The organism is Rathayibacter sp. PhB179, from assembly GCF_004345345.1.
GTDB classification, from domain to species: domain Bacteria; phylum Actinomycetota; class Actinomycetes; order Actinomycetales; family Microbacteriaceae; genus Rathayibacter; species Rathayibacter festucae.
Map to the genome: position 1 here is coordinate 170,716 of NZ_SLVD01000007.1, position 113,440 is coordinate 284,155.

Sequence of the window (113,440 nt, forward strand, 5' to 3'; positions counted from 1 at the left end):
GACCGCGACGTCGCAGGAGGGGGAGTCCGCCCGGCCGAGCCGCTCGCCGTTCGCGAGCATGGGCGCGTCGTCCTTCTCGCCCTCGCCGATGACGACGACGCCGGCGAACGGCGCCTCGGCCAGCACCGCGCGCATCGCCGCGACCGAGGCCGCGTCGGCGGCGAGCTTGTCGCCGCGGCCGTACCAGCCGCGCGCCGCCTCCGCCGCCGCCCGGACGCTCGCGGCCACCGCCTCCCGCAGCTCGGCGGAGTAGGACGGCGACGCGATCAGCCGCACGTCGCTCACGCGCGCGCCGGCTGCGAGGTCGCGGTGCGGACCAGTCGCTCGAGCGTGCGCAGGCCGTCGGACGACAGCACCGACTCGAGATGCCCCTGCACGGAGGCGACTCCCTCCCCGCGCAGCGCGTCCACGATCCCCGTCGCCGGGTCGCGCGAGATCTCGAGGTCGAGCAGCGGGGTGCTCGACACGTCCGCGCCGGCGACCGAGGAGAAGGTGTTGTAGAAGCCGATCGCCGCGTCCTCACCGAACACGTCGACCGCGAGCCGCACGCCCTGCCGGGGCGCGGGCAGCGGCTCGACCGGCAGCCCCGCGAGCAGCGAGAGCATCTGGTGGCTGAGGCAGACGGCGAGCATCGGCCGCTCCGAGGCGAGCCGCTCCGTCATCAGGGCCCGCAGGCGCGCGATCCGCGGCTCGGAGTCGTCGCGCGGGTCGCCGGGGCCGGGGCCGAACACCACGAGGTCGTCGCTCAGCACGTCCTCGACGCTCGACCAGCGCTCGACCCGGGCGTCCATGCCGAGGTGGCGCAGCTGGTGCGCGAGCATCGTCGTGAACTGGTCCTCGTTGTCGACGATGAGCGCCGTGTGCCCGGCGAGCCCCTCGATGTGCTCCGGCGCCTGAGGCCGCAGCCAGAACGACGCGAGCCGCTCGTTTCGCGCCTCGAGCGCCTCCTGCACTCCGGGCTGCGCATTGAGGTCGATCGCCGGCGGGATGTCGCGGTGGGGGAGCAGCCCCAGTGCGGAGAGCACCCCGGACGCCTTCGCGCGGGTCTCGGCGACCTCGCCCTCCGGCGTCGAGTGCCGCACGAGCGTCGCGCCGGCCGGCACGGTGAGCCGGCCGTCCTCGCGGAGGTACGCGGTGCGGATCAGGATCGGCGCGTCGACCGTGTAGCCGTGCTCCTCCGGCTCGAACAGGGCGAGGACACCGGAGTAGTAGCCGCGCGGCTCCTTCTCGTACTCCGCGATCACGGCGCAGGCGTTCTCCATCGGCGAGCCGGTGACGGTCGGCGCGAACATCGTGAGCCGCAGCACCTCGCGGACGTCGAGGTCGGTGCGCCCCTCGAGCAGGTACTCCGTGTGGCTGAGGCGCGACATCTGCTTGAGGAACGGCCCGAGGATCCGGCCGCCGTTCGGGCAGACCGCGCTCATCATCTTCATCTCCTCGTCGACCACCATGAAGAGCTCCTCGCTCTCCTTGACGTCGGCGAGGAACGCCAGCACCTCGGCGCCGGTCGGGCCGGCCGCGGGGTGGCGGAAGGTGCCGCTGATCGGGTTCATCATCGCCACGCCGTCGCGGACGGAGACGTGGCGCTCGGGCGTCGCGCCGACCGCGGTGACGGTCGGCGAGCCGTCGGCGCCGGGCGTGTGGATCGCGAAGGTCCAGTAGGCGCCCGATTCGTCGGTCAGCAGCCGGCGGAACCAGGCCAGCACCGCCTCGACTGCGGGAGCGTCCGTGTGCGCGACGAACGCGCGGTTGATGACGAAGTTCGCGCCCTCGCCGCGGCCGATCTCGTCGTCGATCACCCGCCGCACGATCTCCGCGTACTCCTCGTCGGGCACGTCGAAGCCTCGCTCCTCGACCGGGATCTCGCGCTCGGGCAGCAGCCGCAGCACCTCGGTGAGCGGCACGCTCTCGCGCTCGCGGACGACGAGGTTCCGCAGCGGGGCGCCGTCGTCCTTGGCCGCGAAGCCGCGCTCGCGCACCTGGCGGTAGGGCACGAGGGTCAGCACGTCGGCGCCGTCGAGCGGGATGTCGGCGAGGCCCTCGACGTCGACGACGTCGCCGGTGAAGACGTCGACGTCCGTCCGGCCCTGCCGGAGGACGACCGCGAACGGCAGCGATCCGTCGGAGGCGAGGATGCGGGAGAGGAGCGAGGTCATCGTGGTCCTTGGGTCGGGGTGTCCCTCACCCGGGCCCCGACATGCAGAACGACCGCCCGGTCGAGGCGGTCGTGTGCGAGAGGAGTCTGCGCGTCGGCCTGCCTAGGAGGCGGGCCACCAGGGGCGGAGGGTCGACGTGAGCACGGGGGAAGTCTAGGGGAGGCGCCGCTCGGGCGGCCACCCGATCAGGCGGTCGCGGCGTCGGACGCCGGGTCGATCCGCTCCGTCGACTCGCCGCGGAGAGTGCGGAGCAGGAGGGTCGCCCCGGCCGTCGCCGCGGGTGTCGCGATCACCGCGCCGCCCGGGATCAGGAAGGCGAGGTAGACCGCGATGCCGAAGCCGAGGGACACCGCGCGGCGCTCGCCGAGGAGGCGGCGGCGATCGCGCAGTGCGAGTCCGCGGGCATCGCCGGCGAATCCGGTCAGCTCGAGGGCGAGCGCCCGGCCGCCGACGAGTGCGCCGGCGATCAGCCCGACCACCTGCCCGACGACCGGGATGATCCCGAGCAGCACCAGCACGACGCCGATCGCCAGCGAGGTGCCGACCAGCACCGAGGAGTCGCGCAGTGTGCGGCCGAGCCCGCGCCAGAACCCCGTCTCGTGCTCGTCGGGCACGCCGCCGAGCTCATTCTCGACGCCGCGCCAGATCCGCTCGTAGAAGGGGTCGCCGACGAGCAGGGTGACCGCGGCGAAGAGGACGACGCCGAGTGCGACGATCGCCCCGACCGCGGCGATGGAGAGCAGGAGGCGGACGGTGCCGGCCGCGGCCTCGTCCCAGCCGTCCACGAACGGCGTCAGCGCGCGCACCACGGCGTCGATCCGGGTGAGCACGAGCACCAGCACGCCGACGAAGACGAGGCCGACGATCAGCGGCGGGATCGCGCCGAGGAGCATCGCCCGGGGCGAGCGGACCCAGGTGCCGAACCCCCTGCCGAAGAGCCGTGCGCCGAGGGCCAAGTCGCGGAGGATCGCCATGGCTCGATCCTCGCAGAAGGGCCGTTATGCGATCGATGCAGAACGCGACCTCGCGGGGGATGTGCGGATGTTCAGGCCGCTGATAGACATCAGCCAGGCGCCACGGGGGCAGCTTCGGCGCCGATCCCGCTTCCACATTCTCGAGAAGGAATACATCCATGTCTCTCCGGGGGACCTCTCTCCGCTCGCGCTCGCGTCTCGCGTGCCTCACCCTCGTCGTCGGCCTCGCCGGCGGCCTGATCGCCCCGGCCGCCGCCGCGTCGACCAGCACCCCGGAGCCGACCGCGACCGCCGTCGCGACGTCGACTCCGACCGCGACACCGACGGCTGTCCCGACCGCGACTCCGACCGCGACGACGGAGCCGACAGCGACCCCGACCCCCACGGCGACGCCGACGGCGACTCCCACCGCCGTCCCGACGACATCGCCGATTCCGTCGCCGGAGCCGTCGGCCACTGCGACCCCCACCGCGACGCCGGCCCCCGGCATCGACCCGATCTGCGACGTCCCCGGCGGCGGGCCGGTCGCGGAGGAGGTCATGGGCGACGTGTCGGCCACCCTGTCCGGCGCCGCGGTCAGCGTGACGATCCCGCCGATCCGCACCACGTCCTGCTGGGAGCGCGCGGAGCTGCGCGTCTGGAACCTCGACTACGAGCGCCCGACCGACCTGGGCTACTCGCTCGAGCTGCTGACGACGATCCCGATCGAGGGCCGCGACTTCCGCGGCGTCACCCTCGGGCTCGGCGACCTGCCCGCCGGCGATCAGGACATCCTCGTGGCGATCTACGGATTCGACGGCGACGTCCAGGGCAGCACCCGCGAGACCATCGGCGAGCAGATCCACCTCGACGTCCCCGACGTCTCGGCCGAGCAGTACGAGGCCGACGCGGCCGCCTACCACGCGTGCCTCGCCCCGAACGACGGACGCATCGTGAAGAGCAAGAGCGGCGACGTCACCGCGAGCACGACGAACGGCGTCATGACCGTCGTCCTGCCGTCGGTCGAGACCGTCGACTGCCTCGACAGCATCACCTTCGTCATCTGGGCGGCCGACTACGACCGCCCGACCGAGGACCACCCCTTCGTCGCGGTGAAGCTCGACGAGATCGTGCTCGACTCCTCCTCCTACGCCGGCGGCACCTACAGCTACCCGGTGACCCCCGGCCACGTCGACGCCATGGTCACGATCGTCGGCACCCTGGGCGTCCTCGAGGGCGGTCTCGAGTACCTGCAGTACCGCGCTCACGTCCCGCAGCCCGGTGAGGGCACGACGACCACCGTCTCCACCACGGGCGGCAGCACCCGCGGTGGCTCGGCGCTCGCCGAGACCGGTGTTGAGACCGCGGGCCTCGCGTCCGGTGCGGCCGCGCTGCTGGCGCTCGGTCTCGCGTCGCTCGTCGTGACGCGCCGTCGCCGGAGCGCGCAGCAGTCCTAGCCGCTGCACACGAAGGGCCCGGGAGCATCTGCTCCCGGGCCCTCTCGTGCGTCCCGCGTCGTGCGCTCGCCTCAGGTCAGCGCGAACGGGGCGAGCAGCCCCGTCATCTCCTTCGGGCGCGGTGCCGCGAACTCGTCGCGGCGCGAGGTCGTGACTCCCATCGCGACCAGGCCCTCGACCAGCCGGACGGCCGCGGCGACCCCGTCGATCACCGGGACCCCGAGCTCGCGGGAGAGGTCGCGGCAGAGGTCCGCCATCCCGGCGCAGCCGAGCACGATCACGTCGGAGCCGTCCGTCGCGAGGGCGGCGGCGCACTCCTCGAGGATCACCCGGCGCGCGTCGGAGTGCGGGTCGTCGAGCTCGAGCACCGGGATGTCGCAGGCGTGCACTCCCGCGCAGGCCCGGTCGAATCCGGCGCGGTGCGCGATGTCCCAGGCCCGCCCGCTGGTGCGCGAGAGCGTGGTGACGACGCTGAACCGCCGGCCGACCAGGGACGCCATGTGCATCGCGGCCTCGGCGATGCCGATCACCGGTCCGCGGGCGAGCTCGCGGGCCGCGTCGATCCCCGGGTCGCCGAAGCAGGCGACGACGTAGCCGTCGCTGCCGGCCGCGTCGCCGCGGACGATCTCGTGCAGCAGCCCCGGGACGGCCAGCGCCTCGTCGTAGTGGCTCTCGATCGAGGCCGGCCCCATCGGCGGGGTGACGGCGACGATCTTGGTGCCGACCGAGGCGACGGACCGCGCGGCGCGGCCGATCGCCTCCGTCATGCGCTCGCTGGTGTTCGGGTTGACGACGGTGATGCGCACGGGCGCTCCTCGGGATGCTGCAGGGGTGGAACGGCCACCACGCCACCGGCCAGTCCTCGAAAGTTGCGGTAGTCACGCGCGACTACCGCAACTTCTGGAGGATGGAGTGGACGGCGAGGCCGGGTCAGGGGCGGGTGGGGGAGGGCTCGGGTCAGACCGTGCTGCCGTCGCTGACGTTCGCGAGGTCCTCCTCGAGGCGGCCGATCCGCGGGGAGCGGCGCTCGAGGACGGCCATCGCGACGAAGCCGAGGCCGCAGCCGAGGAACCAGCTGTAGTCGCCGAGCCAGGTGAAGGACGGGCCGCCCGCCTCCTCGATCCAGCGCGGGACGAGCACCGACAGGACGGAGGGGAGGCCGCCGATCACGGTGGCCCAGACGGCGTTGGGGTTGAAGCCGCGGGAGAACCAGTAGCGGCCCTTCTCGCTCATCGTGTACAGGTCGTCGACCCAGACGCGCTGACGGCTGATCAGGTAGTAGCCGGCGATCAGGACGCCGAACAGCGGGCCGATCAGGGCGCCGAGGATGCCGAGCGTGTAGTGGATCGCGGTGTCGTTGGAGTACCAGTTCCACGGGGTGAGCAGCACCGAGCCGACGGCGGCGATCATGCCGCCCATCCGCCAGCTGATCTTCTTCGGGTTGACGTTGGAGAAGTCGAACGCCGGCGAGATGAAGTTGGCGACGATGTTGATGCCGATCGTCGCGATGACGAAGGTGAGCCCGCCGAGCAGGACGGCGAACCAGGTGTCGATCCGCTCGACGGTCTCGATCGGGTCGGTGATCAGCTCGCCGAAGACGGGGACCGTCGCGGACGCGGTGATCACGGTGAGCAGGGAGAAGAAGAGGAAGTTGATCGGCAGGCCGAGGAGGTTGCCCTTCTTTACGGCGCGGTAGCTGCGGGCGTAGCGGGAGAAGTCGCCGAAGTTCAGCATCGGGCCGGAGAAGTAGGAGACGACCAGGGCGACCGCCGAGATCATCACGGGGATCGAGGCGCCGAGGTCGAGGGGCTCGCCCGAGCCGAGGTTCAGCGAGATGTTCTCCCAGCCGGCCTGCGACACGAGGTAGATCGCGAGCACGAGCATCACCACGTAGACGGCGGGGCCGGCCCAGTCGATGAAGCGGCGGATCGACTCCATGCCCCGCCAGAAGAGAGCGGCCTGGGCGACCCAGAGGATCGCGTAGGAGAGGTAGCCCAGGGCGGAGAGGCCGAGGAAGGAGGCTTCCGGGGTGTTCCAGGAGGCCATCGCCGGGAAGAACTTGAGGAACACGATGTTGAGCGACTGCGCGGCGAGGTAGGTCTGCACGCCGTACCAGGCGATGGCGATCAGCCCGCGGATGATCGCGGGGATGTTCGCCCCGCGGACGCCGAAGATCGCCCGGTTGATCACCGGGTAGGGGACGCCGGTGACCTGGCTGGGCTTCGCGACGAGGTTGCAGAAGACCTGCACGATCACGATGCCGACCACGAGGGCCACCAGCACCTGCCAGCCGGCGAGGCCGAGCGCGAAGAGCGAGCCGGCGGTGACGTAGCCGCCGACGCTGTGCACGTCCGACATCCAGAACGCGAAGATGTTGTAGCTCGACCAGCGCTGCTTGACGAGCGGGGCGAGGTCCTCGTTGGCGAGGCGGTCGTCGTAGCCCGGCTTGACGAGCGAGGGGCCGGCGAGCCCGGCGCTCTCGGCGGGCGGCGCGGTCGACGGGTCGATGCGGGGTGCAGTGGCGCGGTCGGTCATGGTGGATCCACCTCTCGGGCGGGTGCGCGGGTCGGCGCACGGAGCGGATGTGTCAGGGTGGTCGAGGCGGTCGGACGTGGCGATCGGCCGCCTCCGCGCGAGCGGTGGGCTGTCGGATCGTGTGAAGTGATGACTTCACACGGGAGAACCTAGGGCTCCGCCGGGCCGCGTTCGTTTCGCCCCCGTTACAGCTGTGTGACGATCACCGAGGAGAGGACGGCGTCCCGCATGCCCACCGACGAGACCGCCCGGGATTCCGCGGTCTCCGCGGCTCCGGACGTCGCCGCCGCGCTCCCCAGGGCGGTCCGCGAAGGCGTCGGCGCGCGCCTGCGCGAGCTGCGTCTCGCGTCAGGGATGTCGCTGCGCGCACTCGCCCGCGAGCTCGGCATCTCGGCCAGCGCCGTCTCGCAGATCGAGCGGGGGGCCATGCAGCCGTCGGTCGGGCGCCTCATCGCGATGGTCGGCGCCCTCGGCGTCCCGCTCTCCGTCGTCTTCGACGAGACCGCCGCCGGCGGCACGGCGGCCGGTGGGCCGGGCGGGCCCAGCGGCGGAGAGGGCGCGGGGCTGACGACGGCCGTCGTCCGCGCGGGCGAGGTCGCTCCCGTCCTCCTCGAGGGCGGCGTGCTCTTCCGCCGGCTGGCGCCGCAGCCCGTCGACGCGGTCGACTTCTTCGAGTCGACCTATCCGCCGGGGGCGACCTCGACCGCGCAGCGCCGGTTCCTGCGCCACGACGGGATCGAGATCGGGACCGTCACGCTCGGCGAGCTCACCGTCGAGTTCGAGGACGAGACCGTGGTCCTCGCCGCGGGGGACGCGATCACGTTCCCCTGCGAGCGCGGCCACCGGATGATCAACCGCGGTGCCACGACGGCCGTCGCGACCTGGCTGATCGTCCACCGCTGACGCGGCCCGCGGGGCCGCCATCCCGGTATGGCACAGTGACAGCATTCCTCCACAGGGGGGAGGTGCCGGGTGCCTGTCCACATCCCTGGGGGATCCGGTCGGCGGGCCCGCCGCGATGTCGGTGCCGCCTGGTGTGCTGTGCGCCTCGAACGATTGGTGCGGAACATGGACGGACGACAGAACAGGCGAGACGACGACGAGTGCCCCCGCTGGTGCGCAGGGGAGCACGACGAGATCGAGTGCCCCGAGGAGCGGCTGCACCGCTCCCGGGCGCAGTCGCTCCCGCTCGTGCTCTGGTGCGGGGAGGGTGGGGCAGGCGAGCCCGTCGCCGCCGTCGTGCACGTCTCGCTGTGCCGGCCCGGCGGCCGGGGCGAGGAGCGGCTGCGCCTCGAATCCGACGGGCTCGGCGCGGTGGACCTCGATCTCAGCGCGGCGGCGCGGCTGGCGCGCGGCGTCGAGGCGACGCTGCGGCTACTCGGCTCCGGCGGAGCCGGATGAGCGGGGCGGGTTCGGCGGCAGCAGGTCGGAGAGCTCGATGTCGAGGGCCTCGCAGAGGGCGAAGAGCGTCTTCAGCTGCGGGTTCGCGGGCGAGCCCGGCTTCGACTCGCCCTTCTCGAACTTCTGGTAGGTGTAGCCCGCCAGTCCGGCGGCGTGGGCGATGCGCTCCTGGCTCTCGCCCTTGGCCATCCGGGCGCGGTGGAGGTTCGTGCCGAGCTCGCGGGCGTAGGTCATCCAGTCGCGTTCGGGGTCAGGTGTGGACATGCTCGCCAGCTTCGGAGAAGAATCGTCCGCGGTCACCCATACGCGCGTGGGTAATTGCCGATGGTCATACGTGCATGACCCTCGTCGAGGGGGGAGGGGTCTCGGAGGGGGCCGAGGGCCGTGGAGGGCTCCGAGACCAGCGCCTAAGATGGCCGGGTGCCAGTGAACCCCGACCTCACCGGGCGCGTCTTCGCGCCGACGGAGCCCTACCAGGTGGGCCGCGAGAAGGTGCGCGAGTTCGCGCGCGCCGTCTCCGCCGAGTCCCCTCTCCACCTCGACCCCGAGGCCGCGCGCCGTGCCGGCTACCGCGACGTCGTCGCCCCGCCGACCTTCGCCGTGGTGGTGCAGGAGTTCACCCTCGCCCAGCTGCTCGCCGCTCCGGACGCCGGCATCGACTTCAGCCGGGTCGTCCACGGCGACCAGCGCTTCAGCTACTCGCGCCCCATCGTCGCGGGCGACGAGCTGACCGCGACCCTCTCGGTCGCCGGCATCAAGCAGCTCGGCGCGCACTCGATGATCACCACGCAGTCGACCATGGTCGACGCCGACGGCGCCCACGTCGTCACCGCCCTGTCCACCCTCGTCGTCAGGGGAGACGAATGAGCGCCGAGCGCCCCGTCCTGTCCGAGCTCACCGTCGGCGACGTCGTCGGCGAGCGGCGCTTCCACCTCGAGCGCGGCTCGCTCGTGCGCTACGCCGGCGCCTCGGGCGACTTCAACCCGATCCACTACCGCGACGACGTCGCGGCCGAGGTCGGGCTGCCCGGCGTGCTCGCCCACGGCATGCTGACGATGGGCACCGCCGTGCAGGTCGTCGTCGACTGGGTCGGCGATCCCGGCCGTGTCGTCGACTACCAGGTCCGCTTCACGCGGCCCGTCGTCGTCGACCCGAAGGAGGGCGCCGAGCTCGACGTCGTCGCGAAGATCGGCGCGATCGACGCCGAGGCCGGGATCGCGCGCATCGACCTCGCCGTGACGTACGGCGGCCAGGCGGTGCTCGGCAAGGCGCAGGCGCGCGTCTCGCTGGCCTGATCCCGCACCGATGACGACACCCGCCCTCTCCACCCTCACCACGCTGCGCGTCGGGGGAGTCCCCGAGCGCCTGCTCGAGCCGGCCACCGAGGCCGAGCTGGTCGCCGCCCTCCGCGAGGTGTGGGCCGACGACGAGCCCTGGCTGCTGCTCGGCGGCGGCTCCAACCTCCTCGTCGGCGACGACGGAGTCGAGGGGACCGTGGTGCGCGTGCGCACGACCGGGATCGAGCGGCTCGAGACGGACCGGCCCGGCGCGGTCCACCTCCGCGTGCAGGCGGGCGAGTCGTGGGACGGCCTGGTCGCCGCGACCGTCGAGCGCGGCTGGGCGGGACTCGAGGCGCTCAGCGGCATCCCCGGGACGGTCGGCGCGTCGCCGGTGCAGAACATCGGCGCCTACGGCCAGGAGCTCTCCGACACCCTCGTCGCGGTCGACTTCCTCGACGAGGGCGCACAGGAGCCGGTGCGACTGACCGCCGCCGAGCTCGAGCTGGGCTATCGGACCTCCGCCGTCAAGCAGGGTCGACGCGGCGCCGTCCTCGCCGTCGAGTTCGCCCTCGAGGACGTCGGCGGAGCGGGTCTCGGTGCTCCCGTCGCCTACGGTCAGCTGGCCAGTGCGCTCGGCGTCGAGCTGGGCGACCGCGTGCCGCTGGCCGAGGTGCGCGCGAGCGTGCTGCGGCTGCGCGGCGCGAAGGGGATGGTGCTCGATCCGGAGGATCCGGACACCGCCAGCGCCGGCTCCTTCTTCACCAACCCGATCGTCACCGTCGCGGCCGCGAGCGGACTGCCGCCGACCGCGCCGCGCTGGCCGGAGACGCCGGCGAGCGAGGCCCCGCTGGTGACCGCCCTCGCCGACGTCGAGGCGGGGGCGCCGATCCGGCTGCCCGCCCCGACCTCGCCCGACGCGCTGGTCAAGCTCAGCGCCGCCTGGCTCATCGAGCACGCCGGGATCGCCCGCGGCTTCTCGCTCCCGGGCTCGCGCGCCGCGGTGTCGAGCAAGCACACCCTCGCGCTCACGAACCGCGGCGGAGCGACCGCCGAGCAGATCGCCGAGCTCGCCCGCTACGTGCAGGGCCGCGTGCTCGCCGAGTTCGGCATCCTGCTGCACCCCGAGCCCGTGGTGGTCGGCACCACCGTCTGACTCCCCGCGCCACGGACCGCGCGGCGCGCGTCCCCGCCTTGCGGTGAACGGCGGGTCTCGATACGCCCCTGCGGGGCTACTCGACCACCATGATGCTCGCCCTCGTCGAGCGGCCCTCTCCTGCTACCCGCCTGCTGGGAACGGTGGGTCTCGATACGCCCCTGCGGGGCTACTCGACCAGCACGCGTGCGTCAGGCGTCGCGGCGGATCCAGCGGAAGGTGAGGCGGCTCGCGATCAGGCCCAGCACCAGCCAGATGCCGAGGGCGATCGCGACCCCGGTCAGGTCCCAGTCGCCGTTGACCTCGGCCTGCTCGAAGTCGGCCGGCAGGAAGACCGCCCGCATGCCCTGCGCGATCCACTTGAGCGGGAAGACGCTCGCGATCGTCTGCAGCCAGTCCGGCAGGGTCGTGAAGGAGAGGTAGGACCCCGAGACGAACTGCAGCACGAGCAGCGGCGGGACGATGACGGCCGTCGCGCTCTTCCCGGTGCGGGGGAGGGCGGAGACCGCGATGCCCAGGATCGCCGAGGTCGCCACTCCGGCCAGATAGATCCAGGCGAAGGTCGCCCAGCGACCGCCGTCGGTCGGCAGCGGCACCGAGAAGACGGTCGCGGCGACAGCGAGCAGCAGCGCCGTCTGCGCGACGCTCGTCACGAGCACCTGGCCGAACTTGCCGAGGAAGTAGCTCAGGACGGGCAGCGGTGCTCCGGCGAGGCGCTTGAGCGTGCCGTCGCCGCGCTCGACGGCGATGTCGACGCCGAGGTTCTGCACCCCGGAGAGCAGGATGCCCGCCGCCGCGAGTCCCGGCACGTAGTACTCGGCCATGCTGATGCCCGGGTCCTGCGGGTTCGCCTGCATCACCGCGCCGTCGCCGAACGCGACCGAGAAGATCGCGAGCAGCAGCACCGGGAAGAGGAAGGTGAAGAACACCTGGTCCGGCGCGCGGAAGTACGAGCGCACCTCGTAGCGCGCGCGGGCGGCGCCGAGCCGGAGGGTGCGGCCGACACCGGTGCGCAGCGCGGGGCGGGGGGCGGCGACGGCGCTCATGCCGGCTCTCCGATCACATCGAGGGCGGTGTCTCCGGCGCGGTCGTCGCGGATCAGGTCCAGGTAGATGTCCTCGAGGCTGGGCCGGAGGACCTCGAGGGCCGTCGGCTCGCCGAGGCGAGCGCTCAGCTCGGCGACGACGCGGGCCGGCTCCGTGGTGCGGAGGCGACGCCGTGCGCCGTCCTCCTGCCACTGGACGATCGGCACGCGGGCCTCGTCGCCGCCGATCTCGTCCATCCGCCCGATCGCGAGGAGGCGGCCGCCCGCGATGACCGCCGCCCGGTCGGCGAGGTGCGCGGCCTCGTCGAGGTAGTGCGTGGTGAGCAGGATGGTCGTGCCCTCGCTCTTGAGCAGCGCGACCAGGTCCCAGAACGCGTGCCGCGCCTCCGGGTCGAAGCCCGTCGTCGGCTCGTCGAGGAACACCAGCTCCGGACGGCCCACGATGCCCAGCGCCACGTCGACGCGGCGGCGCTGCCCGCCGGAGAGCTTGCCGATCCGCGAGCGCGCCTTCGCCGTGAGGCCGACCGCCTCGATCGTCTCGTCGACGTCGCGCGGGCTCGGGTAGAGGCTCGCGAAGTGGGCGATCTGCTCGCGGACCGTGGCGTTGCCCGATTCCCCGCTGGACTGCAGCACGATCCCGAGCCGCGACTTCCAGGCGAGGTCGCCGTGCCGCGGATCGACGCCGAGCACCGATGCCTCGCCGCCCGAGCGGTCGCGGTAGCCCTCGAGGATCTCGATCGTCGTCGACTTGCCGGCCCCGTTGGGCCCGAGCAGTGCGAACGTCTCGCCGCGCGCGATCTCGAAGGACACCCCGGTGAGGGCGGGCGCACCCCCATAGTCCTTCCGCAGATCGCGGACACGAACGGCGTCGTCAGGCGTCATCCCCCCAGCGTGCCCTGTCCCACCCCCCGAGCACAGTCATCCACCCCCACAAGACGCCACTTGCGCACAATCCGTTCGGTGTGTCATGCCCACAACCGGCATCTCGCGAGACCTCACACCCCTGGCACGGACACGTCCCGCGAGGCGCGGCAGCAGTGCCGAGCGCAACCGGCGATTCGCGTGCTAGCGAATCGTCGTGGGCGGACGCGAGACGCTCTGCGAAACGCATCCACCTCAGGAAGCCGACCGCGGCTGATCGACGACGAAGGAGGAGATCGGCTCAGCAACACCGTCGACCGCGGCTGACCGACGACGAAGGAGGAGATCAGCTAGTGGAACCGAACAGCGCTTGAAGGCGCTTCGCGCCTTCGAGCAGCGCGTCGTCGCCGAGCGCGTAGGAGAGGCGGAGGTAGCCGCTGGGTCCGAAGGCCTCGCCGGGGACGGTGGCGACCTCGGCCTTCTCGAGGATCAGGTCGGCGAGCTCCAGCGAGGTGGTGGGCGTGACGCCGTCCCACTCGCGGTTCAGCAGTCCACGGACGTCCGGGTACACGTAGAACGCGCCACCGGGCGTCGGGCAGTCGACGCCGTCGATCGCGTTGAGCGCGTCGACGATGGTGCCGCGGCGGCGCTCGAAGGCGAGGCGCATCTCCTCGGCGGGCTCCTGCGGGCCGGTGAGGGCGGCGATCGCGGCGCGCTGCGAGATGTTGGAGACGTTGCTCGAGAGGTGGGACTGCAGGTTCGAGGCGCCCTTGATCGCGTCGGCGGGGCCGACCATCCAGCCCACGCGCCAGCCGGTCATCGCGTAGGTCTTGGCGACGCCGTTGACGAGGATCGTGCGGTCGCGCAGGGCGGGGACGGCCTCGACGATCGAGGTGGCGCGGGTGAGCGGGCTCGCGTCGTCCTGGCCGTCGGCCGCGTAGACCAGGTTCTGGTAGATCTCGTCGGCGATCACCCAGAGGCCGTGCTCCTCGGCCCACTCGCCGATCTCGCGGGTCTGCTCGGCGGAGTAGACCGCGCCGGTGGGGTTCGAGGGGGAGACGAAGAGGAGGACCTTGGTGCGCTCGGTGCGCGCCGCCTCGAGCTGCTCGACGGTGACGAGGTAGCCCTGGTCCGCGCCGGCGAAGACGTCGACCTGGACGCCGCCGGCCAGCTTGATCGCCTCGGGGTAGGTGGTCCAGTAGGGGGTCGGCACGAGCACCTCGTCGCCGTCGTCGAGCAGGGTCTGGAACGCCTGGTAGACGGCCTGCTTGCCGCCGTTGGTGACGACGACCTGCGATGCCTCGACGGCCCAGCCGGAGTCGCGCGCGGTCTTCTCGGCGATGGCCTCGCGGAGGTCGGGCAGACCGGCCGCCGGCGTGTACCGGTAGTTCCTCGGGTCGAGCACCGCGGCCGACGCGGCCTCGACGATGTGCTGCGGCGTGGTGAAGTCGGGCTCGCCCGCGGCGTAGGAGATCACCGGCCGCCCCTGGGCCTGGAGGGCCTTCGCCTTCGCGTCGACCTTGAGGGTCGCGGACTCGGCGATGGCGGCGATGCGGGCGGAGATGCGCGTGGTGGAGGACACGACGGCCAGCGTATCGCGCGGGCGCGGGGGCCTCCAGGCGACGGGTCGCGCCCGGCTGGACACGTCCAGCGGGTCCACGTACACTCGTCTGCGGTAGACGAACGCTGCCAGGATTCACAGCGCCCGAGGCGGTTGCTGAGGCTCCCGAAGACGTTCGACTCCTCCTCGGATGCTCGCAACGGCATCCATAGGGCGGTGGCTCAATTGGTAGAGCAGCGGTCTCCAAAACCGCAGGTTGCAGGTTCGAGCCCTGTCCGCCCTGCACATCGATGCCCGTCGCTCGCGGTCCCCGCGATGCAGCGGTCATCGGTCCAGGACCGCCCACGGGCGGTCGGCCACACCGGAGGTTCCGGTGCGGGAAAGGTGCGTGCAGGTGGCCGGGAAAGCAGTCGACGAGCCGAGCGAGGACGTCGTCGCGATCGCCAATCAGCAGCGCGAGGCGCGGCGCAGTCCGTTCGCGCGCATCGCCCTCTTCATCCGGCAGGTCATCGCCGAGCTGAAGAAGGTCGTCACGCCGACGCGCAAGGAGCTCGGCAACTACGTCGTCGTGGTCCTGATCTTCGTCGTGATCATGATGGCGCTGGTGTCGCTGCTGGACTGGGTGTTCGCGCTCGCCGTGACCTACGTGTTCGGCACACCGGCGTCCTGACCCCCGCCACCCGACCCGGGAGCGTCCCGTCCGCAGGAGCGGGGGACGCCGACGGCAGCGGCACGCGAATCCCGACGGGACGCGGCCGATCGATCGAGAGAGAGTTACGAGTGTCTGACAGAAACCGCGACGACGTCGACTGGGCCACCGCCGCCGAGCAGTCGTCCGAGGTCGACGAGGTTCAGGAGGGCGACACCCGGATCCAGGCTGAGGACGCCGTCGAGCCCGCCGAGGAGGGCGCCCTGAGCGTCATCGACGAGAACGAGTCCGAGGACGACCTCGCGTCGGACCTCGAGGCCGCGCTCGACGCGATCGGCTCCGTGGACGACCCCGAGGCCGACTCGGCCGTCGACGAGGCCGCGCACATCGACACCGTCGAGGAGGCCGAAGCGGCCCTCGAGGCCGTCGAGGACGAGGCCGAGGTCGCCGCGGAGGACGCGGAGGCCGAGGGCGAGGACCTCGCCGACATCGACCCGTACGAGGCGTTCCGCGCCGAGCTGCGCGGCAAGATGGGCAAGTGGTATGTCATCCACTCCTACGCGGGCTTCGAGAAGCGCGTGAAGTCGAACATCGAGAACCGCAAGGTCTCCCTCGAGGCCGAGGACTACATCTTCGAGGTCCAGGTCCCGATGGAGGACGTGGTCGAGATCAAGAACGGCCAGCGCAAGATGGTCACCCGCGTGCGCATCCCCGGCTACGTGCTGGTGCGCATGGACCTCAACGAGGACTCGTGGTCGGTCGTCCGCCACACGCCGGGCGTCACCGGCTTCGTGGGCAACGCCCACAACCCGACGCCGCTGCGCTTCGAGGAGGCCTTCACGATGCTGAAGAGCCTGGTCGAGATCAAGGAGGTCGCGCCGTCCAAGACGGCCGGCGTCAAGGGTCAGAAGCAGGCGCAGCGCGTGCTGCCCGCCGAGGTCGACTTCGAGATCGGCGAGACCATCACGATCAAGGAGGGCTCGTTCGCGGGTCTTCCCGGCTCGATCAGCGAGATCAAGCCCGAGAGCGGCAAGCTCACGGTCCTCGTCTCGCTCTTCGAGCGCGAGACCCCGGTCGAGCTCTCGTTCGATCAGGTCACCAAGCTCTGACGACGGACCCCCGTCCGGCCGAGGCCCTTCCCGCACTGTCGGGGAGGGCCTCCGCCGTGTAAGCTCGTACGGGTTTTCGTGTCGGCGCCCGTCCGCGTGCGCGCCGACCGACCCTCCTCCACCGCGATCCGGCTCCGTCGGATGCGCGGGAGAGCGGCCGGGAGCCCCCGACCGCTCGAACCCTGAGAAAAGGAATCCTGAATGGCCCCCAAGAAGAAGGTCACCGGCCTGATCAAGCTCCAGATCAAGGCGGGCGCCGCGAACCCGGCCCCCCCGATCGGTCCGGCGCTCGGTCAGCACGGCGTCAACATCATGGAGTTCTGCAAGGCGTACAACGCGCAGACCGAGTCGCAGCGCGGCAACGTCATCCCCGTCGAGATCACCGTCTACGAGGACCGCTCGTTCACCTTCATCCTGAAGACCCCGCCCGCGGCGGAGCTCATCAAGAAGGCCGCCGGCGTCGCCAAGGGCTCGTCGACCCCGCACACCGTGAAGGTCGCGAAGCTCACCATGGCGCAGGTCCGCGAGATCGCCGAGGCCAAGCAGGCCGACCTGAATGCGAACGACATCGAGGCCGCCTCGAAGATCATCGCGGGCACCGCTCGGTCGATGGGCATCACGGTCGAGGGCTAGTCCCTCCGCCTTTCCAGAACTCACACCGTGGGAGAGCCCGCCAGGCTCTAGAACCACATTCTCGTTTCAAGGAGAAACAACATGGCACAGAAGTCGAAGGCCTACCGGGCCGCCGCCGCCAAGCTCGAAGAGGGCAAGTTCTACACCGCCGACGAGGCCGTCGCGCTCGCGCGCGAGACCGGCTCCGCGAAGTTCAACAGCACCGTCGAGGTCGCGCTCAAGCTCGGGGTCGACCCGCGCAAGGCCGACCAGATGGTCCGCGGCACGGTCATCCTGCCGCACGGCACGGGCAAGACCGCCCGCGTCATCGTGTTCGCGACCGGTCCGGCCGCTGAGGCCGCGATCGCCGCGGGCGCCGACGAGGTCGGCGGCGCCGAGCTCATCGAGAAGGTCGCCGGCGGCTACACCTCGTTCGACTCCGCGGTCTCGACCCCGGAGCTCATGGGCCAGGTCGGCCGTCTCGGAAAGGTGCTCGGCCCCCGCGGCCTCATGCCCAACCCGAAGACCGGCACCGTGACCCCGGACGTGGCTCGCGCCGTGACCGAGATCAAGGGCGGAAAGATCGAGTTCCGCGTCGACAAGCACGCCAACGTGCACCTCGTCGTCGGCAAGGCCGCTTTCACGGAGGAGCAGCTCCAGGAGAACTTCAAGACGGCTCTCGACGAGATCGTCCGCCTGAAGCCGTCCTCCTCGAAGGGCCGCTACATCCAGAAGGCCGCCGTCTCGACGACCTTCGGCCCCGGCATCCCGCTGGACGTCAACGTCCTGGCCTGAGCCTCGGCACAGCACTGAGCTGCGCAAGCAGTGACGGGAGGGGATCCGCTTCGGCGGGTCCCCTCCTTCGTCGTTCCAGCGGCGCCGCGTGCGCCGGGCATACTGAACGGCGTGTCCGACTCCCTCCCCCCGAGCATCGACCCCGTGACCGTCCGCCGCGCCTCTGCCGCTGACGCCGAGGAGCTCGCCGCCGTCGCCGCTGCGACCTTCCCGCTCGCCTGCCCGCCGCACGTCACCGAGGAGGCGAAGGCGGACTTCATCCGGACCGTGCTGTCGGTCGAGCGCTTCCGCGGATACCTCGCCGACTCGGGGCGCGTGCTGTTCCTGGCGGAGGACGACTCCGGCGCGCTGGGCTACACGATGCTCGTGCGGGGCGAGCCGTACGACCCCGAGGCGGCGGTCGCGGTCACGGTCCGGCCGACGATCGAGCTGAGCAAGTGCTACGCGCTGCCCGACCGGCACGGCTCGGGGATCGCGGCGCGGCTGATGGCCGCGTCCCTCGACGAGGCGCGCGCGATCGGCGCCCTCAGCGTCTGGCTCGGCGTGAACCAGGAGAACGAGCGCGCACGCCGCTTCTACGCGAAGCACGGCTTCGCGCCCGTCGGCGTCCGGCACTTCCTCGTCGGCGGCCGCCTCGAGGAGGACTTCGTCCTCGAGCGCCCCCTGCCCTGACGCCGTGCTCCCCTTCGCGAGATGCCACTTGTGCACGCCCGACACGGCGTGTCGCGTGCACAAGTGGCATCTCGCGGGAGGGGAGGGGGGTCAGCCCTCGGCGACGGTGAGGACGAGCTTGCCGCGGGTGTGGCCGGTCTCGAGCTGCGCGTGCGCGGCGCCGGCGGCGGAGAGCGGGTAGACGCCGTCGATGAAGACGCGGACGTCGCCGGACTCGAGCAGACGGGAGACGACGCCGAGCGTGGCGCCGTCGGGGGCGACGCGGAAGGTGGAGGCGCGGACTCCTGCGGCCGCCGCCTCCTCGAAGAACTCCGGCCAGCTGCCGGTCGGAGCGTTGACGATCAGCCCACCGGGGCGCAGCACCGACAGTGAGCGGGAGCCCGTGCTGTCGTGCACGTTGCCGACGAGGTCGATCACCACGTCGACGCCGGACAGCAGCTCGTCGAAGCGCTCGGTGGTGTGGTCGATGACCTGGTCGGCGCCGAGCTCACGCAGCCACTGCAGGTTGCGGGTCGAGCCGGTCGCGATCACCGAGGCGCCGAAGTAGGCGGCGAACTGCACGGCGAAGTGCCCGACGCCGCCCGACCCGGCGTGGATCAGGATCCGCTGGCCCTCGTGCGCCTTCGCCAGCTCGACGACCATGCCCCAGGCGGTCAGCGCGGCGAGCGGCACCCCCGCCGCCTCGACGTGCGAGAGCGTCGACGGCTTGCGGGCCAGGGAGACGCTCGGGACGCTGACGTACTCGGCGTAGGAGCCGGAGTAGCGCGGCACCATCACGAAGCCGTAGACCTCGTCACCGGGGCGCAGCGGGTGCGCCGGGTAGGGGCTCGAGACGACGATGCCGGAGAAGTCGTGGCCGAGCACCGCCGGGTAGGAGGGGATCTGCGCGGCGACTCCCTTGCCCGCTCGCGTCTTCACGTCGAGCGGGTTCACTCCCGCCGCGATCACCTTGACGGCGAACTCGGCGTTGATCGCGGTCGGCGTGGGCACCGTCGCCAGGTGGAGGACCGAGCAGTCGCCCGGGGCGTCGATGACCGCCGCCGTCATCGTCTCGGGGAGCACCACCTCCTCCGGGATGTCGCCGATCGCGAGGCCGTGGCCGAGCGCGCTGTTGTGCATCATCGCCCTTTCCTGATCCGGCGCCGGTGGTCCTTCGAGCAGGCGGGAGGCGGCTGTCCGCCCCGACCGACCCCGCTTCCGCGCGCCGCGTTCAGTCAAGCCCGGTAATGAGTCCGGGCTGTTTCGGCGGTGTCACCCCTCGGAGAAGAAAGCCCTCATGTCCCCCGTACGGGAGGGGTGGGCGCCCGGTCGTCTCCTGAGTGGCGCTCCAGGTGCGGTCTGGCACGATGAGGGGGTGCGACGACGAGCGAACGGCCCCCTTCTCGTGGTCGGGGCGCTCCTGGTCCTCGCGGGGCTTGCTCTGCTGGTGGCCGCGCGGTTCAGCATCGGCACGAGCCGCTGGGTCTACGTCAGCGAGATGGGCGCGCCGGACCTGCCGACCGCCGGGACGTTCCGCATCGCCCTGCTGCTGGTCGCGGCGGGCGGCGTCGCGATCGCGATCGGGGCGCGAGCGGTGCGGACGCGGCTGCTGCCCGGCTTCCGGCCCGCACTGGCGATCCTCCTCGCGGCCCTCTGCTTCGCGCTCGCCTCGCAGGTGACCTGCACGGCGGGCTGCCCGCTCCCGGTCGGACCGCGGTTCAGCTGGCAGGACCTGATCCACACCTCCGCCGCGGTCCTCGGCTTCTCCGCGGCCTGCCTGGCGATGCTGCAGCTCGCGACCGCGCGGGAGCGGCCGGGGGTCGCCCGGCTGTCGCTGGTCGCGGGAGTCGCGGTGGCCCTGGTCGCCGGGACCGGCGCGATCTTCTCGCTGCTGCGGCTGTGGCTGGGAGTCGGCGGCACCCTCGAGTTCGTCGCGACGGCGATCGCCGTGCTCTGGCTGGCCGTCGTCGGGCTCGTCCTCGCTGGCGAGGAGTTCAAGGGTGGGCTGGCGAGCGAGGAGTTCACGGGTGCGCGTGCGAGCGAGCGGCGCCGCGCGGACGAGGAGCTCAGCGGCCGAGCCACTCCCGGACGTGACCGCGGATCCGCTCCTGCTGCTGCGACAGACCGGCGTCCCGCGACGGGACCTGCTCGAGGTCTGCGTCCGGAAGAGCCCTAGCCCACTGCTCGGCGACCGCCACCGGGTGCACCGGGTCGCGGTCGGCCGCGATCACGAGCGTGCGCGCGATGACCTCGCCGAGCTCGCCGGAGTCGCGGTAGGCGGCGTTCCGTGGGATCTCGGCCAGGCGGACGGCCCGCTCCTGCGCCTGCGGCGACCGGAACTGCAGGCAGAGCGCCTCCGCCGACGCGGGCGACACCTGGGCCGCGCGCTCGAAGAGGCCGGAGGCGCGGAAGAGCCGCTCGCCGCGCTTGGCGCCGTGGTCGTGCAGCAGCTGCGCGATGACGGGGAAGACCGTGAGGTTGTCCGGCAGCGGCTCCGCGGTGAAGGCGGGGCGGACGAACACGGCGCGATCGATCGGCAGCACCTTGCGGCTGGCGAGGCGCAGCGCGATCGCGGCGCCCATCGAGATGCCGAGGACGGTGAGCGGCTTGTGCGCGGCTCCGGCCCGGATCACGTGCTCGGTGACCTCGTCGGCCAGGGCGTCGAGCGAGAAGTCGGCCGCGCCGCCGATCAGCTCGGAGGCGCCGTGCGCCCGGACGTCCGGCGCGATGACCTCGGTGCCGGCCGGCAGGGCCGCGCGCAGGAGGCCGAGCGGCTGGGAGCGGTCGCCGCCCAGGCCGTGCAGGAGCAGGGCGGTCATCGCCGGCCCGCGCGCGTTCTCTCGTGCAGCTCGGCCATCAGCATGCCGGCGAGGCGGACCAGCACGTGGATCTCGTCTTCGTCGCGGTCGACCCAGCGGAACTCGGGGACGGCGTCGATCGGCACGAAGTCGCGGTGCTGCTCCCAGACGACGAGGGTGCGCTCGGCGCCGAGGACGTACTGCTGCCAGAAGACCTGGCGCAGGTAGTGGCGCGGGATGCTGCGCCACTGCTTCGAGGTCGTCTTGATCTCGCAGAGCTCGAGGCGGCCGTCCTCGCGGAGGCCGATGCCGTCGGGAGTGGCCAGGTGGCGGCGCTCCTGACTCGCGTGGAAGAGGGTGCTGCTCGGCTCGATCGCGTGCTCGCGGAGCACCCAGGCGGCGATCTCCGGCTCGCGGGCGCGGCCGTGGTCGGTGAAGGCGTTGCCGCTGAAGCTCGACCCGTAGAGCTTGTCGAGCGCGGCGCGGTCGATGGCCGCGGGGGAGGACAGTCGCGCGACGTCGGTCGCGGTGATGCCCCGCGAGCGGGCGCGCAGCCAGGCGACGCGGTCGGAGGAGTCGGCCACGACCCGGCGGAGGTGCGGCGGCTTCGCGTCCACGAAGACGGGTTGCGTCTCCCAGGGGAACGAGAGCTGCAGATCGGGCACCGATTCATTCTCTGCCTCCCGGGCCGTCCTGCCCAACCGGCACGCCGTCGGCGGGGGGAGGTCGGCGTGGGTCGAGGCCGGGTCAGGCGCTGAGGAAGGCGTCGACCTCGGCGGGGGAGAGCAGGTGGCGGCGGACCATCAGGGCAGCGCCGCGGACGCCGCCGCCGGTGTCGCCGGAGGCCTGCACGATGTCGAGGGCGCGGGTCGCCAGGGGGAGGGAGCGGCGGTAGACCACCTCGCGGACGCCGGCGAGGACCTCGTGGCTCGCCTCCGCGATGCTGCCGCCGATGACGATGACGGAGGGGTTGAGCAGGTTGACGCAGGTCGCGAGCACCTCGCCGAGGTCGCGGCCGGCGGCGCGGGTCAGCTCGACGGTGGTCGGCTCGCCGGCGGTGAGCAGGGCGACGACGTCTGAGGTCCGGGCGACCGGGAGGCCTGCGGCGGTGTGCAGGCCTGCGGCGGTGAGGCGGCGGGCGATGGCCGAGCCGCTCGCGATCGCCTCGAGGTCGGCCTCGCCGCGGTCGCCGGGCACCTGCACGTGGCCGAGATCGCCCGCCGCGCCGAGGGCGCCGCGCTGGAGGGCGCCGCCGCTGACGATGCCGGCGCCGATGCCGGTGGAGACCTTCACGTAGAGGAGGTCGTCGACGTCGGCGTAGTGCGCGGCGTGCTCGCCGAGCGCGAGCAGGTTCACGTCGTTGTCGACGAGGACGGGGACGGCGAGGCGGCGGCCGACCGCGGCGGGGATGTCGAAGCGGTCCCAGCCGGGCATGATCGGCGGCTTCACCGGGCGGCCGGTCGCGTGCTCGACCGGGCCGGGGACGCCGACGCCGACGCCCGCGAGCGGACCGGCGCCGGGGGTCTGCGCGAGCAGCGCGTCGGCGACGTCGAGGGCGTGGCCGAGGACGACCTGCGGGCCGTCGGCGATCGCGATCGCCTCGCGCCGCTCGGCCAGGACGCGGCCGTCGAGGTCCGTCAGGGCGACGGTGGCGTGCGCGGCACCGAAGTCGATGACGAGGAGGCTGCGCGCGCGGGCGTCGAAGGCGACGCGGCCGGCCGGGCGCCCGCCGGAGGAGGGGGCGTCGTCGCGGCGGGCGACGAGGCCCGTCGCGATCAGCGCGTCGAGCTGCGCGGACACGGCGGCGCGGGGCAGGCCGGTCTCGCCGACGACGTCGGCCCGGGTGCGCGGCGCCCCGTCGGCGAGCAGGAGTAGCAGCTCGCCCACCGCGCTGATCGAGGGGCGGCGGCGCGGGGACATGGCTGGAGTCAACCACAGGGGGGTCGGCTTCTGCGCGTCGGGAGCACGCTTTCCCGCGCCGCGGCCCAGGGTTTTGCTTGGCGGGAAGCAAAAGTCCGCGTAGGGTCGGGGGACCAATGTTCGACGTCGATCAGGAGCACCCCCCGGTGGCCACACCCTCAGACCTCTCCGTCCAGCTCTACTCGGTCCGCGACGCGCTCGCGGAGGACCTGCCGGCCGCGCTGGACCGGCTCGCCGGACTCGGCTTCGCGAAGGTCGAGCTGTTCGACCTGGTGAACCGCGCCGACGCCTACCGCTCCGCCCTCCCGGCCGCCCGCCTCACCGCGCCGAGCGCGCACGCCCGGCTGCTCGAGACCGGGGCGCCGGTCGAGGAGATCCTCGACATCGCCGCCTCGCTCGGGGTGCAGACCGTGATCGACCCGATGGTCGACCCGGAGCGCTGGACCAGCGCCGACGGCGTGAAGGCGATCGCCGACGAGCTCAACGGGTTCGTCGACTCCGCCGCCTCGCGCGGGCTGGTGCTGGGCTACCACAACCACGCCTTCGAGTTCGAGAACCGCGTCGACGGCCGCAGCGCCTTCGAGCACCTCGCGGGCCTGCTCGACCCGCGCATCGTCCTCGAGCTGGACACCTACTGGGCCGCGGTCGGCGGTGACGACCCGGTCGAGGTGCTCGGCCGCCTCGGTGATCGCGTGCAGTTCCTGCACGTGAAGGACGGGCCGATCTCGAAGGAGACGTCCGAGCAACTGCCCGCGGGCGAGGGGGCGATGGACGTCCCGGCGATCCTCGCTGCAGCCCCGCAGGCCCTGGCCGTCCTCGAGTTCGACGCCTACGCGGGCGACGTCTTCGAGGGCCTCGCCTCCGGCCTCCGCTACGTCTCGGAGCTCAGCGCATGAGCGGCGCGGGGCGCGTCGGCGTCGGCGTCATCGGCGCCGGCAACATCAGCACGCAGTACCTGACCAACCTCACCGTCTTCCCCGACCTCGAGGTCCTCTTCGTCGCCGACATCGACCTCGAGCGCGCGAAGGCGCAGGCCGAGGCGTTCGGCGTGCCGGCCTCGGGCACGGTGGACGAGCTGCTCGCGCACCCCGGCATCGAGATCGTGGTGAACCTCACGATCCCGGCCGCGCACGTCGAGGTCGCGCGCAAGGCCGTCGAGGCGGGCAAGCACGTCTGGACCGAGAAGCCGTTCTCGCTCGACCGCGACAGCGGCGTCGAGCTGCTCGCGCTCGCGAAGGAGAAGGGGCTGCGCGTCGCCACAGCGCCCGACACCTTCCTCGGTGCCGGCCTGCAGACCGCGCAGCGCCTCATCGAGGGCGGAGCCATCGGCACACCGCTCTCGGCGATCACGCTCTTCCAGGGCCCCGGCCCCGAGGGCTGGCACCCGAACCCCGAGTTCTTCTTCACCACCGGCGGCGGACCGCTGCTGGACATGGGGCCGTACTACATCACGACCCTGGTGCAGAACCTCGGCCCGGTCGAGAGCGTCACCGCGGTCTCCTCGCAGGCCCGGGCGACCCGCACGGTCGGCTCCGGCCCGCGCGAGGGCACCGAGTTCCCCGTGACGATCCCCACGCACATCGGCGGGCTCCTGCGCTTCGAGTCCGGCGCCTCGGCGCAGGGCGTCTGGAGCTTCGAGTCGAGCCTGCCGCGGATGGGCTTCGTCGAGATCAACGGCTCGGAGGGCACCCTCGTGCTCCCCGACCCGAACATGCACGACGGCGAGCTGACGCTGTACCGGCGCGGCGAGTCCGAGCCGGAGGTCGTGCAGGCGACCGGCTCGACCGCCTCGCGCGGCACCGGCGTGCTCGAGCTCGCGCGCGCGATCCGCGCCGACCGTCCCGAGGCGGCCTCGGGCGATCTGGCCTACCACGTGACCGACGTGATGCTGTCGCTGCTCGAGGCCGCCGAGACCGGCGAGAAGGTGCTCGTCGAGAGCACCGTCGCGCCGCGCCCCGCTCTGCCCGAGGACTGGGACCCGAGCGAAGCGACGCTCGTCTGATGGGCGGACCCCTGCGGGTCGGCGTGCTCGGCGGCGGCTTCATGGCCGCCGTGCACAGCCGGGCGGCCCGCAGTGCGGGCGCGGTGCTCGCGGGCATCGCCTCCTCCAGCCCGGCGAAGGGCGAGCGGGCGGCCGGCGAGCTCGGCTTCGAGGTCGCCTACGACGATGCGCGCGCGCTGATCGAGGACGACTCGATCGACGTGGTGCACGTCTGCACGCCGAACGGGACGCACGCCGAGCTCGCCCTCGCGGCGATCGCGGCGGGCAAGCACGTGGTCTGCGAGAAGCCGCTCGCGGCGACGACGGCGGAGGCGACCGCGCTCGTCGACGCCGCGTCGGCCGCCGGGGTGGTCGCCACCGTGCCGTTCGCCTACCGGTTCCACCCGATGGTGCGCGAGGCGCGGGCCCGCGTCGCGGCCGGTGAGACCGGGCGGCTCGTGACGGTGCGCGGGAGCTATCTGCAGGACTGGCTGCTCGGCGCGTCCGACGACAACTGGCGCGTCGACCCGGCGGCGGGCGGGCGCTCCCGCGCCTTCGCCGACATCGGCTCGCACCTGGTCGACCTGCTCGAGTTCGTGACCGGCGAGCGGATCGCGGCGCTCGCGTCGCTCACGAGCACGGTGCACGCGGAGCGCGGCGGGCGTCGGGTCGAGACGGAGGACGCCGCCGGGGTGATCGTCCGCCTCGAGGGCGGCGCCGTCGGCACGCTGCTCGTCTCCCAGGTGACCGCCGGGCACCGCAACGAGCTGGTGCTCGAGGTGTCGGGGCTCGAGGAGTCGCTGCGGTTCGAGCAGGAGCTGCCCGAGACGCTGTGGGTCGGGCGGCGCGACAGCGCGACGCTCGTTCCGCGCGACGGGTCGATCCTCCGCCCTGATGCGGCGCGGCTCTCGATCGTGCCGAGCGGGCACCCGATGGGCTACCAGGACGCGTTCACCGCGTTCGCCCGGGACACCTACGCCGCCGTCGCCGGCGCGGACGTCGAGGGTCTGCCGACCTTCGCCGACGGCCTGCGGGCCGCGCGCATCACGGACGCCGTGCTCGACGCGTCGGCGGCCGGCGCCTGGGTGGACGTGCCGGCCTAGCCGCCTCCGCGAGATGCCACTTGTGCACGCCTTTCACGGCGTGTCGCGTGCACAAGTGGCATCTCGCGGGAGTCCGGCTTACGCGGACTCGGCGTCCTTGGCGGCTCGCTCGGACTTCAGGCGGGCCTGCTCGCGGCGGACCTCGGCGTAGGAGTTCTGCTCGACGCGGAGCCACTCGGGGACCTCGTCGAGGAGGGCCTGGATCTGCTCGGTGGTCAGCGCCTCGTCGATGCCGCCGCGGGCGAGGCCCGAGATCGAGACGTTCAGGCGCGAGGCGATGACCGGGCGCGGGTGCGGGCCGGTCTCGCGGAGCTTCGTCAGCCACTCGGGCGGGTTCGCGACGAGGTCGTCGTACTGCTCGCGCGTGACCGCCGACTCCTGGAACTCCTCCGGAGTCGCGGGGAGGAAGATCTGGAGCTTCTTCGCCGCGGTCGCAGCCTTCATCGTCTGTGTCGCCTTGGCCATGCGGCAACCCTACCGGTGGGCGCGCAGGACCTACCCTGGACGGATGAGCGACGAGCCGGTCCCCCGCGAGCAGCCGGCACCCCGCGAGGACGCGGTCGGCCTGGACGACGGGGCCGATGCCGCTGAGGCGGACCTGGAGACGCCGGAGACGGACGACGCGGACCCGGAGGGCGCCGAGCCGGACGACGTCGAGCCCGACGCCACCGAGCCCGTTGACGCCGAGCCGGACGAGGCCGAGCCCGAGGGCCCCGCGCTCCTGATCGCGCTGGTGCCCGGCGTCACGCCGACCAAGTGGACCCGGGTCTGGTCCGAGCGCCGCCCCGACCTGCGGCTCCGCGTGCTCCCGATCGCGGAGAGCGAGCAGGAGGAGGTGCTGCGCGACGGCCGCGCGCAGATCGTCTTCGTGCGCGGGGACCTGCGCAGCGACTCCGTCAGCTCGATCCTGCTCTACGAGGAGCAGCCCGTCGCGATCCTGGCCCGGGACCACCCGTTCGCGGACGCCGAGGAGATGGACGTCGCCGACCTCGCCGACGAGCACCTGCTGCAGGAGCCGGAGACGGTGCCGGAGTGGGCGGCGCTCGCCGCGGAGATCGCGGACGGGACCCGCCGGGCGCTGCCGCGGATGGCCGGCCTCGACGACGCCGTCGAGCAGGTCGCCGCGGGAGTCGGCGTGCTGATCGTGCCGCAGTCGGTCGCCCGCGTGCACAGCCGGAAGGACGTGCGGGTCGTCCCCGTCACCGGCGTCGCGCCCACCAGCATCCGCCTCGCCTGGGCGACCGAGGACAAGACCGACGACGTCGAGGACTTCATCGGCGTGGTCCGCGGCCGCAGCGCGAACACGACGCGCGGCACAGCGGCGACGCCGAAGGTCGAGTCGCGGGCGAAGGCGGCGAAGGCGAAGGCCCGCGAGGCGCGGGAGAAGCTGGAGAAGGCCGGCGGCGGGAAGAAGAAGCCCGCCCGCCCCGGCGGTACCGCGCGGCCGGCGGTGCGGCGGACCCGGAAGCCCCGTGGGCGCTGAGCTCGACGGGGTTCCGCGCTGGAGCCTCCGGGCGGGGCGGCTCGACGACGCCCCGGTGATCGCCGAGCTGCGCGCCGTCGTGATGCGGCCCGACCTCGAGCGGCTCGACCGCTACGACGAGCACCGGGTGCGGCACCGCTTCCTGGACGGCTACCGGCCCGAGCACACCCGCGTGATCGAGGCGGACGGCCAGGTCGTCGGCTGCATCGCGGCGCGACTCGAGGACGACGCGGTCTGGATCGAGCACTTCTACCTCGCGACCGCCGCGCAGGGGCGCGGGATCGGCGGGGCGGTCCTCCGGCGGGTGATGCTCGAGGACGGGCGCGCCGACCGGCCCTTCCGCCTCGACGTGCTGCGGGGGAGCGCCGCGCGCCGGCTCTACGAGCGGCACGGCTTCCGCTGGGAGCGGCCCGAGGGGGAGTGGGACGAGATCCTGGTCGCGCCGCCGCTCGCTGCTGCCGCGGGCTGACCGCGACTCCGGAGCACCTCCGGCTCGCGGAATCGGCTCCGGCTCGCGGGAATCGGCCGTTTCGACGAGCCGGACGAGGTTCCGCGTGCCGGAGGTCCATCGGTGGGCCCGCTCCCGGCCGGCGGGGCTAGGGTGCGCAGATGCCCACGAGCGATGAGACCTGGACCCTGGCCGACCACGATGTACCGGTGTACTGCAGCGGAGAGGGCGGGCGCGTCCTGATCCTGATCCACGAGGTGTGGGGGGTCGACGGCCACATCCGCTCGGTCGCCGACCGGTACGCGGCCGAGGGCTTCCAGGTCGTCGCGCCCGAGCTGCTCGCCGACAGCGGTCTGCTCGAGCAGCTCGAGACCGAGCAGCGCGCGGACTACGACCACCCGGTCCGCCGGCTGCCGCGCCAGGTGGAGCTGCGGACGTTCTTCGCCCCGGTGTTCACACCGCAGCACGCGGTGCGGACGATTGCGATCCTCCGGGCGCTGGTCGAGCGGCTCCTGCGCGAGGAGGGGACGACGAGCGTCTCCGTCACCGGCTTCTGCTACGGCGGCACCTTCAGCTGGGCCCTCGCGCTCGCGGAGCCGCGCGTGGCCGCGGCCGTGCCGTTCTACGGGCACAACACCGCCTCGGCGGAGGAGCTCGGCTCGCTGCGCGTGCCGGTCCTCGCGTTCTACGGCGAGCAGGACGAACCGCTGATGGCGCAGGTCCCCGGGATCCGCGAGGCGACCGCGGGCAAGGACGTGGAGATCGTCGTGTATCCGGGAGCCGGGCACGCGTTCTTCAACGACGCGAACGAGGGCATGTACCGGGCGGATGCGGCGACGGACGCGTGGCCGCGTGCGCTGGCGTTCCTGCGGGAGCACGCGGGCTGAGGCGGGGCCTCAGCGGGAGGCGCGGCCGACCGAGGAGCAGGCGCTTTCTGCTGGTCGAGTAGCGCGCAGCGCGTATCGAGACCCGCTGTTCGAACGGTGGTGGATCTCGATACGCCCGCTGCGCGGGCTACTCGATCAGCATGGCTGTGCTGCCTGCTGCCTGCAGCTCCTCGATCAGCATGGGCTCACGCGACGTCGCGGACGTGGCCGTTCTTGAGGTGTAGGCGGCGCTGGGCGCGGCGGGCGACGGCGGAGTCGTGGGTGACGATGACGAGGGTGAGGCCGAGGTCCTTCCAGAGGGTCTCGAGCAGGGTCATGATGTCGTCGCGGGTGTCCTCGTCGAGGGCGCCGGTCGGCTCGTCGGCGAGGAGCACCGTCGGGTTCTTGACCAGTGCGCGGGCGATCGCGACGCGCTGCTGCTGACCGCCGGAGAGCTCGGTGGGCAGGTGGTCGAGCCGGTCGGCGAGGCCGACGGAGGCGAGGGCCGCCTTCGCCCGCTCGGCCCGCTCCGCCCGGGGGACGCGCTGGGGAGCGAGCGCCGTCTCGACGTTCTCGAGCGCGGTGAGCGTCGGGATCAGATTGAAGCTCTGGAAGACGATCCCCACCTCCCGCGCCCGGATCGAGGCGAGACGCGCGTCGCCCGCCGAGGAGATCTCGTGCTCGCCGAGGACGACGGTGCCCGAGGTGGGGCGGTCGAGGGCGCCGAGCATCTGCAGCAGCGTCGACTTGCCGCCGCCGGTCGGGCCCTGGATCGCGACCATCTGCCCGTCCGGGATGGTGAGGGTGACGTCCTTCAGCGCGGTGACCGTCGTCTTCGCTCCGTCGTAGCTCTTGGTGACGTTCGTGAGGGTGTACATGCGGGTGTCCTTCCGGGGACGAGGAGACGAGGAGACGAGGAGGTCAGCCGACCGAGCGGAGCGCGGCCGCGGGGCGCAGACGCGAGGCGCGCCAGCCGCCGAGGGCTCCGGCGAGCAGCCCGCCGAGGACGGCGAGGCCGACCGCGAGCAGGATCACCGGCACGGTGACGGGGAGCGAGAGCGCCACCTCGGTGGCCGCGGCGGTCTGCGCGGCGCCGGGGCCGCCTCCGCCGAAGCCGCCGCCGGGACCGCCGGCACCCATCGCCGAGGTGGTGGTGGAGGTGCCCGAGAGGGTGGGCGCGATCAGATTCACGATCGTGACGCCGACGAGCCCGAGGACGATGCCCGCGGCGCCGCCGATCAGCCCCTGGACGACGGACTCGCCGGCCACCTGGCGGACGATCGCGCCGTTGCTCCAGCCGATCGCCTTGAGCGTGCCGAACTCACGGGTGCGCCGGGTGACGCCCGAGACGGTGAACAGGATCGCGATCAGGAACGCGGCGGCGAGGACCAGCAGCGAGAGCCAGGTGCCGAGGTTCGCCACGAGGCTGCCCGCGGTGGAGAGCGAGCCGGAGACGCTCGAGGCGAGGTCGGCCTGCGTCGAGACGGTCGCGTCGGGCAGCGCGGTCTGCAGGGCGGTCTGGATCGAGGAGATGTCCTCGGAGGAGGCGGCCTGGACGTAGACGGAGGAGATCAGTCCGGCCTGGCCGGAGAGGGTCTGGGCGACGTCGAGCGGGATGTAGGTGTCGGAGGCGGTGCTAGCGTCCGTGGAGTCGGTCGTGACGATGCCGATCACGCTGAAGTCGGTGCCGCCGATGTCGACGGTCGAGCCGACGGACAGCGCGGCCGTGGTCGCGTAGGAGGAGTCGACGACGACGACGTTCTGGCCCGCGTCGTCCGCGGTGAAGGTGCGGCCGTCGGTGAGGCTCACGTCGGCCAGGGGGCCGATCGCGGAGCCGGCCGGGTCGAGGCCGAGCACCGAGAAGGAGTCGACGCCGAAGGAGGAGCCCCCCGCGCCGTCCGGGCCGCCCGTGGGCGCCTCGCCGGCCGCCGGAGCGGTGCCTGCGGCGCCCTGACCCGCGGTGCCGCCGGTGCCGCCGGTGCCGCCCTGCTGGGCGGAGTCGGGCAGCTGCCCGCTGAAGGTCGTGTTGTTCAGCGCGAGGACGCCGATCGCGGCGGAGACGTCGGTCACGCCCTGCGCGGTGGCGACGGCCGAGGCGTCGAAGGTGGTCGTGCCGCGGTCGGCCTCGAGGCGCGACTGGCTGACGGAGGTGGTGCCGTCGTCGGTCGTCCCGTCGGTCGAGCCGAAGTCGAAGCGCTGGCCGGGGGCCTGCCCCTCCGTCGGGGCGACGGCGGCCTGGGTGACGGTGATGTCGGTGCCGACGCCGTAGACGGACTCGAGGACCGAGGCCTGGGCGCTGCGGACTCCGGCGGAGAACGAGGTGACGAGGATCACGAGGGCGATGGCGAGCGCCATTCCGGCGGCGATGATCATCGTCTGCCGGCGGCGGTTGGTCAGCTCTCGCCGGAGATAGGTGGCGAACATGGCGTCCTTCGGTCGGGGAGGCCGAGCGGTGGGGTCCGCTCGACGTCCCGACAGTAGGAAGGCGCGCTATGCGGCTCGTCTCGGTCGTCTATGAGTCGCCGATGTGCGCCGCCGGGCCCGCCGGCTCGCCGTGGGGTGACGTGCCGGTCAGCGCCGCTCCGCGCCGGGACGGAGGAGCCCGGCGACCAGCTCGAAGGTCCGCTCCGGCGCCTCGAGGTGCAGGTCGTGGTGCACGCCGGGGACGCGCCGCACGCCCCAGCCCGCCGCCTCGAGCCGGTCGACGACGGCATCGGGGAGCACGGCGGGCGAGTCGTCGGAGAGGACGAGGACCGACGGCACGGCCGGAGCGCCGACCGCGACCGGGTGGAAGGCGACGTCGCGGAAGACGCCGATCGCCATCGAGGCGTCGAACCGGCCGCGCGCGTCGTCCAGCGAGGCGCGGATCTCCGGCGGGTAGCCGCGGCGCACCGCGGCCCCCTTGCGGGCCTGCACCAGGCCGGCGACGCCCATCGTGACCTGCGGGACCGCCCAGAACAGCCGCCCCGCGACGCCGCTGGTGGGCAGCGCGAGCGCGAAGCCCGGATCGAGGTAGACCGCCTGTGCGGGGCGGAGGCGCGGCACCGCGCGCACCAGCACCGCGCCGCCGAGCGAGTGGCCGACGACGCCGTCCAGGCCCGCCGGCAGGGTCTCGACGAGGTCGTCGGCGAAGTCGTCGAGGCGGTAGCGGGAGGTGCGCTCGCTGAGGCCGTGCCCGCGGAGGTCGACCGTGGTGACGGCGTACTCGCCGGTCGCGACCAGGCGGTCGGCGAGCGGCGCCCAGGTCGCCCCGTCGGCGCCGAGGCCGTGGACGAGGGCCAGCCGGCGCTCGCCGTCTCCGGTCGTCGTGGTGTGCAGTCGCATCGGTCCGTCTTTCTCGAGGGGCGGGCGGGGGAGCAGGGGGCGGCGGGCGCAGGACGGCCCCGGGACCCCGCCGCGGGTCCCGGGGCCGTGCCGGTCAGCGGACCGACTTGATCGGGATCACCGCGAGCGCTCCGAGCACCACGAACACGATGCCCGAGACGAACAGCACGGGGTAGCCGCCGGTGAGCGAGACGAGCCCGGCCGCGATCGAGGGGCTGAGCGCCTGGGGGAGCGTCGTGGCGAGGCCGAGGATCGCGAGGTCGCGGCCCGCGGTGCTGGCGCCGGAGGTCATCGAGACGGGCAGCACCTCGGTCATCAGGGCGAGGTCGATCGAGATGTAGGCGCCGAAGCCGAGGCCGAGCAGGAAGCTGTAGATCAGGATGCCGGTGGTGGTCGGCAGCACCAACGGGACGGCGAGGCCGATCGCCATGATCACCGAGGCCCAGACGATGAAGGGCTTGCGGCGCCCGATCCGGTCGGACAGCACTCCGCTGGTGAGCGCGGAGATCAGCACGCCGAGCAGGAGGACGATGCCGATCTGCGCGGCGAAGCCGTTGGACGCCTCGTCGCTGAGGCCGATGTAGTCGCGCAGGATGTAGAGCCCGAAGGTCTGCGCGCCGTAGAAGCCGATCACCATCAGGAAGCGCGCCGCGAAGGCCCAGGCGAAGTCGGGGTGCTTGCGGGGGTCGACCCAGAAGCCGCGGAGGAACTCGCCGAGGGTCTGGCGGGGAGCGGCGACGTCGTCGCGGCTGGAGCGGTCGGGGTTGACCACGACGAAGAGCGCGACGATCACGAGCAGGAGCACGGCGAGGACGACGTAGGGCAGCGCGCCCGAGCCGACCGTGGAGCCGGCGATGACGGCGCCGGCCGCGTTGCCGACGGTGATGCCGAGGCCGATCATGCCGGAGACACCGCCGCGCTTGGCCGCGGGGAAGCGGTCGGGCACGAGGGCGGTCGCGGCGGCCTGCAGGGCGTTGAGGCCGAGCTGGACCACGAGCCAGATCACGGCGACCATCACCACCGAGCTCGCCAGCGGGAGGCCGAGGACGAAGCCACCCGCGAGCAGCGCCCCGCCGATCATCCAGGGGGAGCGGCGGCCGAAGCGCGAGCGGGTCGCGTCCGACAGCGCGCCGGCGATCGGCTGCGCGAAGACGTTGGCGAGGAAGGCGACCGTGGTGACGATCGCGAGGTTGCCGATCTTGTTCGCGGCGTCGAGGTCGGCGACGAGGTTCGGGATGAGGATGCCGAGGCCGCCGGAGTTGATCGCGAGGATCGCGACGTAGACGAGGGCGAGGCCGACCGAGAGCCGGCGCAGCCGGAGCGGTCCGGTGAGGACGGGCGGGGTGTCGGCGACGGCGGCGGGGCCGGCGCTGCCGGGGGTCGGCGCGACGTCGGAGAGGCCGTGATCGGGGTGGGGAACGACGTTGTTCATGGGGAGCTCCTGAGCTGGGGGCGGCGGTGCCGCTCGGGGACGCTCCACTCTCGGTCCTCGCCGCCCTCGCCGACAATGGACGGACCTTCCACTCTCGAGCCGCAGGGTGGAGGATGCCTCCATGGCACGGCAGCAGTGGCTCGACCTCCTCGCGGACCAGGCCGACCTGCCCGCGCTCGAGGCGCACCGCGTCGCGCTGCTGGCGGCCGGTGCCGAGGAGTCGGTCGTCGACGCCGAGTCGCGCGCGGCCGTCGAGATCGCGGTGCTGCTGCAGGAGCGGCGCCACCGCGCGGTCGAGCTGGCGGCACTGAACGACATCGCCGGCCGGCTCGCCTCCGTCGCCGATCCGGGCGAGCTGCTGGTCGAGGTGGTCGACCAGGCCCGGCGGCTGCTGGGCGTCGACCTGACCTACGTGGTGCTGATCGCCGTGGACGACCTCGAGATCCGGGTCGCCAGCGGAGATCGATCGGCGCACCTGGTCGGCGTGCGCCTGCCGAGCTCGGCAGGGCTCGTCGGCGCCGTGCTCGAGGCGGGAGCGCCCCGGTGGACCTCGGACTACGCGGCGGACGAGACCCTCGTCCACGAGCCGCGCGCCGATCGCGCCGCCGCCGCCGAGTCGATCCGCGGCCTGCTCGGCGTGCCGCTCAGCGTGCGCGGGCAGGTCCTCGGCGTGCTGCTCGCCGCCAAGCGGGAGGAGCGGCGCTTCGGGCAGCACGAGATCAGCCTGCTGACGGCGCTCGCCGCGCACGCCGCGGTCGCGCTCGACAACGCCAGCAGAGCGCAGGAGCTGCGGGACGCGCGCGACGGTCTGGCGGCGACGCTGCGCCTGGACGCCGAGCTCACCGCGGCCGTGCTCGCGGGCGGCGACCCCGACTCCCTCGTCGAGCGGGTGCGGGCGATGACGGACGCGCCGGTGCGCTGGTTCGCGCACCCCGGCGCCGGGCCGATCGGGGCGGCGCTCGCCCGGGCGGGCGAGTCGGGCGATCCGGGCCGCATCCGGGTGGGCGAGGCGCTCGTGCAGCCGGTGCTGGCGGCGGGCACCCTCTTCGGCGCGCTGGTCGTCGACGACGCGGAGTCCGGCACGTCCGACTCCGGGGCGCCCGCCGTCGATGCGGCGCTGCTCGTCGAGCGCGCCGCTCCGCTGATCGCGCTGACCCTCGCCGGCGCTCGGGCGACCGCCCGCGCGGTGCAGCTCGGCCGCGACATCGCCACGATCGACCTGCTCAGCCGGAGCGAGGAGGACCCGGCCGCCGAGAGCCGGCGCTGGTGGGGAGCGGGCCTCGATCCCCGCCGGGCGCACCTCGTGGTGGTCGCGGGCGGCGACCCCGAGCGCGCCCGGCGGTACGTGGCGGGCCTGCGCCTCGGCGAGCGCGTCGCCTCGGCAGTGCACCGCGGTCAGCTGGTGCTCGTCGTCCCCGCCGACCTCGACCTGTCTCTGCGCTGGGGCGGCGAGGAGGCACCGGCGGCGGGCCTGGCCGGGCCGGTGCTCGAGCCCGCGGGGCTGCGCGCGGCGCACGCGGAGGCCAGCCGGACCGCCCGGGTCATGACGACGCTCGGCCGGACGGCCGTGCTGGCGCGGGCCGCAGACCTCGGCGTCTTCGCGGTCCTGCTCAGCCGGACGGGCCGGCAGGAGCTGCGCGACCAGACGGCGCGCGAGCTGGGACCGGTGCTCGCCGAGGAGACCGCGCGCGGCGTCCCGCTGCTCCGGACGCTCGAGGTGTTCCTCGACCAGGGCCGCCGGCCCACGGCCACCGCAGCGGCGCTGCGCGTGCACGTCAACACCGTCTATCAGCGGCTCGCGGCGCTCGACCGGCTGCTCGGCCGGGAGTGGCGGGGGCGGGCGCTGGAGCTCCAGGTGCTGCTGCGGTTGCGGCGCGCCGCGGAGGACCTCGACGACGCCTGAACCGGCGGGACGTCCGAAGACGCGACCGGCGGGGGAACCGTCCGGGGCCGACAGCGGAGCGCTGTTTCGCGACGCCTGATCGACCTCCTCGGCGGGTCGGCTCGCCTCGGCGAGGAACGCGACCGAGGCGCCGGTCGCCGGAGCGGCGCTCGGCGGCGCCCGGAACGGCGCGGATCCTCGCGCGCGGCCGTGCAGGCGGCTCTCAGCCCGGATCCAGGTTCTCCCGGATTCGAGTGATCCTCGCCGCGTTCGCCGGGATGGATCGAAAGGGGGACAGCTCCCTAGCTTTCCCCTTGTCCGGTCGCGGGGGTCTCCTCCGACGCACGGCCTCCGCTCCGACTCCTCGAAAGGGAACCCGTGCCCGAGAACTCCCTCTCCCGCCGCTCGCTCGCCAAGACCGCCGCCTGGAGCGTGCCGGTCGTCGCCGTCGCCATCGCCACTCCCGCTGCCGCCGCGTCGAACGCGACCGTCGACATCGTCGTCTCGCGCGCCTGCCGCACGCTCACGCTCGGCGGCTCCGTGCCGCGCTTCACGGTGTCCGCCGTGACGGGCAACATCCCCGCCGGCACGACCTTCACGCTGTCCAGCCCGCGCCTGGCGAACGTGAGCGTCTCGGCCGCGGGTGCGACCGTCGGCGTCCTCGTCAACAACACCATCACCTTCACCATCGCAACGGCGACCCCGTCGGCGATCATCGACATCACCGGCGTCCTGGGCGTCTTCGCGGTGGCCGAGTTCCGTCTCTCCCTCGCCAGTGTCCCCGCCGGCTTCACGGAGACCAACACGGGGAACAACACGGCGGCTGCGAACCTCACCGGTCTCTCCGCCTCCCCGCTGACCGGCTTCCTCGGGGTCTGCCTCGGGATCTAGGTCTCGATCACCTGAGCGGGCGACTTCGGTCGTCCCCGGTGACCGACCACCACAGAAGCGCCAGGACCGGTTCGGGGTCCTGGCGCTTCTGCGTTCCCGGACGCGCTCCCGCCGTCGTTCCCGTCCTCGGGGCTTCCCCCTGCCTCCCGCGCGGCCCTAGGCTCGCGCCACCCGGTACGAACCGATGGAGGCGCGATCATGACGGCGACCAGCGAGAAGACGGCACCTCCCGAGCTCAAGCGGGTCCTCGGCCCCAAGCTCCTCCTCCTCTTCGTGGTGGGGGACATCCTCGGCACCGGCATCTACGCGCTGACCGGGCAGGTCGCCTCGGAGGTGGGCGGTGCCGCCTGGCTGCCGTTCGTGATCGCCTTCGTCGTCGCGACGCTGACCGCCTGCTCCTACCTCGAGCTGGTGACCAAGTTCCCGCAGGCCGCCGGCGCCGCGCTCTACGCGCACAAGGCGTTCGGGATCCACTTCGTCACCTTCCTGGTCTGCTTCACCGTGATGGCGAGCGGGATCACCTCCGCCTCGGCCGCCTCCGGCGCGTTCGCCAGCAACTTCGCGATCGGCTTCGGCCTGGGCGACGGCGCGGGCACGCGGCTGAGCATCGCGCTGATCTTCATGGTCTGCATCGCGCTGGTGAACCTGCGCGGCGTCGCCGAGAGCGTCGGCCTGAACGTGGTGCTCACCCTGATCGAGCTGTCGGGCCTGCTGCTGGTGATCTTCGTCTGCTTCTTCGCGGTGTTCGGCGGCCAGGCCGACTTCTCCCGCGTCGTCGCGTTCGAGACGCCCGAGGACAAGTCGCTCCTGCTCGCGGTCAGCACCGCGACCTCGCTGGCCTTCTTCGCGATGGTCGGCTTCGAGGACTCGGTCAACATGGCGGAGGAGACCAAGGACCCGAGCCGCATCTTCCCGAAGGTGATGCTGACCGGACTCGGCATCACCGCCGTCGTCTACGTGCTGGTCTCGACGCTCGCCGTCGCGATCGTGCCGATCGGCGAGCTGGCCGGCAACGACACCCCGCTCGTGACGGTCGTGGAGACGGCCGCGCCGGACTTCCCGATCTCGACGCTGCTGCCCTTCATCTCGCTCTTCGCCGTCGCGAACAGCGCGCTGATCAACATGATGATGGCCAGCCGACTGCTCTACGGGATGAGCAAGCAGGGCGTGCTGCCGCCGTTCCTGAAGAACGTGCTGGCCGGCCGGCGGACGCCGTGGGCGGCGATCCTGTTCACCACGGTCCTCGCGCTGCTGCTCACCGCGTACGTGTCGCGCGACCCGTCGGACCCGATCGCGGTCCTGCTCGGCGGCACCACGTCGCTGCTGCTGCTCGCGGTCTTCGCGGTGGTGAACGTCGCGGTGCTCGTGCTGCGACGCCAGCCGGTGGAGCACGCGCACTTCCGGACGCCGACCGTGCTGCCGGTGCTCGGTGCGATCGCCTGCCTCTACCTGGTGCTGCCGATCACCTCCGGCCGCGACATCGCGCAGTACGAGATCGCGGGCGTGCTGCTCGTGATCGGCGTGCTGCTCTGGTTCGCGACCTTCATCGACCGGCGCGTGCGCGGCTACGCCCGCTCGGCCGTCGTCGACCCGGAGGAGTTCGACGCGGACCCGGCCGACGAGCCGGCTCCGGGATCGAAGCGCTAGCTGCACTTGGCGCGAGAGTCGACGCGCACGTCCCTGCTGATCGAGTAGCCCGCGGAGCGGGCGTATCGAGATCCACCCGTGGCAGACGGCGGGTCTGCAGACCGCTCCACCGAGGACGGTGTGCTCCTCCTGTCGGGCGTCACGGCCCGGTGGGCCTCGAGCGCTCGGGTCCGACGATCAGCTCGACGTCCGCGCCGACGCCCGCGAGGAGGTCCCAGAACTCGGGGCAGGTCTTGTCGACGGAGCGCGGGTGGTCGAGCGCTGCTCCCGCTCCGCCGAGAGCGACGAGGGCCGTGGACATGGCGACGCGGTGGTCGTCGCGGGTGCCGATCTCGGCGGAGCGCGGGGTCCCGGGGTGGATCAGCCAGCCGTCCGGGCGCTCCTCGACCTCGATCCCGAAGGCGGTCAACGCGGCTGTGAGTGCGTCGATCCGGTCGCACTCGTGCTGCCGGATGTGCTCCACTCCGACGATCTCGGTCGTGGCGTCGGCGAAGACCGCGAGCGCGGCGGTCGTCAGCGCGACGTCGGAGCAGTCGTTGAGGTCGAGTCGCGCACCGCCGCGCAGGCGGTCGAGATCGCCGGGCCGTGTGACGGTCACGCCGCGACCGCCGTCGTTCCAGACGCTCTCGCAGCCGAACCGCTCGAGGATCTCGAGGAAGCGCGTGTCGGGCTGCCGGCTCGCGCGCTCGACGTTCGGCAGGTGGATCGACCCGCCGAGGATCGCGGGGAGCGCGGCGAAGTAGGAGGCGGTCGACGCGTCCGCCTCGATCTCGAGGTCGACCGCGGAGGTGGGCCCCGCGTGCACGGTGATAGCGCGGCGGTCGGCGCTCCGCTCGACGGTCGCGCCGAAGCGGCGGAGCGAGTCGACGGTCATGTCGACGTAGGCGCCCTGCACGACGGCGCCCCGCGCGCGGACGGTGACGTCGCGGCCGAGCAGCGGCGCCGAGAGGAGGAGCCCGCTGAGGTACTGGCTGGAGACGCCGCCATAGACCTCGATCGCCGCGGGCGAGATGCCGCCGCCCCGGACGCGCAGCGGGTAGCGCTCGGGCTCGCCGAGGGCGGTGAGCGCGCCGGGGAACGCCTCGAGCGCGGCGAAGAGGCCGGCCATCGGGCGCCGCGTCATCTGCTCGCTCGCGGTCAGCGTCCACTCGCCCGGCCCGCCGAAGGCGAGGAAGCAGGGCAGGAAGCGGGCGATCGTGCCCGCCGAGCCGACGTGGAGCTCCGCGTGATCGACAGGGCGAAGGGCACCGAGCCCGGTGATCGAGATCGTGTCGTCCTTGTCGATCGCGGTGGCGCCCAGTGCACGGGCGACGGTCGCGCCGTGCCGGGTGTCGTCGCTGCGGAGGGGGCGCCGCAGCACCGACGTGCCCCGCGCGGCGAGGGCGAGGACGATCGCCCGGTTCGTCAGGCTCTTGCTCCCGGGGACCGTGACGCAGCCCGAGACGGCGGCGTTCAGCGGCCGCACGATCGCGCGCGAGGAGTCCGGCATCGTTCTGCTCCGTCCGTCCGGGCGCGCGAGTGCGCGCCAGCTGCAGGATAGCGGCGGGCGATCCGCCCGCTGTCCGTGATGGCGCGCGGTGCGGCGGTCACCGGCGCGCCTCTCCGGCCGCGCACAGTCGAGGCATCGCCAGGGCATAGCGCGCTCATAGGAAACTCCTGATACTGGGGAGACATGAGCACCCCGGCCCCTTCGAAGCATCTCGCCTCCGCGCAGCGCACCCGCCTCAAGCGAGCGGACGGCACGCCGATCCGCGTCCTCGTCGTCGACGACGAGAGCACCCTCACCGATCTGCTGCAGATGGCGCTGCGCTACGAGGGCTGGGAGGTGCGCACCGCCGCCGAGGGCCGCTCCGCGATCACGATCACCCGCGAGTTCCGCCCCGACGTCATCGTGCTCGACGTGATGCTGCCGGACATCGACGGGCTGCAGGTGCTCCAGCGGATCCGCGCCGACGGCAGCGAGACCCCGGTCCTCTTCCTCACCGCGAAGGACGCGCTCGACGACCGGATCGCCGGGCTCACCGCCGGTGGCGACGACTACGTCACCAAGCCGTTCTCCCTCGAGGAGCTCGTCGCCCGGATGCGCGGGCTCATCCGCCGCTCCACCCTGCTCGCCAACGACGCCGACGACCCCGAGGTCGTGGTGGGCGACCTCGTCCTCAACGAGGACAGCCACGAGGTGCGCCGGGCCGGCACCGACATCGAGCTGACCGCGACCGAGTTCGAGCTGCTGCGCTTCCTGATGCGGAACCCCCGCCGCGTGCTGAGCAAGGCGCAGATCCTCGACCGCGTCTGGTCCTACGACTTCGGCGGCAAGTCGAGCGTCGTCGAGATCTACATCTCCTACCTCCGCAAGAAGATCGACGCGGGGCGCTCGCCCATGATTCACACGGTCCGCGGCGCCGGCTACCTGCTGAAGCCCGCCGAGCAGTGACGACCGGGGGCGGGCGGCTGCGGCCCACACTCGGCGACTTCGCGACCCGGTCGGCCCTCCGCCGCTCGAACGCGTCCCGACGCGCGCCCTGGACGCTGCGGCGCCGGATGGTCGTCGCCGTCGTCGCGCTGGTCGCGGTGATCGCGGGGATCGTCGGGACGGTCAGCGTGCTGTCGCTGCGCGGCATCCTCTACGACAACGCGGAGACGCAGCTCTCGGAGTCGCTGGACCGGCTGGCCGGCTTCGACGGGCCGGGCCAGTTCGCCGGCTCCAGCGCGATCGAGCGGGCGACCACCTGCCCGAGCGGCGACTTCGCGGGGCGGCCCAATCAGGACACCCAGACGATCACGGCGGTGCTCGGGGCGTCCGGTGCCTACACCGGCGCGTACATCGACAGCTCCGGGGCCTGCCAGGAGTTCGCCGACCCGGCCGACTCCGTGCTTGCCGCCGCGGTCGCCGACGCCGGTGACGCGACCACCCTCGATCTCGGCGACGCCCTCGGCCAGTACCGCGCAGAGGCGCGCGTGATCGACGGCTCGGTCGTGATCGTCGGAGTGCCCCTCGGCGAGGCCGAGGACACGCTCCGGACCCTGACCACCGTGGTGGTCGTCGTCGTCCTGCTCGCGATGCTGCTGGTCGCCCTGATCGCGACCGCGATCATCCGGGTGGCGCTGCGGCCGCTCGAGCGGGTGGAGGCGACCGCGACCCGTGTCGCCGAGCTGCCGCTCGAGCGCGGCGAGGTCGAGCTGATCGAGCGGGTGCCGGAGGAGGACGCCGACGTCCGCACCGAGGTCGGCCGGGTGGGCGCCGCCTTCAACCGCATGCTCGACCACGTCGGCGGTGCTCTGGAGTCGCGCCAGGCCAGCGAGAACAAGGTCCGCCAGTTCGTCGCCGACGCCTCGCACGAGCTGCGCACGCCGCTCGCGGCGATCCGCGGCTACGCCGAGCTGCCCCGCCGCGGCGACGTCGAGCTGTCGGAGTCGGCGAGCTACTCGCTCGACCGGATCGAGTCGGCCGCCACCCGGATGACCTCGCTGGTCGAGGACCTCCTCCTGCTCGCGCGCCTCGACGAGGGCCGCGATCTCGAGAAGGAGCCGGTCGACCTGACGATGGTGCTGATCGAGGCCGTGTCCGACGCCCACGTCGCCGGACCGGACCACGAGTGGGACCTCGACCTGCCGGAGGAGCCGATCGAGATCCGCGGCGACGGCTTCCGGCTGCACCAGGTGGTCGCGAACCTGCTGCGGAACGCCACCGTGCACACGCCGCCGGGCACGCGCGTCGTCGCGGCGCTCGCCGAGGACCGCGACGAGCGCGGCCGGCCGATCGCGGTGGTGACGGTCACCGACTCCGGTCCGGGGATCGACGAGGCGCTGGTGCCGGTGCTGTTCGAGCGCTTCGCCCGCGGCGACTCCTCGCGGGCGCGGACCACCGGCTCGACCGGGCTGGGCCTGGCGATCGTGGCGGCCGTGGTCGAGGCGCACGGCGGGCGCGTGCTGGTCGAGTCGGAGCCGGGGCGCACCAGCTTCCGGGTGGAGCTGCCCGCGGGCTGACGCGGCGGGTGCGATCTGCAGGCGATGCCGTCCGGAACGCGCTCTCCTCCGCGGGGGAGTGCCGCGCGGTTGGCGGATCGCCTGCAGATCGAACCGCTGTCGTCAGACCTCGACGCCCAGGCGGCGGCGCGCCTCGTCGAGCGTGCGCACCACCTGCACCGTCTCGTCCAGCGGGTGCACCGGCGACTCGGTGCGCCCCTCCGCCACGTACTGCGCGAGGTGCACGGCCTCCCACGCGAGGCCCTCGCCGCCCTGCAGCCCGGTCTCATCCCGCCACGAGCCGCTCTCGGAGCCGCGGGTCAGGGTGACGCCGCTCGGCGTCCAGAACGACGGGTGCACGTCGATCCGCCCCTCGCTGCCCGCGACGCTCGCCGCGTGCAGGGTGTCGGCGAGCACGGTCGAGGTCGCGACCGACTGGATCCCGTGCGCGTGCCGGCCGACGATCGTCGCCATCGCGTCCACCCCGGTCGAGGTCAGCGCGCCGGCGACGACGGTGCTCTGCGGCGCGCCGGCCACCATCGAGACGAAGGACGAGGCGTAGACGCCCACGTCGAGGAGTCCGCCGCCCGCGAGCGCCGGGTCGAAGATGCGGCTGGCCGGGTCGAACGCGAACGCCGCGCCGAAGTCGGCGGAGACCAGCGCGGGAGCGCCGACCGCGCCGTCCGCGAGGAGCTGCCGCACCACGTCCATCTGCGGCAGGTAGCGCATCCACATCGCCTCCATCGCGAAGACGCCGGCGTCGCGCGCCGCATGGACGATCATCTCGGCCTCGCCCGCCGTGGTGGCGAACGGCTTCTCGATGAGGACGTGCTTGCCCGCGGCGATCGCGCGCAGGGCCTGGCGCGCGTGCTCCGAGTTCGGCGAGGCGATGTAGACGACGTCGACCTCGGGGTCGTTCACGACCGCGTCGGAGCCGACCGAGGCCCGCTCGATGCCGAAGCGCCGGGCGAACTCGTCGGCGCGCTCCTGCGAGCGCGAGCCGACCGCGACCACGCGCTGCCGGGTGTGCTTCTGCAGCGCGGCGACGAAGGTGCCGGCGATCGAGCCGGGGGCGAGGACTCCCCAGCGCAGCACCGGGGAGTCGAGGAGCGAGGGGAGCCGGGGCTCGGGAAGCGTCAGTGCCATCCCGCCACGCTATGCCCTCCCCCTGGGCGGCGCCGAGCCCCCGCCACGCGGGCCCGGAGCTCCTGAGTCGCCCGAGAAGGCTCGTTCTCGGGCTGGAGAACGAGCCTTCCCGGGCGACTCAGCGGATTTCAGCGGAGTGCAGCAGACCTCAGTCGACCGCGGTCATCGCCGCTCCGACGCCGCGCAGCCGGGCGACCGTCAGGGTGCCGATCGGCTGAGGGGCGCCCTCCGGCGAGAGGACGAACGCGTTGCGGGCGACGTAGAGAGCGCCGTCCCGCAGCTCGATCGCCGCAGGCGAGACGACCGCGAGTCCGGTGATCGGCGTCGAGGTGCGCGGCAGGATCAGCGCCACGCGTCCCGTGCCGTCCGGGCCGCCGAACAGCTCGGTCACCACGACGGTGCCGGTGACGCGGTCGACCGCGAGGCCGGTCGCGCTCAGCAGGCCGGTGGCCACCGTGCGGATCTCGCCGGTCGCCGGGTTCACCCGCACCACGGAGCCGCGAGCGCCGAGGCTGGCGTCCTCCGGCCCGCCGGGCAGCGTCGACACGTACAGCCAGCCGCCGGGGCCGACCTCGACGTCGGTCGGGACGGGCTCGAACGAGTAGCGGTAGCCGGCCGTGCAGGCCGGGAAGCCGAAGGCCGCCGCCTGCTCCGCCGTGATCGTGATCGGGGCCGTGGGCGGCAGCACCGCCACGGTCGAGACGACGCCGTTCGGCGTGACCTTCAGGATCGCGTTGCCGGCCGCGTCGGCGACGTAGACGCCGGCGCTGGTCGCGGCCGACGCGTAGGGGTGCACGTCGATCCGGCCGGTGTAGGAGGCGGGGCCGGCGACCTCCGGGTCGACCTGCGCGGCGCACTCGGCGGGCAGGCCGAGGAAGCCGTAGCTGTTGCCCGCATCCGGGTTGGCGCTCGCCTCGTACGCGCCGAGGTCGGCGAGGGTCGTCGGCGCTCCGCCGCCGCTCGGCACCGATTGCAGCAGCGCCTCGCCCTCCTCCTGGACGCCCTCGCTGTAGTAGACGGTGGAGCCGCGGACCGAGACGGCCCCGATCTCGGTTCCGGGCGCGCTGACCAGGGTCGAGGTCGCGCCGGAGGGAGCGACCTTGGTCAGCATCCCGGCGAAGTTCTGCGCGACGTAGGCGGTGCCGCCCGCATCGACGGCGAAGCTGAGCGGCGAGACGAGTCCGGTCGCTCGATCGGTGACGGAGACGAAGGACAGCGGGGAGGGGGTGGCCTGGGCGACGGGGGCCGAGACGAGAGTCGTGACCGCGACGGCGGCGGCCGCGGTGAGGAGGAGGCGTTTGTTCACGAGGTGCTCCTTTGCACTCGGGGTGCGGGCAGAGCAGTGCTGCGGGTCGAACGATCCGCGGCTCCGACCGCGGCGACGGGAATCGCCGATGCGCACACCGTAGGACCGCGGTGGCCAGGAGTCCATGGGGCGGACCCCGTCACGCGGCAGACCCGCGTGGCGGCGCGGGTGCTCTGCGCCGGATCCTCCGCACCCCTAGGGTGTGAGAGCCCGCGCCGCCGCGGGCGGAGGAGGCGTCATGCCGGAGTGGTACACCCTCGGCGTCGTCGCCCTGGTCATCGTCGTGGTCGTCGTCGCGATCGTCCGCTACCGCTTCAATCCGGTGCTCGCGCTCGCCGTGGGCGCCGCGGCCATCGGCCTGCTGACCGGGCTCGGCCCCGTCGACACCGTCTCGACCATGACCCGCGGTTTCGGCGAGGTGATGATGGAGGCGGGCCTCCTGATCGGCTGGGGCGTGCTGATCGGCGCGATGCTCAACGAGATGGGCGCGGTCGTCCGCCTCGTCGAGGGGCTGCTGCGCGTCTTCGGCAAGCGCGGCATCCCGTACGCGCTCGGGCTGTCCTTCGCCACCTATCTGCAGACGATCTTCGTCGACGCACTGATCGTCATCGCGGCGCCGCTCGCCCGGCGGATCGCGCCGCGGCTCGGCCCGGCCGGCACGGGCATCGTCGCCGTCACCTTCGCCGTCGGTCTCGAGATGGGCATCGTGATGATGGTGCCGGGCTTCGCGGCCGTGGCGCTCGCCGGGCTGCTCGGGGTGCCGCTCGGCGTGATGCTGCTGGGCGGCTTCGTGGTGGTCGCACCGACCGTCGTGGTCACGATCCTGCTGATGTCGCTCGCCTTCCGCCTGGGCTTCTGGGATCCGGCGCGCGACGAGCAGCTCGTCGTGCGCGACGAGACCGCCGGGCTCGCGACGGTGCCCGCGGGGGAGCGGGCCGGGAGCGAGGCGGTCGGCGGATCCGGGTCGGCGGGGTCCGGGCGGTCCTCGAGCGGTGGCTCCGCGGCCGGTCGCTCCACCGCTGACGGCGACACAGACGCGCGCGACGCCGACGCCCCGCGCGAGCGCCCGCTGCTCCTGCTGTTCGCCCCGATGCTTCTCGCGCTGCTGCTCATCGCCGCGCAGGCCGTGCTCTCGGTCGCGGGCGCGGAGGTGCCGGTGCTGCAGTTCCTCGGCAACCCGGTGATCGCGCTGCTGCTCGCCGTGATCGCGACCGGCCTCGTCGGCCGCTCCGTCGTCGGGACTCCGCGGATGGAGAAGGCGGTCGCGAAGGGCTTCCAGGACGGCGGGCAGATCTTCCTGCTCACCGGCGTCGGCGGCGCGCTCGCGGCGGTGATCGCGGAGGGCGACCTCGGCGAGCTGCTCAAGGGCTACTTCTCGGCGAACGCCGCCGCGCCGCTGCTGCTGGTCTGGCTGATGGCGGCCGTGCTGCACATCGCCGTCGGCTCGGTCACCCTCTCGGCGATCACCGCCGCGGGCGTCGTGGCCCCGGTCGCCGCGACGCTCGGACTCGATCCGCTGCTGATCGCGCTCGCCGCCGGCTCCGGCGCGCTGTTCTGCATCCACGTCACCTCGAACACCTTCTGGCTGCTGCAGAGCTTCCTCGGCCAGTCCGTCCGCGGCGCCCTCAAGTCGGTGACGGTCGGCGTCTCCCTCGCCTCCGTCCTGGCCCTCGGCATGGTCCTCCTCCTCTCGCTGTTCCTCTGATCCCTGCCGATCCCCGCCGCGAGATGCCACTTGTGCACGCCTTTCACGGCGTGTCGCGTGCACAAGTGGCATCTCGCGGAGGGGGACCGGCGTGACACGTGCCGGAAACACGGGTGGCCTAGGTTCCTGAGAGGGTTCACACGTTGCTCCGAGGTCGATGACGCAGGAGCGAGCGCGGAGCCTCGTCCGCGCCGACCTCCGACACGAAAGATCTCCGCTTGAGAACACGCACCGCCCTGACCTCCGGCTGCGCGGCCCTCGCGCTCGCCGCCGGCGGTCTGCTGATCGCGCCCGCCGCGACAGCGACCACCACCGCGACACCGACCGCCGCCTCCGCCTTCGAGCGGGTGGACCTCGTCCGCCCCGCCTCGGCGCCGATCACCGAGCCCGCGAGCTACCCCTACCGGGAAGCTCTCACCGAGGTCGCGGTCGACCCGACCGACGCCTCGCTGACCCGCGGCGTCACGCCGTACGACCGGATCGCCCCGGCCCTGAACGACCTCGCCGCGCGCTCCGACCGCGTCTCGACCCAGGTGGTCGGGAAGTCGGGCCTCGGCCGCGACATCTACCTGGTCACCGTCACCGCTCCCGAGACCGCCGCCGAGACGGCGCAGCAGGCCGAGTGGCGCGACCGCCTGAAGAACGAGCCGGAGGCGGCCGCCGCCGACGCCGAGCTGATGGCCGAGTACAAGGTGCCGACCTGGTTCAACGGCAACATCCACGGCAACGAGTGGGAGGGATCCGACGCGATCCTGAACTACATCGAGAAGGTCGCCACCGCCGAGGACGCCGAGACCCAGGCGCTCCTCGAGGGCAACCGCCTCTACTTCACCGTCACCAACAACCCCGACGGCCGGGCCCTCGGCCAGCGCGCCGTCGCGGCCGGCTACGACCCCAACCGCGACATGATCACCGGCGCGACGAACGAGGCGGCGGTCATCCGCGACCTCTCGAGTGTCCTGCAGCCGACCTACTTCATCGACATCCACGGCTACACCGGCATCCTGCAGGTCGAGCCCTGCGGTCCGCCGCACGGCGAGAACTACGAGTACGACCTGTTCCTGCCGCACGCCTACGCGACCGCGCTCGAGATCGAGCGCCGCGTCGTCGAGGCGGACGTGCCCGGCAACACCTACAAGGCCGCCGACGGCAGCGTCACGACCGAGAACACCGGCCAGATCCTGATCCCCTACCGCGACATCCGCGCGGGCTGGGACGACTGGCCCCCGATCTTCGCGCCGCAGTACGTCGCCTTCCAGGGCGCGATCACCAACACGGTCGAGCTGCCGCTCGGCCGCACCGCGAACGAGACGCCCGAGGAGATCGCCCAGGGCCAGGCCAACGCCGACATCGACATCGAGGTCGCCGGGATCGTCATGGACGCCTCGGTCGACTACATCGAGGCCAACCGCGACGCCCTGCTCAGCAACCAGGTGCAGATCTTCGAGCGCGGCGTCACCGGCGCCCCGGCCGTCGAGATCCCCGCCGACGTCGCCGCGTCCGACCTGCCGGCCGGCACGCCGACCGAGTGGACCGAGATCTGGGACGAGACCGACGTCTACACGACCGAGTACCCCCGCGCTTACGTGATCCCCGCCGGCGACGCGCAGCGCTCCTCGTCCGACGCCGAGACCCTCGTCGCGCAGCTGCTCGCGCACGGCGTCGAGGTCGATCGCACGACCACGGCGATGACAGCGGGCGGCACGACCTACGCCGCCGGCTCCTACGTCGTCGACATGCACCAGCCCGTCCGCGGCCTCGCGAACGTGCTGCTCGCCGACGGCACCGACATCTCCGACCGCGTGCCCGAGATGTACGACGTCTCGGCCTGGAGTCTCTCGCTGCTCTGGGGCGCCGACGTGATCCCGGTCGGCTCCACGCTCGACCCGATGCCCGCCGTCGAGCTCGAGCCGGTCACCGCCGTCGCCCCGAGCGGCAGCGTCCCCGCCGACGCCGGCTACCTCGCCTTCGAGCCGCGCGGCGTGCTCGAGTACCAGGCGGTGAACGCGCTCCTGGGCGCCGGAGTCGCGCTCGAGCAGTTCGCCGACGGCACGATCGCCCTCCGCGCCGACGCCGACGGTCTCGCCGCCGCGAAGGCCGCCGCCGCCGAGTTCGGCGTCGACTTCACGGCGACCACGGCGGAGCGTATCGAGGACGAGGACGGCACCGCGCTGTCCGCCGTCCGCGTCGCCTACTCCGGCTCGCACGAGGACCGCGACGCGCTGGCCAAGCTCGGCTTCGCCGACGCGGTCGCCGTCACGGCGGACACGCTCGCCTCGGGCGAGACCGTCCTCACTGACGCGGACGTGCTGCTGCTGGGCCGCGCGCTGTCCTTCACCCCGGAGCAGGCCGCGGGCCGCACCGCCGTCGAGGAGTTCCTCGCGGCGGGCGGCGACGTGGTCGGCCGCGGCGGAGCGGGAGCGGCCTTCGCGACCGACTTCGGCCTCGCGACGCTGACCGCGCAGACCGGTACGAGCGGCTCGAACGGCATCGTCTCGGTCGAGACGCCGGCCGACGGGATCCTCGGCGACTACCCGCAGGACACCGCCTTCGTCTCGCCGGCGCTCTGGTTCGAGGGCTTCGACGCGTCCGTGACGGTGGAGCAGAGCTACGCCGCCGAGGACACCTTCGTCGCCGGGCACTGGGTCGCGTCCGAACGGCAGTCCCGGAGCGACGCGGCCGGGCAGGCCTCGGCCGTCTCGTTCGCGACGGAGTCGGGCACCGAGGGCTTCCTCTTCGGCACCTCGCCGGTCTTCCGCAACCACCCGGTCGGCGCGTTCAGCGACGTCGCCCGGGCGCTGTTCGCCGTGGCGCCCGAGGGCGCGGCCGTCGAGCTGCCGGGGACCCCGGAGCCGACGGCGACGCCGACCGCGACGCCGGAGCCCACGGCCACGCCTGAGCCGACGGCGACTCCCGAGCCGACCGCGACTCCGGAGCCGACGGTGACCCCGGAGCCCACCGCGACCCCGGAGCCGACCGCGACTCCTGAGCCGACGGTGACCCCGGAGCCCTCCGCGACTCCGGAACCGACCGCGACCGCCACGCCGACGGCCGCGCCCACCGCGGCTCCGGAGCCGACCGCCACGGCGACCGCGGCTCCCGTCGCGAAGCCGGGTACCGGCGGTCTCGCCTCGACCGGAGTCGAGACCGGCCCCTGGCTGCTGCTCTCGGGAGGTGCGCTCGTGCTCGGTCTCGGCGCCCTGCTGATCGCCCGCAGCCGCCGCGAGGTCGAGGAGGTCTAGCCTCCGCCGCGGGAGGGCCGGCGAGCACGATCCGCCGGCCCTCCCGCCGCTCTTCCCCTGCACCACCGCTCCTGCACCGCCGCACCTGCACCACCGCTCCCGCACCACCGCTCCCGCACCACCGCACCGACGCACCACCGCACCCGCACCACCGAGGAGTCCCGATGCCGCCCCGTACCGCCCGCACCCTCGGGATCGTCCTGGCCGTCCTCGGTCTCGTCGCCGTGATCGTCGCGATCGTCCTCCTCGTCCGCCCCGCCGACGGCGCCGGAGCCCCGACCTCCACCCCGGTCGCCCCCTCCGCCTCGGCCGCCGCCGCCCCGTCGACCGCGCCCACCGAGGCCGAGTCCACGGAGACCGCGACGGAACCGACGGCCACCGACGCCCCGACGGAGACCTTCCCGACCGAGACCTCCCCGACCGAGGGCGTCGTCGCCTCGCCCGCCCCCGGCGCCGCCGCCACTGCGGCCGCCGTCCTCTCCTTCACCGCCTCGCCCGCGACGATCGACTGCGCCGGCGACCGCACCGCCTCCGTCCCCGTCGCGCTCTCCTGGCAGACCGAAGGCGGTGTCGCCGCCCGCCTCGCCGTCGGCACCACCGACGCCCGGGCCGGCGACCCCGTCGACCTCTCAGCGACCGGCTACTCCGCCCTCTCCGTCCCCTGCCGCGACGCCGAGACCCTGATCACCCTCGCCGTCGAGTCCCCCGACGGCACCCTCACGCAACGCACCCTCGTCCTCCCCACGTCCGAGTAGCTGCGCTCTCCGCGAGATGCCACTTGTGCACGCGACACGCCGAGGAAAGCGTGCACAAGTGGCATCTCGCGGGGACGGCCGGACGCGCCCGCACGGCAGAATGGAGACGATGACCTCCACCCCGCCTCCGCTCGGCCTGCTCCTCGACGTCGACGGCCCGATCGCCAGCCCGATCAGCCGCACGATCGCCATCGACTCGATCGCCGACGACCTCGTCGCGCTCGCGAACGCCGGCATCCCGCTCGTCTTCAACACCGGTCGCTCCGACGCGTTCCTGCGCGAGCGCGTGCTGCCGCCGCTCCTCGAGCGCGGCGTCTCGGCCGACGCGCGGATCGTCTGCGTCTGCGAGAAGGGCGCCGTCTGGTTCACCGTCGACTACCGCGGCACCTCCGAGCCGATCGTCGACGAGTCGCTCGCGATCCCGGAGGCGGTCGCCCGCGACCTCGAGCGGATGATCCGCGAGGACTACGACGACCTGGTCTTCTTCGACGAGACCAAGCGCGCGATGGTCTCGGCCGAGCAGCTCGTCGACCTCTCCAGCGAGGACTACCTCGAGCGTCAGCTCGTCTTCGACGCCGACGCCCTGCAGATCATGACCGCGGCCGGCCTCGGCGTCGAGCGCCGCGGCATCCGCTACCCGAACGACACCGGCGCCGTCGAGTACCGCATCGACCCGACCGTGATCTCCACCGACATCGAGTCCAACCGGCTCGGCAAGGACCTCGGCGCCCAGCGCGCCGTCGAGCTGCTCGGCGCCACCGGCCCGATCCCGCAGCGCTGGCGCACGGTCGGCGACTCCCGCAGCGACTACGCGATGGCCGACTGGCTCTCCGAGCACGCCTACGACGTCGCCCACGTGGACGTCCGCCCCGCGGAGGGCGTCCCGGACAAGCCGTACCCGATCCTCGTGGTCGACGGAGCGATCAACGACGAGGCCGGCGCCGCCGTGCTGCGCCGCTGGACCGAGCTCGTCGCCGACGAGACGACGCCCGAGGTCGGCGACGGCATCTCCCTCCACGTCGCGGGCTGATCCGCCAGCCCCTCGTCCGCAGGCCCGCGGCCCGTTAGCGTTCGAGCATGAGAATCGCAGTCACCGGTGGATCCGGGAAACTCGGCCGCAGCGTCGTCACCCGTCTCCGCGAGTCCGGCCACGACGTCTTCGTCCTCGACCGCGCGGGAACCCGCGGCGAGGGCGTCATCAGCATCGACATCACCGACTACGGGCAGGTCGTCGACGCCCTGCAGGCCGTGGGCGACCGCTACGAGGGGATCGACGCGGTCGTGCACCTCGCGGCAGTCCCGGCGCCGGGCATCGTCCCGGACATCGCGACCTTCCAGAACAACATGTCGTCGACCTTCAACGTCTTCCATGCGGCGATCCGCGCGGGCATCCGCAGCATCGTCTACGCGTCCAGCGAGACCGTGCTCGGCCTGCCCTTCGACGTGCCGCCGCCCTACATCCCGGTCGACGAGAAGTACCCGGCCCGCCCGGAGTCGGTCTACTCGCTGACCAAGCACCTCGAGGAGCAGCTGGCGATCGAGCTCTGCCGCTGGCACGAGGACCTCACGATCATCGGCCTGCGCTTCTCCAATGTGATGAACGAGGAGGACTACGCCGAGTTCCCGTCCTTCGACGCCGACGCGACACTGCGCAAGTGGAACCTCTGGGGCTACATCGACGGCCGCGACGGCGCGCAGGCGGTCGAGAAGGCCCTCGCGCACCGCGAGCCCGGCTTCGACCGCTTCATCATCGCGGCGGCCGACACCGTGATGACCCGCCCGAACGACGAGCTGGTCGCCGAGGTCTTCCCCGGCGTCGAGCTGCGCGGCGAGCTCGGCGTGAACGACACGCTGCTCTCGATCGACCACGCCCGCGAGGTGCTCGGCTACGCCCCCGAGCACTCCTGGCGCGACTCGCAGTAGCCACCGCCCGCCTCCGCGCCGTTCCGGCTCGCGAAACACCCTCCGGCTCGCAGGAATCCACGGATCCCGCGAGCCGGAGCCGTTTCCGCGAGCCGAAGCCGTTTCTGCGAGCCGGAGCCGCGCCGGACCGATCTCGGGCTTGTGGAACGACGTCCGGCTCGCTGGAGTCCGCGGTTTCCGCGTGCCGGGGGTGATTCCGCGTGCCGGAGGTGTGGTGCGGGGAGCTTCGGCTCGTGGAAGGGTGTCCGGCTTGCTGGAGTCCGCGGTTTCCGCGTGACGGAGGTGATCCCGCGTGCCGGAGGTGTGCCGGAGGTGCGGTGCGGGGAGCTTCGGCTCACGGATCGGTGTCCGGCTCGCTGGAGTCCGCGGTTTCCGCGTGCCGAGGGTGATCCCGCGTGCCGGAGGTGATCCCGCGTGCCGGAGGTGATCCCGCGTGCCGGAGGTGTGGTGCGGGGAGCTTCGGCTCGCGGAACGGTGTTCGGCTCGCTGGAGTCCGGGGTTTCTACGTGCCGAGAGTGATTCCGCGTGCCGGAGGTGGGGTGCGGGGAGCTTCGGCTCGTGGAACGGTGTCCGGCTCGCTGGAATCCGCGGTTTCCGCTTGCCGAGGCAGATTCTGCGTGCCGGAGGTCTCCCACGGGAGGTTCGGCACGTGGAGACGCCTCCGGCTCGCGGGGATCCGAGGATCCCGCGAGCCGGAGGCGTGAGGGCGAGCCGGAGGTGCCGGCTCAGCAGCCGAGGGTCAGCTGGGGATGTAGTTGAACTCGTCCGGGTTCGGGCCGGTGCGCTCGTCGCGGTTGAGCGCGGAGATCGCCGTCATCGACTCGTCGTCCAGCTCGAAGTCGAAGAGCGCGAAGTTCTCCTCCACGCGCTTGCGGGTGACCGACTTCGGGAAGACGATGTCGCCGCGCTGGATGTGCCAGCGCAGGACGACCTGCGCGGGGGAGCGGTCGACGCTGCTCGCGATGCGCACGATCGCCTCGTCGTCCAGAACCTTGCCCTGCGCGATCGGCGACCAGGCCTCGGTCGCGATGCCGTGCTCGACGCCGTAGGCGCGGAGCTCCTCCTGCGTGAGGAAGGGGTGCACCTCGATCTGGTTCACGGCCGGGACGATCGTCGCCTCGGCGCGGAGCCGGTTGAGGTGGTTGGTCTGGAAGTTGGAGACGCCGATCGCCTTCGCCTTGCCGCTGCGGTAGATCTCCTCCATCGCCTTCCAGGTCTCCAGGTAGTCGCCGACCTTCGGCAGCGGCCAGTGGATGAGGAAGAGGTCGACGTAGTCGAACTTCAGCTCGGCGAGGGTGTCGTCGATCGCCTGCAGGGCGTCCTCGCGGGCGTGGAAGCCGTTGTTGAGCTTCGAGGTGACGAAGACCTCGGAGCGGTCGAGGCCGGAGGCGCGCACGGCCTCGCCGACGCCGGCCTCGTTGCCGTACATCTCGGCGGTGTCGATGTGGCGGTAGCCGACCTCGAGGGCGGCGAGCGTCGCGTCCTTGGTCTCGGCGGGGTCGATCTGGAAGACACCGAAGCCCAGCTGCGGGATCTCGACTCCGTTGTTGAGGGTGATCGTGGGGACAGTGTTCGCGTCCGTGCTCATACTCGAGCGTCCTTTCGTCCGGGGATCGGCCGCATCGGAGAGCTTGCGGCCGGAGTACAGTCCACGCCCCGGGGCCGCCCAGGTGCAAGGCCTTGCGCGTCCCGCGAACATCGGCGGTCGTCCGGCGCCATCGGGCGCTCGGGGAACGACGAAGGCCCCCGGCACGGATGCCGGGGGCCTTCGGGGGTGGCGTGACTACGCGCGGGACTTGCGGCCGGTGATCGCGCCGTAGATCAGCAGCACGATGATGGCGCCGACGACAGCGAGGATGATGCTGACGAGGTTGAAGCCCATCGGGTCGTCGCGCCCGAAGAGCGCGCCGCCGATGAATCCTCCGAGGAGGGCGCCGACGATGCCGAGGATGATGGTGATGATCCATCCGCCGCCCTGCTTGCCGGGCAGGATGAGCTTTGCGAGTGCGCCGGCGATGAGGCCGAGAACGATCCAACCGATGATGCCCATGATGTGTCTCCTTCGTAGTGTGCTCGACCGGCCGTTCCGGTGCGAGCGTCAACGCCTGTCGTGAAGGCGTCCTTGCAGATGATGTCGATCAGCGGAGTGAGCGCTGCACCTTCGCGCGTGCCTTGTCGGCGACCGCGGTGAAGTGCTTCGCCTCGCGCTTCGAGGTCTTCTTGAGCTTCTTGCGCGTCTTCTTCGTGGCCGGGTCGTTCCACACACCGAGTGCGAGATGGCGGAGCTCTTCGTAGCGTCCGCGGCCGGCGCGGGCGCCGAAGACGTACGCGGCGAGGGCGACGAGCGCCAGCAGGACGAGGCGGGGATTCATGCGGTGACCCTTCCATCGGAGAGAGCACAGGGTCGTGCTCGGCCCCCATTCCACTCTCCTGCGGATGCCGTGACAATTCAGGCCCGGACCGTTGACAACGGCCTCGCGGATCTGCTTTCGCCCGCGCGTTGTAGCAGAGGTCGTCCGCGACCGAAGCGGTCAGCAGACCGGAGCGTCCGCGAACCGGTCGTGCAGGTAGGGGCCGTAGCCGCCGTCCACGCGGTTGTGGCGGCGTCCGGAGGTGGTCACCTCGCCGCGGTCGGTCGCTCCCACCCGGGCGCCGGCGGCGTGCAGGCGCTCGACCAGCAGGACGTCCTCGTGCAGCGGCTCGCCGCCGAAGCCGCCGGCCGCCAGGTAGGCGCTCGCGCGCACGCCGAGGTTCGCGCCGTGGATGCTGCCGATCGACTCCTCCCGCTCGCGGGTGCGCTGCCAGCGGCCGTACATCTCCGGCGAGAGGTCGGACGGGTCGGGCCGGACCGTGCCGACCAGCGCGTCGTGGTGGCGGGCGTGCTCGACGTGCTCGAGCAGCCACTCCTCCGGCACGACCGTGTCGGCGTCGGTGTTCGCGAGCCAGACCCGGTCGTCCGGGACGGAGCCGGAGACGGAGCCGAGGGCGTGCGCGATGCCGGCCGCCCGCGCCGCGCCGACTCCGCAGCGCTCGAGCTCGAGGACCTCGGCGCCCGCGGCCCGCGCACGCTCCACCGTCGCGTCCGTGCAGCCGTCCGCCACGACGATCAGCCGGACCGCGACGTCAGGGGCGGTCGTGGCGAGGTGCGCGGCGCTCCGGAGGACCGACGCGACGGTGGCGCCGATCCGCTCCTCCTCGTCGTGGGCCGGCACGACCACCAGCAGCTCCTCGATCCGGGTCACAGCAGCCCCGTCCGCCGGGCGACCGAGCGGCCGTCGCGCGAGTGGACCTCGAGCAGCAGGTCCTCCTCCTCGTGCCGGGCGATCCGGTGCAGGCCGAGACCGGCGACGGCGCTCTGGACGGCGTCGCCGTCGAGCTCGAGGCCGTCGATCGGGTGCCGCCAGTGCACGGTGACGAGCTCGCCGGACGCGGAGAGCCGGTCGCGCACCCCGCGCAGCGTGCGCTCGAGCGTCTCGCGCCCCAGGTAGTAGCCGACCTCGGAGAGCACGATCAGGTCGAACGGACCCTCCGGCACCCCGCGGGTGATGTCGTGGTGCTCGACCCGCACGTGCGCGAGCGGCGCGAGCCGGCGGGCGGCCCGCTCCACGGCGGCCGCGGAGACGTCGATCGCCAGCAGGCGCTCGGCCCGCGCGGCGAGGGCCTCGGCCAGCACGCCGATCGAGGAGCCGATCTCGAGGACGGAGTCGTAGCGGCGCTCGGGCAGGCTCGCGAGGGTGAGGGCGCGCTTGCGCTCCTCGTACCAGCGGCTCGTGTACCCCCAGGGGTCCTCGTGCCGCTCGTACAGCTCGTCGAAGTAGCTCATCCCCGTGTCCTCGTCGCCGGGGCCGCGCCCGTCCGTCCCCCCGAGCCTAGGCAGGATCGGGGCTTCTCTCCGCCACTTGTCGGTCGGATCGCCGTGCGCTAGCTCCGGCCGGGCCATCAGCGGACCCGGAACAGGCGGTCGTCGCCGGCGAAGGCCCGGACGAAGAGCGGGTGGAGGACCGGGGCGATCCCGCCGGGTCCCGGCGCGGTCTGGCTCGGATAGCGCTCGCGGGCGCGGGCCTTCCGCTCCCGCAGGTCCTCGTCGGCCTCGACGCGGACGAGCGCCGGCCACGGCACCTCGGCGTCGTCGGGCGCGGCCCAGTGCCAGAGCCAGATCGGCGCCGCGAGCAGCGGGTGACCGAGGGTCTCGGCCGCCTCGGCGCAGACCTCGCCGACGACGCGGTGGTCGCGGTGGCCGTCGCCGGTCCAGGTGGAGAGCAGGAGGACCCGGCCGGGCTCGGCGGCGGCGCGGGCGAGCACCTCCGCGAGGATCCGGTCGCGGTGCTCGGGGGTGGCGGAGTCGGGGACGTCGAGGAAGGCGAGGCCGATCCCGGCGCCGAGCTCGTCGAGCGCGGCCCGGCCCTCGGCGCGGCGCTCGGCGACGAGGGCGGCTGCGGCCCCGGGGGAGGAGGCGCCGTGCGCCGCGCCGCCGTCCGTCACGATCACGACGTCCACGAGGATGCCGAGGCGGCGGGCCAGGGCGATCGTGCCGCCGCAGCCGAGCGTCTCGTCGTCGGCGTGCGCGACGACGGCGAGCACGCGGTCGACGGAGAGGAGTGCGTCTTCCGGCAGGACCGGCAGCCGGTCGAGCCGCCCGTCCTCGCGCCAGCGCTCGACCGGTGTGCCCTCGAGGTGACCGTCGAACTCGATGACGCGGCTCACCACTCCTCCGTCTCGCCGCTGGCGAGGACCGCTCGGCCGAGGGCCGCGTCGTCGCGCTCGGCGTGGTGCTGGCGGACGTAGAGGGCGAGGTCGGCGACCCGCTTCGCGTGCTCCGCGTCGAGGGCCAGCGGAGCAGGTCCGAGCGCGCGACCGGCGCGCAGCAGGATCTCCTCCACGGCGCTCGCGACCGTGCCGCGGACCCGCTTGGCCAGCAGTGCGCCGCGAGCGCCCTCGGCCTCGCCCCCGTCGATCAGCGCCGAGGCCTCGTCGAGCGCGCGCCGCCCGGCGCACAGGGCGGTGTCCACCGCGCCGAGGTGCGCGAGCAGGTGCGGGTCCTCGCGGCGGGCGGCCGCCCGGGCCAGCGTCGCGGCGACCCCCCGGGCCCCGCCGAGCCAGCAGGCGGCCACGCCGATCCCGCCCCAGCCGAAGCCCGGTCGCGAGAGGTACCAGCCGGGAGCGCCGACCTCCTGGGCGCGCGCACCGGCGAAGCGCACCGGCCCGCTCGGGATCTCGGTCAGCCCGCGGGGGTGCCAGGCGTTCTCCTCCGGGGTCGCGGTGCCGTCGCCGAGGCGCACGGCGAAGAGCCGGCGCTCGCCGGAGCCCTCGCCGACGTGCGCCGTGATCAGCGCCGCGTCCAGGCGGCCGGCCAGCGAGCACCAGGGCTTCACGCCGTCCAGTCGCCAGGCGTCGCCCTCGGGAGTCGCGACGAGCGGCTCGTCGCCGCCCTCCGCCGCGAAGACGCCCCAGACCGCGTCGTCCTGCACGCCGACGTCCGCGGCGGACAGGCCCGCCTCGCCGAGGATCGCGAGCGCGTCGAGGTGCGGCTCGATCGCGCGGGCGACGCCGAGGTCGTGCCGGGCCAGGCGCTCCAGCAGGCCGTGCAGCTCGGCGGTGCGGCCGGTGCCGGGCCGCGGCGGGTCGGCGGAGAGGGTGCGGGCGAGGGCCAGAGAGCCGTCGACGTCGCCGGGAAGGGAGGCAGGAGCGAGCGATTCCATCCCCCTGGACGCTACGCGGTCGGCGCCGGCACCGCGCCCGATTGTCCGTCGGCGGGCCCGGTGGTAGCGCCGCGCATGTCCAGGGCGGTGATACGGCGCAGGAGGACGGCGAAGAGCTCGACGTCGCCCGCGTCCCAGCGGCGCAGCTCCTCGTGCATCAGCGCCTGGCGGGAGCTGCGGATCGCCCGCATCCGCTCGGCGGTCTCCGGCGGCACCGAGAGGATCGTCGCGCGCCCGTCGTCGGGGTCGGGGGAGCGCTGCAGCAGACCGAGGCGGTCGAGCGCGGAGATCTGCCGGCTGATCGAGGACTTGTCCGTCTCGAGCAGCTCGGCCAGGGCGCCCGAGTGCATCGGGCCGCGCCGCTCCAGGGTGGCGAGCGTCCGGTATCCGGCGGTGCTGAGGTCGGGGTGCAGGCGCTCGGCGGCGGAGCGCATCGCGTCGCGCACCCGGTTGAAGAGGGTGCTCAGCTCGCCCTCGACAGCGGCGATCGCGGCGTCGGTTGCGCCCCCGGTCGCGCGATCGCCTTCGGCGTCCCCGCCGGTCTCGGGGTCGGGAGGGGAGGACGGGCCGGTCATCCCTCCAGCATCCCGCGTCGATCCGACTTGCGCACGACCCCGTCCACGTCGTACGCTTCCCGAAGCCAAAGACCGCCGGTTTCCGGTGTGCGCACGAGCAGGGCCCAGGCCCCGCGGATCGCCACCGGACGAAGGATTCGCGAAGCGAATGGCCCGCGCAGGTGTGCAAGAGATGTGTTCCGCGTTCATCGCGATCCCCAGGCTCCCGCGCTCCTGCGCCGGAGCCTTTTTCTTTGCGTGCCTTCGGGCTACCGGCACGAGAATTCACAGGAGTAGCCATGGCGAACAAGGAAGCCTCGGTCGCCGAACTCACGGAGAAGTTCCAGAGTTCGACCGCCGTTCTGCTGACCGAGTACCGCGGTCTCACTGTTGCTCAGCTCAAGACGCTGCGCAAGGACATCAGTGAGCACGCGACCTACGCCGTGGTGAAGAACACGCTGACCAAGATCGCGGCGAACAACGCCGGGATCTCGTCCTTCGACGCCGAGCTCGCTGGCCCTTCGGCCATCGCGTTCGTGCACGGCGACCCCGTCGCCGTCGCGAAGTCGCTGCGTGCCTTCGCCAAGGCAAACCCTCTCCTCGTGGTCAAGGGCGGTTACTTCGACGGTAACCCGCTGACCGCGGAAGAGGTGGGAAAGCTCGCCGACCTCGAGTCCCGTGAAGTGCTGCTCGGCAAGCTCGCCGGCGCCTTCAAGGCCTCGCTCTTCGGTGCCGCTTACCTGTTCCAGGCGCCGCTGTCCAAGGCCGTTCGCACGGTCGAGGCACTGCGCGAGAAGCAGGAGTCCGCGAGCTGACGCTTCCCTCCGGGAGGCAGTGCGCACGCGGTTCGTAGACAAGAAACAACAAGGAGAAAAATCATGGCAAAGCTCACGCAGGACGAGCTCATCGAGGCCTTCAAGGAGCTCACGCTCATCGAGCTCTCTGAGTTCGTGAAGAAGTTCGAAGAGGTCTTCGAGGTCACCGCCGCCGCGCCCGTCGCCGCTGCTGGTGTCGCCGGCCCGGCCGCCCCGGCCGAAGAGGTCGAGGAGCAGACCGAGTTCGACGTCGTGCTCGAGGCCGCCGGCGAGAAGAAGATCCAGGTCATCAAGGAGGTCCGCGCGCTCACGAGCCTCGGCCTCGGCGAGGCGAAGGCTGTCGTCGACGGCGCCCCCAAGGCTGTCCTCGAGGCCGTCAACAAGGAGACCGCCGAGAAGGCCAAGGCCCAGCTCGAGGCCGCCGGCGCGACCGTCACCGTCAAGTAATCCCCTCGCACCCGTCAGGGTGCACGGGTCCTCCCTCGGGCGGCCCCACCGGCGCAGGGCGTCGTCTCCTCGGAGGCGGCGCCCTTCGTCGTTCCCGCTCGTCGTCTCCCTGTTCTCCCTGCGCTGTCGTCGCCGCCTCGGCGTCACCGACCGGGGGTGACCGGCCTCCCCGGTGCCGCGCGATGCAGCCTCTAGAATCGGCGGGTGACTGCTATCGATCCGCTCGCAGGCCTGCCGGCCCGCGACGTGCCGCCCAGCGAGGTGTCGCTGAGCGAGCTGCTGAGCGACTTCGTCTCGGTGACGCACCGGATCACCCGCCTCGCCGCGCAGGCCACCGACAACCAGGAGTCGCAGGCGGTCTGGCGCACCCTGTCGGTGCTGCTGTCGATGGGGCCGATGCGCCTGGGCGAGCTGGCGACCCAGAGCCGCGTCTCGCAGCCCACGATGACCAAGATCGTGAAGAACCTCGTCGAGGCCGGCTGGCTCGACCGCATCGCCGACCCGGCCGACGCGCGGGCCTGGCAGATCCGCCTCGCCCCCGACGGCGCCGCGGCGCTCAGCGCCTGGCGCACCCAGCTGGGCGACGCCCTCACGCCGATCTTCGCCGACCTCCGCCCCGAGGACCGCCGCGTCCTCGAGCGAGCCGTCGAGATCATGCACGAGCGCCTCGTCGTCGCCCCGCGCGACTGACCCCGCCCTCTCCCTGCTGGTCGAGTAGCCCCGGAGGGGCGTATCGAGACCCACGGTCGTCAGCGACTCGTGCAGGATGAGCGCGTGCAGATGCGACTCGAACTCGTCCCCGTGCCCGTCTCCGACGTCGATCGGGCGCTGGCGTTCTACGCGGACGTCGTCGGCTTCCACGTCGACCACGACGTCCGGCCCTCGCCGTCGATGCGGGTCGTCCAGCTGACACCGCCCGGCTCCTCCTGCTCGATCGTGATCGGCTCCGGGATGGGGCCCGGACCCGAGGCCGGCGTCGTCCGCGGGCTGCACCTCGTCGTCGACGACATCGATGCCGCCCGTGCCGAGCTGGTCGGGCGCGGTCTCGAGCTGTCGGACGTGCAGGACATGGGCGGCGTGAAGTACGCCCACTTCGCCGACCCCGACGGCAACACCTGGTCCCTCCAGGAGATCGGCTCCCGCACTCCGCCCGCCTGAGCGGCGGCGCTCGCCTCCATGCTGGTCGAGTAGCCCCGCAGGGGCGTATCGAGACCCGGCGTCCTCAGTACGGCGGGTCTGCAGGCTCCTGTTCTGATGCTGGGGGATCTCGATACGCCCGCTGCGCGGGCTACTCGATCAGCATGGAGCGGACGCGGCCGCCCCGCGTCAGTCCTCGGGCCAGCGGACGCGGGCGCCCGAGTCCGGGTGCTTGCGGAGCCAGGCCGCGACGAAGGGGCAGCGCGGGACGACGGTGCCTCCCGCCTCCGTCACCGCGAGGACCGCGGCGCGGGCGAGGACGCTGCCGAGGCCGTGGCCCTCCCAGGCGTCGTCGACGACGGTGTGGGTCAGCACGACCTCGTCGCCGTGGCGGACGTAGGCCGCGAAGCCGGCCGTCTCGCCGCCGACGGAGATCTCGAAGCGGGAGCGCTCGGGCGCATCGCGGACGACGGGGGAGGGGGCGGCGGAGTCGCTCATGCTCCGATTCTCGCGCCCCGCGGGGCCGACGTGCTGGTGCGGATGACGAGGGAGGCGGGGATGGTCGTGTGCCGGGCGGGCGGCGGCGCCTCGCCCCGGGCCAGCGCGGCCAGCGCCTCCAGAACCAGCGCGACCGCGAGCTCGCCCTGCTGGCGCGGGTCCTGGCGGATCGAGCTCAGGCCGAACAGCTCGGCCAGCGGGTGGTCGTCGATCCCGATGATCGAGACGTCCTCCGGCACCGACAGCCCGAGCTCGCGCGCGGCGAGGATGATCCCGATCCCGATCTCGTCGGAGGCGGCGAAGATCGCGGTCGGCCGGGTCCGCGGGTCGCCGAGCACCTGACGCCCGGCCCGGTGCCCGCCGGGGATGTCGAACCGGGTCGGCACGAAGTGGCCGGCCTCGCGCTCGAGTCCGGCCGCCGCGAGGGCCTGCGAGAAGCCCTCGTGGCGCTTGGTGTGCACGTGGAAGTCCATCTCCTCCTCCGCCAGTCCGCCGATGTGGACGATGCGCTCGTGGCCGAGGGAGAGCAGGTGCTCGGTGGCGAGCCGGGCCGCGGCGACGTCGTCGATGCTGAAGGTGGGGATGCCGGGGAGCGAGCCGCCGATCCCGACGATCGGCTTGCCCAGGGCGAGCAGCGCCTCCGTCTCGTCGGGCGAGATCTCGAGGGTCACGGCGACGATCGCGTCGACGCGCTTGCGGACGAGGTAGTACTCGAAGACGCTGCGGCGCGCGTCGTGGTGCTTGTCGATGTTGTAGAGGAGCAGGTCGTAGCCGGCGGCGAGCAGGGCGCGCTCGATGCCCTCGATGATCCCGCCGAAGAACCACTGGTTGATCACCGGGATGATCACGGCGACGTTGTTGCTGCGCCCGGTGACGAGGCTCGAGGCGTTGGCCGAGACGACGTAGCCGAGGCTCGACGCGGCGTGCTCGACCCGCTGCTTCGTCCCGGCGGAGACGTAGCCGCGGCCGCTCAGGGCGCGCGAGACGGTCGCCTTCGACACTCCCGCGAGCTCGGCGACCTCTTCGATGCCTGGCACGGCGTTCCTCCCGGACCGTCCGGCGTCGGTGCTGGAAACGGTTCCAGAAAGTTATACCCCGGGCTCGACGCGAGGGGGAGCGTCGAGATCGATCTCCCGCGGCGCACGGCCCGATTTACCGCGGTTCGTCGCCGGATCGTTATCTCAGAGAGCGCTCTATCGCCGCCGTTGTGCTTTCATCGATCTTGTGGAAAGGTTTCCCTCCGTGGAGGCCCGAGCCACACGAACCCGGTGTTCCGCTCGGAGAGTCTCCGCACGGAACCACCAACAGCATCCGAGTCGTCGCAGCACCTGCTTCGAGTCGCCTCAGCCCGCCGGCCCGCCGGACGGCACCGGCCCTCGGCTGAACCACCACTCAATGAGGAGGAACCATGCGGTCATCCCTGCACCGCCGTATCACCCTTCCCGTCGCCGTTCTCGCAGCGGCCGGGATCGCCCTCGCCGGCTGCTCGAGCAGCAGCGACCCGAACGACCCGAACGCGGGCGGCGGCAGCTCCGCCGGCACCGTGGGCACCGCCGACGGCGTCGTCAACGTCTACGGCACCATCAACGGCGACGAGGCCACCCTTCTCGAGCAGTCCTGGGCGGACTGGGAGAAGGAGTCGGGCATCGACATCAAGTACACCGGCGACAAGGAGTTCGAGAAGCAGATCGGCATCAAGGTCCAGGGTGGCGACACCCCCGACCTCGCGATCTTCCCGCAGCCGGGTCTGCTCGCCGACACCGTCGCCTCCGGCAAGGTCCAGGAGCTGCCCGCCGGCGCGCTCAAGAACGTCCAGGACAACTGGTCCGAGGACTGGCAGAAGTACGGCCAGGTCGACGGCACCCAGTACGGCGCGCCGCTGATGGCCTCCGTCAAGGGCTACATCTGGTACTCGCCGAAGAAGTTCGCCGAGTGGGGCGTCTCCGTTCCCACCACCTGGGACGAGATGGAGGCGCTGGGCAAGACCATCGCCGAGAAGACCGGCGGACCGTCCTGGTGCGCGGGCTTCAACTCCGGTGAGGCGTCCGGCTGGCCGGGCACCGACTGGATCGAGGACGCCGTCCTCCGCGAGGCCGGCCCCGACGTGTACGACTCCTGGGTCGCGGGCGACACCCCGTTCACCGACCCCGAGATCAAGGCGGCCTTCGACAAGGTCGGCTCGATCCTCCTCGACCCGACGCTGGTCAACGCCGGCTACGGCGACGTCTCCTCGATCAACTCGACCGCCTTCGGCGACGTCGCGCAGAACGTCGCCAACGGCACCTGCGCGCTGACCCACCAGGCCTCGTTCTTCGAGGGCTTCCTGATCTCGGCCGGCGCCAACGTCGCCGAGGACGGCGACGTCTGGGCCTTCCTCACCCCGCCGGCCGAGGCGGGCGACGCCCAGGCCGTCACCGGTGGTGGCGAGATGGTCGCCGCGTTCTCGAACGACGAGGACACCGCCAAGGTCCAGGAGTACCTGGCCAGTGCCGACTGGGCCAACAGCCGCGTCAAGCTCGGTGGCGTCATCTCGGCGAACACCGGCCTCGACGCCGCCAACGCCGGCAGCGACATCCTGAAGGACTCCATCGGGATCCTCCAGGACCCGGACACCACCTTCCGCTTCGACGGCTCGGACCTCATGCCGAAGTCCGTTGGCGCCGACAGCTTCTGGAAGGGCATGGTCGACTGGATCGACGGCTCGAGCACCGATCAGGTCCTCGAGGAGATCCAGGCCGGCTACACCTCCTAGCAGTCGCGGAGAGGGCCGTCGCTCCCCGGAGCGGCGGCCCTCGACCGATGCCCGTCCGGCCGGACCGCACCCGCGGTCCGGCCGGACCGGGCCTCACCAGAGTTCAGAGTCGCACTCGAAAGGGCGTCCATGTCCGGCTTCTTCCAGTGGCTGGCGAGCATCCCCCCGCTCGCGCAGATCCCCATCATCCTTCTGGCGTTCGCGGCGGTCGTCGCGATCATCCTCTTCTTCGTCGAGATCGCCCCGCGGCGCGGCACCGGATACACGGTCCTCCGCCTCGCCGTCACGGTCCTCCTCCCGGTGGTCCTCCTCCTCGCGTTCGGCCTCTACAACTCGGTGATGTGGGTCGCGGTCGTCGCGGCGGTCATCGGCGGCATCCTCTTCCTGCTCGACTTCCGGTCCCGCAAAGGCGCGGGCTACGGACTGCAGCTGATCGCGTTCATGGCTCCGGCCGCCTTCTTCATCCTGATCGGCCTGATCTACCCGACGATCACGACCGCGCTGAACGCCTTCATGAAGAACGACGGCTCCGGCTTCGCCGGCCTCGACAACTTCATCTGGGTCTTCACCAGCCCCGACGGCGTGACCGCGTTCCTCAACACCGTGGTCTGGGTGCTCCTCGCCCCGATCACCGCCACCGCGATCGGCCTCGCCTACGCGGTGTTCATCGACAAGAGCCGCGGCGAGAAGTTCTTCAAGCTGCTGGTCTTCATGCCGATGGCGATCTCGTTCGTCGGCGCCTCGATCATCTTCAAGTTCTTCTACGACACCCGCCAGGGCGAGCAGATCGGTGTCCTCAACGGCATCCTCACCGCGTTCGGCGGCTCGCCCGTCGACTGGCTGGGCCTCGAGCCGTGGAACACGCTGTTCCTGGTCGTCGTGCTGATCTGGACCCAGGCCGGCTTCGCGATGACGGTCCTCTCGGCCGCCATCAAGGGCGTGCCGTCCGAGCAGCTGGAGGCGGCGTCGCTCGACGGCACCAACGCCTGGCAGTCGTTCTGGAACGTCGTCGTCCCGGGCATCCGCTCCTCGATCGTGGTCGTGCTGACCACGATCTCGATCGCGTCGCTGAAGGTCTTCGACATCGTCTCGGCGATGACCGGCGGCCGCTCCGACACCACCGTCCTCGCCTTCGAGATGGTGCGCCAGTTCCAGCTCGGCGCCCGCAGCGGCTACAGCGCGGCCCTCGCGGTCATCCTGTTCCTGCTCGTGCTCCCGATCGTCGTCTACAACGCCCGCCAGCTCGCCAAGCAGAGGGAGATCCGATGAGCGTCACGCCCACTCCGATCCAGGTTCCGGTCGACCGCAGCACCGAGCGCGCGCTCGCCCGCGGCGAGTCGAAGATCGAGGCGGCCAGCGGCAAGGTCCGCAAGGCGACCACCTCGCGCGGAGCGACGCTCGCGGCCGCGATCATCGCGGCGATCTGGACCATCCCGACCCTCGGGCTGTTCATCTCGTCGTTCCGCCCCGCGAACGACATCAAGACGACCGGCTGGTGGACGATCTTCGCCAACCCCGGCTTCACCCTCGACAACTACGCGAACGCGCTCAACTCCGGCGACAGCCTGACGCTGGGCAAGGCGTTCGTGAACTCGCTGGTCATCACGCTGCCGGCGGCGCTCATCCCGATCACGATCGCCAGCCTCGCGGCCTACGCGTTCGCGTGGATCGACTTCAAGGGCCGCAACACGCTCTTCGTGCTCGTGTTCTCGCTGCAGATCGTGCCGATCCAGATGGCCCTCGTGCCGCTGCTGCAGCTGTTCTCGGACGGCCTGCGCATCGGCAACCTCTACATCCTCCCCGGACTCGGAGTGAACGGGTTGGACGGCTCGTACGCGAAGGTGTGGATCGCGCACACGATCTTCGCGCTCCCGCTGGCGATCTTCATGCTGCACAACTTCATCTCGGAGATCCCCGGCGAGGTCATCGAGGCGGCTCGCGTGGACGGAGCCGGCCACGGCCAGATCTTCTTCCGCATCGTGCTGCCGCTGTCGGTCCCGGCCATCGCCTCGTTCGGCATCTTCCAGTTCCTCTGGGTCTGGAACGACCTGCTGGTCGCGACGGTCTTCACCTCCGGGCAGGGCTTGCCGATCACGAAGGCTCTGCAGGACCTCTCGGGCTCGTACGGCCAGTCGTGGGAGCTCCTCACGGCCGGCGCGTTCATCTCGATCATCGTCCCGCTGATCGTGTTCTTCGCCCTCCAGCGCTTCTTCGTCCGCGGCCTCCTCGCCGGCGCGACGAAGGGCTGACGGTCCGCGGCACCGCCGTCTGCGGCGTTGTCGTCGTCGGCAGTAGCTCCGCTACAGCTCTCCTCCTCCGCCTTGCAGCCGACGGCGCCGCGAACCGCCAGCGAGTGCGAGGGAAGGCCCGGGTCCTGCTCACGCAGGGCCCGGGCCTTCTGTCGTTTCCGGCTCGTCGGTGCGGGTGCCCCCATGCTGATCGAGCAGCCCGCGAAGGGGGGCCGCTCATGCTGATCGAGTAGCCCGCGAAGCGGGCGTATCGAGATCCACCACCGTCAATACCTGAGTCCGCAGACCCGCCGTGCTGGTGCCGTCGGGTCTCGATACGCCCCTGCGGGGCTACTCGACCAGCATGAAGGCGGTGGCCGGACAGGCATGCCGCGGACGGTCGGTGATCCATGCCGGTCGAGTAGCCGCGGGACGCGGCGTATCGAGACCCGGGGAGCGGAGTCCGCGGAACGCGGCCCGTCGGGGTCGGCAGGTACGCCGCCGAGGGCCCGCCGCTGAGCACATCTTCGCCGTGGGCGGAAGCCGCGGGCGGTGTCGGCGGCCGGGGTTATGGTCGAGCGATGAGCAGGATGGGTGACGTCGCGAGCGGCGGCGGGATGCGCGCGGGCGCGGTGCGCGGGAAGATCTCCAGCAGCGACCCCGACGCCCAGCGGCGGAAGAACTCCGACGCCCCGCGGATCGACCACCTCTTCTCCCGGATCGCCTCGCTCTTCCACGCCCACCGCACCAAGCTCATGCTCACCGTCGCCCTCGTGCTCGTCGGCGCCGCCCTCACCGTCGTGCCGCCGCTGCTCACCCAGCTCGCCTTCGACCGCGGGCTCTTCCCGCCCGGCGGCCGCCCGAACCTCCCCGTCCTGCTCGAGCTGGTCGGCGTGATGGTGCTGATCTGGGTGGTCTCCGCCGTGCTCGGCGTCTGGCAGACCTTCCTCACCGCCACGGTCGGCAACAGCGTGATGGGCGAGCTGCGCATCCGGCTGTTCCGCCACCTCCAGGCGATGGAGCTCGGCTTCTTCACCCGCACCCGCACCGGCGTCATCCAGTCGCGCCTCGCCAACGACGTCGGCGGCGTGGCCAGCGTCCTCACCAACACCGTCTCGAGCGTGCTCGGCAACACCGTCACCGTGATCGCGGCCGTCGTCGCGATGCTCCTGCTCTCCTGGCAGATGACGATCGTCGCCGTGGTGCTCACCCCGGTGCTCGTGATCGCGCAGCGCCGGGTCGGCCAGGTCCGCGCCCGGATCGCCACGAAGACGCAGGAGTCGCTGTCCGAGATGACGGCGATCACGCAGGAGACGCTGAGCGTCTCGGGCATCCTGCTCGCCAAGAGCTTCGGCCGCCAGGAGTCGGAGGTCACCCGCTACGCCGACGAGAACGGCCGGCAGATCGACCTCCAGGTCTGCCAGCAGATGTCCGGGCAGTGGTTCTTCGCGACCGTGCAGATCTTCCTCTCGGTGATCCCCGTGGTCGTCTACCTCGTCGCCGCCTGGCTGATCCTCGGCGGGACGACCGTCACCGCGGGCACCGTCGTCGCCTTCACGACCGTGCAGGCGCGGCTGATGTGGCCGCTGCTCGGGCTGATGCGCGTCGCGCTCGACCTGCAGACCGCCGGCGCGCTCTTCGCCCGCATCTTCGAGTACCTCGACCTGCGGCCCGCGATCGCCGACCGCGCGGGCGCCCGCGACGTCGACGGCGAGCTCGGCCGCGTCGAGCTGGACGACGTCGTCTTCCGCTACCCCGACCAGACCGACGACGTCCGGCCGACCCTCGACCACGTCTCGGTCTCGATCGCGCCGGGCGAGTTCGTCGCCTTCGTCGGTCCCTCCGGCGCCGGCAAGACGACGATCTCGTACCTCGTGCCCCGGCTCTACGACGTCTCCGAGGGCTCCGTCCGCTTCGCCGGCACGGACGTCCGGGAGCTGCGGCAGGAGTCCCTCGTCTCGCACATCGGCATCGTCAGCCAGGAGACCTACCTCTTCCACGCGACGATCGCCGACAACCTCCGCTACGCGCGCCCCGGCGCGACGCAGGAGGAGCTGGAGGCGGCCGCGCGGTCCGCGAACATCCACGACACGATCGCGTCCTTCCCCGACGGCTACGACACCCTCGTCGGCGAGCGCGGCTACCGGCTCTCCGGCGGCGAGAAGCAGCGCCTCGCGATCGCGCGGGTGCTGCTGAAGGACCCGGCCGTCCTCATCCTCGACGAGGCGACCAGCGCGCTGGACACCGTCTCGGAGCGGATCGTGCAGACCGCCCTCGACGACGCCGCCCGCGGCCGCACCACCATCGCGATCGCGCACCGCCTCTCGACGGTCGTCTCGGCCGACGTCATCCACGTCGTCGACGGTGGCCGCATCGTCGAGTCGGGCACCCACCTCGAGCTGCTCGAGCGCCGCGGCCTCTACGCCTCCCTCTACGCCCAGCAGGTCGAGACGGCCCTCAGCTCCTGAGGACGCCCTCGGCCGCCCCGTCGCTCCCGCTGTCGCATCCCGCCGAGCGGACCTGCAGCGGCGTCGACTCTCGGCCGTCTCAGCGCTGAGACCCCGGTCGGCTACGTCTCAGCCCTGAGACGGCCCGAGAGAGGGGATCGCCCGGTCGCTGCGCGGGGTGATGGTGCAGAACATCAGCTGAGACTGCCTCTCATCGCCGATGGCGGATGAGCACGGTTCTCCACTGATGTTCTGCACGCAGGACGCCGCTCAGGCGGCCGGACGGTCGGCGAGCATCTGCTCCATCAGGGAGATCTCGGCCTCCTGGGCCTTCACGACGGAGGAGGCGAAGTCGGTGGCGACCGTGGCGCGGCTGCGGGCGAGCAGCGCCTCGGCCATGTCGATCGCGCCGCGGTGGTGGGCGATCATCAGCTCGAGGAACCTGCGGTCGAAGTCGCGGCCGGTGAGCGTGCTCAGCTCGGCGATCTGCTCGGGCGTCGCGAGGCCGGGCATGCTCTCGGGGACGACGTCCTCCTCCGTGGACATGCCCATCGAGGAGTGCTCGTCGGCGGCGCCGGCGAGGGTCGGCCGGCCCATCCAGGTCATCGACGGCTCGGGGGCCGCCTGCGGGAGGCCCCAGGAGTTCAGCCAGCCGAAGAGCTGACCGGCCTGCTGCTGCTGGGTGAGCAGGATGTCCTTCGAGACGGTGAGCACCTCGTCGTCGGCGCTGCGGTCCCGCGCGATCATCGCCAGCTCGGCGCCCTGGAGGTGGTGCACCTGCATGTCGCGGGCGAAGCCGGCCTCCGCGCTCGTCGTCGACGGGGTGGCCGAGGACGAGAACGGGGCGAGGGCGCCGAAGAGGTAGCCGCCCGCCGCGCCCAGGAGGAGGGCGACGACGGCGACGGCCGCGACGAGGAGGCGGCCCCTACTGCTTGCCGGGCGCATCGATGCCTCCGGTGCACGGGGCACCGGGCTCGGGTGCGGTCGAGGCCTGCCAGAAGCGCTCGATGAACGCGTCGATGCGCGGGTCCTCGGGGGAGTCGATGGCGACCTGGGCGTCCCAGGCGCTGAGCACGATGGGGGAGTCGAGACCCTCGTAGGGCGAGACGACCGCGTAGGTGTCGGGCATCGCGGCGATCAGGGCGTCGACCTCGCTCTGCGGGAGGGACGGGTCGTAGGTCGCCCAGACGGCGCCGTGCTCGAGGTCGTGCACGGCGTTCTCGTTCGGGACGGGCTCGTCGTAGACGCCGCAGTTCATCCAGACGGCGTTGTGCGGGCCGCCCGCGGGAGGGGTCTGCGCGTAGTCGACGGTGCCGGCGACGTGGGTCGCGTCGTTCTCGAAGGTCTGCAGGCCGTCGATCTGCCGGGCCTCGACGATCTGCTGGTTGCCGAAGACGGTGACGGCGACGATGCCGCCGATCGCGACGACGGCGAGGGCCGAGAGCGACCAGATCCAGATCCGGCCGCTGCGCTTGCGCTTGGCCTGCTCGCGCTTGTAGGCCTCGACCTTGTCCTGGCGGGCGCGGTTCTTGGCGGACATCGTGTCTTTGGGCACGGTGGCGTCTCTCGTTCTGATCGCGGGGTGGCGCGCCGGGGGAGGCGCAGGCGCCTGAGAGGCGCTCTCAGAGGATAACGAGCGAGGCTCCGGATCGGATCAATGCGGGGTGGGAGTGCTCGGGGTGGGCGGGTCTCGATACGCCCCTCCGGGGCTGCTCGACCAGCATGCAGCGCGTGCGGGTCAGCCGGTGAGCATGCAGCGCCTGCGCTCAGCCGGTGAAGGTCAGCCAGAGGAGCAGGCCGTTCAGCACGATGAGGAAGAGGGCGGCGAGGATCGCGCCGAGGGTGGTGAACCAGCGGTTCGCCTGATCGCCCATCAGGGCGCGGTCGCGGGTGAGGGCGACGAGCGGGACGAGCGCGAACGGGATGCCGAACGAGAGCACGACCTGGCTGAGCACGAGCGCGCGGGTGGGGTCGAAGCCGATCCCGAGCACGATCAGCGCCGGGATCAGCGTGACGAGGCGGCGGGCGACGAGCGGCACGCGCAGGTTCAGCAGCCCGTGCATGATCTCGGCGCCGGCGTAGGCGCCGACCGAGGTCGAGGCGAGGCCGGAGGCGAGGAGCCCGACCGCGAAGAGCGTCGCGACGACCGGCCCGAGCGCCGCGCCGATCGCGGCGTGCGCACCCTCGAGGCTGTCGGTCCCGGCGACGCCGGACAGCGAGTGCGCGGCGAGCAGCAGGATCGCGAGGTTCACGGTGCCGGCGATCGCGAGGGCGACGGTGACGTCGATCCGGGTGGCCGTGAGGATCCTCCGGCGGGCGGTCACCCCGTCGACGCGGCCGAAGCGGTCGCGCGCGAGGGCGGAGTGCGCGTAGATCGCGTGCGGCATCACGGTGGCGCCGAGGATCGACGCGGCGAGCAGCACCGACTCCGAGCCGTCGAAGCGGGGGAGGAGCCCGGCGGCGGCCGCGCCCGCGTCCGGCGGATCGACGACCACGCCCACGGTGAAGCCGACGGCGATGACGACCATCAGCGCCGTGATCACGCGCTCGAACGGCTGCGCGCCGCCGCGGGTCTGGATCACCAGGAGCACCAGCGACACCGCCCCGGTGACGAGTCCGCCGGCGAGCAGCGGCAGCCCGAACAGCAGGTTCAGCGCGATCGCGCCGCCGATGACCTCGGCGAGGTCGGTGGCGATCGCGACGGTCTCGGCCTGCAGCCAGTACGCCCGTCGGCCCCAGCGGCCGCGGAGGCGCTCGCCGAGCAGCTCGGGCAGTGACTTGCCCGTCATCAGGCCGAGCTTGGCCGAGAGGTACTGGATCAGCCAGGCCATCAGATTGCCGAGGACGACCACCCAGACGAGTAGATAGCCGAAGCGGGCGCCCGCCGTCATGTTGCTGGCGACATTGCCCGGATCGAGGTAGGCGACTCCGGCGACCATGGCGGGGCCGAGCAGTCTGAGTAGGCGTGCATCGGCCGGACCCCGCGTCGTGGCGGTGATCGGAGGGGTCATTGCAGGCGGTGTCCGTTCCGGTCGGCGGTGACGCGAGGACCCCCACGATAGGGCACTCCTCTGCGCTGAACCACTCTCCCGCGGACCGTGCCGGGGCCGCGTCCGGGGGTCTCGGCGACCCCCGTCATCCGGCGATCCGCGGTTGATACGCTGGCCGCATGACCCTCGATCGAGCCCTTCCCGCACGCCCGGACACCGGGATGGCGTACGCCGATTCGGTGCTCGACCTGATCGGCGACACCCCGCTCGTAAAGCTCGGCCCGGTCGCCTCCGGCGTGCAGGCCACCGTCCTGGTCAAGGTGGAGTACCTCAACCCCGGCGGCTCGTCCAAGGACCGCATCGCGACCCGCATCATCGACGCGGCCGAGCGCGACGGCCTGCTGAAGCCCGGCGGCACGATCGTCGAGCCGACCAGCGGCAACACCGGCATCGGCCTGGCCCTCGTCGCGCAGCAGCGCGGCTACCGCTGCGTGTTCGTCCTGCCCGACAAAGTCGGCGAGGACAAGCGGAACGTGCTCACCGCCTACGGCGCCGAGATCGTCGTCACTCCGACGGCCGTCGCTCCCGAGGACCCGGACTCCTACTACTCCGTCTCCGACCGGCTGGCGCGGGAGATCCCGGGCGCCTTCAAGCCCAACCAGTACGCGAACCTCAACGGCCCGCTCAGCCACTACGAGACCACCGGCCCCGAGATCTGGCGCGACACCGCCGGGAAGCTGACGCACTTCGTGGCGGGCGTCGGCACCGGCGGCACCATCAGCGGCGTCGGCCGCTACCTCAAGGAGGTGTCGGAGGGCCGCGTGCAGATCGTCGGCGCCGACCCGGAGGGCTCGGTCTACTCCGGCGGCGGCGGGCGCCCGTACCTGACCGAGGGCGTCGGCGAGGACTTCTGGCCGAGCGCCTACGACCCGAGCGTCGTCGACCGGATCATCGCCTCGAGCGACGCGGAGTCGTTCGCGATGACCCGCCGCCTCGCCCGCGAGGAGGGCCTGCTGGTCGGCGGCTCGAGCGGCCTCGCCGTCTCGGTCGCGCTCAAGGCCGCCGCCGAGCTCGGACCCGACGACGTGGTCGTCGTGCTGCTGCCCGACGGCGGGCGCGGCTACCTCGGCAAGATCTTCAACGACCGCTGGATGCGCTCCTACGGCTTCCTCGAGCATCGCGAGGAGGGCACCGTCCGCGACGTGCTCTCGGCGCGGGCCGCGAACCCCAGCACGGGCGACCTGCCGGCCCTCGTGCACGTGCACCCCAGCGACACCGTCCGGGACGCGATCGAGATCATGACGACCTACGGCGTCTCGCAGCTGCCCGTCCTCACCGCCGAGCCGCCCGTGGTGATGGGCGAGGTGGTCGGCGCGATCGACGAGCGCGAGCTGCTCGACCGCGTCTTCAGCGGCGCGACCTCGATGACCGATCCGATCGGCGCCTCCGCCGGCGACGCGCTCCGGCTGATCGGCCTCGGTGAGAGCATCACGGCGGCCCGCGCCGCGCTGAGCGAGGCGAACGCCCTGCTCGTCACCGACGAGGGCAAGCCGGTCGCCGTGATCACCCGGCAGGACCTCCTGTCGTTCGCGACGGCCTGAGCGCCGCCCTCTCCCCTTCTTCTCCACCCCCTCGACCAGGAAAGCCCCGCGATCATGCCCAAGAAGCAGCACTTCGACACCCGCGCCATCCACGCCGGTCAGGAGTTCGACCCGACCACCGGCGCGGTCGTCCCGCCCGTCTACATGACGTCGACCTTCGTCCAGGACGGGATCGGCGGCTTCCGCGGCGGCTACGAGTACGCCCGCTCGGCGAACCCGACCCGCGACTCGCTGCAGGAGCTGATCGCCTCGCTCGAGGGCGCGGACGTCGCCTACTCGTTCTCCTCCGGCCTCGCCGCCGAGGACACCCTGATCCGCGCGGCGCTCGCTCCCGGCGACCACATCGTGCTCGGCAACGACGCGTACGGCGGAAGCCACCGGCTGATCGACCGGGTGCACGCGGCCTGGGGCATCAGCAACACCGCGGTCGACATGTCGAACCTGCGCGAGGTGCAGCACGCGATCCGCCCCGGCGAGACCAAGATGCTCTGGGTCGAGACGCCGTCGAACCCGCTGATGACGATCAGCGACATCGCGGAGCTGGCCGACTTGGCGCACGCGCACGACCTGATCGTGGTCGTCGACAACACCTTCGCCTCCTCGGCGCTGCAGCAGCCGCTCGCGCTCGGCGCCGACGTGGTCGTGCACTCGACGACGAAGTACCTCGGCGGGCACTCGGACGTGGTCGGCGGGGCGCTCGCGCTGCGCTCCGGCCCGCTCGCGGAGAAGGTCGCCTTCCTGCAGTTCGCGGTCGGCGCGATCTCCAGCCCGATGGACGCCTGGCTGACGGTGCGCGGGATCAAGACGCTCGCGATCCGGATGGAGCGGCACTCCAAGAACGCGCAGGCGGTCGCCGAGTTCCTGGCCGGGCACTCCGCCGTGACGGCCGTGCACTACCCGGGGCTGCCCTCGCACCCGGGCCACGAGCTGGCGAAGCGGCAGATGTCGGGCTTCGGCGGCATGCTCTCGGTCGAGCTGGCGACCCCGCGCGCGGCGCGGAAGTTCGCGGAGTCGACCGAGCTGTTCCAGCTGGCGGAGTCGCTGGGCGGCGTCGAGTCGCTGATCGGCTACCCGAGCGAGATGACCCACGCATCGGTCAAGGGCACGCCGCTCGAGGTGTCGGAGTCGCTGGTGCGGCTGTCGGTCGGCATCGAGGACGCGAGCGATCTGATCGCGGACCTCGCGGCGGCGCTGCCGAAGAAGTAGCGGCGCAGGCGGCCCGGGCGGAGTCCAGCGTCGCCCAGGCGTCTGCTCGCACCTCCGGCTCGCGGAATCGCGTCCGGCTCGCAGGAGTCGGCGGATTCCGCGTGCCGGAAGTGTTTCCGCGTGCCGGAGGTGCCCCCGGAAGTCACCTGCGCATGTTCGGCTCGTGATTCGCGGTCGGGCTCGCCGGATCCGGTCGTTTCCGCGTGCCGGAGGTGGTTCCGCGTGCCGGAGGTGGCCGACGGCTGGCCTTCTTCGGGCGATGAGTGGCAGTTCTTCGAGGTACGCGGTGATCCTGCCACTGGCACGATCGGAAGCATGACCTCCTCCGCGCGCCGCATCGTCGATCTCAGTCACACCGTCGCGGACGGGCTGGTGACCTACCCGGGCCTGCCGTCGCCGCGGATCCGGCCGCACCTCACGCGGGAGGCCTCGCGTGCCTCCTACGCCCCGGGCACGGAGTTCGCGCTGGACGTCATCGAGATGATCGGCAACACCGGCACCTACCTCGACAGCCCGTTCCACCGCTACGAGGGCGGCACCGACCTGGCCGGGCTCGACCTCGAGACACTGGTCGACCTCCCGGCCGTCGTCGTCGACGTGCGCGCGGCCGGACGGCGCGGGATCGACCGCGACGCGCTCGACGGACTCGACGTCTCCGGAGCCGCGGTGCTGCTGTCGACCGGCTGGGACGCGCACTTCGCCACGCCCGGGTACGCGAGCGGCGCGCCGTTCCTCACCGCGGCCGGGGCGGAGGCGCTGATCGCCGGCGGCGCGGTACTCGTCGGCATCGACTCCGTCAACATCGACGACGTCGAGGGCGGGGGCGAGCGGCCCGCCCACAGCCTCCTCCTCGCCGCGGGAGTGCACGTCGTGGAGCACCTCCGCGGGCTCGAGCAGCTCCCCGCCACCGGCGCCCGCTTCACCGCGGTCCCGCCCAAGGTGAGCGGCTTCGGCACCTTCCCGGTGCGGGCCTACGCGGTCCTCGGCGGCCGCTGAGACCACCGGCCGTCCAGGGGTGCCTGGTTATCCTGGACCGATGCACTCCGCCCTCGCCGCGCTCGGCCGACGTCTCCGGCCCCGCACGCGCCTCGCCGCGCTGGGGGCCCGGCTCCGCCCCCGCACCCGCCTGCTCCGCCTGGCGCGCCGGGCCCGATCCGCGCCGCAGAGCCTCCGCGAGCGCCGCGCCGCGGTCGTGGCCGCCCGCCCGATCGACCACCCGCGCTCGCTCGCGTTCCGGCGCGAGCTGCTCGGCCTCGACCTCGCCAACCGCGTCTCGCGCCGCCCGGTCGTCGACCCGGCCGGCGAGGTCGTCGTCACGATGACGACCCACGGCGAGCGGATCCGGCGCGTGCACGTCGCGATCGAGTCGATCGCCCGCGGGTCCGCCCGCCCGGCCCGGCTCGTGCTCTGGCTGGACGACCCGGCGCTGTTCACCGCGCTGCCCGCGAACCTCGAGCGCCTGCGCCGCCGCGGCCTCGAGATCCGGCTGGTCGACGGCTACCGCGTGCACACCAAGTACTACCCGCACCTGCTCTCCGGGCGGGCGGGGGAGCGCGACCTGGTCACCTCCGACGACGACATCGTCTACCCGCGCAGCTGGCTCCGGGGTCTGCTCGACGCCCGCTCGCGCTACCCGCGCGAGACGGTGCTCTGCTACCGCGCACACCGGGTGCTCGTCGCCGACGGCGTCGTCGCTCCGTACACGAGCTGGCCGCCCGTCGCGGACACGCGGGCCGGTTTCGACGTCTTCGGCACCTCGGTGTCCGGGCAGCTGTTCCCGAGCGAGCTGATGGTCGCGATCGCCGAGCACGGCGACGCCTTCCGGGAGGTCGCGCCCGACGCCGACGACATCTGGCTGCACGTGCGCGCGGTCGACGCGGGCTACCGCGTCGCGCAGATCGAGCCGGCGGCCGAGCTCTTCCCGTTCGTCCCGCGGACGCAGCAGACCGGCCTCTACCTCGTCAACTACTGGGACGGCGGCAACGACCGCCAGGCCGGCGCGAGCTACACGCCCGAGGTCACCGCCCGCATCGCCGCGGACGCCGACCGGCAGGGAGCGAGCGCATGAGACTCCTCTTCCTCAGCAACCTCTACCCGCCGCAGGTGCTCGGCGGCTACGAGATGACCTGCGCCCGCGTCGCCGAGGCGATGGCGGCCCGCGGCCACGACGTGCGGGTGCTGACCACGCCGACCTACCTGCCGCCGGAGCCGTCGAGCGTCGAGGTGCACCGCACGCTGAGCCTGCGCACCTACTTCCCGCTGCCGCAGACCGGCGGCGAGATCGCCCGGCTGATGCACCACGAGAGCGCGGTGTCGCGGTTCGAGAACACCCGCATCCTGCTCGAGGAGCTGCGCGACTTCGCTCCGACCCACGTGGTGGCCTTCAACCTGCTGGGGATCGGCGGGCTAGCGATCGTCGACCTGCTGCGCCGGGTCGAGGCGGGCTGGCTGTGGAACCTCGGCGACCGCACGCCGAACGCGCTCGTCGACGGCCTGCCGGAGAAGGTGCTCGCGGTCTACGGCGCGGACCGGGCCGACCACTTCGACCGCGGCGAGATCGTGGCCGTGAGCCGCTCACTCGTCGAGACGATCGAGGCGGGCGGGCTGCAGCTCGGCGACGTCGAGGTGATCGGCCGCGGCGTCGTCGTGCCCGAGGACGACGGCCCGCGGACGTACCGCGAGGGCGGTGTCACGCGCTTCACCTTCGCGGCGTCGCTGGGCGAGCACAAGGGCGTCGACCTCGTGCTCGAGGCGTCGGCCGCGCTCGCCGAGCGGACCCGCGACTTCCGGGTCGACCTCTACGGCGACGGCGACGTGGACGGCTACCGCGCCGCCGCCGCCGCGGCCGGGCTCGAGGGTGTCGTGACGTTCCACGGCCCGCGCCCCCGCGACGAGGTGCTCGCCGCGCACGGGCGCGCCGACGCCTTCCTCTTCCCGACCTGGGCGGGCGAGCCGTTCGGCGTCGCGCCGGTGGAGGCGGCCGCGGCCGGCTGCGTGCCGATCGTGACCGCCGCGAGCGGAGTCGCCGAGTTCCTCGTCGACGGGGTCGACTGCGTCAAGATCCGCCGCTCGGCGCCGGCGCTGCTCGAGGCGATGAGCGACGTGGTGAGCGGCGCGACCGACCTCGAGGCTCTCGGCCGGCGGGGGCGCGCGGCGGCCCGCGGACCGCTCTCGTTCGGGCGCTCGATCGAGCTGCTCGAGCGGTCGCTGGAGCGCCGCTCGCGACCGGGCCTCGCCGAGCGCGCCGCCGACACGGCCCTCGAGGCCGAGATCATGGACAAGGACCACCGCGCGATGGACGTGCTCCACCGCCGCTTCTCCGGACGGGACGACGAATGACCGACGACCACGACTTCAGGGCCGACCCCGCCTCCGCACCGACCCGCTTCGGCCGGGGCGGCGTCGCGCTGCGCGAGGCGGTGCACCGGATGGTCGCGCCGTACTTCGAGCAGGCGCGGCTGCGCACCGAGGAGGTGCGCGAGGAGGTCGCGGCGGTCCGCGGCGAGCTGGCCGGGCTCCGGGACGAGCTCGCGGCGGTGCGCGCCGAGACGGCGGCGCTGCGCGAGGAGACGGCCGGGCTGCGCGCGGCCCTCGACGAGGACCGCGCCGCGCTGGCGGAGCTGCGCCGCGAGACCGAGGAGTCGCTGGCCGTCACGCCGCCCCTGCTCACCGCCGGCGAGTCGCGGACGGCCGACCTCGAGGAGCGCGTCCGCGGCGCCGAGCTCGAGCTGCGCGCGGTGACCCGCCGCCTGGCGGAGGCGCTGGACGCCGCCGACTGAGCCCGCGAGCCTCAGGGAGCGGTGATCTGTTCGGCACTTTCTGCTGGAATGCGGGGGCCGAAGCAGCAGGAAGTGGCGAACGGATCAGGCGTCGGGGTGCGTGCGGGAACCGGGGCCTGATACGGGTCCGCTCGTGGACGGCTGTCAGGCCGGGACGGCCGTGCGGGCCAGGAGCTCCGCGATCCGGCCGGTGCAGCCGCCGCAGCCGGTGCCGGCCCGGGTGGCCGAGCCGATGCAGGCGACGGTGTCGTGGCCCGCGGCGGCCGCCTCGGAGATCGCGCCCGCCGAGACGCCGTTGCACCAGCAGACGGTGGCGTCGGGAGCGAACGGGTCGCCGGTCGGGGCCGCTCCCGCGTCGGGGGCGTCGAGGCGCAGCAGGCTCGAGCGGTCGGCCGGCAGCTCGGAGCCGCGCTCGAACAGCAGCGTCAGCTCGGCGCCGACCCGCGGCAGGCCGACCGAGACGAAGCCGCGCAGCACTCCGCCGACGGTGACGAGCTTGGCGTAGCCGCCCCGGGCGGGATCCGCCCAGACGGTGACCTCGGGGTGCGGGGCGCCGTCGCAGGCGTCCCAGGGCTCGGCCGTCGGATCGCCGCCCGCCACCAGGTCGACGCCCTCGGCCTTCAGCATCACCACGGCGGGGCGCGCGGCCGGCACGCGCTCGTCGGCGAGGCGGCCCACCGCCTCCGCCGCGATGCGGGCCGCGAGGCGGTCGGCCTGCTGCCAGCCGGGCCCGATCAGCCCGCTGGGGCCGCCGGGCACGCGGCCGTCCGGCAGCGCCGAGCCCCGGGCCGCGACGTGGGCGCAGTCGCCGATCGCGAAGACGCGCGGATCCGTCCAGCTGCGCTGGTGCTCGTCGACGAGGATCCCGGTCGAGACCGCGAGGTCGGCGCTCGCCGCGAGCTCGGTGCGCGCCCCGACGCCGCAGGACAGCACGAGCAGGTCGCCCTCGATCTGCTTGCCGTCCGCGCAGACCAGCGCCTGGAAGTGCGCGCGGCCGAGGTCGTCGTGGGCGAGCAGGATGCTCTCGGAGCGGGCGTGCGACACCATGTCGACGCCGGCGGCGCGGGCGGCCGCAGCGAGCATCCGCCCGCCGCCGGGATCGAGGTTCCGCCCCATCGGGATGTCGCCGTGATACACCACGACGACATCGGCGCCCTGCTCGGCGGCGGCGAGCGCGAACTCGACCCCGAGCACCCCGGCGCCGAGCACCACGATGCGCGAGCGGGCGCGCACCGCGTCGAGCACGACGTGCGCGTCGTCGAGGACGCGCAGCGCGACGACGCGCTCGGGCAGCGGGCTCGCGCCCTGATCGAGCGTCGCGGGCAGCGCCGAGCGCACCCGCCGGTCGCGCCGCGAGCGCTCCATCCCGGCGAGGGTCGGCACGTTCGCCCGGGCCCCGGTCGCGAAGACCAGGCGGTCGTAGGGGAGCCGCTCGTCGTCGTGCAGGCGGACGACCCCGCGCGCGCGGTCGAGGCCGACGGCGGCGGCACCGAGCCGGAAGACCACGCCGGCCGCCTCGGCTGTGGCGCGGTCGCCGAGGTTGAGCCGCTCGCGGCTCGCCCGGCCGACGGCGTACTCGGCGAGCAGCACGCGGTTGTAGGCGTCGGCGGACTCCGCGCCGACCACGGTCAGCGCGACCGATCCGGCGCGGACGGCCGGCAGCAGCTCCTCGACGAAGCGCGCGCCCACCGGCCCGTAGCCGAGCAGGACGACCCGCTCGGGCGCGACTGCTCCGCTTGCCGCCGTCATCGGCTCAGACATCGAGCACCCCTTCCGCGCGGATCCAGACCCGCGTCCGCTTGAACTCCGGCATCGAGGAGATCGGATCGACGACCGCCTCGGTCAGCAGGTTGGCGCACTGCTCGCCCGCGTAGTGGAACGGCAGGAAGACCGTGTCGTGCCGGATGTCGGCCGTGACGCTCGCGCGCGCCCGCACCACTCCGCGCGCGTTGCCGACCGAGACCGGCCCGCCGTCGCGCACGCCGAGCCGGGAGGCGGTGGCCGGGTGGATCTCCAGCCGCGCTTCGGGCCGCGCCCCGTCGAGCTCGGCGACCCGCCGGGTCTGCGTGCCCGACTGGTACTGCTGGAGGTAGCGGCCGGTGATCAGCGTCAGCTCGTCGCCGACGTCGACCGGCGCCGGGGGAGCGGTGCTGACGGCGACCATCCTGGCCCGGCCGTCGGCGTGGCCGAAGCGCTCGCCGAAGAGCCGCGGTGTGCCGGTGCTGCCGACGGGGTACGGCCAGTACGCGGCGATCCCGGTGTCGAGCAGCGCGTGCGAGAGCCCGGAGTAGTCCGCGACGCCGCCGGCCGAGGCGCGGGCCAGCTCGTCGAACACCTCCGCCGGCTCGGTCGACCAGGTCGAGGGCGCATCGAGGCGGCGGGCGAGCTCGCTCAGGATCCACAGCTCGCTGCGGACGCCGGCCGGCGGATCGAGCGCGCGGCGGCGGCGCAGGACGCGGCCCTCGAGCGAGGTCATCGTCCCCTCCTCCTCCGCCCACTGCGGCACCGGCAGCACGATGTCGGCCAGCGCCGCGCTCTCGGAGAGGAAGAAGTCGCAGACGACGAGCGTGTCCAGCGCCGAGAGCCCGGCCCGCACGGCGTCGACGTCGGGCGCCGAGACGACCACGTTCGAGCCGTGCACGAGCAGGCAGCGCACCGAGCGGCCGAGCTCGGCGAGGAGTGCGACGGCCGGCAGCCCCGGCCCGGGGATCGTCGACGGATCCACGCCCCAGACGCCGGCGACGTGCCGCCGCGCCTCCGGATCGCGGATCGAGCGGTAGCCCGGGAGCTGGTCGGCCTTCTGCCCGTGCTCGCGGCCGCCCTGGCCGTTGCCCTGGCCCGTGAGGGTGCCGTAGCCGGACCCCGGCCGCCCGACAAGCCCGAGCACGAGGGCGAGGTTGATCGCGGCGGTCGCGGTGTCGGTGCCGTCCACGTGCTGCTCGACCCCGCGGCCGGTCAGCACGAAGGCGCGACCGGTGGCGAGGCGGCGGGCGGTGCGGCGGAGCAGCTCGGCCGGCACACCGGTGACGGAGGCGGTGCGCTCCGGCCACCAGGACGCGACGCTGCGGCGCACCGCGTCGAACCCGGTCGTGCGCGCGGCGAGGTAGTCGCGGTCGGCCAGCTCCTCGGCGAGCACGAGGTGGGTGAGGCCGAGCAGCAGCGCGAGGTCGGTGCCGGGCGCCGGCTGCAGGTGCAGTCCGGCGCCGTCCTCGGTGAGCCGGGCGGTGGCGGAGCGGCGCGGATCGACGACGATCAGCCCGCCGCGCGAGCGCGCCCCGGCCAGGTGCGCCAGGAAGGGCGGCATGGTCGCCGCGACGTTCGAGCCGAGCAGGAGGATCGTGTCGGCCTCGTCGAAGTCGGTCACCGGGAACGGCAGCCCGCGGTCGACGCCGAAGGCCCGGTTGCCGGCGGCGGCGGCCGAGGACATGCAGAACCGGCCGTTGTAGTCGATCCGCGAGGTGCCGAGCGCGATCCGGGCGAACTTCCCCAGCTGGTAGGCCTTCTCGTTGGTCAGCCCGCCGCCGCCGAAGACCGCGACCGCGTCCGCTCCGTGCCGCTCCTGAGCCTTCGTGACGGCCGCCGCGACCGCGTCGAGCGCCTCGTCCCAGGAGACCTCGACGAAGGTGCCGTCCGATCCGCGGAGCATAGGCGCCCGCAGCCGCTGCCCGCTCGCGAGCAGCTCCGCGGCCGTCCAGCCCTTCGCGCAGAGCCCGCCCCGGTTGGTCGGGAACTCCCGCCCCGCGATGCTCACCGGCGTCGGGTCGTCGACCCGGGTCAGCGTCATCGCGCACTGCAGGGCGCAGTACGGGCAGTGCGAGTCGGTCGGGGCGGGAGCGGCGGTCATCGTCAGATCCGGGTCCCGGTCTTCGCGGCCAGGCGGAGGTAAACGCCCGCCGTGATCGCGAGCATCACCGCGTAGGCCGCGACGAACCAGCCGAGCGCCGTCGTGTAGTCGCCGAAGGTCGTCTTCGAGTAGCCGAGCAGCTGCGGGATGACGAAGCCGCCGTACGCGCCGATCGCCGAGATCAGGCCGAGGGCCGCGGCCGCGGTGCGCTGCGCGCCGACCCCGTCGTCACCCTTCTGCCGGGCGCGCAGGGCGAAGACGGTCGGGATCATCCGGTAGGTCGCGCCGTTGCCGATGCCTGCCGAGGCGAACAGCACGAGGAAGCCGACGAGGAAGAGCCAGAAGCTGCCGAGCGGCAGCGTCGCGATGACGAAGAGGATGCCGGCGCCCATGGCGACGAACGCGGCGATCGTCACGGGTGCGCCGCCGAAGCGGTCGGCGAGACGGCCACCGTACGGCCGGGAGAGCGAGCCGACGAGGGCGCCGAGGAAGGCGAGGGTCAGCGTCGCGGAGCCGACGGAGAACTGGGAGAACTCGGGGAAGGTGTCGGCGATCAGCTTCGGGAAGACGCCCGCGAAGCCGATGAACGAGCCGAAGGTGCCGATGTAGAGCACCGCGAGCAGCCAGAGGTGCGGCTCGCGCAGCGCGGCGAGGGAGGCGGCGACGTCGGCCTTCGCGGTCGAGAGGTTGTCCATCCGCTTCCAGGCCCCGATCATCGCGACCACGATCAGCGGCACCCAGATGAGCCCGGCGAGCGGCAGGTTCACCGTGGCCGCGGCGCCGATCGTGACGGCGATCGGCACGATCAGCTGCGCCACCGAGGCGCCGAGGTTGCCGCCCGCGGCGTTCAGGCCGAGCGCGTAGCCCTTCTGCGCGTGCGGGTAGAAGAAGGTGATGTTGGCCATCGAGCTGGCGAAGTTGCCGCCGCCGAAGCCGGCCAGCGCCGCGACGAGGAGCATCACGCCGAAGGGCGTGTCCGGGTTCCCCACCGCGAGCGCGAGTCCGATGCTCGGGATGAGCAGGAGGCCGGCCGACACGATCGTCCAGTTGCGCCCGCCGAAGCGGGGGACCATGAAGGTGTACGGGATCCGCAGCGTCGCGCCGACGAGGCTCGGCATCGAGATCAGCCAGAAGATCTCGCCGGTGCTGAAGTCGAAGCCCGCCGCGGGCAGCTGGACGACCACGACCGACCAGAGCTGCCAGACGACGAAGCCGAGGAACTCGGCGAAGATCGACCAGCGCAGGTTGCGGCCGGCGACCCGGCGCCCCTCCGCCTGCCACTGCGCGGGGTCCTCGGGGTTCCAGCCGTCGATCCAGCGGCCGGGGCGGCGGGTGAGGCCCGACGGGGCGGTCGTCGCGGGGCCGGTGGTGGCGGGGGCGGTGGTGGGCGGTGCAGCAGTCATCGGATCCTCCGGGGAGTGGGCGCGGGCGCGCCGAAGAGAGTGCGGGGCGAGAGAGCGGGGAGAGAGAGCGGGGGAGTGCGGGGAGAGAAGGTCGAGCGGCCGGGCGCTTACGCGCTGCGGCCGAAGAGCTCGGAGACGATGTCGACCAGCTCGCGCGCGGGCGGGTCGACGGCGGTGAGCAGCGGGGCGGTGGCGAGGTCGGCCCCCGCCGAGGCGGCGAGCGAGGCGAAGTAGCCGGGGGCGAGGAGGTAGGTGGAGACGAGCACGCGGGCGCCGGGGTGGGCGGCGCGCTCGGCGGTCACCGCCTCCAAGACGCGCGGCTCGGCGGCCGAGATGAAGGACACGGCGACGTCGCGGCCGAGCTCGGCGGCCAGGAGGCGGCCGGTGGCCCAGCAGTCGGCGACCGCGCCGGCGTCGCTCGAGCCGGCCGCGGCCAGCACGACGCGGTCGCCGTCCGCGAGACCGGCCTCGCGGAGGCGGCGGGCGAGGACGCGGGCGAGCCGCGGGTCCGGGCCGAGGGCTCCGCTCACGCGGACGGGGCGCTCCGCCTCCGCCGCGGCCTCGGCGAGGTCGACGTGCACGTGGTAGCCGGCCGAGAGCAGCAGCGGCACGACGACGGCCGGGCGGTCGGGCTCGAGCGTGCCGAGGGAGGCCGGCACGTCGGGCTGCTGCACGTCGACGAAGGAGTCGAGCACATCCGCTGCGGGGTTCGCCTCGCGGACCGCCTGGACCAGCGCGGCGACCGCGGTGCGGCCGTCGTCGTCGGAGGTGCCGTGCGAGGCGCAGACCAGCGCGGTCCGCTGGGCGACCTCGATCACTCCGCCCGTCTCCCGCACGCTCCAGGTGGCGAGGTGCAGCCGCGGCGAGGTGTAGCAGACGCCCGTCTCGAGGTCGAAGACGTCCTTGTGCAGGGGCGAGGCGATCGTCGCGCGCTGCGCGCCGTCGACCGCGCGGGAGCCGACGATGCCCCGGGAGAGCACGGCCGCACCGGTCGCCGGGTCGAGGTTCGAGACGGCGAAGACGCGGCCGTCGGGCAGGAGGAACAGCGCGAGCTGCACGCCGCCGACGAGCGCGGCCTCGCCCCAGAGCGGCTCCAGCTCGAGCCGGTTGCAGACGGGGACCCAGGTGCCGGCCGGAGCGGTGCCGGCCGTTGCGGGGCCGGCGGTGACGTGCTGATCGAGGAGGGTCATCGTCCCGCCTTCCGAGAGGAGTGCTGCCCGCGGCCGGTCGGCGGCGGTGAGCCCCACGGTAGAGAGCGCAGGTTTCGCGGGAGCACCCCTCCGGAGTCACGGGCGTAACGAAGCCCTCACGATGCCGGTCCGCTGTCGTGAGAGGTCGGTCACACGACGTTACGCAGGGGCAACGGGGGCGAAACCGCGCCTGCCTACGGTGGAGCCCATGACATCCCGAGGAGCGATCCCCACCGGCCCCCGACGCGTGCTCGTCGTCGGCGCCGGCCCCGCCGCCCACCGCCTGGTCGACGCGCTCGTCGCCCGCGCCGGCGCCACCGCCCTCGCGATCACCGTCTTCGGCGAGGAGGCGCACCACCCCTACGACCGCGTCGCCCTCTCGAAGCGCCTCGAGGGAATGACCGATCTCACCCTCGGCGACGGCGCGCTCTGGGAGTCGGCGACGCTCGTCACCTCCTCCCGCGTCGTGGCGCTCGACCCGGAGCACTGCCGCGTGCAGCTCGCCGACGGCCGCTGGTTCGAGGGCGACGAGATCGTGCTGGCCACCGGCTCCTCCGCCACCGTGCCGCCGATCGAGGGCGCCGAGCACGGCCGCGTCTACCGCACCCTCGAGGACGTCGACGGACTCGTCACCGACCTCGCCGCCTTCCGCGCCCGCCGCGGCCGCCCGGCGAGCGTGGTCGTGGTCGGCGGCGGACTGCTCGGCCTCGAGGCCGCGGGCGGCGCGCACCGGCTCGGCGCGCGCACCGCGCTGATCCACTCCGGCCGCTGGCTGATGAGCGCCCAGCTCGACGAGGGCGCGGGGCAGGCGCTCGGCCGCATCATCGCGGCGCAGGGCGTCACCCTGCACCTCGGCAACCGCCCCACCGCCGTCCTCACCTCGCCGCAGGGGACGGTGCTCGGCGTCACGATGACGGACGGCACCAGCATCGGCGCCGACATGGTCGTCTTCTCGATCGGCATCACGGCGCGCGACGAGCTCGCCCGCGCGGTCGGCATCGAGGTCGCGCCCCGCGGCGGCGTCGTCGTCGACGAGGCCTGCCGCACCAGCCGCCCGCACGTCTGGGCGATCGGCGAGGTCGCCGCGATCGACGGCCGCACCGTCGGCCTCGTCGCCCCGGCCAACGCGATGGCCGAGGTCGTCGCCGACCGCCTGCTGGGCGGCGACGCCACCTTCCCCGGCGTCGACGACGCCACCAAGCTCAAGCTCTCCGGGGTCGAGGTCGCCAGCTTCGGCGACGCGCTCGGCGCGGGGGAGGGAGCGCTCGAGGTCGTCTACGCCGACCCCGCCCGCGGGCTCTACCAGAAGATCGTCGTCTCGGACGACGCGCGCACCCTGCTGGGCGGCATGTTCGTCGGCGACGCGGGGCCCTACTCCTCGCTCCGCCCGCTGCTCGGCCGCGAGCTGCCCGCGGAGCCCAGCGCCTACCTCGCGGCGGCCGGCGGAGAGGCGCCCTCGGGCGACCTGCCCGACGACGCCCAGCTCTGCTCCTGCAACAACGTCTCGGTCGGCGACGTCCGCCACGCGATCGGCGAGGGCTGCACCGAGCTCGGCCCGCTGAAGGCCTGCACCCGCGCCGGCACCCAGTGCGGCTCCTGCGTGCCGCTGGTGAAGAAGCTGCTCGACACCGAGCTGACCCGCGCCGGCGTCGAGGTGTCGCGCGCGCTCTGCGAGCACGTCTCGCTCAGCCGCAGCGAGCTGTTCGAGTCCGTCCGGATCCTCGGCCTGTCCTCGGCCGAGCAGGTGATGGAGCGCTTCGGCTCGGGCCTGGGCTGCGACGTCTGCAAGCCGGTGATCGCCTCCGTGCTCGCGACCCAGACCAACGGCTACATCCTCGACGCCGGCCAGGCGCCGCTCCAGGACACCAACGACCGCGCGCTCGCCAACATGCAGAAGGACGGCACCTACTCCGTCGTCCCGCGGGTGCCGGGCGGCGAGATCACGCCGGCGAAGCTCAAGGTGATCGCCGAGGTCGCCGAGCAGTACGGCCTCTACACGAAGATCACCGGCGGCCAGCGGATCGACATGTTCGGCGCGCGCCTCGAGCAGCTCCCCGAGATCTGGCGCATCCTCGTCGACGCCGGGATGGAGTCGGGCCAGGCCTACGGCAAGTCGCTGCGCACCGTGAAGTCCTGCGTCGGCTCGACCTGGTGCCGCTACGGCGTGCAGGACGCGGTCGGCATGGCGATCTTCCTGGAGGAGCGCTACCGCGGCCTGCGCTCGCCGCACAAGTTCAAGCTCGGGGTCAGCGGCTGCGCCCGGGAGTGCGCCGAGGCGCGCGGGAAGGACATCGGCGTGATCGCGACCGACACCGGCTGGAACCTGTACGTCGGCGGCAACGGCGGCTATCAGCCCGCCCACGCCCAGCTGCTCGCGCAGGACCTCGACGACGAGACGCTCGTGCGCTACATCGACCGCTACGTCATGTACTACGTCCGCACCGCCGAGCGGCTGCAGCGGACGGCGCGCTGGCAGGAGGACCTGCCCGGCGGCCTCGACCACGTCAAGGAAGTGGTCTGCGGGGACTCGCTCGGGATCGCGGCCGAACTGGAGGCGGCGATGGCCACCCACGTCGACACCTACGTGGACGAGTGGGCGGCGACGCTCGCGGACCCGGACCGGCTGCGCCGCTTCCGCTCGTTCGTCAACGCGCCCGACACCGCGGATCCGCGGGTGAGCACCGTCCGCGAGCGCGGGCAGAGCCGGCCGGCGGGGCGCGACGAGCGCTCGGACGGGCCGGTGCTCGTGGCCGGGACGTCGATCCCGATCGGGCCGGGCGCGGTCTCCCTGGTCGGGCCGTCGGCCTCGGTGCCGGCGCCCGCGACGCTCGCGCCGTTCGCTCCCTCTGCTCCCGGATCGGAGGCGTGATGCAGCTCTCCGTCGATCTCACCGGCCGCCGCGTCCTCGTCGTCGGCAGCGTCGCCGGCACCCGCCGCGTCCTCGCCCGCTACCGCGCGGCCGGCGCGCGGGTCGAGCGCTGGGACGCGGACGACGCGCTGTGCCTGCGCCTCGCCTCCGCGTCGCTCCTGCCCACGGCACGCCCCGCCCTGCTCGCCTGGGTCGAGGGGGCCGCGTCCCTTCGCTCGGCCGCGGCCGCCGAGGCCGCCCGTCACGGGGTCTGGGTCGTCGACGAGGCGCCCGCCGCGCAGCGCCCCGTCGGGCACGTGAGCATCGTCGGCGGCGGACCCGGCGACCCCGAGCTGATGACGCTCGCCGCGCACCGGGCCCTCCGCGAGGCCGACGTCGTGCTCTTCGACCGCCTCGGCCCGCACGACGGCCTCGCCGACTGGGCGCCCGGCGCCGAGCTGATCGACGTCGGCAAGACCCCCGGTCACCACGCCGTGCCGCAGCACGAGATCGAGCGGCTGATGGTCTCCCGCGCCCTCGACGGGCTCGACGTCGTCCGGCTGAAGGGCGGCGACCCGTTCGTCTTCGGCCGCGGGTCGGAGGAGGTGCGCGCCTGCCGCGTCGCCGGCGTCCCGTTCACGATCGTCCCCGGCGTCACCAGCGCGATCTCGGTGCCCGCCGCGGCCGGCATCCCCGTCACCCACCGCGAGGTGAGCCGCGCGTTCACCGTGGTCTCGGGCCACGCGCCGTTCAGCGAGGAGGAGCTCGGCCACCTGGCCGGGCTCGGCGGGACGCTGGTCGTGCTGATGGGCGTGAACACGCTCCCGCACCTCGTCGCGGGGCTGCAGCGCGCCGGGATGCCCGCCGGCATGCCGCTGGCGATCGTCGAGCGCGGCTGGTCGCACGCCCAGCGCACCACGATCTCCTCGGTCGGCGGGGTGCTCGGCCTGCTCGCCGAGCTGGCGCCCCGCTCGCCCGCGGTCATCGTGATCGGCGAGGTCGTGCGCCAGGCGGCGTGCGATGATGCTCAGGATCCCGAGAGCATCGCCCGCGCGGTCGATGCGCTCACCCTGTGACCGCCCGAGGGGGCCGCTGATGACCGGCACCGACGCGAGCGGCGAGCCGACCGGCGCTGTCGCGAGCGCTGCTGCCGCGACCGGTGCCGTCGTGACCGCGACCGCCGCGTCCGGCGCCGACGGACCCGACGCCGACGCCGCATCGCCCGGCTTCCGGCCCGACCAACTCGTCGGCTTCCGCATCGGCGTCACCTCCGACCGCCGCTCCGAGGACCTGATCGCCGCCTTCGAGCGCCGCGGCGCCGACGTCACCCACGCCCCCACCATCCGGATGCGCGGCGTCGACACCGAGGGCGTCCTCGAGGCGGAGACCCGCGCGATCGTCGCCGCGCGCCCTGACGTCCTGCTCGCGACCACCTCCTACGGCATGCGCCGCTGGCTCGAGGCGGCCGACGCCGCCGGCCTCGGCGACGACCTGACCGACGCGCTCTCCGACGCCCGGATCCTCGTCCGCGGCCCGAAGGCGCGCGGGGCCGTCCGCGCCGCCGGCCTCGACGACCACGGCATGAGCGAGCGCGAGACCACCACCTCCCTCGTCGACCTCGCCCTGCGCGAGGGCGCCGCCGGCCGCACCGTCGCCGTCCAGCTGCACGGCTTCACCGACCCGGCGCAGCTGCAGCGCCTCACCGACGCCGGCGCGACCGTCCTCACCGCCGCCCCCTACCGCTGGAGCGCCCACGAGGACTCGGCCCGCGTCCTCCGGCTCATCGAGGCGATCTGCTGCGGCGGCCTCGACGCCGTCACCTTCACCAGCGCACCAGCCGTCGAGGCGCTGTTCACCGTCGCGGAGGCGGCCGGCCGGCTCGACGAGCTCCAGGCCGCCTTCCGCGAGACCGTCGTCGCGGCCGCCGTCGGCCCGGTCACCGCCGCCCCGCTCGTCGAGGCGCAGATCCTGCCGATCGTCCCCGACCGGTTCCGGATGGGCGCGCTCATCCGCCTCACCTGCGAGCACCTCGAGCAGTCCGCCCCCCGCATCGACACCGACTTCGGCCCCCTCGAGCTGCGCGGCCGGCACGCCGTGCTCGCGGGCACCCGCGTCGCCCTCACTCCCGTCGCCCTCGCCCTCTTCCGCACCCTGGTCGCCGCCGAGGGCGCCACCGTCGCCCGCTCCGTCCTCGCCGCCGCCGCCCCCGAGCCCCTCGACGACCACGCCGTCGACGTCGCCATCAGCCGCCTCCGCCAGGCCCTGCCCGAGCCGCGCCTCGTCGCCACCGTGATCAAGCGCGGCTTCCGCCTGTCCCTTCCCACGTAGGCTCGCGCCTCTCCACACGGCGATCCGCGGCGTTGTCGTCGGTTGCGATACCGCCGGTATCGCGCCCTCCTCCGCCTTGCGGCTCACCGCGCGGAGACCCGCGGGCGGTTCGGCTTCCGCACGGCCGCCTGCGGCGTTGTCGTCGGTTGCGATACCGCCGGTATCGCGCCCTCCTCCGCCTTGCGGCTCACCGCGCGGAGACCCGCGGGCGGTTCGCCGGAGCGCGGCCCCTGCGGCTCGAGCCTGGGCCGCGTCCGCGGCCATCCGGCGCGCGACGGGGTCTGAGCGTCCGCCCACGCCCTGTTCGGGTCCATTCGCGCGGGCCGGGGCCGTCGAGTGGACGCGTGCGGGGGTGTGCGCACGAGGCGGACCCCATGTCGCGTCTCTTCGAGGAGGCGGCTGCGGATCGATCCGCGAGTGGACGCATGCCGGGGCGTGCGCGAGTGGCGGCCCCCTGTTCGCGTCCTCTCGTGCGGCGCGTGGCAGGCGAGTGGACGCAGAACGGGCTGTGCGCGCACGCCGGAGGCCGGTCGGCGTCTGTTCGTGGAACTGCTCGCGAGGCGATCTGCGAGTGGCCCTGGCGGTCGAGTGCAGTCAGCGCGACGGGCGCCAGCCGCCGGCCAGCAGGGCGCGGCGGACGCGGTCCGTGCAGCCGGAGCGGTCCGCGTCGAAGGAGGCGGAGGCGATGCGCACGACGGTCCACCCCACGGCGGCGAGGCGCTCGTAGCGGATCAGATCGCGGTCCCACTGCGCGCGGTCGGTGCGATGGTGGTCGCCCTCGTACTCGACGACCACCCGCCATCGGCGGAACAGCAGATCGACCCGCCCGATCCTCCCGTCGGCGTCGACGAGCTCCGCCTGCAGCTCGGGCTCGGGGAGACCGGCGGCCGCGAGCGCGAGGCGCAGGAGGGTCTCGCGGCGCGACTCCGCACCCTCGCGGACGAGCTCCAGCGCATGTCGGACCGCGCGGGCTCCGCGTCCCTCGTGACCCTCGACCCGCCTCCGCAACTCGCGCAGCGGAACCCACGGCCGCCCCGGCTGAGGCCGGACGGGGGCCAGCACCAGCGCGTCCCCGACGGCGACGAGGTCCTCCAGCGACAGCACCGAGGCGAGCTGGAGGAAGAGACTCGCTCCGTCCGCGAGGAGGAGCCCGCCGCGGCGGACGGCGCGCAGCCGGGGGTCGCCGAGGGAGTGGCCGACGAGACCGCGTCCGCGCGGCGCATGGGCCGGCGGCCGCACCGCGACGTGCAGCGGCTCGCCGGGCGGTTCCCGCGGCAGATCGAGCGGCCACAGCCGGGCGGCGGTGATGCCGCAGAAGACCGATCCGTCCATGACGGTCGCGTAGGCGCGAGCGCGCTGCACCACGGTCACGGCCTGGCCTCGGGGAACGCGGACTCCCCGGAACGGCGCCTCGAGATCACTCGCGCGCAGCCGCTCGATCCCGACCCCCGCTGCCAGCGCTTCCTGCACCGAGAACGCCCGCCCCGCGAGCGCGGGAGGGAGGGGTGCGGGCCGCGGCATCGCGCCATCCTGCCCGAGGGCTGGAGATACCCGCTCTCGTTCTCCACAGGAGGCGAGCGAATGGCGGCGGAAGGGGTCCTGGGTCACGCGCGGACCCCATCGAGCGTCCATTCGCGGTCTGTTCGGGGCCGGGCGCACCGCTGCCAGACTGGAGCGCATGAGCAGCGGAGCCCTGAGAGTGATCATCGCGCCCGACTCCTTCAAGGGGTCGGCGACCGCCGTCGAGGTGGCGGAGGCGCTCGCCGAGGGCTGGCGCAGCGTGCGGCCGGGCGACGAGCTGGTGCTCGCGCCGATGGCCGACGGCGGCGAGGGCACGGTCGACGCGTTCGCCGTCGCGGTGCCGGAGGCGGAGCGCCACGCGCTCACCGTGGTCGGGCCCGACGACCGCCCGGTCGAGACGGCGTGGCTGCTGCTGCCGGACGGAACCGCGGTCGTCGAGCTCGCCTCCGCGAGCGGCATCACGCTGCTCGATCCGCTGCGCCCGCTCACCGCGCACACCCGCGGCTTCGGCCGGGCGATCGCCGCCGCGCTCGACGCCGGCGCGCAGGCGCTGCTGCTCGCGATCGGCGGCAGCTCGTCCACCGACGGCGGCGTCGGGGCGCTGCGCGAGCTCGGCGCGCGCTTCCTCACCGTGTCCGGGCACGACCTCGGCGACGGCGGCGGAGCGCTGCACGAGCTCGCGGTCGTCGACCGGCACGCGCTGCGCCCCGTCCCCGTCGGCGGCGCCCGGATCCTCAGCGACGTCACCAACCCGCTGCTCGGCGACTCCGGGGCCGCGCACGTCTTCGGACCGCAGAAGGGCGCGACCCTCGACGACGTCCTCCGCCTCGACGACGGCCTGCGCCACCTCGCGGCGCACCTCGACGCGGATCCGGAGGAAGCCGGCACCGGCGCGGCCGGCGGCACCGGCTTCGGCCTGCTGGCCTGGGGCGCGCGCCTGGCCCCCGGCTCGGCCGCGGTCGGCGAGGCGCTCGGGCTCCCGGCCCTCGTCGCGGGCGCTGACGTCGTGCTCACGGGCGAGGGGCGCTTCGACGCGCAGTCGATGGCGGGCAAGGTCCCCTCCTACCTGCTCGGGCTGGCGGAGGCGGCGGGCGCCCGCACGATGCTGGTCGCCGGGGCGATCCAGGCGCCGACCACCGCGTTCGCCGCGGCGGGCTCCCTCACCGAGGCGGCGGGGTCGGCGGCGGCGGCCATCGCCGATCCGCTGCCGCACCTGCGCGCCGTCGCGGCGGAGCTGGCGCGCCGCGCGTCCTGACGGCGCGTGGCGGCGGTGTCGGCCCTGCCGGTGCGGCCGCCGGAGGGCTCGGGGCGGTGCGTGACGGCTGCGTGGAGACCCGCCGCGGCCACTCCGACGGCGTCCGTCCGCACCCGCGGGTGTCGGTGGTCGGCCGTAGCGTCGAGCCATGGATCTCGCAGCACCCCGACCCCTAGATGTAGTGGTCGGCGTGCGTCCCGGCACCCGCATGTCGGGCATGCCGACACGCCGGGGAGCGTTGTACCCAGGGAACGGATCGCGACTGTCCACAGCGGTGGATAACTCCGGAAGATCCGCGTCCTTCCGCGGGTCCGCGGGCCCCGGCCTGTGGATGGATCGGGGGAGGACCGGTGGATAACTACACGGATGTAACTACTACTCCTAGTGGGCTGCCGCCGGGCCGCCCACTATATGTAGTATTGCTGAGCAGGTCGGGCCGAGAGGCCCACCGGCACCGCCGCCCGGTCTCCGAGCGCCCCGCACCACTCCACATCAGAACTCCCCACGACCGCCTCCCCGCCCGCCCGGACCCCCGGCGCGGCACCGGATCCGGCCCTCGGGACACCTCCTTCCGAAAGGACGACACCCATGGCTGTGACGGTCTACACCAAGCCCTCCTGCGTGCAGTGCACCGCGACCTACCGGGCCCTCGACAGCAAGGGCATCGACTACGAGATCTTCGACCTCTCCGTCGACGAGAAGGCGCTCGACGCCGTCAAGGCCCTCGGCTACCTCCAGGCGCCGGTCGTCATCACGGACGACGATCACTGGTCCGGCTTCCGCCCCGACAAGATCTCCGCTCTCTGAGCCGTCCGGCCGGCCATCTGCGGCGTTGTCGTCGGGCGCCGTAGCGCCGCTACGGCTTCCTCCTCCGCCTTGCAGCTGACCGACCGGACGCCTCAGAGCGGGTTCTGGTCAGGGCATGGCGACAAGGGCAGAGCACACAGCTTCGCCGGTCCGGGTGCGCAGGTTCTGCCCCGGGCCGGCGGAGGATCCGCGTGAGCGGGTCCGCAAGCGCCCGCGAGGGCGGACGACGGAAGGACGGGGGAGGCGCGCGATGAGCGGACTCGTGTACTTCTCGAGCAGCTCGGGCAACACCCACCGCTTCATGCAGAAGCTCGGGCGGCCCGCGCAGCAGATCCCCCTGCACTCCCGGCGGGACGGGGCCGCGGTCGACACGCTCCACGTCGACGAGCCGTACGTGCTCGTGCTCCCCACCTACGGCGGGGGCAACGGCGGGGGAGCGGTCCCCAAGCAGGTCATCCGCTTCCTGAACGTCCCGCGCAACCGCGCCCTGCTCCGCGGCGTCATCGGCGCCGGCAACACCAACTTCGGCGAGGCCTACTGCCTCGCCGGCGACATCATCGCCCGCAAGTGCGAGGTGCCGCATCTCTACCGTTTCGAAGTATTCGGCACACCCGACGACGTCCGCGCCGTCGACGAAGGATTGGACTCGTTTTGGACGCAGCAGTGATCGACGCCCCCCGGGACGCCGCGCAGATGGACTACCACTCGCTCAACGCGATGCTGAACCTGTACGGCCCGAACGGGGAGATCCAGTTCGACAAGGACCGCGAGGCGGCGCGCGAGTACTTCCTGCAGCACGTCAACCAGAACACCGTCTTCTTCCACTCCCTCAAGGAGCGCCTCGACTACCTGGTCGAGAAGGAGTACTACGAGAAGGCCGTCCTCGACCAGTACTCGTTCGACTTCATCCAGGAGCTGAACGACCTCGCCTACTCGAAGAAGTTCCGCTTCGCGACCTTCCTCGGCGCCTTCAAGTACTACACGTCGTACACGCTGAAGACCTTCGACGGGAAGCGCTACCTCGAGCGCTTCGAGGACCGCGTCGTCATGTCGGCCCTCGGCCTCGCCCAGGGCGACGAGAAGCTCGCGATCGCCCTCGTCGAGGAGATCGTCGCCGGCCGCTTCCAGCCCGCGACCCCCACCTTCCTCAACACGGGCAAGGCGCAGCGCGGCGAGCTGGTCTCCTGCTTCCTCCTCCGCATCGAGGACAACATGGAGTCGATCGCCCGTGGCATCAACTCCGCGCTGCAGCTCTCCAAGCGCGGCGGCGGCGTCGCCCTCTCGCTCTCCAACATCCGCGAGGCCGGCGCGCCGATCAAGCAGATCGAGAACCAGTCCTCGGGCATCATCCCCGTGATGAAGCTCCTCGAGGACAGCTTCAGCTACGCGAACCAGCTCGGCGCCCGCCAGGGTGCGGGAGCGGTGTACCTCTCGGCGCACCACCCGGACATCCTGCGCTTCCTCGACACCAAGCGCGAGAACGCCGACGAGAAGATCCGCATCAAGACGCTCTCCCTCGGCGTCGTCGTGCCCGACATCACGTTCGAGCTCGCGAAGAACAACGAGGACATGTACCTCTTCTCGCCGTACGACGTCGAGCGCGTCTACGGCCTGCCCTTCGGCGACATCTCGATCTCCGAGAAGTACCGCGAGATGGTCGACGACCCGCGCATCAAGAAGACCAAGATCTCGGCGCGCGAGTTCTTCCAGACCATCGCGGAGATCCAGTTCGAGTCGGGCTACCCCTACATCGTGTTCGAGGACACGGTGAATAAGGCGAACCCGATCAAGGGCCGCATCAACATGTCCAACCTGTGCTCCGAGATCCTCCAGGTCAACACCCCCACGACCTACAACGAGGACCTCTCCTACAACAGCATCGGCAAGGACATCTCCTGCAACCTCGGCTCGCTGAACATCGCGCTGACGATGGACTCGCCCGACTTCGGCCGCACCATCGAGACCGCGATCCGCGGCCTCACCTCGGTGTCCGACCAGTCGCACATCACCTCGGTGCGCTCCATCGAGGACGGCAACGACAAGTCGCACGCCATCGGCCTCGGCCAGATGAACCTGCACGGCTACCTCGCCCGCGAGCGGATCCACTACGGATCCGAGGAGGGCATCGACTTCACCAACATCTACTTCTACTCGGTGCTCTTCCACGCCCTGCGCGCGTCGAACAGCATCTCCATCGAGCGCGGCACGACCTTCGAGGGCTTCGCCGACTCGAAGTACGCCTCGGGCGAGTTCTTCGACACCTACACCGAGAAGGAGTGGGCGCCCGCCACCGAGCGCGTCTCCCGCCTCTTCTCCGAGGCCGGCATCGCCGTGCCCACCCAGGACGACTGGCGCGCGCTCAAGGCCTCGGTCATGGAGCACGGCATCTACAACCAGAACCTGCAGGCCGTCCCGCCGACCGGCTCGATCTCGTACATCAACAACTCGACGTCCTCGATCCACCCGATCGCGTCGAAGATCGAGATCCGCAAGGAGGGCAAGCTCGGCCGCGTCTACTACCCGGCGCCGTTCATGACGAACGACAACCTGGAGTACTACCAGGACGCGTACGAGATCGGCTACGAGAAGATCATCGACACCTACGCCGCGGCGACGCAGCACGTCGACCAGGGCCTCTCCCTGACGCTGTTCTTCAAGGACACCGCGACCACCCGCGACATCAACCGTGCGCAGATCTACGCCTGGCGCAAGGGCATCAAGACGATCTACTACATCCGTCTCCGCCAGCTCGCGCTGGAGGGCACGGAGGTCGACGGCTGCGTCAGCTGCATGCTGTAACGTCCTCCGTCGATCCCCCGACAGTCTCGAACGACCTATCCGCACGAAGAAGAGATCATGACTCCCCCTGAGAAGCTCAAGCTGGTCAGCCACGTCGACGCCATCAACTGGAACCGCATCCAGGACGACAAGGACGTGGAGGTCTGGAACCGCCTGACGAGCAACTTCTGGCTGCCCGAGAAGGTCCCGCTGTCCAACGACATCCAGTCGTGGAACACGCTGACCCACGACGAGCAGCAGCTCACGATGCGCGTGTTCACGGGCCTGACCCTGCTCGACACCATCCAGGGCACGGTCGGCGCCGTCTCGCTGATCCCCGACGCGCTCACCCCGCACGAGGAGGCCGTCTACACGAACATCGCGTTCATGGAGTCGGTGCACGCGAAGTCGTACTCCTCGGTGTTCTCGACCCTGTCGAACACCCAGGACATCGACGAGGCGTTCCGCTGGTCGGTCGAGAACCCGAACCTGCAGAAGAAGGCGTCCATCGTCATGGACTACTACCGCGGCGACGACCCCCTGAAGCGGAAGGTCGCCTCCACGCTGCTGGAGTCGTTCCTCTTCTACTCGGGCTTCTACCTGCCGATGTACTGGTCCTCGCGCGCCAAGCTCACCAACACCGCGGACCTGGTGCGCCTGATCATCCGCGACGAGGCCGTGCACGGCTACTACATCGGCTACAAGTTCCAGAAGGGACTCGAGCTGGTCGACCAGGCCAAGCGCGACGAGATCAAGGACTACACGTTCTCGCTGCTCTACGAGCTCTACGACAACGAGGCGCAGTACACCCAGGACCTCTACGACCAGCTCGGCCTGACCGAGGACGTCAAGAAGTTCCTGCACTACAACGCCAACAAGGCCCTGATGAACCTCGGCTACGAGCCGATGTTCCCCAAGCAGGTCACCGATGTGAACCCCGCGATCCTGTCGGCCCTCTCGCCCAACGCGGACGAGAACCACGACTTCTTCTCGGGCTCCGGCTCCTCCTACGTGATCGGCAAGGCGGTGAACACCGAGGACGAGGACTGGGACTTCTAGGCGTCGACACCACGTCCCGGCCTCCACGGCGAACGGCTCCTCCCCTCTCGGGTGAGGAGCCGTTCCTCGTTCCCGGGGTGCCTGCAGTCACATGCTGGTCGAGTAGCCCGACACGAGCGTTTCGCATGCTGGTCGAGTAGCCCCGCAGGGGCGTATCGAGACCCGCCGTCCTCAGAAGGCGGGTCTGCAGACCGTCGTCGGACGCTGGTGGATCTCGATACGCCCGCTCCGCGGACTACTCGATCAGCATGAAGCGCGGCCACCAAGGCGTGTCGGCGTGCTCACTTCAGCGGCAGCCGCATCAGGATGCGCGGGAAGCCGTTGAGCACCGAGGTCGTGTCGGCCGCGTGCGAGAAGCCGGCCTTCTCGAAGAGGGCGCGGGTGCCGACGTAGGCCATCGTCTGCTCCACCCGCGCGACGGCGTTGTCGACGGGGTAGCCCTCGATCGCGGGAGCGCCGTGAGAGCGGGCGAAGTCGACGGCGCCCGCGAGCAGGGCGTGCGAGATCCCGCGCCTGCGGAAGCCGGGCCGGACCCGGATGCACCAGACGCTCCAGACGTCGACGTCGTCGACGTGCGGGATCCTCCGGTTCTTCGCGTAGCTGGTGTCGGCGCGACGGTGCACGGCGGCCCAGCCCGCCACCTCGCCGCCGTCGTAGGCGAGGACGCCGGGCGGGGGGTCCTGCGCGACGAGCTCGCGCATCCGCTCGCCGCGGGCCGGGCCCCGGAGGGCGTTGTTCTCGGTGGAGGAGAGCAGCCGGTAGCTCAGGCACCAGCACACGCTCGCGTCGGGCCGCTTCGGGCCGTTCATCGTCGCCAGGTCGTCGAAGACGGTGGCTGGGCGCACTTCGATCGTCATGGCGGCAGCCTCCCACCGCGGCGTCCCTCCGGCAAGGCGCTCGATTCACCACTCCGGCGAATGAATCGCACCAGCACCCCCTGTTGGACGGCGCACAGGCGGCGCCCGTACCGTGGTCGAGGTATCCAACGAAGGAGCACTCCCTTGAAGCACGTCCCCCTCGGCGCCTCCGGCCTCGACTCCCCGAACGTCGTCCTCGGCCTCATGCGCATCCCCGACATGACCGACGACGCCATCCGCGACCTCGTCCGCACCGCCCGCGACTCCGGCATCGACTTCTTCGACCACGCCGACGTCTACGGCGGCGAGCTGCACCGCTGCGAGGAGCGCTTCGCCGAGGCGCTGGCGCTCACTCCGTCCGAGCGTGAGCAGGTCGTCCTGCAGACCAAGGCCGGGATCGTCGGCGACGGCCCGTACTTCGACTTCTCCTACGAGCACCTGATGCAGTCGGTCGAGGGCTCGCTGAAGGCGCTGCGCACCGACTACATCGACGTGCTCCTGCTGCACCGCCCCGACGCGCTGGTCGAGCCCGACGAGGTCGCCCGCGCCTTCGACGAGCTGCACGCCGCCGGCAAGGTCAAGCACTTCGGTGTCTCCAACCAGACGCCGTACCAGATCGAGCTGCTCAAGAAGTCGCTGAACCAGCCGATCGTCGCAAATCAGCTGCAGCTCTCGATCACGCACTCGCCGATGATCGCGCAGGGCGTGGCCTCGAACATGATCGCCGAGGACCAGTCGGTGATGCGCGACGCGGGCATCCTCGACTACTGCCGCCTCAACGACATCACCGTGCAGGCCTGGTCGCCGTTCCAGAGCGGCTTCTTCACCGGCGTCTTCCTCGACAACCCCGAGTACGGCGAGCTGAACGCGGTCCTCGACCGCCTCGCCGCCCAGTACGACGTCCCGCCCCTCGCCGTCGCGACCGCCTGGATCACCCGCCACCCGGCGAAGATGCAGGTCGTCCTCGGCACGACGAACGAGCAGCGCGTGCGCGATGCAGCCCTCGGCTCCGACCTGCCGCTCACGCGGCCGGAGTGGTACGAGCTGTTCCGCGCCGCGGGCCACATCGTCCCCTAGAGCTCCCACCCCGGAGGAACGCGCGTCGGCGCACAGGGAGGCACGGACCGGACAGGGTCCGTGCCTCCTCTCCGTCTGCCCCCTCCGCGAGATGCCACTTGTGCACGCGACACGCCGCAGAAGGCGTGCACAAGTGGCATCTCGCGGGCGGGAATAGGGGAGGGCCCCCTGCGTTGAACTTGAGTGCAAGTGACTCAACTCTTTCAGGAGGACTGGTGCCCGACAACTTCAACGAGGCCGGAGCGAGCTCGTTCGACGACTTCCTCGCCCGCTACCTCGACGGTGAGCGCGCCCGCGCGGCGCGGTCCATCGACCTCAGCCGCTTCCTCAGCGCACGCACCCAGAGCATCCTGCAGTCCGCAGGACGCTTCGCTCTCGAGCGCGGCCAGACCGAGCTCGACGCCCTGCACGTGCTGCGGGTCCTCGTCGACGACGAGGCCGTGTCGCAGGCGGTCCGCCGCATCGGCGTCGACCCCGGCGCCATCGCGACCGCCACGGAGGCGCGCCTGCCGCAGGCGAGCGAGGCTCCGGCCTCGCAGAACGCGGCGACCATCACCCCGAGCGCCCAGCGCGCGCTCTTCCACTCCTACCAGGTCGCCCGCTCCAGCGGCTCGACCTACATCGACCCCGAGCACCTCTTCTTCGCGCTCGTGCTTGGCCAGGACGCGCCCGCCGGGCAGGTCCTCGCCCGCGCCGGCGTGACTGCGGAGGCGCTCACCCAGGGCCTGCGCGAGACCGTCGCCGGCGAGCAGACCGTCCCCGAGCAGGGCGCACCCGCGTCCGAGACCCCGATGCTCGACAAGTTCGGCACCGACCTCACCGAGCTCGCCCGCGAGGGCCGGCTCGACCCGGTGATCGGCCGCTCCGACGAGATCGAGCAGGCCGTCGAGATCCTCAGCCGCCGCACCAAGAACAACCCGGTGCTCGTCGGCGAGGCCGGCGTCGGCAAGACCGCCGTCGTCGAGGGCCTGGCCCGCGCGATCGTGGCCGGCGAGGTCCCGGAGCAGCTGCGCGAGAAGCGCGTCGTCTCGCTCGACCTGCCCGCCATGCTCGCGGGCACCCGCTACCGCGGCGACTTCGAGGAGCGCCTCACCACGACGATGGACGAGATCGCGGCCCACTCGGGCGAGCTGATCGTCTTCATCGACGAGGTGCACACCGTCGTCGGCGCCGGTGGCGCGGGCGAGGGCGGCATGGACGCGGGGAACATCCTCAAGCCCCGGCTGGCCCGCGGCGAGCTGCATCTGATCGGTGCGACCACGCTCAAGGAGTACCGCACCATCGAGAAGGACCCGGCCCTCGAGCGCCGGTTCCAGCCGGTCCGCATCGGCGAGCCGAGCATCGAGGACGCCGTGGCGATCCTGCACGGCCTCCGCGGCGCCTACGAGGAGCACCACCGCGTCGCCTTCACCGACGACGCGCTGCGAGCCTCCGTCGAGCTCTCCGCCCGCTACCTGCCCGACCGGGTGCTGCCCGACAAGGCGATCGACCTGATCGACCAGGCCGGCGCGCGCCTGCGCCTGAAGCTCGGCGCGGGGGTCGACACCGACGCGCTGCTCGCGCGGCTCGCCACCCTCGAAGGCGACAAGAACGCGGCCGTCTCGGCCGAGCACTACGAGGAGGCGTCGCGCCTGCGCGACGAGATCACCGCGGTGCAGGCGTCGCTCGACGCGGCGACCGCCGGGGGAGCCGTCTCGCAGGAGGCGGTCGTCGGCGAGGCCGAGATCGCCGCGGTCGTCGCCCGTGCCACCGGCATCCCGGTGTCGCGGCTGACCGAGGGGGAGCGCGACCGGCTCGCGCAGCTCGAGACCGAGCTGCACCGGCGCGTCATCGGCCAGGACGCCGCGGTCGCCGCGGTCGCCCGCGCCGTCCGCCGCAGCCGGACCGGGATGGGCGACTCCTCGCGGCCCGTCGGCTCGTTCCTCTTCCTCGGCCCGACCGGCGTCGGCAAGACCGAGCTGGCCCGCACCCTCGCGGGCTCGCTGTTCGCCGACGAGCAGTCGGTGATCCGCTTCGACATGAGCGAGTTCGGCGAGCGGCACACCGTCTCGCGGCTGGTCGGCTCCCCTCCCGGCTACGTCGGCTACGACGAGGCCGGTCAGCTGACCGAGCGCGTGCGCCGGAACCCGTACTCGGTCGTGCTCTTCGACGAGATCGAGAAGGCCCACCCGGACGTCTTCAACCTGCTGCTGCAGGTGCTCGACGACGGACGCCTGACCGACGGTCAGGGCCGCACGGTCGACTTCCGGAACACGGTGATCATCATGACCTCGAACCTGGGGTCGGAGTTCCTCGCCTCGCGCTCCGGTGCGCTCGGCTTCGTCGCGCAGAGCGACGAGTCGGCCGAGGGCTTCGCCTCGGAGAAGGACCTGCACGACCGCGTGATGGGCCGGCTCCGCGAGGCGATGCGACCGGAGTTCCTCAACCGGATCGACGAGATCGTGCTGTTCCGCCGGCTCGGCCGTGCGCAGCTGCGCGAGATCGTCGGGCTGGTGCTCGAGGCCAGCCGTGCGCGGCTCGCCTCGCGCGACGTCTCGCTCGAGGTCGCCGAGGCCGCGGTCGACTGGCTCGCCGAGCACGGCTACGAGCCGCAGTACGGCGCCCGGCCGCTCCGCCGCCTGGTGCAGCGCTGGGTCGACGACCGCATCGCCGACCTGTTCGTCTCCGGCGACGTGACCGACGGCGGCGTCGTCCGCGTCGACGCCGTCGCCGGCGACCTCGTCGTGACCTCGAAGGCGACCCTCCCCCTGGCAGCCTGACCCCCTGGTGAGCGGACGCCCCCGGCGTCCCTCCCGCGAGATGCCACTTGTGCACGCTTTTCACGGCGTGTCGCGTGCACAAGTGGCATCTCGCGGAGGGGGAGGCCGGGGGTTTCGTGCGCTCGGGGGCCGTGCGGGGACGGGTGTCGAGTGGTTGCGGGGGGTCGCGCGGGTGGGTAGACACGAGGGACGAGAACCGGAGGCACGATGACGAACCCGCGCTACTACGACCCGGTCGGCAAGGCGGTCCGCGCACTCCTGGTCATCAGCTTCGTCTGCTTCGGACTCGCGGTCGGCTTCTTCGCCCTCGACATCGTGATGCCCGGCAGCATGACCGACGCACACCGCCCCTGGTCGGAGGCGAGCGGCGGACTGGCCTGCTTCGGGATCGCGGCGCTGATCGTCCACTACGCGACGGTCGCCATCGTCGGCGCGCTGCGCGGCCGCGGCTGACGCGGCCCCCGTCTGCTGATCGAGGAGTTCGCGGAGCGGGCGGATCGAGATCGACCAGCGTCAGAATGCGGGTCTGCAGACCTGGCATGCTGGGGACGGTGGGTCTCGATACGCCCCTGCGGGGCTACTCGACCAGCATGAAGGCAGCGTCGGCGCTTCCTCTGCTGATCGAGTAGCCCGCGCAGCGGGCGTATCGAGATCCGCTGGCGTCAGAAGCCGAATCCGCAATGACCGGCATGATGCGCGAGCTCCGGCACGCGGAAACGGCTCCGGCTCGCGAGAACCCGGGGGGTTCTGCGAGCCGGAGGCGGATTCACGTGCCGGAGGTGGGGGCTACGGGCACTTCTTCGCGGTGATGGCGACGCGGAGGGTGGCGTCGGGGGAGACGCCGGTGCCGCCCGCGGGGTCCTGGCCGGTGACCTGGCCGGCGTCGGGGGCGTTGCCGTTCTCGGTGCAGGACAGGGTGATCTTCGAGAAGCCGGCCGAGGCGAACGCGGCCTTGGCGGTCTCGAGGTCCTGACCGACGACGTTCGGCACCGTCTGCTGACCGGCGGCGGGGGCGGCCGGAGGGGCGGGTTCCGCGGTCGGGGCGGGGGCGGGCGCCGGGCCCGAGCTCGGGATGATCGTCACCATGGTGCCGCGGGTCGCGGTGCCGGAGGGGCTCTGGCGGACGACGGTGCCCGACGCGGCGGAGTTCGCCTCGGCGGCGCCCTCGCTCACGCTGAAACCGGCCGACTCGAGCTTCGCCCGGGCATCGCCGACCGACAGGCCGGTCACGTCGGGGACGTTGACGCGCGGCACGACCTGCAGGGAGCCGTCCGCCTCGGGGAACGTGGTGCCGCCGTACTTAGCGTTGGCGGCGGCCATGACCACCGGCCAGATTCGGTGGCGAGCGGTCGCCGCGGATCCGGAGTCGAAGGAGTAGCGCGGAGCACGGAGGCTCGCGGCACCCTTGATGTTGAAGACACCCACGGCGGTCGCGACGCGGGTGCTCGCCCCGGTCATCCAGGTCGCGACGGCGTCGTCGGTGGTTCCGGTCTTGCCGATCAGCGGGATGCTGTCGGGAGTGCGGGAGGAGACCGCGGTGCCGCCGTTAGTGAACGTCGACTGCAGTGCGACGGCAGCCGTAGCGGCGACATTGCGGTCGATCGACTGCCGGCAGTCCGCCGACGGGACCGGCTGCTCGGCGCCAGTGGCATCGGTGATGCGGTCGATCGCGATCGGGTTGCACGTCGATCCGCCCGAGGCGATGGTCGCGTAGGCGCCGGCCATCGACAGCGGCGAGACGTAGTTGGTGCCGAGGACCGTGGCCGGGAACTTGTCGAGCTCGCCGTCGCTGCCCTGCACCACGCCCATGTCCTTCGCCGTGTTGCGGATGGCACACAGGTCGAGCTCGCGAGCCATCCCCACGAAGCCGGTGTTCAGGGACGTCTTGGTGAAGCTGACGGGCGTGCCGACCTGGCCGTTGCCGCCCTCGTCGTTCCGGGCGGCGGTGTCGGAGCTGGTCGTCGAGCCGCCCGGCTCACACGAGTCCTCGAACGTCCCCCACGTCGCCTTCCGGGTCCCGTCCACGGACTCGTTGATGCTGTGCCCCTCCTTCAGCCACTCCACCAGGGTGAAGAGCTTGTAGGTGGAGCCGGGCTGGATGCCCGAGGAGCCGCCGTAGGCGCGGTCGGTGCTGAGGTTGATGGCGCTGTAGGAGGGGTCGGCCGCGAGGACGTCCGGGTCCTGCGAGTACTTCTTGTTCTGCGTCATCGCGAGGACGCGGCCGGAGCCGACCTCGACGCTGACGGAGACCGCTCCGACATCGAAGTTCCAGGTCTGCGGGACCTGCGCGTTGACGGCGGCGACGGCCGCGTTCTGCAGGTCGACGTCGAGCGTCGTGTAGACGTCGAGGCCGCCGCGGCGGAAGTTCGTCCAGCGGGTGTCCTCGTCGTCGCCGAACACCGGGTCGTTCTTGAGGATGTTCGTGACGTAGTCGCAGAAGTAGCCCGCGTCGCCGGCGGTGGAGCAGCCGGTGCTCGGCTCGGTGATCTGCGGCTCGATCGGCGACGCGATGGCGGCGTCGTGATCCTCCTGCGAGATCTTCCCCTCCTCCAGCATCTTGCCGATGATGTAGTCGCGGCGGTCCTTGTTGCGCAGGTAGCCGTTCGCGGCGCCGTTGTCGGGGTTGTCCGGCTGGTCGAGGCGGAGCACGGCCGGGTTGTTCACGATCGCGATGAGGCTGGCGGCCTGGGCGACGGTGAGGTTCGCAGCGGTGGTGTTGTAGTAGTAGTTGGCGGCGGTCTCGATGCCGTAGGTGGTGCCGCCGAAGAAGGCGATGTTGAGGTAGCCCTGGAGGATCTGGTCCTTCGAGTACTCCTTCTCGAGGCCGATCGCGAGCTTCATCTCGCGGAGCTTGCGCTCGGGGGAGGTGCGCGTCGCGGCGTCGATGGCGGCGGCGCGCTCGGCCTCGTCGGTGATGTTGCGGACGGCCTTCTCGACCAGCACGTTCTTCACGTACTGCTGCGTGATGGAGGAGCCGCCCTGGGTGTCGTTGCCGAGGACGTAGGTCTGCGCGACGGCGCGCAGGGTGCCGGGGAGGTCGACTCCGCCGTGCTCGTAGAAGCGGGGGTCCTCGCCGGAGACGGCGGCGTCCTTGGCGAACTGCGAGATCTGGTCCAGCGGGACCTCGATGCGGTTCTCGACGTAGAAGGAGGCGAGCAGCTGCGGGGAGCCGTCCGCGCGGGTCGCGTAGATGTTGCTCTTCTCGGAGAGCTTGTCGACCTCGAGGTACTCGGGGAGACCGTCGAACACTCCGATGGACTGGTTCGCGGCGACGCCGGCGATCGCCACGGCAGGAGTGACGGTGGCGGTCACGAGGACTCCTGCCACGACACTCATGCCGAGGAAGCCCACGACCGCCTTGATCACGCCACCGGTTGTCCTGCTGTCGGACGCCAAACCTTCTCCTTCGGGTCACCCCCGATCATCGCGACGGCCGCCGCCGACGCCCCGGACGCCCATACGCGCCGGGTCAACCCCGACAGACTAACCCGAGACCCGGGAATGACGAAGGGCCGGTCCGGGGCCTGAAAAGGGCCTGTGCACGGGAGACGAGGGTCCGGGACGTCACCGGAGCCCATGCGGACGCCCGGATCGGTGCTCCGATCGCGGCCGTCAGCCGGTGACCGGCCAGACGTAGTCGAGCCCCGGCAGGGTGTCCGGGAAGAGCGGCGCGTAGTGCTCCGGGTCCTTCTCCACCAGCTTCGAGCGGTGCGAGAGGTGCACGTCGTCGCGGCCGAACCAGGGCGGCAGCTCGATCGTCCCGGCGCGGTACAGCGCCAGGTCGGCGCGCTGCGTCGCCAGCGCCGCCTCGGTCTTCTCGAGGCAGGTGTCGGCGAAGCCGCGGTCGGTCCAGGCGTCGCAGGTCTCGCGCTGGTAGGCCATCACGGCCGGCCGGTAGCCGCGCCACATCCGCACGGCGGGGTGGTGCTGCCAGCCGTAGCCGGGAACGGTGAGCGCGCGCATGATCTGCAGCGTCTCGATCCGCTGCTTCCCGAGCCGCTTGCTGTCGAGGGCGCGGGCGCTCGCGCGGAGATCGGGGACGGGGAGGAAGGTCTGCACCCGCCCCATCCAAGACGACGCGGATGGTCCCGGGCTGTGTCCGCCCGGACGCCGCCCGGCCACCGGACCGTCACGCCGATGTCGCCTGCGCGGCGTACCGTGCGGCGCATGACCGGTCTCCCCCTTCTCGCCACCGACGACGTCCAGCTGCGCTGGGCGCGCCCCGAGGTGCTCGACTCCGCCCGGCACCGGATGCTCCGGCTGCTCACCCTCGCCGAGCGCCTGCGCTACGAGGCCACCGGCCGCCGCGAGGTGCGCGACGGCTTCCTCCTCGGCCGGGTGCTCGTCCGCGAGCTCGCCGCCGAGACGCTCGGGATCGATCCGCTCGACGTCCGCGTCGACGCGCGCTGCGAGCAGTGCGGCGGGCCGCACGGCCGCCCGGTGCTCGGCGGCGACCACCCGGCGCTCGAGCGGATGCGGATCAGCATCGCCCACTGCGACGGCGCCGTCGTCGCCGCGCTGGCCACCGGTCGCGGGATCGGCATCGCCGCCGCCCGGAGCCGCGCGGTGCGCGAGCGGATCGCCTCGGGGAGCGCGAGCGCGGAGCAGGTGCTGCAGGAGCTGCGGACCCGCGCCGTGAGGAAGGCCGACGGACGCGGGGCGTCGAGCGGCGATCCGGTCCTCTTCCGCACCCGCGAGGGGGCGACGGAGGCGTGGATCGAGGGCTCCGAGGGCTACCTCGCCGTCTCGGAGCCGGTGGTGCACTCGGCGCTCGTCGTCACGGTCGCGGTCGCGCAGGACTGAGGGCGCGTCGCGCCGCACTCGGGCGGTGCCCGTCGGCACGCGGCGCGCGCCGGGGCACCCGACGACGGGCGCCGCCGACCGGTTGTCCCGCCGTCGCGCCCTACTCTCCGAGGACTCTCCTCCCACCGAGTCCTCGGGAGTCCTGCATGCCCGGTCGAGCTGGGCGCGTCCGCGCGCCCGTCCGCCCTCCCGTCCGCGCTCGACGGGCGAGGCGTCCGCGCGCTGTCGCGGCCGTCGCGGCGGCCCTGATCGCACTGGTCCTCGCGGGTTGCGCGGCGTCGGAGCCTGCCGCCCCCGTGCGGAGCGACGACGTCGACATCAGCGCCTCCGAAGACCTCGGCGCCGTCCTCGACCGGTCGACCGCCGTGATCGTGCTCCCGATCGACGCGTACTTCCTCGACCCGGCCACGCAGGGGCGGGTGGCGCAGGCGAACGCGCTGCTGCTCGACGCGTGCCTCCGGGAGGCCGACCGGTCCTACCCGCCGGCCCGGCTCGGACCGATGGTCCGTCCGCCGCTCGCCGACAGCGTCTACGGGGTGTGGACCCAGGAGCAGGCGTCGCGCTCCGGCTACGAGCTCGACGGGGAGCGGACGGCCTTGATGCACGCGCTGGACGAGTCGCTCCTGGCCGCGAGCCGGGCGGATCCGGGCTGGGGGCCCGCCTTCGCCGGCTGCCTCGAGTCGACGGAGCAGCTGCCCGGGCTCGGCCGCGACAGCGCGGACGCGGAGTCGCTCGCGATCACGGAGCTGCCGCGGCGGATCCGGGAGCGGGCGAGGTCCGCCGCCGAGGCGCGGCCGGAGTGGGCGGCGACCCGCGCGCGCTGGAGCGCCTGCCTGGTCGAGCACGGCCTCGTGCTGCGCACCGGCGAGCACTCGCCGGGGACGCCGGAGGTGCCGGTCGACCGCGAGGCGGCGATCCGGGCGGCCCTGATCGACGTGGGGTGCAAGGAGGAGACGGCCCTGGTCGAGACGCTGAGCGGGCTGGAGGCGCGGTACCAGGCGGCGCTGATCGAGCAGCACCGCGAGGCGCTCGCCGAGGTCGCCGAGCGGGAGCACGCCGTCGCGGTGCGGGCGGACGAGATCCTGGCGACGCTCGGGGAGTGAGGGTCGGGTCGGCTCACTCGAAGAGCGAGAGCGTGAGCGTCGAGCGGTAGCCGCCGGCGGCGACGGTCGGCTCGGTGCCGAGCAGGAGGGCGGCGGTCGCGGACCACGAGCCGGACGCCGCGGGGGAGTCGTCGGCGGCGCTGAGGAGCACCGCGTCGCTGAGGCCCGGGCCGCCGTCGAGGGTTCCTGCGACGTGGGGGCCCGCGGAGACCGCGTCACCGGTGCCCCTCAGCTCCGGGGTCCAGCCGAGGTGCTCGGCGCCGATCGTGCGGCCGCTCGCGCCGGTGAAGTCGCTCGCGGAGCCGAGGACGTACCAGCCGGAGGTGGCCGGGCTCTGCGCGGAATCGCGGGTGTCGGTGACCGTGACGGTGGGCAGGGCGCCGATGAACTGGCGGCGCAGGGGGGTGGAGCCGGATTCGACGAGAGTGGCGGACGAGTCGGCGACGGTCATCGACAGGGCTCCGGGGGCGGTCGGCGGGTCGATGGTGACGCCCACGTCGACGCCGCCGGCGTCCTGCTGCTCGGGGACGCGCTCCGGGGACTCGGGCGCGGGAGTCGCGGCGGGGGAGGCTCCGTCGGGGGAGTCGTTCTCAGCGGGGGAGCCGTCTGCGGAGTCGTCAGCGGGCGAGGCGTCGGCGGCCGGGGTGCTCGTCGGCGGGGGGACCGCGCAGCAGGCGGTCGTCGCGTCCGAGCCGCGACCGCTGCGCGTGGCGGAGGACGGCCAGGGCAGGGCCGTCGGCGAGGCGGACGCGGAGGCGACGGGGACGGGGACGGGCGCGGCGGTGGCGGTGGTCTCCGGCGCGGTGACCGCCTCCGGAGCGACAGCCGCCGAGGCGAAGACCAGGCTGAGCGCGAGGGCGGTGGAGGGGACCGCGGTCGCGAGGACGGCGCGGGTGGTGCGGATCACTGAGGTTCCCGTTCTGCCGGACGCGGCGATGCGCCGGCCTGAGATTCCTATCAGTGGCGGGCGGGCGGGGGAGACCCCGCTTCCGGGTGCAGTGGGTGGGTGGGTCTCGATACGCCGCGTGCCGCGGCTACTCGACCAGCATGCAGAGGAGGGGCTGCGGTTCGGCAGGCGAGGGCAGCGGTCCATGCTGATCGAGTAGCCCACGCAGCGGGCGTATCGGGATCCACAGCGTCAGAAGGACGAGTCTGCAGACCTGCCTGCTGAGGACGGTGGGTCTCGATACGCCGCTGCGCGGCTACTCGACCAGCATGAACGGGGCCGCTGCGCGGCTACTCGACCAGCATGGATGGGGCCGCTGCGCGGCTGCTCGACCAGCATGAAGGGTGCCGCTGCGCGGCTACTTGACCAGCATGGAGGGCCGGGTCAGCAGGTGCGGGCCGGGTAGCTCACCTTCTGCTCGAGGGTGGACGGGCCGGACGTCGCGGTCACGGTGACCTCGCCGGACGGCATCGACGCCTGGCGCGTGGTCCAGCTGTGCGTGGCGTTCGCGCCGGCCGCGACGCTCGCGAAGGCCTTCTGCCCGTACGAGGACGAGACGGTGACGCCGATCGGCACGGTCTCGCCGTTGGTCGCCGTCACCGACAGCACGGCCTTGCCGGCGATGCAGCGCGAGGACACGACGGCCGGGACCTTCAGAGCGGGAGCGGCCGCCTCGGGCACCACGATCTCGGTGATCTTCAGATACGAGTTCGGCGTCGAGAAGCTGAGCTTCAGCCCCGTGGCGTCGACCGCGGTGAAGGGGATCGTCGTCAGCGCGCCGTTCGCCGTCGGAGCGACGTTCTGCGCGGACGTCGGGCGCCAGACGCCGTCGGTGCCGCGGTAGGCGATGCTCACCGAGGCGAGCGTGCCCTCGGTGTTCGTGAACGACAGCCCGGCGACGCGGTGCGCCTCCGTGTTCGTCAGCGTGAAGTCCGCACTGCCAGCGAAGGCCTGGTCGGTCCAGGTCGACCACGCCGTCGCGACGTTCCCGTCGCAGGCGTTGCCGGCGGGCAGGGTCGCCCACTTGGTCTGGCTGAACGACGCCGAGACGGCGGCGCCCTTCACCCGGCAGACGTTCACCGGCGGCGCGGTGCCCCAGATCTGCACCTCGGCGATCGACTGCCAGGTGTTCGCGGCGCTCGTCAGGTGGAGGCGGAGGCCGGTGGTGTCCGGCAGCGAGGACAGGTCGAGGGCGACCGTCGGCGCGGCGTCGGTCGCGGCCTGCGAGAGGGTCGCGGCGACGCTGCTCATGGTCCAGGCACCGTTCACCTGGTACTCGACCTCGATGCGCGAGGGCCAGGTCGCCGTCGCGCCGTCCTTGAAGGCGTGCACGGTCACCGAGTCGAGGTTCTGCGGGCTGCTCCAGGAGAAGGCGAGCCGGCTGTCGCGGGGGTAGCCGGTGCCGGTCCAGTCGTCCCAGCCCTTCGCCTTCACGTTCCCGTCGATCAGCGTCGGCGCGAGGTCGGCGCGGCTCGAGACCGTCAGCGAGGCGCCGGGCGCGAGATTCGCGATCCCGGGCTCCGCGACCTCGATCGTGCGGGTGAAGGTGCGGCCGCGCGCGAACTCGGAGTCGGCGGCGAGCGTGCCCGTCACCGTCAGCGTGCCGAGGAGCGCGGGGCCGGTGGGCGCCCAGGCGACCGCGACGTCGCGGGCGGCGGTGTCGGTCTTCACCGAGACCGTGGCGGGCAGGACGGCGGCGACGTCGGCGTTCCGGCGCACCGCGTCGGGGAGGCGGTCGTCGACGACCGACCAGGTGCCGGCTCCGACGCCCTTGTCGTCCCAGTAGGACTCGTTCCAGCCCGCGGCCCAGCGCGCCGGGTCCTCGACGGCGGGGTTGCGCATCTCGAGGCGGCCGTTCTCGCCGATGGTCATCGGCAGCCAGACGTAGTTCGAGTTGGACTCGCCGTCGGCCCAGCGGTCGCCCATGTAGACGTACTTCCCGGGCGCGAGCGTCAGCACGTTGGTCGATTGCGAGCCGAAGGTGGTCTTCCGGGTGTCGCCGACGGAGAGGAGTCCGTCGCCGCCCTCGGGGATCGCGTTGTAGGCGACGTTCTCGTTGACGTCGCCCTTCTCCACTCCGCGGATCCACGAGCCGAGGATCGAGTCGGCCGTGTAGTAGGTCTGCGGGTTGGGCGCCCAGCCGGTCGCTCCGGACGCGATCGTGTAGTACTTCCCGCCGTTCGCGAAGATCGCGGGCGCCTCGAGGTGGCCGCACTCCTTCACGATCTGGAAGTCGGTGCCGCGGACCGGCGCTCCGGCCTTCCCGTCGGCGAAGACGTAGGGGTAGGTGCCGTCGGCCGAGTACTGGTCGGCGTCGAGGGTGTCCGTCGTGGTCGTGCGCTCGACGTTCGTGTAGTCGGCGTCGAGCTTCGCGATGTAGAGGGAGTAGTTCTCCTCGGAGGAGTAGGAGATGTACGCGGTGCCGTCCTCGTCCTGGAAGACGGTCATGTCGCGCGCCTGGCCGGGGACCGCCGAGGTGGTGCAGGCCTGGTAGTTCGACCGGTTGTAGAGCCGGTAGACGCCCTGCATCGTGAAGGGGCCGGTCGGGCTGTCGGAGGTCGCTACTCCCGCCATCGACCGGGCGTAGGTGCTGCCGCCGGGGGTGATCCGGCCGTCGGAGTGCCACCACATGACCCACTTGCCGGTCTTCTCGTTGAAGAGCACCTTGGGCCGCTCGAAGATCGCGGTGTTCGGCGAGGCCTGCGTGGTGTCGAGGTGGTAGTCGAGCTCGGCGATGCGGTCGGCACGCGGCTGGCCGGCGTCGTCGACGGTGTCGTAGAGGGCGTCGAAGTAGGGGGACTTCAGGTCGTCGGGAGTGGCGACGCTGCGCAGCGCGACTCCCTTGTTCTCCCAGTTGTGGCCGTCGGTCGAGCGGTAGACGGCGACGCCGGGGCTGCTCCAGTAGCCCTTGGTGCGGTCCTCGCCGTACCAGTACTGCACCTCCTGGCCGTTCTCCTGCGTGGTGACGATCTGGCCGCCGTGCGCCTGGATGTGGCGCCCGTCGGTGTCGTACCAGGAGGGCTGGAAGTAGTCGGCGGCGGCGCGACCCGGGTCCTGGATCGCGGGGTAGTCGGTGTAGACGGGCGGCGGACTGGTCCGCGGGACTCCGTCGTTCGGGTCGGTGACCACGCCGGAGGGGGCGGCCGCCGCGGGGGACGCTCCCGCTCCGAGGAGGACGGCCGCGAGGAGGGCCGCCACTCCCGCCGCCACGGATCGCTGTCGAGGACTCATGCTGTGCTCCTTTGCACGCCGGACCGATGTTCACGCAAACACCGCTTCTCGACCGTACATGGCGACGTCAACATTAAGCGAGGGGTCCGTGCTGCTCCGCTGGCGGGCGTGGGTCTCGAGACGCCCCTGCGGGGCCGCTCGACCAGCATGCGGGCGCGTCTCGGGGCCCACCGGTCGCGCGGTGGGCAGTCCATGCTGATCGAGTAGCCCGCGGAGCGGGCGTATCGAGATCCACCACCGTTCGGAGTCGGGTCTGCAGGCCCGGCCTGCTGGGCTCGGTGGGTCTCGATACGCCCCTGTGCGGCTACTCGGCCAGCAGGGAGCGCGGGGCGCGCAGCAGCGCGAGCGGGCCGTCGTGCAGCGGCTCCGTCTCCCAGTGCGCCGCGAAGGTGCCGGCGGTGGGGTCGAGCGCGAGGTGCAGGCGGTGCGGCGTCTCGAGGAAGAGCACGTCGACCAGGAGGGCCCCGCCCTCGCCGGAGCCGGCGCTCGCCGCGAACGCGTCCGTGACCGTCCACTCGCCGGAGCCGGGGGCCAGCAGCAGCCGCTCCTCTCCCTCGATCAGCGCGAGGGTCCAGCCGGTGGTGTCGCCCGCGATCTCCAGCGCGGTCAGCGAGCGGATCGCCGACCCGGCCGCGGGCGAGAAGTGCCCGGGCTCCGGCGCCGTGGGCAGTGCGGGGAGCGGCGCGAGCCCGAGCGAGCCGAGGCGCTCGAGCAGCCGGGCGTCGGCGTCGGCCGTCGAGCCGCGGCCGACCGCCGGCAGCAGGTGCTCCCAGACCGCGGCGAGCAGCGCGCCGGTGTCGGTGCTCTGCCCGGTGATGGCTACGACGAGGTCGTGCTCGGGCAGGATCAGGCTGAACTGGCCGTAGGCGCCGTCGGCCCGGTAGCCGTGCAGCGAGCGCCAGAACTGGAAGCCGTAGCCCTGCTCCCAGTCGGGGGAGTCGGCCGGGGGAGTGGCGACGTGGGCGGTCGACGCCTCGGCGACCCACTCCGGCGAGAGGATCGCCACGTCACCCCAGCGCCCCTCCTGCAGATACAGCTGCCCGAGGGCGGCGGCCGCCTCCGTCGTGGTGTGCAGCCCGCTGAAGCCGATCTCGCGATCCGAGGCGTCGCGGATCCAGGCGACCTCGCCGATCCCGAGCGGGTCGAGCAGCCGCGGGCGGAGGTACTCGGTCAGCGGCAGGCCGCTCACGCGCTGCACGATCGCGGCGGCGGCGAAGGTGCAGGGCTGGTTGTAGGCGAAGACGCTGCCCGGATCCTGCTCCGGCGGCAGCAGCAGGAAGCCGCGGACCATGTCGACGGGATCGAGCTCGCGGGCCCGGTCGATGGTCTCGGCGGAGTGCCCGCTCGCCATCGCGAGGATGTCGCGGACGCGGATCGCCCGTGACCGCGGATCCGTGATCTCGGCCTCCAGCTCCGGGAAGAAGGAGAGGACGGTCGCGTCG

100 protein-coding genes and 1 tRNA gene (2 of these 101 running past the window's edge) are annotated in these 113,440 nt (G+C 72.7%); 56 read left to right on the forward strand and 45 right to left on the reverse strand.

The annotated features are described in order from the left end of the window. The 3 genes from EDF43_RS15215 to EDF43_RS15225 form a co-directional block, all read right to left on the reverse strand. Positions 1–285, reverse strand: the beginning of a protein-coding gene (locus EDF43_RS15215; RefSeq protein WP_132437560.1) for a fructose-bisphosphatase class II. It extends 570 nt beyond the left edge of the window; the window shows 285 of its 855 coding nt (coding positions 1–285); it begins with the start codon at positions 283–285; the stop codon falls past the left edge of the window. Then, positions 282–2,156, reverse strand: coding sequence for a chorismate-binding protein (locus EDF43_RS15220; protein WP_132437561.1), 1,875 nt, complete (start codon positions 2,154–2,156; stop codon positions 282–284). Before EDF43_RS15220 ends, EDF43_RS15215 begins: the two co-directional genes overlap by 4 nt. Positions 2,157–2,341: 185 nt before the next feature. Further along, positions 2,342–3,130, reverse strand: a complete 789-nt coding sequence (locus EDF43_RS15225) for an EI24 domain-containing protein (protein WP_132437562.1) — start codon at positions 3,128–3,130, stop codon at positions 2,342–2,344. Positions 3,131–3,288: 158 nt separating this feature from the next. On the opposite strand from EDF43_RS15225, the gene EDF43_RS15230 reads away from it, so the two are divergent. Continuing rightward, a complete protein-coding gene (locus tag EDF43_RS15230; RefSeq protein ID WP_132437563.1) occupies positions 3,289–4,566 on the forward strand; it encodes an LPXTG cell wall anchor domain-containing protein in 1,278 nt (425 codons plus the stop codon). 71 nt (positions 4,567–4,637) lie between these two features. On the opposite strand, the gene EDF43_RS15235 is transcribed toward EDF43_RS15230, so the two are convergent. Both EDF43_RS15235 and EDF43_RS15240 read right to left on the reverse strand, forming a co-directional pair. Continuing rightward, positions 4,638–5,372 carry an aspartate/glutamate racemase family protein gene (locus tag EDF43_RS15235; RefSeq protein WP_132437564.1) on the reverse strand — a complete coding sequence of 245 codons (735 nt, stop codon included), beginning with the start codon at positions 5,370–5,372 and terminating at the stop codon, positions 4,638–4,640. Positions 5,373–5,523: 151 nt separating this feature from the next. Then, on the reverse strand, positions 5,524–7,101 hold the full coding sequence (locus tag EDF43_RS15240) for an NCS1 family nucleobase:cation symporter-1 (RefSeq protein WP_132437565.1): 1,578 nt from the start codon (positions 7,099–7,101) through the stop codon (positions 5,524–5,526). 228 nt (positions 7,102–7,329) lie between these two features. Between EDF43_RS15240 and EDF43_RS15245 the strand changes: the two genes are divergently transcribed. Together EDF43_RS15245 and EDF43_RS15250 are read left to right on the forward strand one after the other, a co-directional pair. Continuing rightward, positions 7,330–8,004: an XRE family transcriptional regulator gene (locus EDF43_RS15245; RefSeq protein WP_132437566.1), complete on the forward strand. Its 675-nt coding sequence runs from the start codon at positions 7,330–7,332 to the stop codon at positions 8,002–8,004. Between the two features lie 165 nt (positions 8,005–8,169). Then, positions 8,170–8,502, forward strand: a complete 333-nt coding sequence (locus EDF43_RS15250) for a hypothetical protein (protein WP_132437567.1) — start codon at positions 8,170–8,172, stop codon at positions 8,500–8,502. Here the strand turns inward: EDF43_RS15250 and EDF43_RS15255 are convergent. Then, complete coding sequence (locus tag EDF43_RS15255) at positions 8,476–8,766, reverse strand: helix-turn-helix transcriptional regulator (protein WP_123737395.1); 291 nt, start codon at positions 8,764–8,766, stop codon at positions 8,476–8,478. The two genes, EDF43_RS15250 and EDF43_RS15255, sit on opposite strands and share 27 nt — an antisense overlap. 156 nt (positions 8,767–8,922) lie before the next feature. Here EDF43_RS15255 and EDF43_RS15260 point away from each other — a divergent pair, with 156 nt between their 5' ends. From EDF43_RS15260 to EDF43_RS15270, 3 genes are read left to right on the forward strand one after another with little or no spacing between them, the layout of a single operon-like run. Beyond that, entirely contained in the window at positions 8,923–9,369 is a 447-nt protein-coding gene (locus EDF43_RS15260) for a MaoC family dehydratase N-terminal domain-containing protein (protein ID WP_132437568.1), read from the forward strand. After that, a complete protein-coding gene (locus EDF43_RS15265; RefSeq protein ID WP_132437569.1) occupies positions 9,366–9,797 on the forward strand; it encodes a MaoC family dehydratase in 432 nt (143 codons plus the stop codon). The genes EDF43_RS15260 and EDF43_RS15265 overlap by 4 nt, the downstream gene beginning before the upstream one ends. A gap of 10 nt (positions 9,798–9,807) precedes the next feature. Then, entirely contained in the window at positions 9,808–10,935 is a 1,128-nt protein-coding gene (locus tag EDF43_RS15270) for a UDP-N-acetylmuramate dehydrogenase (protein ID WP_132437570.1), read from the forward strand. A 191-nt stretch (positions 10,936–11,126) separates the two neighbouring features. Here EDF43_RS15270 and EDF43_RS15275 read toward each other — a convergent pair whose 3' ends face one another. From EDF43_RS15275 to EDF43_RS15285, 3 genes are all read right to left on the reverse strand, one after another. Beyond that, positions 11,127–11,981, reverse strand: coding sequence for an ABC transporter permease (locus EDF43_RS15275; protein ID WP_132437571.1), 855 nt, complete (start codon positions 11,979–11,981; stop codon positions 11,127–11,129). After that, positions 11,978–12,862, reverse strand: coding sequence for an ABC transporter ATP-binding protein (locus EDF43_RS15280; protein WP_123733705.1), 885 nt, complete (start codon positions 12,860–12,862; stop codon positions 11,978–11,980). Before EDF43_RS15280 ends, EDF43_RS15275 begins: the two co-directional genes overlap by 4 nt. A 325-nt stretch (positions 12,863–13,187) precedes the next feature. After that, positions 13,188–14,423, reverse strand: a complete 1,236-nt coding sequence (locus EDF43_RS15285; protein ID WP_132437572.1) for a pyridoxal phosphate-dependent aminotransferase — start codon at positions 14,421–14,423, stop codon at positions 13,188–13,190. Positions 14,424–14,612: 189 nt separating this feature from the next. On the opposite strand from EDF43_RS15285, the gene EDF43_RS15290 reads away from it, so the two are divergent. From EDF43_RS15290 to EDF43_RS15315, 6 genes are all read left to right on the forward strand, one after another. Next, a tRNA-Trp gene (locus EDF43_RS15290) sits at positions 14,613–14,685 on the forward strand. Positions 14,686–14,796: 111 nt separating this feature from the next. Continuing rightward, a complete protein-coding gene (secE, locus tag EDF43_RS15295; RefSeq protein ID WP_123447877.1) occupies positions 14,797–15,072 on the forward strand; it encodes a preprotein translocase subunit SecE in 276 nt (91 codons plus the stop codon). A gap of 110 nt (positions 15,073–15,182) precedes the next feature. Further along, positions 15,183–16,160 carry a transcription termination/antitermination protein NusG gene (gene nusG, locus EDF43_RS15300; RefSeq protein ID WP_132437573.1) on the forward strand — a complete coding sequence of 326 codons (978 nt, stop codon included), beginning with the start codon at positions 15,183–15,185 and terminating at the stop codon, positions 16,158–16,160. Between the two features lie 201 nt (positions 16,161–16,361). Further along, the gene (rplK, locus tag EDF43_RS15305) at positions 16,362–16,793 is read left to right on the forward strand and encodes a 50S ribosomal protein L11 (RefSeq protein ID WP_123737387.1); all 432 of its coding nucleotides are present in this window, start codon (positions 16,362–16,364) and stop codon (positions 16,791–16,793) included. A gap of 81 nt (positions 16,794–16,874) precedes the next feature. Next, positions 16,875–17,567, forward strand: coding sequence for a 50S ribosomal protein L1 (gene rplA / locus EDF43_RS15310; protein ID WP_123447821.1), 693 nt, complete (start codon positions 16,875–16,877; stop codon positions 17,565–17,567). Positions 17,568–17,678: 111 nt separating this feature from the next. Continuing rightward, positions 17,679–18,239, forward strand: coding sequence for a GNAT family N-acetyltransferase (locus EDF43_RS15315; protein WP_207901787.1), 561 nt, complete (start codon positions 17,679–17,681; stop codon positions 18,237–18,239). Between the two features lie 90 nt (positions 18,240–18,329). Here EDF43_RS15315 and EDF43_RS15320 read toward each other — a convergent pair whose 3' ends face one another. Next, positions 18,330–19,286, reverse strand: coding sequence for an NADP-dependent oxidoreductase (locus tag EDF43_RS15320; protein WP_123705611.1), 957 nt, complete (start codon positions 19,284–19,286; stop codon positions 18,330–18,332). Positions 19,287–19,593: 307 nt separating this feature from the next. Between EDF43_RS15320 and EDF43_RS15325 the strand changes: the two genes are divergently transcribed. Then, complete coding sequence (locus EDF43_RS15325; protein ID WP_243646332.1) at positions 19,594–20,394, forward strand: DUF998 domain-containing protein; 801 nt, start codon at positions 19,594–19,596, stop codon at positions 20,392–20,394. Here the strand turns inward: EDF43_RS15325 and EDF43_RS15330 are convergent. The 3 genes from EDF43_RS15330 to EDF43_RS15340 form a co-directional block, all read right to left on the reverse strand. Next, the gene (locus tag EDF43_RS15330; protein ID WP_123737385.1) at positions 20,285–21,037 is read right to left on the reverse strand and encodes an alpha/beta fold hydrolase; all 753 of its coding nucleotides are present in this window, start codon (positions 21,035–21,037) and stop codon (positions 20,285–20,287) included. The two genes, EDF43_RS15325 and EDF43_RS15330, sit on opposite strands and share 110 nt — an antisense overlap. Then, positions 21,034–21,633 (reverse strand): YqaJ viral recombinase family protein, encoded by a 600-nt coding sequence (locus EDF43_RS15335; protein WP_243581359.1) that lies wholly within the window; start codon positions 21,631–21,633, stop codon positions 21,034–21,036. Before EDF43_RS15335 ends, EDF43_RS15330 begins: the two co-directional genes overlap by 4 nt. A gap of 130 nt (positions 21,634–21,763) precedes the next feature. Next, a complete protein-coding gene (locus EDF43_RS15340) occupies positions 21,764–22,936 on the reverse strand; it encodes an ROK family transcriptional regulator (RefSeq protein ID WP_132437576.1) in 1,173 nt (390 codons plus the stop codon). Positions 22,937–23,082: 146 nt separating this feature from the next. Here EDF43_RS15340 and EDF43_RS15345 point away from each other — a divergent pair, with 146 nt between their 5' ends. Genes EDF43_RS15345 through EDF43_RS15355 form a run of 3 tightly spaced genes read left to right on the forward strand, consistent with a single transcriptional unit; the run spans position 23,083 to position 26,020 of the window. After that, a complete protein-coding gene (locus tag EDF43_RS15345) occupies positions 23,083–23,832 on the forward strand; it encodes a sugar phosphate isomerase/epimerase (RefSeq protein WP_243646333.1) in 750 nt (249 codons plus the stop codon). After that, positions 23,829–24,938: a Gfo/Idh/MocA family oxidoreductase gene (locus EDF43_RS15350; protein WP_123737381.1), complete on the forward strand. Its 1,110-nt coding sequence runs from the start codon at positions 23,829–23,831 to the stop codon at positions 24,936–24,938. The genes EDF43_RS15345 and EDF43_RS15350 overlap by 4 nt, the downstream gene beginning before the upstream one ends. Next, positions 24,938–26,020 carry a Gfo/Idh/MocA family oxidoreductase gene (locus EDF43_RS15355; RefSeq protein ID WP_132437578.1) on the forward strand — a complete coding sequence of 361 codons (1,083 nt, stop codon included), beginning with the start codon at positions 24,938–24,940 and terminating at the stop codon, positions 26,018–26,020. Before EDF43_RS15350 ends, EDF43_RS15355 begins: the two co-directional genes overlap by 1 nt. A 78-nt stretch (positions 26,021–26,098) precedes the next feature. Here the strand turns inward: EDF43_RS15355 and EDF43_RS15360 are convergent, their stop codons facing one another. Further along, positions 26,099–26,485 (reverse strand): DUF5997 family protein, encoded by a 387-nt coding sequence (locus EDF43_RS15360; protein ID WP_132437579.1) that lies wholly within the window; start codon positions 26,483–26,485, stop codon positions 26,099–26,101. A gap of 43 nt (positions 26,486–26,528) precedes the next feature. Here EDF43_RS15360 and EDF43_RS15365 point away from each other — a divergent pair, with 43 nt between their 5' ends. From EDF43_RS15365 to EDF43_RS15375, 3 genes are all read left to right on the forward strand, one after another. Then, on the forward strand, positions 26,529–27,503 hold the full coding sequence (locus tag EDF43_RS15365; protein WP_165909137.1) for a LysR family substrate-binding domain-containing protein: 975 nt from the start codon (positions 26,529–26,531) through the stop codon (positions 27,501–27,503). Then, positions 27,493–27,972 carry a GNAT family N-acetyltransferase gene (locus EDF43_RS15370; RefSeq protein WP_243646334.1) on the forward strand — a complete coding sequence of 160 codons (480 nt, stop codon included), beginning with the start codon at positions 27,493–27,495 and terminating at the stop codon, positions 27,970–27,972. The genes EDF43_RS15365 and EDF43_RS15370 overlap by 11 nt, the downstream gene beginning before the upstream one ends. Before the next feature lie 140 nt (positions 27,973–28,112). Further along, entirely contained in the window at positions 28,113–28,838 is a 726-nt protein-coding gene (locus EDF43_RS15375; protein ID WP_123737378.1) for a dienelactone hydrolase family protein, read from the forward strand. Positions 28,839–29,023: 185 nt separating this feature from the next. Here the strand turns inward: EDF43_RS15375 and EDF43_RS15380 are convergent, their stop codons facing one another. The 4 genes from EDF43_RS15380 to EDF43_RS15395 all read right to left on the reverse strand — a co-directional run bounded on the left by EDF43_RS15380 (position 29,024) and on the right by EDF43_RS15395 (position 33,573). Beyond that, a complete protein-coding gene (locus EDF43_RS15380) occupies positions 29,024–29,695 on the reverse strand; it encodes an ABC transporter ATP-binding protein (protein WP_132437581.1) in 672 nt (223 codons plus the stop codon). A 43-nt stretch (positions 29,696–29,738) separates the two neighbouring features. Next, a complete protein-coding gene (locus EDF43_RS15385) occupies positions 29,739–31,241 on the reverse strand; it encodes an FtsX-like permease family protein (protein ID WP_132437582.1) in 1,503 nt (500 codons plus the stop codon). Positions 31,242–31,388: 147 nt separating this feature from the next. Further along, positions 31,389–32,141, reverse strand: coding sequence for an alpha/beta hydrolase (locus tag EDF43_RS15390; protein ID WP_132437583.1), 753 nt, complete (start codon positions 32,139–32,141; stop codon positions 31,389–31,391). A 94-nt stretch (positions 32,142–32,235) separates the two neighbouring features. Further along, the gene (locus tag EDF43_RS15395; protein WP_165909138.1) at positions 32,236–33,573 is read right to left on the reverse strand and encodes an MFS transporter; all 1,338 of its coding nucleotides are present in this window, start codon (positions 33,571–33,573) and stop codon (positions 32,236–32,238) included. Between the two features lie 121 nt (positions 33,574–33,694). On the opposite strand from EDF43_RS15395, the gene EDF43_RS15400 reads away from it, so the two are divergent. The 3 genes from EDF43_RS15400 to EDF43_RS15410 all read left to right on the forward strand — a co-directional run bounded on the left by EDF43_RS15400 (position 33,695) and on the right by EDF43_RS15410 (position 37,993). Further along, a complete protein-coding gene (locus EDF43_RS15400) occupies positions 33,695–35,476 on the forward strand; it encodes a GAF domain-containing protein (RefSeq protein ID WP_132437585.1) in 1,782 nt (593 codons plus the stop codon). A 357-nt stretch (positions 35,477–35,833) separates the two neighbouring features. Then, positions 35,834–36,346 (forward strand): hypothetical protein, encoded by a 513-nt coding sequence (locus EDF43_RS15405; RefSeq protein WP_123737372.1) that lies wholly within the window; start codon positions 35,834–35,836, stop codon positions 36,344–36,346. A 198-nt stretch (positions 36,347–36,544) separates the two neighbouring features. Then, complete coding sequence (locus tag EDF43_RS15410; protein ID WP_132437586.1) at positions 36,545–37,993, forward strand: APC family permease; 1,449 nt, start codon at positions 36,545–36,547, stop codon at positions 37,991–37,993. Between the two features lie 139 nt (positions 37,994–38,132). Here EDF43_RS15410 and aroA read toward each other — a convergent pair whose 3' ends face one another. Then, the gene (gene aroA, locus EDF43_RS15415) at positions 38,133–39,482 is read right to left on the reverse strand and encodes a 3-phosphoshikimate 1-carboxyvinyltransferase (protein WP_165909139.1); all 1,350 of its coding nucleotides are present in this window, start codon (positions 39,480–39,482) and stop codon (positions 38,133–38,135) included. 183 nt (positions 39,483–39,665) lie between these two features. Between aroA and EDF43_RS15420 the strand changes: the two genes are divergently transcribed. Then, positions 39,666–40,427 carry a response regulator transcription factor gene (locus EDF43_RS15420; protein WP_123447806.1) on the forward strand — a complete coding sequence of 254 codons (762 nt, stop codon included), beginning with the start codon at positions 39,666–39,668 and terminating at the stop codon, positions 40,425–40,427. Then, entirely contained in the window at positions 40,424–41,980 is a 1,557-nt protein-coding gene (locus EDF43_RS15425) for a HAMP domain-containing sensor histidine kinase (protein WP_243646335.1), read from the forward strand. Before EDF43_RS15420 ends, EDF43_RS15425 begins: the two co-directional genes overlap by 4 nt. A gap of 102 nt (positions 41,981–42,082) precedes the next feature. On the opposite strand, the gene EDF43_RS15430 is transcribed toward EDF43_RS15425, so the two are convergent. Both EDF43_RS15430 and EDF43_RS15435 read right to left on the reverse strand, forming a co-directional pair. After that, positions 42,083–43,105, reverse strand: a complete 1,023-nt coding sequence (locus EDF43_RS15430) for a Gfo/Idh/MocA family oxidoreductase (protein WP_132437588.1) — start codon at positions 43,103–43,105, stop codon at positions 42,083–42,085. Between the two features lie 148 nt (positions 43,106–43,253). Then, entirely contained in the window at positions 43,254–44,411 is a 1,158-nt protein-coding gene (locus tag EDF43_RS15435; RefSeq protein ID WP_165909140.1) for a ScyD/ScyE family protein, read from the reverse strand. Positions 44,412–44,649: 238 nt separating this feature from the next. Here EDF43_RS15435 and EDF43_RS15440 point away from each other — a divergent pair, with 238 nt between their 5' ends. The 5 genes from EDF43_RS15440 to EDF43_RS15460 all read left to right on the forward strand — a co-directional run bounded on the left by EDF43_RS15440 (position 44,650) and on the right by EDF43_RS15460 (position 52,036). Continuing rightward, positions 44,650–46,116, forward strand: a complete 1,467-nt coding sequence (locus EDF43_RS15440; RefSeq protein WP_132437590.1) for an SLC13 family permease — start codon at positions 44,650–44,652, stop codon at positions 46,114–46,116. 218 nt (positions 46,117–46,334) lie between these two features. Then, a complete protein-coding gene (locus tag EDF43_RS15445) occupies positions 46,335–49,358 on the forward strand; it encodes a M14 family zinc carboxypeptidase (RefSeq protein ID WP_132437591.1) in 3,024 nt (1,007 codons plus the stop codon). Between the two features lie 164 nt (positions 49,359–49,522). Next, complete coding sequence (locus tag EDF43_RS15450) at positions 49,523–50,113, forward strand: hypothetical protein (protein WP_132437592.1); 591 nt, start codon at positions 49,523–49,525, stop codon at positions 50,111–50,113. 109 nt (positions 50,114–50,222) lie between these two features. After that, positions 50,223–51,143 (forward strand): hypothetical protein, encoded by a 921-nt coding sequence (locus tag EDF43_RS15455; protein WP_207901789.1) that lies wholly within the window; start codon positions 50,223–50,225, stop codon positions 51,141–51,143. A gap of 47 nt (positions 51,144–51,190) precedes the next feature. Further along, the gene (locus EDF43_RS15460; protein ID WP_123447800.1) at positions 51,191–52,036 is read left to right on the forward strand and encodes an NAD(P)-dependent oxidoreductase; all 846 of its coding nucleotides are present in this window, start codon (positions 51,191–51,193) and stop codon (positions 52,034–52,036) included. 739 nt (positions 52,037–52,775) lie between these two features. Here EDF43_RS15460 and EDF43_RS15465 read toward each other — a convergent pair. The 8 genes from EDF43_RS15465 to EDF43_RS15500 all read right to left on the reverse strand — a co-directional run bounded on the left by EDF43_RS15465 (position 52,776) and on the right by EDF43_RS15500 (position 58,310). Continuing rightward, positions 52,776–53,624 carry an aldo/keto reductase gene (locus EDF43_RS15465; RefSeq protein ID WP_132437593.1) on the reverse strand — a complete coding sequence of 283 codons (849 nt, stop codon included), beginning with the start codon at positions 53,622–53,624 and terminating at the stop codon, positions 52,776–52,778. 195 nt (positions 53,625–53,819) lie between these two features. Next, the gene (locus tag EDF43_RS15470; protein ID WP_056041656.1) at positions 53,820–54,086 is read right to left on the reverse strand and encodes a GlsB/YeaQ/YmgE family stress response membrane protein; all 267 of its coding nucleotides are present in this window, start codon (positions 54,084–54,086) and stop codon (positions 53,820–53,822) included. A gap of 88 nt (positions 54,087–54,174) precedes the next feature. After that, positions 54,175–54,408, reverse strand: a complete 234-nt coding sequence (locus EDF43_RS15475) for a YtxH domain-containing protein (RefSeq protein ID WP_123447798.1) — start codon at positions 54,406–54,408, stop codon at positions 54,175–54,177. Positions 54,409–54,567: 159 nt separating this feature from the next. Next, positions 54,568–55,278, reverse strand: coding sequence for a glycosyltransferase (locus tag EDF43_RS15480; RefSeq protein ID WP_132437594.1), 711 nt, complete (start codon positions 55,276–55,278; stop codon positions 54,568–54,570). Continuing rightward, positions 55,275–55,859, reverse strand: a complete 585-nt coding sequence (locus EDF43_RS15485) for an SAM-dependent methyltransferase (protein WP_123447796.1) — start codon at positions 55,857–55,859, stop codon at positions 55,275–55,277. Before EDF43_RS15485 ends, EDF43_RS15480 begins: the two co-directional genes overlap by 4 nt. A gap of 116 nt (positions 55,860–55,975) precedes the next feature. Beyond that, positions 55,976–56,740, reverse strand: coding sequence for a PIG-L family deacetylase (locus EDF43_RS15490; RefSeq protein ID WP_165909141.1), 765 nt, complete (start codon positions 56,738–56,740; stop codon positions 55,976–55,978). After that, the gene (locus EDF43_RS15495) at positions 56,737–57,735 is read right to left on the reverse strand and encodes an acyl-CoA/acyl-ACP dehydrogenase (RefSeq protein WP_132437596.1); all 999 of its coding nucleotides are present in this window, start codon (positions 57,733–57,735) and stop codon (positions 56,737–56,739) included. Before EDF43_RS15495 ends, EDF43_RS15490 begins: the two co-directional genes overlap by 4 nt. Positions 57,736–57,746: 11 nt before the next feature. Next, positions 57,747–58,310 (reverse strand): MarR family winged helix-turn-helix transcriptional regulator, encoded by a 564-nt coding sequence (locus EDF43_RS15500; protein WP_165909142.1) that lies wholly within the window; start codon positions 58,308–58,310, stop codon positions 57,747–57,749. 278 nt (positions 58,311–58,588) lie between these two features. Between EDF43_RS15500 and rplJ the strand changes: the two genes are divergently transcribed. The 4 genes from rplJ (at position 58,589) to EDF43_RS15520 (ending at position 60,709) form a co-directional block, all read left to right on the forward strand. Continuing rightward, a complete protein-coding gene (gene rplJ / locus EDF43_RS15505) occupies positions 58,589–59,104 on the forward strand; it encodes a 50S ribosomal protein L10 (RefSeq protein ID WP_123447792.1) in 516 nt (171 codons plus the stop codon). Between the two features lie 63 nt (positions 59,105–59,167). Then, positions 59,168–59,551, forward strand: coding sequence for a 50S ribosomal protein L7/L12 (gene rplL / locus EDF43_RS15510; protein WP_055791021.1), 384 nt, complete (start codon positions 59,168–59,170; stop codon positions 59,549–59,551). 204 nt (positions 59,552–59,755) lie between these two features. After that, on the forward strand, positions 59,756–60,241 hold the full coding sequence (locus EDF43_RS15515) for a MarR family transcriptional regulator (protein WP_243581350.1): 486 nt from the start codon (positions 59,756–59,758) through the stop codon (positions 60,239–60,241). 84 nt (positions 60,242–60,325) lie between these two features. After that, the gene (locus tag EDF43_RS15520) at positions 60,326–60,709 is read left to right on the forward strand and encodes a VOC family protein (RefSeq protein ID WP_243646336.1); all 384 of its coding nucleotides are present in this window, start codon (positions 60,326–60,328) and stop codon (positions 60,707–60,709) included. Between the two features lie 168 nt (positions 60,710–60,877). Here EDF43_RS15520 and EDF43_RS15525 read toward each other — a convergent pair whose 3' ends face one another. Beyond that, positions 60,878–61,186 carry a GNAT family N-acetyltransferase gene (locus EDF43_RS15525; protein WP_132437598.1) on the reverse strand — a complete coding sequence of 103 codons (309 nt, stop codon included), beginning with the start codon at positions 61,184–61,186 and terminating at the stop codon, positions 60,878–60,880. Beyond that, positions 61,183–62,223: a LacI family DNA-binding transcriptional regulator gene (locus tag EDF43_RS15530; RefSeq protein WP_132437599.1), complete on the reverse strand. Its 1,041-nt coding sequence runs from the start codon at positions 62,221–62,223 to the stop codon at positions 61,183–61,185. Before EDF43_RS15530 ends, EDF43_RS15525 begins: the two co-directional genes overlap by 4 nt. Before the next feature lie 371 nt (positions 62,224–62,594). On the opposite strand from EDF43_RS15530, the gene EDF43_RS15535 reads away from it, so the two are divergent. The 4 genes from EDF43_RS15535 (at position 62,595) to EDF43_RS15550 (ending at position 68,634) form a co-directional block, all read left to right on the forward strand. After that, complete coding sequence (locus EDF43_RS15535; RefSeq protein WP_123737355.1) at positions 62,595–63,938, forward strand: ABC transporter substrate-binding protein; 1,344 nt, start codon at positions 62,595–62,597, stop codon at positions 63,936–63,938. A 129-nt stretch (positions 63,939–64,067) separates the two neighbouring features. Further along, positions 64,068–65,207, forward strand: coding sequence for a sugar ABC transporter permease (locus EDF43_RS15540; RefSeq protein WP_132437600.1), 1,140 nt, complete (start codon positions 64,068–64,070; stop codon positions 65,205–65,207). Then, positions 65,204–66,187: a carbohydrate ABC transporter permease gene (locus EDF43_RS15545; RefSeq protein WP_123447787.1), complete on the forward strand. Its 984-nt coding sequence runs from the start codon at positions 65,204–65,206 to the stop codon at positions 66,185–66,187. The genes EDF43_RS15540 and EDF43_RS15545 overlap by 4 nt, the downstream gene beginning before the upstream one ends. Positions 66,188–66,756: 569 nt before the next feature. Continuing rightward, entirely contained in the window at positions 66,757–68,634 is a 1,878-nt protein-coding gene (locus tag EDF43_RS15550; RefSeq protein WP_132437641.1) for an ABC transporter ATP-binding protein, read from the forward strand. A gap of 249 nt (positions 68,635–68,883) precedes the next feature. Here EDF43_RS15550 and EDF43_RS15555 read toward each other — a convergent pair whose 3' ends face one another. From EDF43_RS15555 to EDF43_RS15565, 3 genes are all read right to left on the reverse strand, one after another. Continuing rightward, a complete protein-coding gene (locus EDF43_RS15555; RefSeq protein WP_132437601.1) occupies positions 68,884–69,558 on the reverse strand; it encodes a DUF305 domain-containing protein in 675 nt (224 codons plus the stop codon). Continuing rightward, entirely contained in the window at positions 69,539–70,168 is a 630-nt protein-coding gene (locus EDF43_RS15560; protein ID WP_243646337.1) for a DUF3105 domain-containing protein, read from the reverse strand. Before EDF43_RS15560 ends, EDF43_RS15555 begins: the two co-directional genes overlap by 20 nt. 211 nt (positions 70,169–70,379) lie before the next feature. Continuing rightward, positions 70,380–71,624, reverse strand: a complete 1,245-nt coding sequence (locus tag EDF43_RS15565) for an Nramp family divalent metal transporter (RefSeq protein WP_123447783.1) — start codon at positions 71,622–71,624, stop codon at positions 70,380–70,382. Between the two features lie 200 nt (positions 71,625–71,824). On the opposite strand from EDF43_RS15565, the gene EDF43_RS15570 reads away from it, so the two are divergent. The 6 genes from EDF43_RS15570 (at position 71,825) to EDF43_RS15595 (ending at position 78,189) form a co-directional block, all read left to right on the forward strand. Then, positions 71,825–73,204: a cystathionine beta-synthase gene (locus EDF43_RS15570; RefSeq protein ID WP_132437643.1), complete on the forward strand. Its 1,380-nt coding sequence runs from the start codon at positions 71,825–71,827 to the stop codon at positions 73,202–73,204. Positions 73,205–73,258: 54 nt separating this feature from the next. After that, positions 73,259–74,410: a cystathionine gamma-synthase gene (locus tag EDF43_RS15575; RefSeq protein ID WP_123447781.1), complete on the forward strand. Its 1,152-nt coding sequence runs from the start codon at positions 73,259–73,261 to the stop codon at positions 74,408–74,410. A gap of 315 nt (positions 74,411–74,725) precedes the next feature. After that, positions 74,726–75,406: a cyclase family protein gene (locus EDF43_RS15580; RefSeq protein WP_132437602.1), complete on the forward strand. Its 681-nt coding sequence runs from the start codon at positions 74,726–74,728 to the stop codon at positions 75,404–75,406. Positions 75,407–75,446: 40 nt separating this feature from the next. After that, a complete protein-coding gene (locus tag EDF43_RS15585) occupies positions 75,447–76,478 on the forward strand; it encodes a glycosyltransferase (RefSeq protein ID WP_132437603.1) in 1,032 nt (343 codons plus the stop codon). Next, a complete protein-coding gene (locus EDF43_RS15590; protein WP_132437604.1) occupies positions 76,475–77,749 on the forward strand; it encodes a glycosyltransferase family 4 protein in 1,275 nt (424 codons plus the stop codon). Before EDF43_RS15585 ends, EDF43_RS15590 begins: the two co-directional genes overlap by 4 nt. After that, positions 77,746–78,189: a hypothetical protein gene (locus EDF43_RS15595; protein ID WP_123737349.1), complete on the forward strand. Its 444-nt coding sequence runs from the start codon at positions 77,746–77,748 to the stop codon at positions 78,187–78,189. Before EDF43_RS15590 ends, EDF43_RS15595 begins: the two co-directional genes overlap by 4 nt. Positions 78,190–78,333: 144 nt before the next feature. Here the strand turns inward: EDF43_RS15595 and EDF43_RS15600 are convergent, their stop codons facing one another. From EDF43_RS15600 to nirD, 4 genes are all read right to left on the reverse strand, one after another. After that, entirely contained in the window at positions 78,334–79,950 is a 1,617-nt protein-coding gene (locus tag EDF43_RS15600; RefSeq protein ID WP_243646338.1) for an FAD-dependent oxidoreductase, read from the reverse strand. Further along, positions 79,943–82,033 (reverse strand): molybdopterin oxidoreductase family protein, encoded by a 2,091-nt coding sequence (locus EDF43_RS15605; RefSeq protein WP_132437605.1) that lies wholly within the window; start codon positions 82,031–82,033, stop codon positions 79,943–79,945. The genes EDF43_RS15600 and EDF43_RS15605 overlap by 8 nt, the downstream gene beginning before the upstream one ends. Before the next feature lie 2 nt (positions 82,034–82,035). Beyond that, the gene (locus EDF43_RS15610) at positions 82,036–83,436 is read right to left on the reverse strand and encodes an MFS transporter (protein ID WP_132437606.1); all 1,401 of its coding nucleotides are present in this window, start codon (positions 83,434–83,436) and stop codon (positions 82,036–82,038) included. Positions 83,437–83,543: 107 nt separating this feature from the next. After that, positions 83,544–84,626, reverse strand: coding sequence for a nitrite reductase small subunit NirD (gene nirD / locus EDF43_RS15615; protein WP_132437607.1), 1,083 nt, complete (start codon positions 84,624–84,626; stop codon positions 83,544–83,546). Between the two features lie 208 nt (positions 84,627–84,834). On the opposite strand from nirD, the gene nirB reads away from it, so the two are divergent. From nirB to EDF43_RS15630, 3 genes are read left to right on the forward strand one after another with little or no spacing between them, the layout of a single operon-like run. Continuing rightward, a complete protein-coding gene (gene nirB / locus EDF43_RS15620) occupies positions 84,835–87,495 on the forward strand; it encodes a nitrite reductase large subunit NirB (RefSeq protein ID WP_132437608.1) in 2,661 nt (886 codons plus the stop codon). Then, entirely contained in the window at positions 87,495–88,550 is a 1,056-nt protein-coding gene (gene cobA / locus EDF43_RS15625; protein WP_132437609.1) for a uroporphyrinogen-III C-methyltransferase, read from the forward strand. Before nirB ends, cobA begins: the two co-directional genes overlap by 1 nt. 19 nt (positions 88,551–88,569) lie before the next feature. Beyond that, entirely contained in the window at positions 88,570–89,802 is a 1,233-nt protein-coding gene (locus EDF43_RS15630; protein WP_132437610.1) for a uroporphyrinogen-III synthase, read from the forward strand. Between the two features lie 594 nt (positions 89,803–90,396). Here EDF43_RS15630 and EDF43_RS15635 read toward each other — a convergent pair. Further along, entirely contained in the window at positions 90,397–91,323 is a 927-nt protein-coding gene (locus EDF43_RS15635) for a DUF559 domain-containing protein (RefSeq protein ID WP_207901791.1), read from the reverse strand. Positions 91,324–91,480: 157 nt separating this feature from the next. Between EDF43_RS15635 and EDF43_RS15640 the strand changes: the two genes are divergently transcribed. From EDF43_RS15640 to nrdF, 5 genes are all read left to right on the forward strand, one after another. Next, on the forward strand, positions 91,481–92,578 hold the full coding sequence (locus tag EDF43_RS15640) for a glycerate kinase (RefSeq protein ID WP_132437611.1): 1,098 nt from the start codon (positions 91,481–91,483) through the stop codon (positions 92,576–92,578). Positions 92,579–93,166: 588 nt separating this feature from the next. Further along, positions 93,167–93,385: a glutaredoxin-like protein NrdH gene (gene nrdH, locus EDF43_RS15645; protein ID WP_123447771.1), complete on the forward strand. Its 219-nt coding sequence runs from the start codon at positions 93,167–93,169 to the stop codon at positions 93,383–93,385. Between the two features lie 250 nt (positions 93,386–93,635). After that, the gene (gene nrdI / locus EDF43_RS15650) at positions 93,636–94,052 is read left to right on the forward strand and encodes a class Ib ribonucleoside-diphosphate reductase assembly flavoprotein NrdI (RefSeq protein ID WP_123447770.1); all 417 of its coding nucleotides are present in this window, start codon (positions 93,636–93,638) and stop codon (positions 94,050–94,052) included. 26 nt (positions 94,053–94,078) lie between these two features. Further along, entirely contained in the window at positions 94,079–96,184 is a 2,106-nt protein-coding gene (nrdE, locus tag EDF43_RS15655; protein ID WP_123447869.1) for a class 1b ribonucleoside-diphosphate reductase subunit alpha, read from the forward strand. 57 nt (positions 96,185–96,241) lie between these two features. Beyond that, positions 96,242–97,222, forward strand: a complete 981-nt coding sequence (gene nrdF, locus EDF43_RS15660; RefSeq protein ID WP_123447769.1) for a class 1b ribonucleoside-diphosphate reductase subunit beta — start codon at positions 96,242–96,244, stop codon at positions 97,220–97,222. A gap of 281 nt (positions 97,223–97,503) precedes the next feature. Here nrdF and EDF43_RS15665 read toward each other — a convergent pair whose 3' ends face one another. Beyond that, positions 97,504–98,079: a GNAT family N-acetyltransferase gene (locus EDF43_RS15665; protein ID WP_123737340.1), complete on the reverse strand. Its 576-nt coding sequence runs from the start codon at positions 98,077–98,079 to the stop codon at positions 97,504–97,506. 144 nt (positions 98,080–98,223) lie between these two features. Here EDF43_RS15665 and EDF43_RS15670 point away from each other — a divergent pair, with 144 nt between their 5' ends. The 3 genes from EDF43_RS15670 to EDF43_RS15680 all read left to right on the forward strand — a co-directional run bounded on the left by EDF43_RS15670 (position 98,224) and on the right by EDF43_RS15680 (position 102,368). After that, complete coding sequence (locus EDF43_RS15670; RefSeq protein WP_260300739.1) at positions 98,224–99,156, forward strand: aldo/keto reductase; 933 nt, start codon at positions 98,224–98,226, stop codon at positions 99,154–99,156. A gap of 215 nt (positions 99,157–99,371) precedes the next feature. Beyond that, positions 99,372–101,915 (forward strand): ATP-dependent Clp protease ATP-binding subunit, encoded by a 2,544-nt coding sequence (locus tag EDF43_RS15675; protein WP_132437612.1) that lies wholly within the window; start codon positions 99,372–99,374, stop codon positions 101,913–101,915. Between the two features lie 207 nt (positions 101,916–102,122). Beyond that, positions 102,123–102,368, forward strand: coding sequence for a hypothetical protein (locus tag EDF43_RS15680; RefSeq protein WP_123447765.1), 246 nt, complete (start codon positions 102,123–102,125; stop codon positions 102,366–102,368). 333 nt (positions 102,369–102,701) lie between these two features. Here EDF43_RS15680 and EDF43_RS15685 read toward each other — a convergent pair whose 3' ends face one another. Continuing rightward, complete coding sequence (locus EDF43_RS15685) at positions 102,702–105,311, reverse strand: transglycosylase domain-containing protein (RefSeq protein ID WP_132437613.1); 2,610 nt, start codon at positions 105,309–105,311, stop codon at positions 102,702–102,704. Between the two features lie 216 nt (positions 105,312–105,527). Then, positions 105,528–105,974, reverse strand: coding sequence for an MSMEG_6728 family protein (locus tag EDF43_RS15690; protein WP_132437614.1), 447 nt, complete (start codon positions 105,972–105,974; stop codon positions 105,528–105,530). A 108-nt stretch (positions 105,975–106,082) separates the two neighbouring features. Here EDF43_RS15690 and EDF43_RS15695 point away from each other — a divergent pair, with 108 nt between their 5' ends. Further along, on the forward strand, positions 106,083–106,718 hold the full coding sequence (locus EDF43_RS15695; protein ID WP_132437615.1) for a 4-phosphopantetheinyl transferase: 636 nt from the start codon (positions 106,083–106,085) through the stop codon (positions 106,716–106,718). Between the two features lie 296 nt (positions 106,719–107,014). Further along, positions 107,015–107,821, forward strand: a complete 807-nt coding sequence (locus tag EDF43_RS15700; protein WP_132437616.1) for a hypothetical protein — start codon at positions 107,015–107,017, stop codon at positions 107,819–107,821. Positions 107,822–107,834: 13 nt separating this feature from the next. On the opposite strand, the gene EDF43_RS15705 is transcribed toward EDF43_RS15700, so the two are convergent. From EDF43_RS15705 to EDF43_RS15715, 3 genes are all read right to left on the reverse strand, one after another. Next, positions 107,835–108,728 carry a hypothetical protein gene (locus EDF43_RS15705; RefSeq protein ID WP_132437617.1) on the reverse strand — a complete coding sequence of 298 codons (894 nt, stop codon included), beginning with the start codon at positions 108,726–108,728 and terminating at the stop codon, positions 107,835–107,837. Positions 108,729–109,151: 423 nt separating this feature from the next. Next, complete coding sequence (locus EDF43_RS15710; RefSeq protein ID WP_132437618.1) at positions 109,152–111,998, reverse strand: glycoside hydrolase family 43 protein; 2,847 nt, start codon at positions 111,996–111,998, stop codon at positions 109,152–109,154. Positions 111,999–112,302: 304 nt separating this feature from the next. Then, positions 112,303–113,440, reverse strand: the 3' portion of a protein-coding gene (locus tag EDF43_RS15715; RefSeq protein WP_132437619.1) for a serine hydrolase domain-containing protein. It continues 257 nt past the right edge of the window; 1,138 of the gene's 1,395 nt are visible here — the last part of the coding sequence; its start codon lies beyond the right edge, outside the window — the gene reads right to left on this strand; it ends in the stop codon at positions 112,303–112,305.

Coding starts and splice junctions, on each gene's coding strand:
- EDF43_RS15220 (WP_132437561.1), bottom strand. CDS start 2,156: ATGACCTCGCTCCTCTCCCGCATCCTCGCCTCCGACGGATCGCTGCCG.
- EDF43_RS15225 (WP_132437562.1), bottom strand. CDS start 3,130: ATGGCGATCCTCCGCGACTTGGCCCTCGGCGCACGGCTCTTCGGCAGG.
- EDF43_RS15230 (WP_132437563.1), top strand. CDS start 3,289: ATGTCTCTCCGGGGGACCTCTCTCCGCTCGCGCTCGCGTCTCGCGTGC.
- EDF43_RS15240 (WP_132437565.1), bottom strand. CDS start 7,101: ATGACCGACCGCGCCACTGCACCCCGCATCGACCCGTCGACCGCGCCG.
- EDF43_RS15245 (WP_132437566.1), top strand. CDS start 7,330: ATGCCCACCGACGAGACCGCCCGGGATTCCGCGGTCTCCGCGGCTCCG.
- EDF43_RS15250 (WP_132437567.1), top strand. CDS start 8,170: ATGGACGGACGACAGAACAGGCGAGACGACGACGAGTGCCCCCGCTGG.
- EDF43_RS15255 (WP_123737395.1), bottom strand. CDS start 8,766: ATGTCCACACCTGACCCCGAACGCGACTGGATGACCTACGCCCGCGAG.
- EDF43_RS15265 (WP_132437569.1), top strand. CDS start 9,366: ATGAGCGCCGAGCGCCCCGTCCTGTCCGAGCTCACCGTCGGCGACGTC.
- EDF43_RS15270 (WP_132437570.1), top strand. CDS start 9,808: ATGACGACACCCGCCCTCTCCACCCTCACCACGCTGCGCGTCGGGGGA.
- EDF43_RS15275 (WP_132437571.1), bottom strand. CDS start 11,981: ATGAGCGCCGTCGCCGCCCCCCGCCCCGCGCTGCGCACCGGTGTCGGC.
- EDF43_RS15280 (WP_123733705.1), bottom strand. CDS start 12,862: ATGACGCCTGACGACGCCGTTCGTGTCCGCGATCTGCGGAAGGACTAT.
- rplK (WP_123737387.1), top strand. CDS start 16,362: ATGGCCCCCAAGAAGAAGGTCACCGGCCTGATCAAGCTCCAGATCAAG.
- rplA (WP_123447821.1), top strand. CDS start 16,875: ATGGCACAGAAGTCGAAGGCCTACCGGGCCGCCGCCGCCAAGCTCGAA.
- EDF43_RS15320 (WP_123705611.1), bottom strand. CDS start 19,286: ATGACGGCGGCGGTCATCGACGCCCCGGGCGACTGCTCGGTCCTCCAC.
- EDF43_RS15330 (WP_123737385.1), bottom strand. CDS start 21,037: ATGACCGCCCTGCTCCTGCACGGCCTGGGCGGCGACCGCTCCCAGCCG.
- EDF43_RS15340 (WP_132437576.1), bottom strand. CDS start 22,936: ATGTCCCCGCGCCGCCGCCCCTCGATCAGCGCGGTGGGCGAGCTGCTA.
- EDF43_RS15350 (WP_123737381.1), top strand. CDS start 23,829: ATGAGCGGCGCGGGGCGCGTCGGCGTCGGCGTCATCGGCGCCGGCAAC.
- EDF43_RS15355 (WP_132437578.1), top strand. CDS start 24,938: ATGGGCGGACCCCTGCGGGTCGGCGTGCTCGGCGGCGGCTTCATGGCC.
- EDF43_RS15360 (WP_132437579.1), bottom strand. CDS start 26,485: ATGGCCAAGGCGACACAGACGATGAAGGCTGCGACCGCGGCGAAGAAG.
- EDF43_RS15365 (WP_165909137.1), top strand. CDS start 26,529: ATGAGCGACGAGCCGGTCCCCCGCGAGCAGCCGGCACCCCGCGAGGAC.
- EDF43_RS15375 (WP_123737378.1), top strand. CDS start 28,113: ATGCCCACGAGCGATGAGACCTGGACCCTGGCCGACCACGATGTACCG.
- EDF43_RS15380 (WP_132437581.1), bottom strand. CDS start 29,695: ATGTACACCCTCACGAACGTCACCAAGAGCTACGACGGAGCGAAGACG.
- EDF43_RS15385 (WP_132437582.1), bottom strand. CDS start 31,241: ATGTTCGCCACCTATCTCCGGCGAGAGCTGACCAACCGCCGCCGGCAG.
- EDF43_RS15390 (WP_132437583.1), bottom strand. CDS start 32,141: ATGCGACTGCACACCACGACGACCGGAGACGGCGAGCGCCGGCTGGCC.
- EDF43_RS15395 (WP_165909138.1), bottom strand. CDS start 33,573: ATGAACAACGTCGTTCCCCACCCCGATCACGGCCTCTCCGACGTCGCG.
- EDF43_RS15400 (WP_132437585.1), top strand. CDS start 33,695: ATGGCACGGCAGCAGTGGCTCGACCTCCTCGCGGACCAGGCCGACCTG.
- EDF43_RS15410 (WP_132437586.1), top strand. CDS start 36,545: ATGACGGCGACCAGCGAGAAGACGGCACCTCCCGAGCTCAAGCGGGTC.
- aroA (WP_165909139.1), bottom strand. CDS start 39,482: ATGCCGGACTCCTCGCGCGCGATCGTGCGGCCGCTGAACGCCGCCGTC.
- EDF43_RS15420 (WP_123447806.1), top strand. CDS start 39,666: ATGAGCACCCCGGCCCCTTCGAAGCATCTCGCCTCCGCGCAGCGCACC.
- EDF43_RS15430 (WP_132437588.1), bottom strand. CDS start 43,105: ATGGCACTGACGCTTCCCGAGCCCCGGCTCCCCTCGCTCCTCGACTCC.
- EDF43_RS15440 (WP_132437590.1), top strand. CDS start 44,650: ATGCCGGAGTGGTACACCCTCGGCGTCGTCGCCCTGGTCATCGTCGTG.
- EDF43_RS15450 (WP_132437592.1), top strand. CDS start 49,523: ATGCCGCCCCGTACCGCCCGCACCCTCGGGATCGTCCTGGCCGTCCTC.
- EDF43_RS15455 (WP_207901789.1), top strand. CDS start 50,223: ATGACCTCCACCCCGCCTCCGCTCGGCCTGCTCCTCGACGTCGACGGC.
- EDF43_RS15460 (WP_123447800.1), top strand. CDS start 51,191: ATGAGAATCGCAGTCACCGGTGGATCCGGGAAACTCGGCCGCAGCGTC.
- EDF43_RS15465 (WP_132437593.1), bottom strand. CDS start 53,624: ATGAGCACGGACGCGAACACTGTCCCCACGATCACCCTCAACAACGGA.
- EDF43_RS15470 (WP_056041656.1), bottom strand. CDS start 54,086: ATGGGCATCATCGGTTGGATCGTTCTCGGCCTCATCGCCGGCGCACTC.
- EDF43_RS15475 (WP_123447798.1), bottom strand. CDS start 54,408: ATGAATCCCCGCCTCGTCCTGCTGGCGCTCGTCGCCCTCGCCGCGTAC.
- EDF43_RS15485 (WP_123447796.1), bottom strand. CDS start 55,859: ATGAGCTACTTCGACGAGCTGTACGAGCGGCACGAGGACCCCTGGGGG.
- EDF43_RS15495 (WP_132437596.1), bottom strand. CDS start 57,735: ATGGAATCGCTCGCTCCTGCCTCCCTTCCCGGCGACGTCGACGGCTCT.
- EDF43_RS15500 (WP_165909142.1), bottom strand. CDS start 58,310: ATGACCGGCCCGTCCTCCCCTCCCGACCCCGAGACCGGCGGGGACGCC.
- rplJ (WP_123447792.1), top strand. CDS start 58,589: ATGGCGAACAAGGAAGCCTCGGTCGCCGAACTCACGGAGAAGTTCCAG.
- rplL (WP_055791021.1), top strand. CDS start 59,168: ATGGCAAAGCTCACGCAGGACGAGCTCATCGAGGCCTTCAAGGAGCTC.
- EDF43_RS15525 (WP_132437598.1), bottom strand. CDS start 61,186: ATGAGCGACTCCGCCGCCCCCTCCCCCGTCGTCCGCGATGCGCCCGAG.
- EDF43_RS15535 (WP_123737355.1), top strand. CDS start 62,595: ATGCGGTCATCCCTGCACCGCCGTATCACCCTTCCCGTCGCCGTTCTC.
- EDF43_RS15540 (WP_132437600.1), top strand. CDS start 64,068: ATGTCCGGCTTCTTCCAGTGGCTGGCGAGCATCCCCCCGCTCGCGCAG.
- EDF43_RS15545 (WP_123447787.1), top strand. CDS start 65,204: ATGAGCGTCACGCCCACTCCGATCCAGGTTCCGGTCGACCGCAGCACC.
- EDF43_RS15550 (WP_132437641.1), top strand. CDS start 66,757: ATGGGTGACGTCGCGAGCGGCGGCGGGATGCGCGCGGGCGCGGTGCGC.
- EDF43_RS15555 (WP_132437601.1), bottom strand. CDS start 69,558: ATGCGCCCGGCAAGCAGTAGGGGCCGCCTCCTCGTCGCGGCCGTCGCC.
- EDF43_RS15565 (WP_123447783.1), bottom strand. CDS start 71,624: ATGACCCCTCCGATCACCGCCACGACGCGGGGTCCGGCCGATGCACGC.
- EDF43_RS15570 (WP_132437643.1), top strand. CDS start 71,825: ATGGCGTACGCCGATTCGGTGCTCGACCTGATCGGCGACACCCCGCTC.
- EDF43_RS15575 (WP_123447781.1), top strand. CDS start 73,259: ATGCCCAAGAAGCAGCACTTCGACACCCGCGCCATCCACGCCGGTCAG.
- EDF43_RS15580 (WP_132437602.1), top strand. CDS start 74,726: ATGACCTCCTCCGCGCGCCGCATCGTCGATCTCAGTCACACCGTCGCG.
- EDF43_RS15585 (WP_132437603.1), top strand. CDS start 75,447: ATGCACTCCGCCCTCGCCGCGCTCGGCCGACGTCTCCGGCCCCGCACG.
- EDF43_RS15590 (WP_132437604.1), top strand. CDS start 76,475: ATGAGACTCCTCTTCCTCAGCAACCTCTACCCGCCGCAGGTGCTCGGC.
- EDF43_RS15595 (WP_123737349.1), top strand. CDS start 77,746: ATGACCGACGACCACGACTTCAGGGCCGACCCCGCCTCCGCACCGACC.
- EDF43_RS15600 (WP_243646338.1), bottom strand. CDS start 79,950: ATGTCTGAGCCGATGACGGCGGCAAGCGGAGCAGTCGCGCCCGAGCGG.
- EDF43_RS15605 (WP_132437605.1), bottom strand. CDS start 82,033: ATGACCGCCGCTCCCGCCCCGACCGACTCGCACTGCCCGTACTGCGCC.
- EDF43_RS15610 (WP_132437606.1), bottom strand. CDS start 83,436: ATGACTGCTGCACCGCCCACCACCGCCCCCGCCACCACCGGCCCCGCG.
- nirD (WP_132437607.1), bottom strand. CDS start 84,626: ATGACCCTCCTCGATCAGCACGTCACCGCCGGCCCCGCAACGGCCGGC.
- nirB (WP_132437608.1), top strand. CDS start 84,835: ATGACATCCCGAGGAGCGATCCCCACCGGCCCCCGACGCGTGCTCGTC.
- cobA (WP_132437609.1), top strand. CDS start 87,495: ATGCAGCTCTCCGTCGATCTCACCGGCCGCCGCGTCCTCGTCGTCGGC.
- EDF43_RS15630 (WP_132437610.1), top strand. CDS start 88,570: ATGACCGGCACCGACGCGAGCGGCGAGCCGACCGGCGCTGTCGCGAGC.
- EDF43_RS15635 (WP_207901791.1), bottom strand. CDS start 91,323: ATGCCGCGGCCCGCACCCCTCCCTCCCGCGCTCGCGGGGCGGGCGTTC.
- EDF43_RS15640 (WP_132437611.1), top strand. CDS start 91,481: ATGAGCAGCGGAGCCCTGAGAGTGATCATCGCGCCCGACTCCTTCAAG.
- nrdH (WP_123447771.1), top strand. CDS start 93,167: ATGGCTGTGACGGTCTACACCAAGCCCTCCTGCGTGCAGTGCACCGCG.
- nrdI (WP_123447770.1), top strand. CDS start 93,636: ATGAGCGGACTCGTGTACTTCTCGAGCAGCTCGGGCAACACCCACCGC.
- nrdE (WP_123447869.1), top strand. CDS start 94,079: ATGGACTACCACTCGCTCAACGCGATGCTGAACCTGTACGGCCCGAAC.
- nrdF (WP_123447769.1), top strand. CDS start 96,242: ATGACTCCCCCTGAGAAGCTCAAGCTGGTCAGCCACGTCGACGCCATC.
- EDF43_RS15665 (WP_123737340.1), bottom strand. CDS start 98,079: ATGACGATCGAAGTGCGCCCAGCCACCGTCTTCGACGACCTGGCGACG.
- EDF43_RS15680 (WP_123447765.1), top strand. CDS start 102,123: ATGACGAACCCGCGCTACTACGACCCGGTCGGCAAGGCGGTCCGCGCA.
- EDF43_RS15695 (WP_132437615.1), top strand. CDS start 106,083: ATGACCGGTCTCCCCCTTCTCGCCACCGACGACGTCCAGCTGCGCTGG.
- EDF43_RS15710 (WP_132437618.1), bottom strand. CDS start 111,998: ATGAGTCCTCGACAGCGATCCGTGGCGGCGGGAGTGGCGGCCCTCCTC.